98 protein-coding genes, 1 tRNA gene, 2 riboswitches and 1 other annotated feature (1 of these 102 running past the window's edge) are annotated in these 115,343 nt (G+C 43.2%); of the genes, 82 read left to right on the forward strand and 17 right to left on the reverse strand.

Annotated elements, in window-relative coordinates:
* The first annotated feature begins 52 nt into the window (after nucleotides 1–52).
* From ECA1_RS07370 to ECA1_RS07425, 12 genes are all read left to right on the forward strand, one after another.
* Nucleotides 53–418, forward strand: coding sequence for an EF2685/EF0750 family sortase-dependent surface protein (locus tag ECA1_RS07370; protein WP_060792107.1), 366 nt, complete (start codon nucleotides 53–55; stop codon nucleotides 416–418).
* 44 nt (nucleotides 419–462) lie between these two features.
* Nucleotides 463–2,796, forward strand: coding sequence for a lectin-like domain-containing protein (locus ECA1_RS07375; RefSeq protein WP_060792108.1), 2,334 nt, complete (start codon nucleotides 463–465; stop codon nucleotides 2,794–2,796).
* Between the two features lie 302 nt (nucleotides 2,797–3,098).
* Nucleotides 3,099–5,243 (forward strand): glycoside hydrolase family 3 N-terminal domain-containing protein, encoded by a 2,145-nt coding sequence (locus ECA1_RS07380; RefSeq protein WP_060792109.1) that lies wholly within the window; start codon nucleotides 3,099–3,101, stop codon nucleotides 5,241–5,243.
* 222 nt (nucleotides 5,244–5,465) lie between these two features.
* Nucleotides 5,466–6,467, forward strand: a complete 1,002-nt coding sequence (locus ECA1_RS07385; protein WP_060792110.1) for a LacI family DNA-binding transcriptional regulator — start codon at nucleotides 5,466–5,468, stop codon at nucleotides 6,465–6,467.
* A gap of 13 nt (nucleotides 6,468–6,480) precedes the next feature.
* Nucleotides 6,481–7,407, forward strand: coding sequence for an ROK family protein (locus ECA1_RS07390; protein WP_060792191.1), 927 nt, complete (start codon nucleotides 6,481–6,483; stop codon nucleotides 7,405–7,407).
* Nucleotides 7,408–7,455: 48 nt separating this feature from the next.
* Nucleotides 7,456–8,403, forward strand: a complete 948-nt coding sequence (locus ECA1_RS07395; RefSeq protein WP_060792111.1) for an ABC transporter permease — start codon at nucleotides 7,456–7,458, stop codon at nucleotides 8,401–8,403.
* 12 nt (nucleotides 8,404–8,415) lie between these two features.
* Entirely contained in the window at nucleotides 8,416–9,291 is an 876-nt protein-coding gene (locus tag ECA1_RS07400) for a carbohydrate ABC transporter permease (RefSeq protein WP_005236529.1), read from the forward strand.
* 18 nt (nucleotides 9,292–9,309) lie between these two features.
* The gene (locus tag ECA1_RS07405) at nucleotides 9,310–10,953 is read left to right on the forward strand and encodes a type 2 periplasmic-binding domain-containing protein (protein WP_016610972.1); all 1,644 of its coding nucleotides are present in this window, start codon (nucleotides 9,310–9,312) and stop codon (nucleotides 10,951–10,953) included.
* Between the two features lie 13 nt (nucleotides 10,954–10,966).
* Nucleotides 10,967–11,545 (forward strand): YesL family protein, encoded by a 579-nt coding sequence (locus tag ECA1_RS07410; RefSeq protein WP_060792112.1) that lies wholly within the window; start codon nucleotides 10,967–10,969, stop codon nucleotides 11,543–11,545.
* Between the two features lie 161 nt (nucleotides 11,546–11,706).
* Nucleotides 11,707–13,335: a PTS transporter subunit EIIC gene (locus ECA1_RS07415; RefSeq protein ID WP_060792113.1), complete on the forward strand. Its 1,629-nt coding sequence runs from the start codon at nucleotides 11,707–11,709 to the stop codon at nucleotides 13,333–13,335.
* A complete protein-coding gene (locus ECA1_RS07420; protein ID WP_060792192.1) occupies nucleotides 13,335–14,666 on the forward strand; it encodes a 6-phospho-alpha-glucosidase in 1,332 nt (443 codons plus the stop codon). The genes ECA1_RS07415 and ECA1_RS07420 overlap by 1 nt, the downstream gene beginning before the upstream one ends.
* Before the next feature lie 220 nt (nucleotides 14,667–14,886).
* A complete protein-coding gene (locus ECA1_RS07425) occupies nucleotides 14,887–16,260 on the forward strand; it encodes a gluconokinase (protein WP_236596041.1) in 1,374 nt (457 codons plus the stop codon).
* A gap of 18 nt (nucleotides 16,261–16,278) precedes the next feature.
* On the opposite strand, the gene ECA1_RS07430 is transcribed toward ECA1_RS07425, so the two are convergent.
* Nucleotides 16,279–17,019 (reverse strand): MurR/RpiR family transcriptional regulator, encoded by a 741-nt coding sequence (locus ECA1_RS07430; RefSeq protein WP_060792114.1) that lies wholly within the window; start codon nucleotides 17,017–17,019, stop codon nucleotides 16,279–16,281.
* Nucleotides 17,020–17,169: 150 nt separating this feature from the next.
* On the opposite strand from ECA1_RS07430, the gene ECA1_RS07435 reads away from it, so the two are divergent.
* From ECA1_RS07435 to ECA1_RS07455, 5 genes are all read left to right on the forward strand, one after another.
* On the forward strand, nucleotides 17,170–17,922 hold the full coding sequence (locus ECA1_RS07435; protein ID WP_016610978.1) for an IclR family transcriptional regulator: 753 nt from the start codon (nucleotides 17,170–17,172) through the stop codon (nucleotides 17,920–17,922).
* Between the two features lie 110 nt (nucleotides 17,923–18,032).
* The gene (locus ECA1_RS07440; protein WP_005229908.1) at nucleotides 18,033–18,680 is read left to right on the forward strand and encodes a bifunctional 4-hydroxy-2-oxoglutarate aldolase/2-dehydro-3-deoxy-phosphogluconate aldolase; all 648 of its coding nucleotides are present in this window, start codon (nucleotides 18,033–18,035) and stop codon (nucleotides 18,678–18,680) included.
* A gap of 1 nt (nucleotide 18,681) precedes the next feature.
* The gene (locus tag ECA1_RS07445) at nucleotides 18,682–19,680 is read left to right on the forward strand and encodes a sugar kinase (protein ID WP_060792115.1); all 999 of its coding nucleotides are present in this window, start codon (nucleotides 18,682–18,684) and stop codon (nucleotides 19,678–19,680) included.
* 12 nt (nucleotides 19,681–19,692) lie between these two features.
* Nucleotides 19,693–20,535, forward strand: a complete 843-nt coding sequence (kduI, locus tag ECA1_RS07450; RefSeq protein WP_060792116.1) for a 5-dehydro-4-deoxy-D-glucuronate isomerase — start codon at nucleotides 19,693–19,695, stop codon at nucleotides 20,533–20,535.
* 22 nt (nucleotides 20,536–20,557) lie between these two features.
* Nucleotides 20,558–21,364, forward strand: coding sequence for a gluconate 5-dehydrogenase (locus ECA1_RS07455; protein WP_005229917.1), 807 nt, complete (start codon nucleotides 20,558–20,560; stop codon nucleotides 21,362–21,364).
* Nucleotides 21,365–21,608: 244 nt separating this feature from the next.
* On the opposite strand, the gene ECA1_RS07460 is transcribed toward ECA1_RS07455, so the two are convergent.
* The 5 genes from ECA1_RS07460 to ECA1_RS07480 all read right to left on the reverse strand — a co-directional run bounded on the left by ECA1_RS07460 (nucleotide 21,609) and on the right by ECA1_RS07480 (nucleotide 27,679).
* A complete protein-coding gene (locus ECA1_RS07460; RefSeq protein WP_060792117.1) occupies nucleotides 21,609–22,280 on the reverse strand; it encodes a rhamnogalacturonan acetylesterase in 672 nt (223 codons plus the stop codon).
* Between the two features lie 10 nt (nucleotides 22,281–22,290).
* Nucleotides 22,291–23,679, reverse strand: a complete 1,389-nt coding sequence (gene uxaC, locus ECA1_RS07465) for a glucuronate isomerase (RefSeq protein WP_060792118.1) — start codon at nucleotides 23,677–23,679, stop codon at nucleotides 22,291–22,293.
* A 20-nt stretch (nucleotides 23,680–23,699) separates the two neighbouring features.
* Complete coding sequence (locus ECA1_RS07470) at nucleotides 23,700–25,211, reverse strand: UxaA family hydrolase (RefSeq protein WP_060792119.1); 1,512 nt, start codon at nucleotides 25,209–25,211, stop codon at nucleotides 23,700–23,702.
* Between the two features lie 12 nt (nucleotides 25,212–25,223).
* Nucleotides 25,224–26,627 carry a tagaturonate reductase gene (locus ECA1_RS07475; RefSeq protein ID WP_060792120.1) on the reverse strand — a complete coding sequence of 468 codons (1,404 nt, stop codon included), beginning with the start codon at nucleotides 26,625–26,627 and terminating at the stop codon, nucleotides 25,224–25,226.
* A 71-nt stretch (nucleotides 26,628–26,698) separates the two neighbouring features.
* Entirely contained in the window at nucleotides 26,699–27,679 is a 981-nt protein-coding gene (locus ECA1_RS07480; protein WP_005229927.1) for a LacI family DNA-binding transcriptional regulator, read from the reverse strand.
* A 162-nt stretch (nucleotides 27,680–27,841) separates the two neighbouring features.
* Here ECA1_RS07480 and ECA1_RS07485 point away from each other — a divergent pair, with 162 nt between their 5' ends.
* Nucleotides 27,842–30,055, forward strand: a complete 2,214-nt coding sequence (locus ECA1_RS07485) for an AraC family transcriptional regulator (RefSeq protein WP_060792121.1) — start codon at nucleotides 27,842–27,844, stop codon at nucleotides 30,053–30,055.
* Nucleotides 30,056–30,115: 60 nt separating this feature from the next.
* Here ECA1_RS07485 and ECA1_RS07490 read toward each other — a convergent pair whose 3' ends face one another.
* On the reverse strand, nucleotides 30,116–31,003 hold the full coding sequence (locus ECA1_RS07490; RefSeq protein WP_015509917.1) for a carbohydrate ABC transporter permease: 888 nt from the start codon (nucleotides 31,001–31,003) through the stop codon (nucleotides 30,116–30,118).
* 259 nt (nucleotides 31,004–31,262) lie between these two features.
* Between ECA1_RS07490 and ECA1_RS07495 the strand changes: the two genes are divergently transcribed.
* The 12 genes from ECA1_RS07495 to ECA1_RS07550 all read left to right on the forward strand — a co-directional run bounded on the left by ECA1_RS07495 (nucleotide 31,263) and on the right by ECA1_RS07550 (nucleotide 43,131).
* Nucleotides 31,263–32,231, forward strand: coding sequence for an ABC transporter permease (locus ECA1_RS07495; protein WP_005229934.1), 969 nt, complete (start codon nucleotides 31,263–31,265; stop codon nucleotides 32,229–32,231).
* 15 nt (nucleotides 32,232–32,246) lie between these two features.
* Nucleotides 32,247–32,924 (forward strand): YesL family protein, encoded by a 678-nt coding sequence (locus tag ECA1_RS07500; RefSeq protein ID WP_060792122.1) that lies wholly within the window; start codon nucleotides 32,247–32,249, stop codon nucleotides 32,922–32,924.
* Nucleotides 32,925–33,089: 165 nt separating this feature from the next.
* Nucleotides 33,090–34,211, forward strand: a complete 1,122-nt coding sequence (locus ECA1_RS07505; protein WP_060792123.1) for a glycoside hydrolase family 88/105 protein — start codon at nucleotides 33,090–33,092, stop codon at nucleotides 34,209–34,211.
* Nucleotides 34,208–35,524, forward strand: coding sequence for a glycoside hydrolase family 28 protein (locus ECA1_RS07510; protein WP_060792124.1), 1,317 nt, complete (start codon nucleotides 34,208–34,210; stop codon nucleotides 35,522–35,524). The genes ECA1_RS07505 and ECA1_RS07510 overlap by 4 nt, the downstream gene beginning before the upstream one ends.
* Nucleotides 35,521–36,411 carry a dienelactone hydrolase family protein gene (locus tag ECA1_RS07515; protein ID WP_060792125.1) on the forward strand — a complete coding sequence of 297 codons (891 nt, stop codon included), beginning with the start codon at nucleotides 35,521–35,523 and terminating at the stop codon, nucleotides 36,409–36,411. The genes ECA1_RS07510 and ECA1_RS07515 overlap by 4 nt, the downstream gene beginning before the upstream one ends.
* The gene (locus ECA1_RS07520) at nucleotides 36,372–37,289 is read left to right on the forward strand and encodes a pectinesterase family protein (RefSeq protein ID WP_060792126.1); all 918 of its coding nucleotides are present in this window, start codon (nucleotides 36,372–36,374) and stop codon (nucleotides 37,287–37,289) included. The genes ECA1_RS07515 and ECA1_RS07520 overlap by 40 nt, the downstream gene beginning before the upstream one ends.
* Nucleotides 37,286–37,732: a hypothetical protein gene (locus ECA1_RS07525; protein ID WP_060792127.1), complete on the forward strand. Its 447-nt coding sequence runs from the start codon at nucleotides 37,286–37,288 to the stop codon at nucleotides 37,730–37,732. Before ECA1_RS07520 ends, ECA1_RS07525 begins: the two co-directional genes overlap by 4 nt.
* Nucleotides 37,729–39,321 (forward strand): glycoside hydrolase family 43 protein, encoded by a 1,593-nt coding sequence (locus ECA1_RS07530; RefSeq protein WP_060792128.1) that lies wholly within the window; start codon nucleotides 37,729–37,731, stop codon nucleotides 39,319–39,321. The genes ECA1_RS07525 and ECA1_RS07530 overlap by 4 nt, the downstream gene beginning before the upstream one ends.
* A 3-nt stretch (nucleotides 39,322–39,324) precedes the next feature.
* Nucleotides 39,325–40,818, forward strand: coding sequence for an extracellular solute-binding protein (locus tag ECA1_RS07535; RefSeq protein ID WP_015509909.1), 1,494 nt, complete (start codon nucleotides 39,325–39,327; stop codon nucleotides 40,816–40,818).
* 149 nt (nucleotides 40,819–40,967) lie between these two features.
* Nucleotides 40,968–41,801 (forward strand): sugar phosphate isomerase/epimerase family protein, encoded by an 834-nt coding sequence (locus ECA1_RS07540; protein ID WP_060792129.1) that lies wholly within the window; start codon nucleotides 40,968–40,970, stop codon nucleotides 41,799–41,801.
* 165 nt (nucleotides 41,802–41,966) lie between these two features.
* On the forward strand, nucleotides 41,967–42,839 hold the full coding sequence (locus ECA1_RS07545) for a VOC family protein (RefSeq protein ID WP_060792130.1): 873 nt from the start codon (nucleotides 41,967–41,969) through the stop codon (nucleotides 42,837–42,839).
* A 64-nt stretch (nucleotides 42,840–42,903) separates the two neighbouring features.
* A complete protein-coding gene (locus ECA1_RS07550) occupies nucleotides 42,904–43,131 on the forward strand; it encodes a hypothetical protein (RefSeq protein ID WP_005229963.1) in 228 nt (75 codons plus the stop codon).
* A gap of 88 nt (nucleotides 43,132–43,219) precedes the next feature.
* Here ECA1_RS07550 and ECA1_RS07555 read toward each other — a convergent pair whose 3' ends face one another.
* The 3 genes from ECA1_RS07555 to ECA1_RS07565 all read right to left on the reverse strand — a co-directional run bounded on the left by ECA1_RS07555 (nucleotide 43,220) and on the right by ECA1_RS07565 (nucleotide 46,402).
* Entirely contained in the window at nucleotides 43,220–44,491 is a 1,272-nt protein-coding gene (locus ECA1_RS07555) for a hypothetical protein (RefSeq protein ID WP_060792131.1), read from the reverse strand.
* A 196-nt stretch (nucleotides 44,492–44,687) separates the two neighbouring features.
* The gene (locus ECA1_RS07560; protein ID WP_060792132.1) at nucleotides 44,688–45,914 is read right to left on the reverse strand and encodes an Ltp family lipoprotein; all 1,227 of its coding nucleotides are present in this window, start codon (nucleotides 45,912–45,914) and stop codon (nucleotides 44,688–44,690) included.
* 405 nt (nucleotides 45,915–46,319) lie between these two features.
* Nucleotides 46,320–46,402: transfer RNA gene (locus ECA1_RS07565), tRNA-Leu, on the reverse strand.
* Between the two features lie 194 nt (nucleotides 46,403–46,596).
* On the opposite strand from ECA1_RS07565, the gene ECA1_RS07570 reads away from it, so the two are divergent.
* From ECA1_RS07570 to ECA1_RS07585, 4 genes are all read left to right on the forward strand, one after another.
* Entirely contained in the window at nucleotides 46,597–47,709 is a 1,113-nt protein-coding gene (locus ECA1_RS07570; protein ID WP_060792133.1) for a hypothetical protein, read from the forward strand.
* A complete protein-coding gene (locus tag ECA1_RS07575) occupies nucleotides 47,706–48,920 on the forward strand; it encodes a hypothetical protein (protein ID WP_060792134.1) in 1,215 nt (404 codons plus the stop codon). Before ECA1_RS07570 ends, ECA1_RS07575 begins: the two co-directional genes overlap by 4 nt.
* 10 nt (nucleotides 48,921–48,930) lie before the next feature.
* Entirely contained in the window at nucleotides 48,931–49,806 is an 876-nt protein-coding gene (locus tag ECA1_RS07580; RefSeq protein ID WP_060792135.1) for an ABC transporter ATP-binding protein, read from the forward strand.
* A 167-nt stretch (nucleotides 49,807–49,973) separates the two neighbouring features.
* Nucleotides 49,974–51,191 (forward strand): pyridoxal phosphate-dependent aminotransferase, encoded by a 1,218-nt coding sequence (locus tag ECA1_RS07585; protein WP_005229975.1) that lies wholly within the window; start codon nucleotides 49,974–49,976, stop codon nucleotides 51,189–51,191.
* 55 nt (nucleotides 51,192–51,246) lie between these two features.
* Here the strand turns inward: ECA1_RS07585 and ECA1_RS07590 are convergent, their stop codons facing one another.
* The gene (locus ECA1_RS07590) at nucleotides 51,247–51,426 is read right to left on the reverse strand and encodes a hypothetical protein (protein ID WP_005229977.1); all 180 of its coding nucleotides are present in this window, start codon (nucleotides 51,424–51,426) and stop codon (nucleotides 51,247–51,249) included.
* A gap of 159 nt (nucleotides 51,427–51,585) precedes the next feature.
* Between ECA1_RS07590 and ECA1_RS07595 the strand changes: the two genes are divergently transcribed.
* From ECA1_RS07595 to ECA1_RS07615, 5 genes are all read left to right on the forward strand, one after another.
* Nucleotides 51,586–52,431 (forward strand): helix-turn-helix domain-containing protein, encoded by an 846-nt coding sequence (locus ECA1_RS07595; protein WP_015509901.1) that lies wholly within the window; start codon nucleotides 51,586–51,588, stop codon nucleotides 52,429–52,431.
* A gap of 68 nt (nucleotides 52,432–52,499) precedes the next feature.
* Nucleotides 52,500–53,645, forward strand: coding sequence for an N-acetylglucosamine-6-phosphate deacetylase (gene nagA, locus ECA1_RS07600; protein ID WP_060792136.1), 1,146 nt, complete (start codon nucleotides 52,500–52,502; stop codon nucleotides 53,643–53,645).
* Between the two features lie 122 nt (nucleotides 53,646–53,767).
* Nucleotides 53,768–54,607 (forward strand): SDR family oxidoreductase, encoded by an 840-nt coding sequence (locus ECA1_RS07605; protein WP_060792137.1) that lies wholly within the window; start codon nucleotides 53,768–53,770, stop codon nucleotides 54,605–54,607.
* A gap of 195 nt (nucleotides 54,608–54,802) precedes the next feature.
* Entirely contained in the window at nucleotides 54,803–55,504 is a 702-nt protein-coding gene (locus ECA1_RS07610; protein WP_060792138.1) for an ABC transporter ATP-binding protein, read from the forward strand.
* On the forward strand, nucleotides 55,505–58,927 hold the full coding sequence (locus ECA1_RS07615) for an FtsX-like permease family protein (protein WP_060792139.1): 3,423 nt from the start codon (nucleotides 55,505–55,507) through the stop codon (nucleotides 58,925–58,927).
* A gap of 44 nt (nucleotides 58,928–58,971) precedes the next feature.
* Here the strand turns inward: ECA1_RS07615 and ECA1_RS07620 are convergent, their stop codons facing one another.
* A complete protein-coding gene (locus tag ECA1_RS07620; protein ID WP_005231932.1) occupies nucleotides 58,972–59,571 on the reverse strand; it encodes an FUSC family protein in 600 nt (199 codons plus the stop codon).
* 98 nt (nucleotides 59,572–59,669) lie between these two features.
* Here ECA1_RS07620 and ECA1_RS07625 point away from each other — a divergent pair, with 98 nt between their 5' ends.
* Nucleotides 59,670–60,632 (forward strand): aromatic acid exporter family protein, encoded by a 963-nt coding sequence (locus ECA1_RS07625; RefSeq protein ID WP_034869373.1) that lies wholly within the window; start codon nucleotides 59,670–59,672, stop codon nucleotides 60,630–60,632.
* 32 nt (nucleotides 60,633–60,664) lie between these two features.
* Here ECA1_RS07625 and ECA1_RS07630 read toward each other — a convergent pair whose 3' ends face one another.
* Nucleotides 60,665–61,621 (reverse strand): Gfo/Idh/MocA family protein, encoded by a 957-nt coding sequence (locus ECA1_RS07630; RefSeq protein WP_005229991.1) that lies wholly within the window; start codon nucleotides 61,619–61,621, stop codon nucleotides 60,665–60,667.
* 123 nt (nucleotides 61,622–61,744) lie between these two features.
* On the opposite strand from ECA1_RS07630, the gene ECA1_RS07635 reads away from it, so the two are divergent.
* From ECA1_RS07635 to purB, 9 genes are all read left to right on the forward strand, one after another.
* Complete coding sequence (locus tag ECA1_RS07635) at nucleotides 61,745–62,248, forward strand: hypothetical protein (protein ID WP_005229993.1); 504 nt, start codon at nucleotides 61,745–61,747, stop codon at nucleotides 62,246–62,248.
* 32 nt (nucleotides 62,249–62,280) lie between these two features.
* Entirely contained in the window at nucleotides 62,281–63,291 is a 1,011-nt protein-coding gene (locus ECA1_RS07640) for a M15 family metallopeptidase (RefSeq protein WP_060792194.1), read from the forward strand.
* Entirely contained in the window at nucleotides 63,288–63,893 is a 606-nt protein-coding gene (locus ECA1_RS07645) for a glycoside hydrolase family 73 protein (protein WP_005229997.1), read from the forward strand. The genes ECA1_RS07640 and ECA1_RS07645 overlap by 4 nt, the downstream gene beginning before the upstream one ends.
* 20 nt (nucleotides 63,894–63,913) lie before the next feature.
* The gene (locus ECA1_RS07650; RefSeq protein ID WP_010749577.1) at nucleotides 63,914–64,591 is read left to right on the forward strand and encodes a beta/alpha barrel domain-containing protein; all 678 of its coding nucleotides are present in this window, start codon (nucleotides 63,914–63,916) and stop codon (nucleotides 64,589–64,591) included.
* Nucleotides 64,592–64,673: 82 nt separating this feature from the next.
* A riboswitch (purine riboswitch) is annotated at nucleotides 64,674–64,771 on the forward strand.
* A 75-nt stretch (nucleotides 64,772–64,846) separates the two neighbouring features.
* Nucleotides 64,847–65,428, forward strand: a complete 582-nt coding sequence (locus ECA1_RS07655; RefSeq protein ID WP_060792140.1) for a xanthine phosphoribosyltransferase — start codon at nucleotides 64,847–64,849, stop codon at nucleotides 65,426–65,428.
* Complete coding sequence (locus tag ECA1_RS07660) at nucleotides 65,428–66,732, forward strand: nucleobase:cation symporter-2 family protein (RefSeq protein ID WP_010749579.1); 1,305 nt, start codon at nucleotides 65,428–65,430, stop codon at nucleotides 66,730–66,732. Before ECA1_RS07655 ends, ECA1_RS07660 begins: the two co-directional genes overlap by 1 nt.
* Nucleotides 66,733–67,061: 329 nt before the next feature.
* A complete protein-coding gene (gene purE / locus ECA1_RS07665) occupies nucleotides 67,062–67,550 on the forward strand; it encodes a 5-(carboxyamino)imidazole ribonucleotide mutase (protein WP_010749580.1) in 489 nt (162 codons plus the stop codon).
* Nucleotides 67,534–68,661, forward strand: a complete 1,128-nt coding sequence (purK, locus tag ECA1_RS07670; RefSeq protein ID WP_015509893.1) for a 5-(carboxyamino)imidazole ribonucleotide synthase — start codon at nucleotides 67,534–67,536, stop codon at nucleotides 68,659–68,661. Before purE ends, purK begins: the two co-directional genes overlap by 17 nt.
* Nucleotides 68,662–68,674: 13 nt before the next feature.
* Nucleotides 68,675–69,973, forward strand: coding sequence for an adenylosuccinate lyase (gene purB, locus ECA1_RS07675; RefSeq protein ID WP_005231933.1), 1,299 nt, complete (start codon nucleotides 68,675–68,677; stop codon nucleotides 69,971–69,973).
* A gap of 50 nt (nucleotides 69,974–70,023) precedes the next feature.
* On the opposite strand, the gene pbp4 is transcribed toward purB, so the two are convergent.
* The 3 genes from pbp4 to ECA1_RS07690 form a co-directional block, all read right to left on the reverse strand.
* Nucleotides 70,024–72,072: a penicillin-binding protein PBP4(5) gene (pbp4, locus tag ECA1_RS07680; RefSeq protein WP_060792141.1), complete on the reverse strand. Its 2,049-nt coding sequence runs from the start codon at nucleotides 72,070–72,072 to the stop codon at nucleotides 70,024–70,026.
* 1 nt (nucleotide 72,073) lies between these two features.
* Nucleotides 72,074–72,679, reverse strand: a complete 606-nt coding sequence (locus ECA1_RS07685; protein ID WP_060792142.1) for a DUF1054 domain-containing protein — start codon at nucleotides 72,677–72,679, stop codon at nucleotides 72,074–72,076.
* 100 nt (nucleotides 72,680–72,779) lie between these two features.
* A complete protein-coding gene (locus ECA1_RS07690) occupies nucleotides 72,780–73,214 on the reverse strand; it encodes a hypothetical protein (RefSeq protein WP_005230014.1) in 435 nt (144 codons plus the stop codon).
* A 214-nt stretch (nucleotides 73,215–73,428) separates the two neighbouring features.
* Between ECA1_RS07690 and purC the strand changes: the two genes are divergently transcribed.
* The 19 genes from purC to ECA1_RS07790 all read left to right on the forward strand — a co-directional run bounded on the left by purC (nucleotide 73,429) and on the right by ECA1_RS07790 (nucleotide 98,788).
* Nucleotides 73,429–74,154, forward strand: a complete 726-nt coding sequence (gene purC, locus ECA1_RS07695; protein ID WP_060792143.1) for a phosphoribosylaminoimidazolesuccinocarboxamide synthase — start codon at nucleotides 73,429–73,431, stop codon at nucleotides 74,152–74,154.
* Complete coding sequence (gene purS / locus ECA1_RS07700; RefSeq protein WP_010749587.1) at nucleotides 74,145–74,417, forward strand: phosphoribosylformylglycinamidine synthase subunit PurS; 273 nt, start codon at nucleotides 74,145–74,147, stop codon at nucleotides 74,415–74,417. The genes purC and purS overlap by 10 nt, the downstream gene beginning before the upstream one ends.
* On the forward strand, nucleotides 74,414–75,091 hold the full coding sequence (gene purQ / locus ECA1_RS07705) for a phosphoribosylformylglycinamidine synthase subunit PurQ (RefSeq protein ID WP_005230020.1): 678 nt from the start codon (nucleotides 74,414–74,416) through the stop codon (nucleotides 75,089–75,091). The genes purS and purQ overlap by 4 nt, the downstream gene beginning before the upstream one ends.
* Complete coding sequence (gene purL, locus ECA1_RS07710; protein WP_172462575.1) at nucleotides 75,084–77,312, forward strand: phosphoribosylformylglycinamidine synthase subunit PurL; 2,229 nt, start codon at nucleotides 75,084–75,086, stop codon at nucleotides 77,310–77,312. Before purQ ends, purL begins: the two co-directional genes overlap by 8 nt.
* Entirely contained in the window at nucleotides 77,297–78,721 is a 1,425-nt protein-coding gene (gene purF / locus ECA1_RS07715; RefSeq protein WP_010749590.1) for an amidophosphoribosyltransferase, read from the forward strand. Before purL ends, purF begins: the two co-directional genes overlap by 16 nt.
* A 115-nt stretch (nucleotides 78,722–78,836) precedes the next feature.
* Nucleotides 78,837–79,883 carry a phosphoribosylformylglycinamidine cyclo-ligase gene (gene purM, locus ECA1_RS07720; protein ID WP_060792144.1) on the forward strand — a complete coding sequence of 349 codons (1,047 nt, stop codon included), beginning with the start codon at nucleotides 78,837–78,839 and terminating at the stop codon, nucleotides 79,881–79,883.
* On the forward strand, nucleotides 79,880–80,464 hold the full coding sequence (gene purN, locus ECA1_RS07725) for a phosphoribosylglycinamide formyltransferase (protein WP_010749592.1): 585 nt from the start codon (nucleotides 79,880–79,882) through the stop codon (nucleotides 80,462–80,464). The genes purM and purN overlap by 4 nt, the downstream gene beginning before the upstream one ends.
* Complete coding sequence (gene purH / locus ECA1_RS07730; RefSeq protein WP_060792145.1) at nucleotides 80,457–81,992, forward strand: bifunctional phosphoribosylaminoimidazolecarboxamide formyltransferase/IMP cyclohydrolase; 1,536 nt, start codon at nucleotides 80,457–80,459, stop codon at nucleotides 81,990–81,992. Before purN ends, purH begins: the two co-directional genes overlap by 8 nt.
* 16 nt (nucleotides 81,993–82,008) lie before the next feature.
* Nucleotides 82,009–83,295, forward strand: a complete 1,287-nt coding sequence (gene purD, locus ECA1_RS07735) for a phosphoribosylamine--glycine ligase (RefSeq protein WP_060792146.1) — start codon at nucleotides 82,009–82,011, stop codon at nucleotides 83,293–83,295.
* Nucleotides 83,296–83,464: 169 nt separating this feature from the next.
* Nucleotides 83,465–84,379, forward strand: coding sequence for an aldo/keto reductase (locus tag ECA1_RS07740; RefSeq protein ID WP_060792147.1), 915 nt, complete (start codon nucleotides 83,465–83,467; stop codon nucleotides 84,377–84,379).
* Between the two features lie 210 nt (nucleotides 84,380–84,589).
* Nucleotides 84,590–85,567: a GMP reductase gene (gene guaC, locus ECA1_RS07745; protein ID WP_005230038.1), complete on the forward strand. Its 978-nt coding sequence runs from the start codon at nucleotides 84,590–84,592 to the stop codon at nucleotides 85,565–85,567.
* Between the two features lie 121 nt (nucleotides 85,568–85,688).
* Nucleotides 85,689–86,789 (forward strand): non-hydrolyzing UDP-N-acetylglucosamine 2-epimerase, encoded by a 1,101-nt coding sequence (gene wecB, locus ECA1_RS07750; RefSeq protein WP_016611033.1) that lies wholly within the window; start codon nucleotides 85,689–85,691, stop codon nucleotides 86,787–86,789.
* Between the two features lie 390 nt (nucleotides 86,790–87,179).
* A riboswitch (M-box (ykoK) riboswitch) is annotated at nucleotides 87,180–87,351 on the forward strand.
* A 187-nt stretch (nucleotides 87,352–87,538) separates the two neighbouring features.
* On the forward strand, nucleotides 87,539–90,130 hold the full coding sequence (mgtA, locus tag ECA1_RS07755; protein ID WP_060792148.1) for a magnesium-translocating P-type ATPase: 2,592 nt from the start codon (nucleotides 87,539–87,541) through the stop codon (nucleotides 90,128–90,130).
* A 434-nt stretch (nucleotides 90,131–90,564) separates the two neighbouring features.
* Entirely contained in the window at nucleotides 90,565–91,674 is a 1,110-nt protein-coding gene (pdhA, locus tag ECA1_RS07765) for a pyruvate dehydrogenase (acetyl-transferring) E1 component subunit alpha (RefSeq protein ID WP_005231936.1), read from the forward strand.
* Between the two features lie 2 nt (nucleotides 91,675–91,676).
* The gene (locus ECA1_RS07770; protein ID WP_005230047.1) at nucleotides 91,677–92,654 is read left to right on the forward strand and encodes an alpha-ketoacid dehydrogenase subunit beta; all 978 of its coding nucleotides are present in this window, start codon (nucleotides 91,677–91,679) and stop codon (nucleotides 92,652–92,654) included.
* Nucleotides 92,655–92,679: 25 nt separating this feature from the next.
* Nucleotides 92,680–94,326, forward strand: a complete 1,647-nt coding sequence (locus tag ECA1_RS07775; RefSeq protein WP_060792150.1) for a dihydrolipoyllysine-residue acetyltransferase — start codon at nucleotides 92,680–92,682, stop codon at nucleotides 94,324–94,326.
* Nucleotides 94,327–94,333: 7 nt separating this feature from the next.
* Nucleotides 94,334–95,740 carry a dihydrolipoyl dehydrogenase gene (lpdA, locus tag ECA1_RS07780; RefSeq protein WP_005230052.1) on the forward strand — a complete coding sequence of 469 codons (1,407 nt, stop codon included), beginning with the start codon at nucleotides 94,334–94,336 and terminating at the stop codon, nucleotides 95,738–95,740.
* 110 nt (nucleotides 95,741–95,850) lie between these two features.
* Nucleotides 95,851–96,104: a binding site (T-box leader), on the forward strand.
* Between the two features lie 50 nt (nucleotides 96,105–96,154).
* Entirely contained in the window at nucleotides 96,155–97,426 is a 1,272-nt protein-coding gene (locus ECA1_RS07785; RefSeq protein WP_016613342.1) for an O-acetylhomoserine aminocarboxypropyltransferase/cysteine synthase family protein, read from the forward strand.
* Nucleotides 97,427–97,588: 162 nt separating this feature from the next.
* Nucleotides 97,589–98,788, forward strand: a complete 1,200-nt coding sequence (locus ECA1_RS07790) for an MFS transporter (RefSeq protein ID WP_060792151.1) — start codon at nucleotides 97,589–97,591, stop codon at nucleotides 98,786–98,788.
* Between the two features lie 72 nt (nucleotides 98,789–98,860).
* Here the strand turns inward: ECA1_RS07790 and ECA1_RS07795 are convergent, their stop codons facing one another.
* Nucleotides 98,861–99,385 carry a type 1 glutamine amidotransferase domain-containing protein gene (locus ECA1_RS07795; RefSeq protein WP_005230058.1) on the reverse strand — a complete coding sequence of 175 codons (525 nt, stop codon included), beginning with the start codon at nucleotides 99,383–99,385 and terminating at the stop codon, nucleotides 98,861–98,863.
* 218 nt (nucleotides 99,386–99,603) lie between these two features.
* Between ECA1_RS07795 and ECA1_RS07800 the strand changes: the two genes are divergently transcribed.
* From ECA1_RS07800 to ECA1_RS07865, 14 genes are all read left to right on the forward strand, one after another.
* On the forward strand, nucleotides 99,604–99,876 hold the full coding sequence (locus ECA1_RS07800) for a UPF0223 family protein (RefSeq protein WP_008381425.1): 273 nt from the start codon (nucleotides 99,604–99,606) through the stop codon (nucleotides 99,874–99,876).
* Between the two features lie 8 nt (nucleotides 99,877–99,884).
* On the forward strand, nucleotides 99,885–100,652 hold the full coding sequence (locus ECA1_RS07805; protein WP_016611043.1) for an inositol monophosphatase family protein: 768 nt from the start codon (nucleotides 99,885–99,887) through the stop codon (nucleotides 100,650–100,652).
* A 129-nt stretch (nucleotides 100,653–100,781) separates the two neighbouring features.
* Nucleotides 100,782–102,620 carry a translational GTPase TypA gene (typA, locus tag ECA1_RS07810; RefSeq protein ID WP_016611080.1) on the forward strand — a complete coding sequence of 613 codons (1,839 nt, stop codon included), beginning with the start codon at nucleotides 100,782–100,784 and terminating at the stop codon, nucleotides 102,618–102,620.
* A 238-nt stretch (nucleotides 102,621–102,858) separates the two neighbouring features.
* Nucleotides 102,859–104,226 carry a 23S rRNA (uracil(1939)-C(5))-methyltransferase RlmD gene (gene rlmD / locus ECA1_RS07815; protein WP_060792152.1) on the forward strand — a complete coding sequence of 456 codons (1,368 nt, stop codon included), beginning with the start codon at nucleotides 102,859–102,861 and terminating at the stop codon, nucleotides 104,224–104,226.
* Between the two features lie 424 nt (nucleotides 104,227–104,650).
* Nucleotides 104,651–106,312, forward strand: a complete 1,662-nt coding sequence (locus ECA1_RS07820) for a phosphoenolpyruvate carboxykinase (ATP) (protein WP_060792153.1) — start codon at nucleotides 104,651–104,653, stop codon at nucleotides 106,310–106,312.
* 74 nt (nucleotides 106,313–106,386) lie between these two features.
* A complete protein-coding gene (locus ECA1_RS07825) occupies nucleotides 106,387–106,815 on the forward strand; it encodes a VOC family protein (protein ID WP_010749608.1) in 429 nt (142 codons plus the stop codon).
* A 338-nt stretch (nucleotides 106,816–107,153) separates the two neighbouring features.
* Nucleotides 107,154–107,984 carry a prenyltransferase/squalene oxidase repeat-containing protein gene (locus ECA1_RS07830; protein ID WP_060792154.1) on the forward strand — a complete coding sequence of 277 codons (831 nt, stop codon included), beginning with the start codon at nucleotides 107,154–107,156 and terminating at the stop codon, nucleotides 107,982–107,984.
* A gap of 108 nt (nucleotides 107,985–108,092) precedes the next feature.
* Nucleotides 108,093–108,785 (forward strand): response regulator transcription factor, encoded by a 693-nt coding sequence (locus tag ECA1_RS07835; RefSeq protein ID WP_016611088.1) that lies wholly within the window; start codon nucleotides 108,093–108,095, stop codon nucleotides 108,783–108,785.
* Entirely contained in the window at nucleotides 108,778–109,761 is a 984-nt protein-coding gene (locus tag ECA1_RS07840; RefSeq protein WP_060792155.1) for a sensor histidine kinase, read from the forward strand. Before ECA1_RS07835 ends, ECA1_RS07840 begins: the two co-directional genes overlap by 8 nt.
* Before the next feature lie 93 nt (nucleotides 109,762–109,854).
* Nucleotides 109,855–110,613: an ABC transporter ATP-binding protein gene (locus ECA1_RS07845; RefSeq protein WP_060792156.1), complete on the forward strand. Its 759-nt coding sequence runs from the start codon at nucleotides 109,855–109,857 to the stop codon at nucleotides 110,611–110,613.
* 3 nt (nucleotides 110,614–110,616) lie between these two features.
* Entirely contained in the window at nucleotides 110,617–112,590 is a 1,974-nt protein-coding gene (locus ECA1_RS07850) for an ABC transporter permease (RefSeq protein WP_060792157.1), read from the forward strand.
* Nucleotides 112,591–112,913: 323 nt separating this feature from the next.
* A complete protein-coding gene (locus ECA1_RS07855) occupies nucleotides 112,914–113,606 on the forward strand; it encodes a M23 family metallopeptidase (RefSeq protein WP_060792158.1) in 693 nt (230 codons plus the stop codon).
* A gap of 128 nt (nucleotides 113,607–113,734) precedes the next feature.
* On the forward strand, nucleotides 113,735–114,286 hold the full coding sequence (locus ECA1_RS07860) for a CDP-alcohol phosphatidyltransferase family protein (protein ID WP_060792159.1): 552 nt from the start codon (nucleotides 113,735–113,737) through the stop codon (nucleotides 114,284–114,286).
* A 141-nt stretch (nucleotides 114,287–114,427) separates the two neighbouring features.
* Nucleotides 114,428–115,343 carry the 5' portion of a serine hydrolase domain-containing protein gene (locus ECA1_RS07865; RefSeq protein WP_060792160.1) on the forward strand. 68 nt of this gene lie beyond the right edge of the window, so the window shows 916 of its 984 coding nt (coding positions 1–916); its start codon is at nucleotides 114,428–114,430; its stop codon lies off the right edge, out of view.

Genomic DNA, 115,343 nt, shown 5'->3' on the forward strand with positions numbered 1-115,343 from the left:
AATCTCAAAAACGATGGTTTTTGAAGTGAATTCTATAAAAGGAGGAGGGAGAATGAACATCAAAGGTGCGCGTTTTTTTGCAAAACTTCTAAAAGGCTGTCTCGCCTTATGGGTCGCTTGCAGTTTTCCAATAACAAGCTTCAGCGATGAGCTGCGATCAACCGAAACAGATGGCACCGTGCAGTTTACAGGAGTATATGAACCGCTAGATCCTCCAGAACCATCACCGCCAACAGGACCAGTCCTACGCCCGCCGCAAGACACGGTGAAGCCGGGGGGAGAACTGCCTCAGACTAACACCGTTCAGCGATTGGATTGGGTGATTCTAGGCTGTCTTTTGATAATTATCGCGCTTGACTTATATGTACTAAAACAAATCATTCGAAAAGGAAAAGCTACTTCCCAAAAGTGGGAATAGCGTCCATTTAACAAACAAGAGAATGACATTTAGGAGTGAATGGGATGAACTCATTTTTTCGTAAAAAAAATAAAGAATTACTGGTTTTGCTTATCTTACTCCCTCTGATTATGACGTTCACGATCATGAATGCCGAGACGATTTATTCGTGGACCCCAGAGAATGAGCAAGAGGAGAAATCAGCTGAAGAAGTAATCGGAGAAATCTTCTTTCCAGAAGAATTGATCCAAGGAGAAGTCGATTATGTACTAGATTTTATCTTTTACTCAGAAGATGCCCTTGAAACGGTGGACCTCGCTTTGCCTGAACAAGTAATCATCGATCAGGAAGCATTGATGGAGGGGCTAACTGCTGTAAAAACAGAAAACGAAGGGGTGTGGCAGCTGATCAGCGAGACCCCACAAACCACCTTTGTCTTACCGATTATTGTGGATACGATCGGAGAATATGAGCTCATCGTTGCCGAGTCTGCGTCACAACGGCTTCTGATAGTGGAAAACACGGTGATCGAAGATACTGATCAAGACGAAGATGAAAATGATTCTGCGGAAGCTGCACAAGAGGAAGAAGGAGAAGAGGCTTCGGATGCGGCAGCGAAAGAGGCGGAAGTAGATGATAGAAGTGAGCAGATGGTCGAAGTGACGATTGACAAAAACAATTTTAGAGAACACTTTGATGTCCAAGGCACTGCTACTTACAATGAAGAAACGGGTCTATTAGTCTTGACAGAAGATATCACTTGGTCAGTCGGTTATGTTACCTTAAAAGACAGAATTAGTCTGGATCAGCCATTTACGCTTAAAGGTAGAGCCAATATAGGGTCTAAACCACGTGGTGCTGATGGGATGGCATTTGGCTTTCATAATTCTGAGACTCACATAAGAGGTCATGAGGGCAATGCATTTGGGATCGGTGGACTGAGAGATGCCTTCGCTTTTAAACTAGATAATAATTATAATGATACTCGAGGTCTTTTTGATAGTAATAGGTTTACCGTTGAAAGGGATCCAATACAAGTCGGCGATGCACCCTTTGCTGGCTTTATCTATCATAGGACACCAGTATTACTGGAAACATATATGGGAAATGATGCTCCAGCAGCAAGAACGGGTGCCAGAAATGGGGCAGATGATCCGATCTTGATTGAATATCAGCCAAATAATGAAGGTCGCTGGTTTCAAGTTACGTATAGAGATCGGATTTGGCGACGTGATATCAGTGATTGGCAGCCCGCTGATGTTTCTGCAATGGCATTTATTATAGCCGGCAGTACGGGAGCGAGAAGTGATCGCCATACCTTTTATTTTGAAGAAATGAACTACTACATTGGTACCGGAACCGTCCATGTAAACTATCTGGATCGAGAGACAGGAGAGCCTATTCTTCCTGCTGATACACTGGATCTGCCGTTACGTTTTCTTCATACACTGGACCCCAAGAACCGAGAGAGCGATGAACCCTATCAGTTAGGGTATGACTATTATGGTGTTGAGTATGAAGCAGAACACTTTGACCCAGATACATTTGACATTATGCCGCAGCCGTTCCATCAGGAGGTGACTTTTTTATTTGATCGCGTGCCATCGAACATCAAGATCAATCACATAGATGAAGAAGGGGTAACACTGAGGGAACCAACCTATCAAGGAGAATTCGTAAATGAATCGGTCGATATCCTGCCTGTGGAGATTTCTTATTATCAATATCTTTACGAGCGGGACGGTCAGCCGCTGGAAACAAGAGTCACCCGAGATGAACAAGAATACTGGCTGGTGTATGGTTTGGAAAGTACTCCGCAACCAGTAGATCCTCTTGACCCGGATACGCAAGTAAACCCTGAGAATCCGCCTGAGATTGATGAAGAACAAGGGTTTGTCAGCTTGGATTTTGTTTCCCAATTCCAGTTTGGGACAGTGGGCATTCGGTCAGAAACGACGACCTATGATGCCTTACCGCAAAAACTGCTTCATCCGGCTGATCCAAATGATAATCTACGCCCTAATTATGTGCAAGTTTCGGATCGGAGGCGGGAAAATTCTGGTTGGACCCTCCGTGCAACCTTACGAACCCCTTTTGAAAGTGATGAAGGGCATCAACTGAATGGTGCTAGAATTTTGTTAAACAATATCGATGTAGCAACGACTCGAGAGAATGTGTCTGATCCCCCTACGTTTAAACCGCAAGCAACCCTGACTGTTGGACAGGCTGAAGTGATTGCGCAAGCAAATGCCAACGAAGGTAGAGGCACTTGGGTCCAGCGCTTTGGCGATCGAGAAACAATGGATCAAAGTGTGAAACTTGAGGTGCCAGTGAGTGCAGCACCTCAAGCCACGCGATATACAGCAACGATCCTCTGGGAACTTTCCTTTGTTCCTTAAGAATAAAGTAAAAAGAAGCTGCAGCTAGTTGCAGCTTCTTTTTATTAGAATCATGGAAGAGACAATGTCGGACGTATCAGGGGATTTGGTGCGATCGATTTTTTGTGGTACACCTTGTACCATGATGAAGATTTTTCCTTTTTCCTATGAGTTGCACCAAAGTAGGAACACTATCTTTTTTTGAAAACGTTTTTAATTATACTGGATGAAAGGAATAGATACTTTTTTGCTTCTGCTAAGAAGGCGCAAATAAGGCTTTTTTTAAGCAAAAGAAGAGAACCGAATGATTGGAGAGAATAATAGTGGAGACCGTAAAACTAAAAGAACTGATTGACCAAATGACCGTAGCTGAAAAAGTGGGCCAGTTAGTCCAACTGACGCCAGATTTTTTTGCACAAGGAGGAGAAATCACGGGTCCGATGCAGCAATGGCAAATGAGTGAAGACCAATTATTTACGATTGGTTCTGTGTTGGGCACTCATACTGCTGAACAAGTATATGCCATCCAAACGTCTTATCTTGAGAAAAGTCGTTTAAAGATTCCCCTTGTTTTTATGGCAGATGTTATCCATGGGTATGAAACGATTTTCCCAATTCCGCTTGCCTTAGCCTCTTCCTTTGATGCGCAGTTAGTGGAAGAGGTTGCTAAAGCTTCAGCGAAAGAAGCGGCAGAAGCTGGTGTCCATGTCACGTTTTCACCGATGGCGGATCATGTCAAAGACGCGCGCTGGGGAAGGGTCTTGGAAAGTAATGGGGAAGATCCCACCTTATCTTCTGTATTGACGGCTGCTTATGTACGAGGGTATCAAGGAACTGCTTCCCTTGCAGAAAATAAACAGCGAATTGCCGCTTGTGTCAAACACTTTATCGGCTATGGCGCTGCAGAAGGTGGACGGGACTACCATACCGTTGATTTGTCCGATCTGGAGCTCTATCAGAATTATTTGCCCGCGTTTCAGGCTGCGATTGAAGCAGGGGCGCAATTAGTAATGACCTCCTTTAATACGATCCACGGTGTTCCTGCCACCGCAAATCAACCCTTATTGCAGGAAGTATTACGACAAAAGCTGGGATTCGACGGCTTGATCATCTCAGATTGGGCAGCGGTAGCGGAATTGATGGCGCATCGTGTAGCTGCTGATCGAAAGGAAGCCGCAAAGAAAGCTTTTACTGCTGGCGTGGAAATGGATATGATGAGCGATTGCTATCTGAATGCATTGGAACAAATCATTCATGCAGAACCTGAAATGAACGAGCAGCTAAATAAGGCTGTCTTTCATGTGTTAAGCTTAAAAAATAAGTTGGGTCTTTTTGAAGACCCTTTTAGAGGATTAGTGCAGGGCAACTTAGCACCAAAATTAGTGCAGGAAACACGCCACCTTTCACGAGAAGCAGCAAAGAAAACAACGGTTCTTCTGAAAAACCAAGCACTGTTGCCGTTACAGAAAAAACAAAAGGTCGCATTGATCGGCCCCAAAGCAGCTTCGAAGGATCTTTTGGGGGCTTGGTCGTGGATCGGCAAACCGGAGGCTGCGGTCTCCTTAGCGGAGGGTCTTTCTCAAAAAGAAATTGACTTAACTGTCTTATCGTATCCTGATGGGGAAATGCTGATGAGTACCTTTATTGATGAGGCGTGTAAAGTTGTTAAAGAAGCTGAGGTTGTTTTATTGGCTCTGGGGGAAACTAGCGAGGAAGCGGGAGAAGCGGCAAGTCTGACCAAACTTTCTTTATCAAGAAAGCAAGAAGCATTGATTGAAGCAGTAAGTCAGGTCAATCCTAGGATCGCAACGATTCTTTTCTGTGGCAGACCACTGGTTTTGACCGCCATCGAGCCTCTTTGCCAAGCCATCATGATTGCTTGGTTCCCTGGATCAGAAGGAGGCAATGCGTTGGCAGATTTGTTGATGGGCGAGTCTGAACCGCAAGGACGTTTAGCTATGAGTTTTCCTCGAGCAGAAGGCCAATTACCGATGACCTATGCTCAACTCTCTACAGGGCGTCCACTGACTGAAGAGAATAATGATCAAAAATATATTTCGCGTTATATGGATGAAAAAAATGAGCCATTGTTTTCTTTTGGCTCGGGGATGGGCTATGGTCGATGCACGATCACCCACACCCAAATCATTAATCCTCAGGAAAAGGATGCACCATTTGAGATCAGCTGCACGCTGAAAAATGAGGGAGATGTGCCGCATACGACGACACTGCAACTCTATAGCAGAGACGATGTTACAGAAGTAGCGCGACCGATGCGGGAATTAAAACAATGGCAAAAAATCCATCTTGCTGCAGGCGAAGAAAGGCAGCATACATTCTATGTTACACCAGAGGATTTTGCTTACGTTCATTCCGATTTCTCGACAAAAAGTGATCCTGGTACGATTTCTTTATACCTTGGCTTTGCTGCTGCCTCAGCGAAGTTGATTGGTACGCTCACGATTTAAAAGCCTTTCGAGGCTTTTTTTTGTAGGTACAACTTGTACCATGATGGCACAGGTTTCAAGTTGCTGGTACAAACGCCAATCAGCCCTAGAATCATTGTGGATGAAAACGTTTTTATATATAGTTGGATTATCAGATGACCAGTGAGGTAACGGTCGTTCATTTTTCCGATAAAATAAAAACGTTTTTATTTTTGCGGGATCAGTTTAGGAGGTGAGGGGCATTTGGCAAATCGAATCACGATCCGAGAAGTAGCGAAAGAAGCAAATGTGTCGATTGCGACGGTTTCCAAAGCACTCAACGGTGTCGATGTTGTTCGCCCAGCTACGAAAGAACGTGTGGTGGCGGCAGCACAACGTTTGCATTATGTTCCCAATTTAATGGGCAAACAATTGAAAAACACGAAAACGAAAATGCTCGGTTTCTACACTACCAGCATGAAAGGGCCTTACTTTAGCGTATTAGTTGAAGCGATTGCCAGAGAGGCAGAAAAACATGGTTATGCGGTCAATGTCTTCTTATCCACGGATAAACGAGTGGTTCTCAATAGTATATTAGGCGGTGTTGTTGATGGCATTATTGGCTTTGAAGATTTTTTAACAAAGCAGGATTTGGCTGCGATGGAACGAGAACAAATCAAAGCCGTCTTTATCGATCGAAACATTCAAGAGAAGAACTTCGGCAGTGTAGTCTTTGATTCTTTCAAAAAAGGAAAAGCAGCCACCGAGTATCTTTTGTCTCTTGGCCACAAAAAAATTGCCTTTATCAGTGGTATCACTGGTGTTTATGATAGTGATGAGCGCTTAAGAGGGTATTTAGAAGCATTAAACGAGGCAGGGGTTTCTAAAAGGTCGGACTATCAATTACAGGGGTTCTTTGAAGAAGAACGAACGAGAGTCCGTGTGCAACAGTTTTTGTTAGAGCAGAAAGATTTACCCACAGCGTTTCTGGCGGGAAATGATCTTAGTGCGATCGGAACGGTCAAGGCGATCCATGAGACCAAGTGGCGGGTGCCAGATGATTTCAGCGTAATTGGTTTTGATGGCATCGATCTTTTGGACTATTTCATGCCTCGGTTGACGACTGTGAAAAATCCAATCCAATTGCAAGGGGTCACGGCAGTCAAACACTTGATCGAAATGATTGAGGAAAATGCCATTGGGATCTCCTACGTTTTACCAGGGGAATTGTGTATCAATCAATCGACAAAACAAGTAAATGAATAATGAGGGTGAAGCAATGTTTATTGGAATCGATGTTGGAGGAACCACCATCAAATATGGTGTGATCTTGAAAAACGGTGAAATTGTCAAAAAAGGACAGATGCCGACGATCCATGAAAAGGAGGGATTTTTGCAATCCATCACAGCATTGATCAAATCATTGCAGCAAGAAGCAATAGTCGATGGTGTCGGGATTAGCGCACCGGGCATCATCCAAAAAGATGGCACGATGATTACAGCAGGATCAATCAAATCCCTTTATGGAATCAATTTAAAGCAAGAAATAGAAGAACGTGTCAAGCTACCGGTCATGGTTGAAAATGATGCCAATGCAGCGGCGATCGCTGAAAAATGGCTTGGGCACGCACAGAACTGTGAGAACTATCTATGCCTTGTCGTCGGTACAGGCATTGGCGGTGGGATCATTGTTAATGATCAGCTCTATCGCGGCAGCCATGGCATGGCAGGTGAATTCGGATGGATGCTGATCGATAGCTTACCTGACCAAGGAAATTTAGAAACTGTTTCCTTGAACCAAAGAGCTGCTGTCGTGGGGGGGCTTTGCCACCAGTACCAGTTGGCACTTCAACAGCTTGGTCGGAGTGATTTCCCTCAAGATGCGGTAGAGATCTTTCAGCGAGGAGCGCAAGGAGAAGTGGTAGCGAACCAAGTGCTTGCACAGTTTTTTCAAGATTTATCAGTGGGCTTGCTCAATTTGATCAGTACATTTGATCCCGAGCTGATTTTGATTGGTGGTGGGATCAGTGAAAATGATGGGTTTATGGCAAGGCTTGAAGAGAACCTCTGTCAGCTAAAAGCTCGCCATGAAAGTATTGGTTACTTAGAAGGACGCACGATTGCACCGATTCGACGTTCAAAATTAAAAAACGATGCAGGTATGATTGGTGCGGTCTATCAGTTGATGAACCAACGAAGGAAGTAACTCATTTCCTTCAGATGAAAAAGTAAGCGTTTTAGAAAGGGTGGAACAATGGAATCTAAAGGAGTCGTACTTAAAGCAACCCCAAAGAAAAGAACCTTTTTGCAGAAACTAAAAGGCCAAAGTTTTTATCAAGCAATGGTTTGGCCAGGGATTATCCTGATGATTATTTTTAATTTTATCCCACTATACGGGATCGTCATCGCATTTAAAGATTACTCAGTGCTTGATTCGATCGCGAATGCAGAGTGGGTCGGTACCCAATATTTCCAAGAATTTTTTAGTGATTCAATGTTTTGGACGGTGATGAGTAATACGTTAGGCATCAGCTTTTTTAAACTACTGATTGGTTTTCCAGCAGCGATTGGCTTAGCGGTATTGATCAATGAAATCGTTCATGTGCGCTTGAAGAAGGTTGTTCAAACGGTGTCTTATTTGCCACATTTTCTTTCTTGGGTCATCTTAGGAGGCATGTTTATTACGTGGTTGTCTGATACCGGTTTGGTCAATAATTTACTGTTAGGTGTTGGGTTGATCGATGAACCGATCCGCTTCTTGACTGATCCCGAAAAATATTGGGCGATTGCAGTCTTTTCCGATATTTGGAAAGAAGTTGGATGGAATACGATTTTATACATCGCTGCTATGACAGGGATCAATCCAGCTCTTTATGAAGCAGCGAGAATGGATGGCGCCACGAAGTTTCAGCAGATTACTCGGATCACGATCCCTTCGATCCGTCATATTATCGCCTTGACATTTGTTTTGTCAGTCGGTGGGTTATTGGGTTCGAACCTCGATCAAACACTCGTATTACAAAACCCTGTCAATTATCAGTCCAGTGAAGTCATTAATTCATTCGTCTATAAAATGGGGATTCAACAAGGAGACTTCTCCTATGCGACCGCCGTTGGTCTATTTGTGTCGGTTGTTTCATTGATCCTTGTGGTCGGTAGTCATCTTTTGACAAAAAAAATCAGTGATGAATCAGTCTTTTAGAGGAGGGAAAGTATGAAACAAACATTTTCAAAAGATGAGAAGATCTTCAATACTGCCAATGTGATTTTCATGGTGTTCTTCTTAGCCATCATTGCGTTGCCACTATGGAATATCGTCGCCTTGTCTTTCAATGATGCAACCGATGCCGCAAGAGGGGGGATCTATTTCTGGCCACGGGAATTTTCACTAGAAAGTTACTACACCGTTTTTGAAGATTCTGCGATCTATAAAGCCTTTGTCATCTCAGTTGCAAAAACAGTGATTGGTGTTGTTTTGCATACGGCATTGACGGCGATGGTTGCTTACGGGATGAGTCGTAGAAACTTAATGGGGCGGAAAATCTATATGAACATGGGGATTTTAACGATGTTCGTTTCTGGAGGGATGATTCCTACCTTTCTCTTATTTAAAGAACTCGGCTTGTTAAATAATTTTTGGGTTTACATCATACCTGTTTTATTTTCTTTTTACGACATGGTGATTTTGATGAATTTTTTCCGGAGCATTCCATTTTCGCTGGAAGAATCTGCCATGATGGATGGCGCCAATCCTTTTATTATTTTCGTAAAAATCATTTTGCCATTGTCCCTTCCAGTTTTGGCAACCATCGCATTATTCCACGGCGTCTTTCAGTGGAACGACTACATGACCGCCAATATCTATGTTGATGATCGTAGTTTATATCCTTTACAAATGCTACTATTTCGGATCGTTTCGGAAAATCTATCGCCTGCAGTAGCAACAGGCACCAATGTGGTCAGAAATACGACTTCTCAGTCATTGCAATTAGCAACCATGGTGGTAACGACGGTTCCTGTCGTCGTGATCTATCCATTTTTACAAAAGTACTTTATTCAAGGGATGACTCTTGGATCAGTAAAAGAATAGACAAAAGGAGAGAAAAAAATGAAAGCAAGCAAATTATTCTTAGGAATCGGTCTCGTATGTACATCAGTCGTGGTATTAGGCGCCTGTGGTAATTCCAACAGCGAGTCAAAAGGGGCTGCTGTAGTAGAAGATCTGCCAGAAGCTCGCTTTGAAGCAGACAAAGATACCCCAAGCTGGCAAAAAGACACTGACCATGAAGCGACCTTGAAGTGGTATGTCAACTTTGATTGGTATGCTCAGCCAGGGTGGGGAAAAGATACTGTGACGCGAAAAATCAAAGAAGATATGAATATCAATGTCGAATTTATTTCAGGGAATGATGAGAACCTTAACACGATGTTAGCTGGAGGCGATCTGCCAGATATCATGACCTTCGATAAAAATCTATCTGCTGCCAACGAAGCGACGAAATTTGCTTTACCACTGAATCTTTTGGCAGAAAAATACGATCCTTATTTCCTAGAACATGCAGCGAAGCCTGAATCTGTTCAATGGTTTACTTTAGAAGATGGCAATATCTATGGATACCCAAGCTTTTCAACGACTGCGCAAGATTATGAGGACGGCAATGTAGTGGGAGATCAAGTCTTCATTGTCCGCAAAGATATTTACGAAGCATTGGGTGAACCTGATATGTCGACGCCCGAAGGATTTTTAGATGCGTTAAAACGGGCAAAAGAAGCATTTCCGACAGCAGATGATGGTGCTGCATTAGTCCCATTTGCTTCGACTGCATTAGATATTTCCAATGGCGGGGATGGCGCTTATGGTGGTACTTTGCAAGATTTTCTAAGCATTGCACCCAGTGTTGATGGGCAATTCAATGATCGAGACGCTGATGAGGAGTATATCACGTGGATCGAGACTTTTAGAAAAGCTTACAATGAAGGATACATTACCAACGACCAATTTTCAGACAATGACAACACGATGAAAGAAAAACTAGGGCAGGGCCGTTACTTTGCTTACTTGCATACAAACACGAAAGGACTCAATGAGTTCATGTCAGACAATAATGCCCGTAATCCTGAACAAACCTATATTGCCGTCGATGGGCCGAAGAATTCGAATGGCGATGATTCCACTTTTACTGGCGGAAATATTGGTGGATGGACACAAACCTTTATCACGACGTCGACAAAAGAACCCCAAAAAGCCATGGAGCTTTTGACCTATTTGGCAAGTGAATATGGCACGATGGTCACGACCTTTGGGATTGAAGGGGAAACATACAACCTCGTAGATGGCGTGGTTGAATACTCAGAGGAAACAGAGGCCTTACGAAATTCGGACATAGCTCGTTTTGACAAGGAAGTTGGGCTAGGTTCTTATTGGTTTGTTGGGAATGACAATTATGCTATCCAAATGGGACAAAAACCAGCTACATCGATTCGTCAGATGGTGGAATGGTCTCAAGATAAGTTAGCACCACGTTTTGAGATCGAAGACATTGATCCTCGCACCGGTTCTGAAGCAAGAAACCTCACTTCCATCAACACAGCAAGAGTGCAAGCGTTGGTCAACTTTATTCAAGCAGACTCTGAAGAAGCGGGACGTCAGATTTGGGAAGACTACTTACAAGAACGAGAAAACAATGGGTGGTCAGCAATCGTTGATTACCGAAATGAGAAAATCGCTGAAAATATTGAAAAACTAAACTAAAGGTGTGTGTGTGATGTTTGCTTTAGAGAGTCGTTTTTATCGTCTTTGCGAAGTTATTTTTCGTATGCTGGTTTTGAATCTCTTGTTTTTGGTGGTGTCGTTTCCGATCATCACGTTTCCTGCAGCTATGCGAGCGGTCGTAGATGCTTATGAACATCCTGAAGCAAAACTGCTACGCCCCTTCTTGAAAAACAGCAAAAACGCATTGTTGAAGACCCTACCATTAGGGGTCTTCAATCTCTTCTCATTTTTATGCGGACTCAGCTTGTGGCGTTCTGCTGCTTTGACGAATTCATTGTTTTTCTCTTTTTTGACCATCATTTTTCTTACATTTTTGTTGTCCTACAACATTAACCTGTATGTGATGCAATCAAAATTGCAAGATCGGCAAAACCTGTTTGTCCTTTTTCGTAGTAGTTTTTTCTTTACGATGATGCACTACCATAAAGGGATCGGAATTTTAGTCCTAGCAGCGATCGGCTATTTCTTCACATGGCAATCAGCACCAAGTATCTTCTATCTGTTTTGTCTGTCTGGGCCCTTGTATTTTTATCAAAAAGTGTTGCATCTAAACAGAGTGGATCAATCTTGATTCACTCTGTTTTTGCTTGTATCCGCCACTAGCAAGGAAGTAGACAGGATGAAACATGTTCCAATCTTTGAAACGCATTGAATTGAAAACGTTTGCTATTCTATTAGTAACAAATGTTTCCTATAATGAACCTACAAATCAACTACAAAGGAGTTTCCTCAATGAAAGAAAAAGTGATGGATGCGATGCAGAAATTCTCCAAGGCAATGTTTGTGCCCGTTTTGATTTTGCCGATCGCAGGGATATTGATTGCCGTTGGGAATGTGTTTACAAATGTCCGCTTGCTTGAGCAGTTTCCTTTTTTGGATAATCCGATAACCACCGGTTTTGGTAGTATCTTATCCGCTTCCTTATTACCGATTTTAACCAATTTAGGCATTATTTTTTGTGTTGGGATCGCTCTAGGGCTAGCCAATAAGAAAAAGGCTGAAGCGGGATTTACCGCGTTGTTGGGATATTTCGTCTTCTTAAATGCAATGAACAAATTCATGGAGCTTCGGGGGATGTTGGTTCCAGCCGATGCACTTCAAGGTTCAGGGCAAGCGATCGTTTTAGGGATCCAAGTGCTGGATATGGGGGTCTTTCTTGGCATCATTTTAGGAATCGTCGTGGCATTGGTCCACAATCGTTTCATCGATACGACCTTTAACAATGCCTTTCAAGTTTATGGTGGCGCGCGCTTCGTCTTTATTGTCTTGATTCCGGTCGTCGTGTTGCTAGCCATCGTTTCCACGTTTGTATGGCCAGTAATACAAACTGGCATTGACGGTTTAGGCGGCATCATTCAGCAAACGGGCAACTTTGGTATCTTCTTGTACGGTACGCTAGAACGCTTATTGATTCCAACTGGCTTGCATCACTTGATCTACACGCCGTTTTTGTATACTTCATTAGGCGGTGTCGCAGAAGTTGGCGGTCAAGTCTTTGAAGGGGCACGAAACATTTATTTTGCGGAAATTGCTGACCCAGCAGTCCGCGTATTATCGCAAAGTGTCATTTGGGACGCTCGTGGGATCTCAAAAATGTTTGGACTGATCGGTGCCTGTTTGGCGATGTATCAAACGGCAAAACCAGAAAATAAAGTCAAAGTCAAAGCCATTTTGATTCCAGCAGTTGTGACTTCCTTTATTGCAGGTGTGACTGAACCAATCGAATTTTCTTTTATGTTCGTGGCACCTGTTTTGTTCGTCATTCATTCTGCCCTTAGCGGCTTGAGCATGGTGGCGTTAAATCTCTTTGGTTCTCGCGCCATCGGACCGAATGGCTTCATCGACTTTCTTTTGTACAACTTGCCCTTAGGGATCGAGAAAACTCGCTGGCCAGTGTACTTGATCGTCGGGGTCGTCTTCTTCTTTCTTTATTACTTCTTGTTCCGCTTTTTGATCACGAAACTGAATTTGAAAACGGTCGGGCGTGAAGAAGATGGGACAGAGACCAAACTGTATTCGAAGAAAGAGTACAAAGAAAAACAACTTGCTGGAGCAGGTGTCGGGGTCATGGCGAATGACCAAGCCGCCCCTAGTCCGACTGGTGAAACAAGTATCTCAGCAATTATCACCAAAGCGCTAGGTGGCGATGACAATATCAAAACCATCGACAACTGCTATACCCGCTTACGTTTAAAACTAAAGGATCCTGAACTCGTGGATGAAGCACTGCTAAAAGACGAAACACAAGCCAAAGGCGTGATCAAAAATGGTGAAAATGTCCATGTCGTCTATGGGTTGACCGTGCCGAAAGTGCGGGAAGAGTTAGAAAATTATCTGGGAAGAGAAGGAGAGATTGAATGATGAAAAATTTTTCAGTAGTGATCGCAGGGGGCGGCAGTACTTTTACCCCGGGAATCGTTATGATGCTGCTTGACAATCAAGAACGCTTTCCTTTAAGAAAGCTGAAACTATACGACAATGATGAAGCACGTCAAGCGATCCTCGGTGAAGCCCTAGCGATTTTATTAAAAGAACAAGCACCGCAAATCGAATTTTCGTTTACGACGGATCCTGAAGAAGCTTTCAGCGATGTCGATTTCTGTATGGCGCATATCCGAGTAGGAAAGTATGACATGCGGGAAAAAGATGAAAAAGTCCCTTTGCGCCATGGCGTCTTTGGCCAAGAAACCTGTGGACCAGGAGGGATCGCTTATGGGATGCGCAGCATTACTGGTATGCTGGAGATCATTGATTACATGGAAAAATATTCCCCCGATTGTTGGATGCTGAATTATTCCAATCCAGCTGCAATCGTAGCTGAAGCGTGTCGGGTCTTGCGTCCGAAATCAAAGGTTCTGAATATTTGTGACATGCCCGTGGGCACGTTGCGTCGCATGTCGCAAATCATTGGCAAACAGCCAGAGGAACTAGAAGTTCGCTACTTTGGCTTGAATCATTTTGGCTGGTGGACCAGCGTCAAAGACAAAGAAGGCACGGAGTACATTCAAACCATTCGTGACTACGTTGCAAAACACGGCTATTTGACGCAGATCGAAGTGGATACCCAACATACTGACCCAAGTTGGCAAGACACCCACAAAAAAGCCAAAGACCTCTTGGCGCTCACACCAGAATATCTGCCAAATACGTACTTGAAGTATTATTTATACCCAGATTACGTCTACGAACACATGAAAGAACATCCAGAGTATACGCGTTCCAATGAAGTGATGGAAGGACGGGAAAAACGAGTGTTCGATCATGCCAAAAAGATCACTGCCCAAGGATCTGCTGAAGGGATCGCTTTTGAGATTGATGCCCATGCAACCTTTATCGTTGATTTGGCACGCGCCATCGCTTTTAATACGCATGAGCGAATGGTCATGATTGTGGAAAACAACGGCGCAATTGCGAACTTCCCGGATGATGCCATGGTGGAAGTGCCATGTATCGTCGGTTCTGATGGACCAGAAGCTCTTGCTCAAGGAAAAATTCCTGCCTTCCAACAAGCGCTCATGTTCCAGCAGGTGACTGTGGAAAAATTAGTGGTCGAAGCATATGTGGAAAAGAGCTATCAAAAAATGTGGCAAGCGTTAAGCCTTTCCAAAACGATTCCTAGCGCAAAAGTAGCCAAAGAGTTACTCGATGATTTGGTCTCGGAAAATGGTGATTACTGGCCAGGATTGTCTTGATTTGTTTCACATTTGCGAAACATTCGCTGGTTGGATAACTGAAAGAGGAAGATTCTCCAAGAATCTTTCTCTTTTTTGATTTTTGTTGTGGAAGGATAATTCTCTGAAGAAAATCACCACTAAACGTCTTATCAACAAAACGATCAGACAGGTATACTAGAATATGCCACTAACTATGGTAGAATAAAGCTAATTGAATCAGATGAGAGGGAGCAATGCGATGTTTTTAGGGATTGATATCGGCACGACAGCCATAAAATTTGGGGTCATTGAAGATCGGAAAATCATTTACTCACAGTCATTACCAATCAAAACCCACAGCCACGGGTTAAAACAGACCCAATCAGCGACCCAGATCAGTAGCCAATTGATCAGTGGTGTCACAACGATTCCCGCTCAATTAAAAGCGGCAATCACAGTGATCGGGTTCAGTACCGCCATGCACAGTTTGATGCCAGTGGCTGGTGAGACAGCAGAAGAGATTTACATTTGGTCAGACAATCAAGCGAGTCAAACGATGACGGACTATCGTCAAACGGATCTGGCGGCAACGTTTTATGAAGAGACAGGGACACCGATCCATGCGATGTCTCCCTTTGCGAAACTGGCTTATTTCCAAACAAATGGTTCATATTCCAAAGAGACGAAATGGTTTGGCTTAAAAGAACTAGCAATGGCGTTGTTTACCGGACAAGCACGGATCGATTATAGTACCGCATCAGCGACCGGTCTTTTTTCTTTGAAAGAAAAGCAATGGAGTCAAAAAATTCTCAATTATTTATCCCTTTCAAAAGCCCAATTAGCGCCTTTATGTGCACCGACTGATCGTTTTTTGATTACCGAGGAGATGGCGCAGCGGTGTGGCTTGAAGCCTGAGGTAGAAGTGATGTGTGGGGCTAGTGATGGGTGTTTAGCAGCATATGCTGGCTATATTTCTACAGGGATCCGCAACAGCTTGACGATCGGAACCAGTGCGGCGGTTCGTAAAGTAAGCGAGACCACCGTCTTTGATCGCCAAAAACAAAATTTTTGCTACTATCTGCAAGATGACCTCTATGTCGTAGGGGCACCTTCGAATAATGGTGGCTGTGTCCTTGCTTGGGCAAAAGAGACCTTATCAGAAGATCCTGATGCGTTTTATCATTATCTGCCTCAAGTCATGGATGAGTCGCCGATCGGCAGTAACGGCTTACGTTTTTTTCCCTATTTAAACGGGGAGCGGGCACCTTTTTGGACAAATGAGATCACAGGCGGCTTTTCTGGCTTGACTTTGAAACACAATCGCTCAGACATGTTGCGGGCAGTCATCGAAGGCATGCTGATGAACATCGATTTATTAAAGCAAATGGCGCAGTTGGAAGGGGCAGTCACTGTAAGTGGTGGTTTCTTTCAAACAAAACTTTTAGGTCAAATGACCGCGGATGTGTTGGGGCTGACCTGTTATCTTTCCGATGAAAATGAACCGATATTCGGCTTGTATGATTTATACAAAAGCTCTGTTGTGCGGCAAGATCAGCCAGATGAAAAATTTGTTCCTGATCCGCAGAACCAAGCGCTCTATCAAGAATTGGCAAAAACCTATTTTCAAGCATAAGCAAAAACCAGCAATCCACTAGGGTTGCTGGTTTTCTTTTTCAACATGGGTAAAAGCGTCGACGATATATTCCATCAATAAGAGCAGTTTACCAAAGAAGCTAGTGTACTGGATGTTTTGGGTGTCGTAGGGACGTTCATCGGTCACTTCAAAGGAAAAGGTCGCCAGTTGATTGGCGCGATGATCACCGTTCCCGCAAAACAAAACAGTTGGTATGTGATGTTCATTGGCTAATGCCATCTTCTCCAGCACTTTTTGTGTTTCGCCAGATTTAGAGATGGTGATCAGCATACTGATGTTCTCGATGTTGTTACTAATGATCCCACCTGAGTCAGAAGCACTGACTAATAAGGTTTTGATGCCGTTGACAAGCATTTTTTTGTGGAGGTATTCTGCCACGATCCCAGAAAAACCTGTTGCATAAATCGTAATAAACTTGTCCTTATTTCGTCCATAGATTTCTTTGATCGCGTCGATCGTATCTGCAATACTGGCAGCGTCAATTTGGTAATCGATGGCGGCTTCAGTGATCGTCTGATTTTTCAAGCGATTCTTTAAGAAGTAAAGTAGCTCAAGATAGCCAGAAAAACCCAATTTTTGTGCAAGCCGCACGATGGTTGCGGGAGAAGTATAGATCGCTTTAGCGATTTCTCTTAAGGGCAGTCCATCGATCGCAGCGGTATTTGCAAGCAAATAATCAAGTATTTGCAGCTCATTGTCAGTCAATTTTTTTCCTTTGATCAATACATTTAAGTCCATTGTTCGGCACTCCTTTGTCTTGTCTTCATCATACAATGAATAACGACAGAAAGTAAAATGGGAATCGCGTCATGCTGATATATAGGAAAAAGATTGTGCATTTCCTAAAAAGATATTATAATTTCTTATATAGAAAATAAAGGTGGAGAAATGATGACGCAAAAACCATATGGAACCGTACTACTAAAAGCAGCAACCATTTTAGATTATCTCGCAGAAGCGCCAAGTAAACCATTGCAAGAAATTTCAGAAGCAACGAAACTGACCCCATCCACAGCTTTGAAAATATTAGAAACGCTGCAAATGATCGGCTATGTCAAACGCGACAAAGAGAAGAATTATCGCTTAGGGTCTAAGCTGATCAAGTATGCCAATCAAAACATTCAAGAGCTTGATTTAGTGGAAATCAGCTTGCCTTACTTGGAAGCATTGCAGAAAACGGCGGATGAAACGATCCACTTAGGGGTCTTGACTGCCAATGAGATTCTTTATGTCAATAAATTGGAGCCCCACAATCAAACGATCCGCATGTCTTCAAAAGTAGGGATCACAAGACCATTGTATAGCTCTGCCATGGGGAAAGCCGTTTTAGCGGAGTTTGATGCCCCTCAAGTGGAAGAATATTTGGCAGCAACGCCTTTAACCGCTTATACGGAAAACACCATTACGAATCAGTTGAAGTTGAAGAAAGAATTGGAACAGGCAAAAGAAAACCAAGTAGCGTTTGATGATGAAGAAATGGAACAAGAAATCTATTGCATCGGCGCCTCACTGATAAAAGATCAGGAGATCGTTGGGGCGTTTTCTATCAGCCTACCGAAATACCGCTTGACCCCAGAATACAAAACGACATTGATCGATGCGATTATTGCGACAAAACAACAAATTGAACAAGCATTATAAACTTTTTAGTGGAAAGCCCTTGCAAATAAAAACGAGAACGGTATAATAAACGTGTAAGTTTCTTTATAATAAATACCATTTTCCTAATAGGAAATAAATGGAGGGTCTCAATGAAAAAAGTAGCGAATTTAATGAAACTAAAAGAAAGCGGCGTGATCGCTGTTGTGCGTGGCGCTTCAAAAGAAGAAGCACTACAAGCAAGTAAAGCGATCGTTGCAGGGGGGATCACTGGCATTGAGTTGACTTTTACAGTGCCTCAAGCGGCGGATGTAATCGCTGAATTAGTAGCAACCTTCAAAGATAATCCAGAGGTAGTCGTTGGTGCGGGGACCGTTCTTGATGCAGTGACCGCTCGCTTAGCGATCATGGCAGGAGCACAATATGTGGTAAGCCCAACCTTTGATCAAGAAACGGCTGAATTATGTAATTTATATCAAATCCCGTATCTGCCTGGTTGCATGACCATTTCAGAAATGAAGGACGCCTTAAAAGCAGGCGCAGATATCATTAAACTATTCCCGGGTAGTGCGTATGGACCAAGTATCATCTCGGCCTTCAAAGCGCCATTGCCACAATTAAACATTATGCCGACCGGTGGTGTCAGCTTAGACAACATGCAAGAATGGTTTGCGGCGGGTGTCGTAGCCGTTGGTGTAGGGGGGAATTTGTTAGCGCCAGCAGCAAGTGGGGATTTTGACAAAGTAACAGAAGTAGCGAAACAATATGCGGCAAAATTAAAAGAGATTCGAGGAAAGTAAGATGGCAAACATTCTGACACTAGGAGAAATCATGTTGCGTCTATCGACAACGTTAGGCGAACGAATCGCCCATAGTTCGACGTTTGCTGCCCATTATGGCGGTGGGGAAGCCAATGTTGCGATCTCCTTAGCAAATTTTGGTCATCGCGTTTCTTTTGCTAGTAAAGTGCCTGAGAATGCTTTAGGAGATGCCGTTTTTCATCATTTACGAAGCTATGGCGTCGATTGTCGCCACTTGCTTCGTGGCGGTTCCCGACTAGGTACTTACTATATTGAAACCGGTATCGGGGAACGAGCAGCGCGAGTGGTTTATGATCGCGCAGGCTCTAGCTTTGCTCAAATGAAAGAAAATGAGTGGCAATCTGACCTTTTTGATGGGGTTGACATTGTTCACCTTTCAGGGATCACGCCAGCTCTTTCAACGACTTGGCAGACACTTTTGCTGACGTTGATCAAAGAAGCGAAAGCAGCTGGTTGTAAAATCAGTTTCGATATCAATTATCGTGGAAAACTGTGGACGACCGCTGAAGCGCGCGTCTTTTTGCAAGAAGTGCTCCCTTATGTCGATTATTGCTCGGCAGGACAGTTAGATGCCCAAGTCTTTATGGATGTATCAGCTCCAACAGAGGAAGTCGAAGATGACTACTATTATCAAGAAATGCATCGGAAATATCCAAATATCCAGCTCTTTTATTCAACTAGTCGTCAGGTGCTCTCAGCAAGTCACAATCAATTGACAGGAAGCCTATGGCACAACGGCAATTATGTCGTTTCTGCTACCCATGAGATCAATCCCATCGTTGATCGCGTCGGAGGCGGCGATGCCTTTTCAGCTGGTGTCCTACATGGTCTTGTCACGAAGAAACAAGACCAAGAAATCATTGATTTTGCCACTGCAGCATCTGCTTTGAAACATACGATCCATGGCGACTGTAATCAGTTTAGCGCCAATGAGATACAAGAATTTATTGCAACAGGTTCAGGAAAAATTATCCGATAGGAGGAATAAAACATGCAACACATGGAAACACGCTATACCCATAGTCCACTTGATATTCGTCACTATAGTACCGAGGAATTACGCAGAGAATTTTTGGTAGAGAAAATTTTCACACCAGGACAAATCATGCTGACCTATACCCACAATGATCGGATGATCTTTGGCGGAGTGACACCGACAGAAGAAGCGTTAGAAGTGCAATTAAGCAGCGAATTAGGGGTGGAATACTTCTTAGAACGTCGCGAATTAGGTGTCATCAATATTGGAGGACCTGGTGCGATCACGATCGATGGCCAAAAAGAACCAATGAAAAAACAAGACGGCTACTATATCGGCAAGGAAACCAAACAAGTCTTGTTCCACTCAGATGATCCAGCAAATCCAGCGAAATTCTATCTATCTTGCGTGCCAGCACATAAGAAATACCCAAATTTAAAAATCAGTATCGATCAAGTCACACCAATGGAGACAGGCGAGGGCTTGACATTAAATGAACGGAAAATTTATCAATACATTCACCCAAATGTTTGTGAAAGCTGTCAATTACAAATGGGGTACACGATCTTAGAACCAGGCAGTGCTTGGAATACGATGCCAAGTCATACCCATGAACGTCGGATGGAAGCATATGTGTATTTTGATTTTGCCAACGAAGACACAAAAGTGTTCCATATGATGGGCAAACCAGATGAAACGAAGCATTTAGTCGTTAGTGAAGAACAAGCAGTTATTTCTCCAAGCTGGTCGATCCATTCGGGTGTTGGAACCAGTAACTACTCCTTTATCTGGGCAATGTGTGGCGAAAATATCACCTATACCGACATGGATATGGTGGCAATGGACGACTTAAAATAAAAAGAAAGAGGGTTTATCAATTATGGATTTTTCAATGGATCAATTTCGTTTAGATGGTAAGATCGCATTAGTGACAGGAGCTGTCTATGGGATCGGTTTTACGATCGCTCGTTCACTAGCAGCAGCAGGAGCAACGATCGTTTTTAACAACTTGGATCAAGAATCAGTGGATAAAGGATTAGCAAACTATCGTGAAGCAGGGATCGAAGCCCACGGCTATGTCTGTGATGTAACGGATGAAAAAGCAGTCAACGAAATGGTCAAGCAGATCGAAGAAGAAGTTGGCGTGATCGATATCTTAGTCAATAATGCTGGGATCATCAAACGAATCCCGATGTTGGAGATGTCTGCTGAAGACTTCCGCCAAGTCGTTGACGTGGACTTGAACGCTCCATTTATCGTTTCAAAAGCAGTCTTACCGTCAATGATCAAAAAAGGACATGGAAAAATCATTAACATTTGCTCAATGATGAGTGAATTGGGAAGAGAAACGGTGGCTGGTTACGCAGCGGCTAAAGGCGGCTTGAAAATGTTGACGAAAAACATTTGTGCTGAATTTGGTTCAGCTAACATCCAATGTAATGGGATCGGACCTGGTTATATTGCAACACCGCAAACCGCACCATTACGAGAGATCCAACCAGACGGTTCTCGTCACCCATTTGATCAATTTATCGTAGCGAAAACACCTGCTGCCCGTTGGGGTGAGCCAGAAGATTTAGCAGGACCAACGGTTTTCTTAGCTTCTGAGGCATCAAACTTTGTCAATGGCCATGTCTTATATGTAGACGGCGGTATCTTGGCGTATATCGGGAAACAACCTGAATAAAACAATCAGTAGTAAGGATGGGGACGATTGCAATCGTTCCCTTTTTATGGTGCAACACCTAAGAAATGCAAGGCTTTAAAAATAAATGGGTTGAAGCAAAGGAATGGCAAACAAATCTTTTAGAAAGAGTGAAAAGCAAAACGCTGTGAAGGAAAATGTTCTTCGCAGCGTTTTGCTTGAGTAGCTCTTTTCAAATCAGGTAGCGTATTTATGTTAGGGGAAGATTCAACACGAACAATGAGTTTCAATCTAACAAAACTTGTTGTGCAAGCGGTAATGGAGCATTTGTCAAACATTTGGCAACTAATTTGGCGACGGCTGTAGCACCTTGGTCATTCAAATGCGTGTTATCCGTAATGCCGGCTGGATAATTGGGGTGCTGGTTTTTTTCTAAATGAAGAAAATAGGTTTTCGCCTGTTGTGGTTCCAGTGCTGAAAAGAACCGTTGTGTTGCGACAAAAAGATCCAGACAGACCACATCCAAGGAGGTAGCCAAAGCACGCATTGCTTCTGGGTAAGGACCGACTGCCAAAGGATCAAGTTGCTGTTGGTCCACGTAATGCAAACGAGTGATCGAGGTCAATAGGATCGGTGTCGCTTGCTGCTGGCGTGCCGTTTGCACGAAGGTTGCTAAATTATGCTGATATTCTACAGGTGTCGTACCACGACTATCTGTTTTTTGATCGTTGTGTCCAAATTGAATCAAGAGATAATCACCAGCATATAGTTCTTTTTTTGCCTGCAACAAGCGTCCTTCTTCAATGAAGCTTTTGGAGGAACGCCCATTTTTTGCCAAGTTGACGATTTGATGCTGGGGGAGATAGCGTGAGATCTTTTCACCCCAGCCCGTTTCTGGACGAGCGCTAGGCTCTTTGATCGATGCGGTGGAATCACCGACGATGACGATTTTTTCCATTGTCTTTCTCCTAAAATTTGAAGTAGTTGTTGGCGTTTTGATAACAGACATTTTCTACTAATGGTTTTAGCTGACGAAGATCAGCAGGTGCTTCACCACGTACAACGATCTCAGCAAGCCATTCACAAAAGACGCGTCGGAAATATTCATGACGGGTGTAAGACAAAAAGCTTCTTGAATCCGTCAGCATGCCGACAAAGTTAAAGATCACACTGCCGTCTGCGAATTTCGTCAATTGGTGACGCATGCCTGCGCGGGTGTCGTTATACCACCAGCCAGATCCTAACTGCAATTTATTATTGCCTTCTTGCTGGAAGCACCCCATCAAAGCGACGAGTGCATCATAGTCATTGGGATTTAAGGAGTAGAGAATCGTTTGAGGCAAATGGTCCTGCGCATCAGCGGCGTTCAATAATTTCTGCAAGCTTTGAGTCAGTGGTTGATCATTGATGCCATCGTAGCCCGTATCTGGTCCTAAGCGCTCAAACATTCGTTGATTGCAGTTACGGTACGCATGGACATGCAGTTGCATCGTCCAACCATGTTCGTGATACAGCTTCATCAGTTCAACTAGAACATTGGTTTTGAAGAACGAGACTTCGTTTTCCTCCAAAGATTCTCCAGCTAATGCTTTGGCAAAAATTGCTTCAAGGGATAACTGTTCGTCTGCAGCATACACTAAAGTATCCAGCGCATGGTCAGACAAGCGGCAGTGATGCTGGTGAAAGTAGGTTACACGGTCCCGCAAGGCTGTCAAGAAAGCATCGTAGGTAATGATCGCGTTTTCGACACTCTTTTCGAGTTTGGTAACATAGGTAAGAAAATTCGGATGGTCGATTTGTAACGCTTTGTCAGGTCGAAAGGTCGGCAAGACCCGAAAACGTTGTTCTGTTTGGCTTAATTGGTGATGATAGTGAAGATCATCGACTGGATCATCTGTGGTGCAAACGATCTCGACGTTACTGCGAGCAATCAAAGCTCTTCGGGTAAAGTCTTTTTGCTGCAATTTTTCGTTGCATAGCCTCCACAAAGTTTCGGCATTTTCTTCAGTAACGGGAAGATCGATCTCAAAAAATCGCTTTAATTCTAAATGGGTCCAACTGTAAAGGGGATTTCCCACCAATTTTGGCACTGTTTGACACCATGCCAAAAATTTTTCATAATCACTGGCATTGCCCGTAATCGCTTCTTCGGGTACGCCACAAGCGCGCATCAATCGCCATTTGTAATGATCACCACTTAGCCATGCCTCGGTGATAGTTTTAAACGGCCGATCCTCATAGATTTCTTTCGGGTCTAGGTGGCAGTGGTAATCAATGATCGGCAGCTCTTTGGCATAGTCATGGTATAGTGTTTGAGCAATTTCATTTGGCAATAAATAGTTTTCATTTAAAAACATGTCGGACCTCTTTTCTTTGATTATAGTGTCACGCCATTTTTAAAGATGGCGATCTCACGAACGTTGTTGGCTTCATTACGCGTCGGTTTTCCACTGGCAGTATCAATGATCGCTTGAATAAAATCTTCCAGCACGACCTCCATCGGCTCTTCCAACAAGCGCCCAGCGTTGAAATCCATCCAGTGGGGTTTCTTATGATAAATCTCTTGATTCGTGGCAACTTTCATGGTCGGCACATAGGCACCAAATGGCGTGCCGCGACCAGTGGTAAATAAGACAAGTTGGCAATCGGCAGAAGCCAGTGCAGAAGCGGCAACAAGGTCGTTTCCTGGACCTTCCAGCAGGCTCAAGCCTGGCTTACGGAGTTTTTCCCCATATTTTAAGACATCGACGACAGCGGAAGTCCCAGATTTTTGGGTACAGCCTAATGACTTATCTTCTAGCGTAGTGATGCCGCCTGCCTTATTGCCAGGAGAAGGATTTTCATAGACTGGTTCACCGTAAGCAAGAAAATAATCTTTAAAGTCGTTGATTAGATGGAGAATTTTTTCAAAGGTTGCTTCATCTTGTGCACGCGCCATCAAGACTTGTTCAGCGCCAAACATTTCGGGTACTTCCGTCAAGACCGTACTGCCACCTTGAGAAACTAAAAAGTCAGAAAATGCCCCCAACAAAGGGTTGGCGGTGATCCCAGAAAACCCGTCGGAACCCCCACATTTTAACCCGATCTTTAGCTCACTCAAGGGAACGGCTTCTCGTTGATCCTCTTTTGCTGCTTCCAGTAATTCTTCTAATAAGCTTTCGCCGACCGCAATTTCATCGTCGCTTTCCTGTGCCACCATAAATTTGACGCGCTTTGGATCGTAGTCACCAAGGTTTTTCTTAAACTCGGGAACGGTGTTGTTCTCACAACCTAAGCCAAAGACCAAGACGCCACCGGCATTTGGATGATGCACCGCATCAATTAAAATTTGACGGGTGTTTTGATGATCTTGGCCTAACTGGGAGCAGCCGTAGGGATGTTTAAGGATCGTAATATGATCAAAAGTGCCAAGATCTGGATGATTCTTCTTGAAGTTTTCAACAATGATCTCTGCGATGCCATTGATACAACCAACTGTTGGCACGATCAGTAAATCATTACGAATCCCAACTTTGCCATTTGCCCGTCGATACCCTTGGAACGTCGCAGCCCTTTTTGGATAACGGACAGGATGCAAATCGGGGGCATAGGTGTATGCTAAGGTACCAGAAAGGTTGGTTTTGACATTGTGGGTATGCAACCATTGTCCAGTTTTCACGTCAGCTAAGAGATGTCCAATGGGATAGCCATATTTGATCACGTCTTGTGATTGTGCTAGATCTTTGAGGGCGATTTTGTGTCCCTGTGGAATATCCTCAAAAAGGGTGATCGTTTGGCCTTCAAATGCAAGGGTCGTTTTAGCAGCTAGTGGTTTTAATGCGACTGCGACATTGTCTTTAGGGTGCAATTTCAATAGTTGCGCGGGTGTTTCTGTTAATGTGCTGGACATAAAGATTCTCCTTTATTTCAAACTTGGCTCAGGGGTGTCAATCGACGCAAGTAACTGGCGGGGTCCGTCTTGTTTTAGGCATGTGCACATTTCATTGATCGTCTCTGTCATAAAGCTCAGGTCTGCATGCCAAAGTTGCTCATTTTTTAATAGAGCTGCGATCTGTTCTTCTGCTGGAAATTGTTTCACTTGCTGAAATATGGTTGTCACTAGCTCATCATCTTGAAAGGGTCGTGTGAGATAGAAAGTCAGCAATCCTGCCAGTGCGGCAGTGATTCGTTTAGGTACCTGCTGGTTTTGTTGGACATAACGACTTAAGACTGGTTGAAGACGCGCACGGAATTTTGAGACGCTGTTTAAAGCGATCGATTGCAGCTGATGCTTCACATAAGGATTTCTGAAGCGCTCTTTGATTTGGTCCGCATAAGCTGCAAGCTGCGCTTTAGGCAAATCAAGCATTGGAATCAACTCTTCCTGAAAAAGACCATCTAAAAAGGCTGCAAATTCACGGTCGTTCATTACTTCTTCAACGGTTTCTAAACCCGCTAAAAGGCCGAGGGGAACCATCGCCGTATGAGGACCATTTAATAAATGTACTTTTTGTTCACGGTAAGGAGTCATATCTTCTGTCACGATCACATTCAACCCAGCTTCTTGCAAAGGGAGCTTTTCGGCTACGCCGTTTCCTTCGATCACCCATAACATAAAGGGTTCCGCAGTGACCATTACGGCATCCTCATAGCCAAGAACCTCTTGGTATTGTGCCACTTTGTCGCGAGGATATCCTGGAACGATCCGATCGACTAAGCTGCAGCAGAAGGTGTTTTCTTTTTCTAACCAGTTGACGAAATCTGATTCCAAAGACCATAATGCGGCATATTGTAAGACGATCTCTTTTAGTTTTTCCCCATTCCGATCGATCAATTCACAAGGAATGATCAAAAATCCCTTTTTTCGTAGTTGAAAACGACGATACAAAAGAGCGGTCAGTTTTGCGGGAAAACTTTGGGGAGGGGTATCGTGTAAGGTATCCTCTGGGTGAAACGCAATACCTGCTTCCGTCGTATTAGAAACGATGATCTCAAGTTGCTCGTCTTCGGCTAATGCAAGATAGTCTTCCCATTGCTGATAAGGATTCAGCACTTGATCGATGGTGGAGACGACTTCAAATGTTTGAGATAAAGCGCCATCGACAAGGCCTTCTAAGATAACGGTGTAGAGATTTTCTTGTTGTGCCAACAGCTCTTTCAAGCCGTGATCAATCGGCTGTACCACAACGGCACTGCCGTTAAAAAGACCGTGATTGTTCATTTGCTGCAGCTGCCAGTTAAAAAAGCCCCGCATAAAATTGCCTTCCCCGAATTGAATCACTCGGGCTGGATAGGTTTGATGGGGTTGTTCGGTAATTTTTTTCATAGAATCCTCCTTAAAAAATAGTTATGCACACGTTAACATTTTTTGCGTAAGCGCTCTTGAAAACAAGAGGCTTACAACGATTGACGAATGATTAACGAGGTATCAAAGAAATGTTGTTTCTCAACCACTTGATTGGCAAATGCTTGCAACAGCAGGGTTGCTGCCAATTGACTCATTTCATAGACTGGTTTGCGGATCGTTGTTAATGGGGGATACGTATAGGGAGAAAAAGAACTATCATCAAAACCGATGATACCGATCTCCTCAGGGATCTTTCGTCCTGCTTGATGACAGGCATTGATCGCACCGATCGCCATGTCATCATTGGCGCAAAAAATCACTTCAGGTGGTTCAGGTAAAGCGAGTAGTTGCTGGGCACCCAGCTGACCGCTTTCCAACGAGTAGTCGCCAGCTACGAAGTATTCTTTCGGGCAGACAAGCTGCTTTTCTTGAATCGCTTTCATAAATCCTTTGCGGCGCTCTCTAGCGGAACCAAAGGAAGCGATCCCTTCGATCATGGCGATCTTTCGAAAGCCTTGTTCAAGCACATAGGTGATCATTTGATAGACCCCTTGGGCATCATTACTAGTGACATTCATCAAGGTTGCATCCTGCAATTGACGATTCAAAACGACGATGGGAATATTTTTCTTTGAAAGAGCAGCGATAAAACCGTCATCACGATCGCTTTGACTCATCACGATCGCTCCATCGAGGCGATTCGGCTCTTCATCAAATGTATCGGATTGCAATAATTCATGAACCGCCAAAGTATATTCGGATGGTAGGGTATCACTGATTCCTTTGATCACTTCGACTAAAAAGCTATCGGAAGTACCAATGGATAGATGAGAAAAATAAAGACCAATGATATAGGATTTTTGATTCACCAGACTTTTGGCATTGACATTGGGCACATAGTGTAAAGATTCGGCGATGGCTGCGATCTTCTTTTTTGTTTCTGGCTTAATTAATGGGCTATCGTTTAACGCACGAGAAACAGTTGTATGTGAAACACCAGCGACTTTGGCGATATCTTTGATCGTGACCATAGAAAACCTTCTTCCTTTTTGCTTGATTCAAGCATAGCTTGTTCCCACGAGAATGTCAATACACCAAGGATGCACACGTGAAACATTTTTCAAAATAACATAGGAACTTTTTCTGGGATGTGCTAGTATAAAAGAAGATAGTTAGGTAATGGGAGGGAGTCTATGAAATTCTTTTTAAGCTATCATCAAACGTCCAACTTGTTTTATAAAATATTTATTTTGATTTTTCTAATTGGTAGCGCTTTAATCATTGGGTTTAGTGGGGTCATTTATAATCGAACGTATCAAAACATTCAAGAAACATTTTTGCAAAGTCAACATAATTTGGTCAACCAAGTCAAAGAAAATCTGGATCAAAAAATTCAGATGGTGGAGTATGCCTTTTCTACATACAGTAGCACACAAAGCTTTTCCGATACGATGGAACAGCCGTTTTCTGTGACGAATTATCGACAAGTACGAGAGATCAATTCACAACTGGCTTACATTGGTGTGATGGGGATCGAAAACGCCAGTTACCAATTGGTGAATTTGAACCAGCATTGGAAAATCGAAGAAGGCTCCTTAAAACAGATCGATGATACTGAATTCGCTGCTTTTCAAGCGTTGATCGACAACCAACGCTACTTGTATTGGTTGCCAGAAGATGGCTATTTAAAAATGGTGATGACGCTGCCTGTGTTTCGACAGGAAACCACTGCTTTGGGGATTGCTGAAATCCAAGACCATACCATTGCGCAGTTGGTGGCAGATCATGACGATTCCTTTTTGAATATATTTCATGCGGACGGACAACTGCTTTTCGATAATGGTGAAGTGATCGATTCTGCCTTACAAGAAACAATGATTGCAGCTGCCCACGGCGATGGCATCTTCACTGACAAAGAAAACAATAAGTATGTGGTCACACAATCGGATTACAATCAGTGGTATCATGTGATCCGTCTGGCGCCTGCTAGCGTTTCACAAGCAATCCGTGAATTAAGAAGCGGTTTGATCGTGATTGGCAGTCTTTTGATCATCCTCTTTTTATTAGTATCCTATCGCATTGCGATCGTGGCTACCTCACCCATCAATCGGATCGGTGAGCTTTTAAAGCCCAAAAAACAAGGTCAGAAATTAGAAGTCAATCAGTTGATTTCCGATATCGACCAGGTCTTACATCAAAACCACGATCTCGCCGTCAAAGTCGAGCATCAAAAGCCCGAATTAGAATCCTTGTTTCTATTAAACTTGTTTCGCGGCTGTATCTCAGAAGAAGATATTCACTTAAAACTGTCACAGTTTGGGTATGAAGTATCCAAAACAGAACACTTTGCCGTATTACTGATTCAAATCGATGATTTGTGTGGACGAGAAACAGCGACTATTGATATTTTCTTGCTTGCCATCGAGAATCTCGTTTCTGAGATCATTCCAGCAAATTTGCGTTTTCAACCAATCATCTCCAGTCAAGAAACCCAAGGAACGATTTTAAAGCTTCCTGAATCAGTTGACCAAAAACAAGTATTGACCTATTGTCAAAAGATCCATCAAGCGGCAAAAGATTACTTGAAAATCAAAATAAGTTGTGGGGTCTCACAATCCTACGACCGCCTCGTAGAAACCAAATTAGCGGTTGATAACGCCAAAGAAGCCTTGCACTATCGAATGAATTTAGGGGAAGAAGTCATTATCTTTTTTGACGACATTGCAGCACAATTAGACAATAATGCGATCGTTCAATACCCTAGAGAAGCAGAAAGCACCTTTTTGGATGCGATGCGTAGTGGGGAACTAGCGACCATCAAAGCGAGTTACACGGAAGTCGTACGGGAAATCACTCATGAAAACAAAAATCCGTTGACGATTGAAAGTGCCTTGTTTAAGTTGATCAACAGTATCGTTCAGCTAGGGCAACTCTTAGGAGCGGATCATACCAGCTTGCAGAATAGTCGTAAAGTTTATCAATCCGTGCTCAACCAAACTAGTTTGTTCAAAGTTGAGCAAATCATCTATCATGAGTTAGTTTTACCTATCGTTGAAACGACACAAGCCAAAACAGATCGAGAAATTCGCTCCTTGTCTGAAAAGATGGTCTTGATCGTACACCAACAATACGATCAAGATCTCTCCTTAGATAGCATTGCTGAACAGCTGCATTATAATGCCAATTACTTAAGTAATGTGTTTAAAAAGGAATTATCCATCAATTTTGCCGATTACTTACAAAACTATCGGTTGCAAATCGCCAAAAAATGGTTGCGGGAAACGGATATGACGATCAAGGAAATCGCAGCCAACCTTCAATATACCAACTCTCAAAACTTCATCCGCTTTTTCAAAAAGAAAGAACAGATGACCCCTGGAGAGTATCGCAAACGATCCAAAGACTAAAAGAAAAAAGCGCTTTTTGATCGTCGATCAAAAGCGCTTTTTTTCTTTGCTGCCTGTTGGTTACCCTTTGACGGAACCAACCATTGCACCTTTCACGAAATACTTCTGGACAAAGGGATAGGCGATCAACATTGGCAGAGTTGCAACGACGATCACGGCCATTTTTACGGATTGTGCTGGGGGGACAACATCGACACTAGCGGCATCGGCGTTCATCCCGCTGGAGACGATCACGATTTGTCGAAGGAGCACTTGGATCGGCCATTTCGCTGAATCATTGATGTACAAGATCGCTGATTGATAAGTATTCCAATAACTAACAGCGTAGAACAAAGAGATCGTCGCAATCGATGGTAAGGAAAGGGGTAAGATGATACGGAAAAAGACGCCCCAATCAGAGCAACCATCCATTTTTGCGGATTCCTCTAAACTATCAGGAATCCCTTGGAAAAAGTTTCTCATAATGATCATATTATATGCACTGATGGCGCTCGGTAAGATCAATGCCCAGAGAGAATCGATCAAGCCGAGGCTTTGTACCAAAATAAAACTTGGGATCATCCCACCGCTAAACAACATGGTAAATACGACAATAAAGTTGAAGATGCCGCGTCCATGCAAATATTTTCTCGAAAGAGCATAGGCCATAAAAGAGGTCAAGATCATTGAAAGAACCGTTCCGACGATGGTCACGAAAAGGGAAACACCAATACTCGTAAAAATCGTGGGTGTCGAGAGAATATACCGGTAAGCATTTAAGCTAAATTCACGTGGGATAATGATAAATGTTCGTGTCGCGATCTCAGAAGAAGAAGCAAAGGAGCTTCCGAGAATGTTTAGAAAAGGTAAGAGACACGTTAAGGTGAAGAGTAGTAGAAAGCCAATAATAAATCCTTGAACGACCCGTTCACTTTTCGGGCGGTTCGTTTTTTTCAGGGTTTGTTGCATAGAAAAAACCTCCATCTTTTTTTACTTAAATAGGTACTTCCAACGTATCATGAGGCGGGGACAACGTATATAATCACTTTTACATGTTAAGAAATTCACAATAATGATAAACGTTGATAAATCAAGGGTTTTCCAATTCGATTGAGAAATAATCCTAAAAAATGTATGCCTTTTCAAAGCTGAGAAAATGATTATATACGTTATCTTTTTTTCACGCTACCATGGGACTATCAAATCAAAAAAATTCGGAGGAACAAGTATGGAAACAAAAGTTGATAATTACTTCTCACCACTTAATGAAGAAGAACAGCGGCTGCGGCTGAAAAAGAAAAAATGGGCGCAAATCAGAAAAAATCGTGCCCTCTATATTATGGTATTGCCGGGGATTTTATATTTTCTTATTTTCCGTTACATACCGATGGGCGGTTTGGTCATCGCTTTTCAAGACTACCAACCATTCTTGGGGATCCTAGGAAGCCCCTTTGTTGGCTTCACTCATTTTATTCGGCTCTTTACTGAAGATACCTTCGTGATGTTGATGCGCAATACACTGATCATGTTTTTCTTAAATATCACGATTTCTTTCCCTTTTCCTATATTATTGGCACTTATGCTAAATGAAGTAAACAATCGCCGTTTGAAAAAAGGGATTCAAACCATCATTTATTTGCCTCATTTTATGTCGTGGGTCATCGTTGTTTCCATCTTCTATGTTTTATTAACGACAGAAGGTGGTGTAATCAATAACATGATCGAAAGTCTTGGTGGCGAACGTATCCCGTTTCTAACAAGCCGCACGTGGTTGCGTCCAATGTACATTTTCCAAGATCTTTGGAAAGGTGCCGGTTGGGGGACGATCGTCTATCTAGCCGCTATTACCAATGTTGATGAACAGCTTTATGAAGCTGCGGATATGGATGGGGCTGGCAAGCTACGAAAAATGTGGCATATCACATTGCCTTGTATTCGTCCAACGATTGTAACCTTATTGATTTTAAAGATCGGTTCGATCTTAGATATGGGCTTTGAGCATATGTTCTTGTTGATGAACTCAATGAACCGTGAAGTTGCCCAAATCTTTGATACCTTTGTCTATACCGCCGGGATTCAAAATGGTCAATTGAGTTACTCGACAGCTGTTGGGCTGTTTAAAGGACTTGTTGGCTTGATCCTCGTTATCTTTGCGAATCGTTTGGCGAAAAAAATTGGCGAAGACGGGATTTATTAAGAAAGAAGGGATCACATGACGATCGAAAAGATCACGAAAATCAACGAAGGATTACTCGCATTTTTGACGCTGATCGCACTTCACTTTCTTTGGCTCAGTGTGACTCTCCTGGGAGGGGTCCTCTTTGGCATTGGCCCTGCGTCGTATGCCATGATGAAATATTATGATCGCTGGCTTCGTCTTCATGAACGACCACCTTTGATCAAAAGTTTTTTCTACTATAGTAAAGAACGGTTCCGACAATCGGTGCTGATCAGTTGGTTGTTTCTGATCATTGCAGCGATCGTGATCACCAACATATTTGCGCCATTTCCATGGTTTATCCAAGTAGCGAATGTCCTCTTTTTGATTGCGTTTCTCTTTTTATTCATGCACGTGTATACCGTCATGGCAGCCACCAACTTTGTGACCGTGTTTGAGATCCTGCGGGGGAGTGTGTTGTTAGGTTTAGGCTATCTGCATTATTCGATCATAAGTTGGACGATTTTGATCGTTGGCTATTTAGTCCTGGGTAGTTATTTCTTGATCGGCCTCTTTTTGATGGGTAGCAGCTTAGTTGGTGGTGTTTTTGCCCTTGCTGGTAAAAAAATTCTTCAAGATATCCACCCAATTGAAACAGATCAGGTGGTTTCAAAAACGGCATCGACTACGGAGCAAACCGTTGCCAGCAAAGGAGATGAGGTCATTATCTAAAGAAAACGGCTCAAAGACTTTTACTGGTCCGCAAACAAAACGGTCACTAGAGAACACCTGAAAATAGCAAGACAAGCTGAACCCTCATGAAATACAGCCGGTAAAACGGATTCATTCAAATAGCTCTATGAATTGAGGAGACTACAATAAAAGGAAGTATCGTACATGAAGAACTATTCGGAAATTGCTTTGAACACATTATTTGAGCGCTATGACTACTTATGCAAAGAAAAAATTTATCACGGAAAATGGTCCTATGACATCGGGGTCGTTTTACAAGGCGTGAAAGAAGCCTATGAGCAAACTGGTGACAACCGCTATTTCGACTATATCCAAAACACGATGGATTTTTATATTGACGAAGACGGTTGTATCAAAAACTATCAGATGGATGCGATGAATATCGATTACATCAATAATGGCAAATGTTTATTCTTACTATACAAAGAAACAGGTGCTTCAAAATACAAGATCGCCTTGGACACGCTGTATCAACAATTACAGCAGATGCCAAGAACAAGCGAAGGCGGGTTCTGGCATAAAAAAATCTATCCTTATCAAATGTGGTTAGATGGCTTATATATGGGGGCCCCATTTCTAACAGAATACGCACTGACATTTGAGAAAGAAGAAGCATTGGAAGATGTAATCAAGCAATTCACCTTATGCTTTACTCATACCCTAGATCCAAAAACGGGTCTTTTGTATCACGCGTGGGATGAACAAAAAGTCCAGCCGTGGGCAGATCCTGAGACCGGTTGTTCAAAAAATTTCTGGGGACGATCAATGGGATGGTTCATGATGGCTCTCACAGATACGATGGTGCTATTAGGGGAATCAGAGCAGAAGAATCCATTAGAAAAAATGTTTGTCTCCTGTCTAGAAGCTCTTGCTAAAGTAAGAGATCCCCAGAAAAAAGTGTGGTATCAAGTCTTAGATAAAGGCAGTGAGCGTGGGAATTATTTAGAAGCATCCGCTTCTTCAATGATTTGTTACGCAACAGCGAAAGCAGTCAAAGCAGGGATCATCGATCAAAAATGGCAAGTGTTTGCCCAAGAGACCTATCAAGGATTGCTTGATGAGTTTGTCTTTTTAACAAAAGAAGGCTGGTTGAATCTGATCAGAAACTGTGAAGTTGCTGGTCTTGGTGGCCCAGATGATCGGGATGGTACGTTTGTTTACTATATCAGTGAACCCGTTATCACGAATGATTTCAAAGGATACGGTGCCTTTTTACAAGCAAGTTTACTGCTACAACCACTAACGGAGGAAGGAAGCAAGAAATGAATATCCAATTGACTACATCTGATTTACAAGAAAAAGAAGGTCTGTTGACAGAAGCGATTCAAGAAAAAATTGATGAATTGCATCAACAAGGAGGAGGCAGAATCACTTTTTCCGCAGGACGCTATCCGACAGGTGCGCTCTTTTTAAAAAGTAACATTGAACTGCACCTACTATTGGGGGCGACCTTAGTATTTTCTGATGATCCCAAAGACTATCCCGTCGTCGTGTCTCGCTGGGAAGGGGTCAAACGGGAAGTTTATGCCTCTTGTTTATATGCCGAGAATGCGGAAAATATCGCTGTCACAGGATTAGGAATGCTTGATGGACAAGGGCAAAGATGGTGGAAGACCTTTCGGGAAAACCGTGAACAACTTGCTTATCCACGACCTAAATTGATCAGTTTTGACTCTTGCCAGCAAATTACGTTGAAAGATATCCGTCTTGTCGATTCACCAAGTTGGACCGTCAATCCGATTCTTTGCCAAGATCTAACGATCGATAATCTTCGCATCAAAAATCCAGCGGATTCGCCAAATACGGATGGGATCGATCCTGAATCTTGTAAAAATGTCCGCATCAGTAACTGTCATATCGATGTTGGCGATGATTGTATCGCCATCAAATCAGGAACGGAGGACACCAAAGAACGGGTCGCTTGTGAGAATATCACGATCGTAAATTGCCATATGCTTCATGGGCATGGGGCAGTCGTTCTAGGTAGTGAGATGAGCGGCGATATTCGTAATGTCACCATCAGTAATTGTATTTTTCAAGATACCGATCGTGGGATTCGGTTGAAATCCCGTCGGGGACGTGGCGGAACGATCGAAGATATTCGAGTGAATAACATTGTGATGGATAATGTTATCTGTCCATTCACTTTAAATCTTTACTATTTCTGTGGACCGAAAGGCAAAGAAAAGTATGTTTGGGATAAAAATCCGTACCCGATCACCGAGGAAACCCCTCATTTTCGGAGAATCCATTTTGCAAATATCTCGGCTCGGAATGTTCATGCGGCCGCTGGATTTGTTTATGGCTTGGCTGAACAATTTATTTCAGATATCACTTTCCAAGATATTGCTGTCTCTATGGCTGAACACCCAATTCCAGGAAAGCCTGCAATGATGACAGGTATCGAAGAGATGACAAAACAAGGCTTTTATATTGGCTGTGGACGGAATATTCAGTTTGATCGTATCAATTTGGAAGGCGTAACTGAAGCGTTCCATATCGAGAATAGTCGGGAAATCACCGTCACACAATCATTTGAGAATCGTCAGCCTCTGGCATTTCAAGGAGATTTTTTGTGAGGGATCCTCAGTTACTACAGCTGCTAGGTCCTGATATGAAAGTTGCACCACAAGTGGTTCAGCAAACAAAAGAGCAAGTGCAAAATTATACCTTGGAACATTTACTTCTACGATTAAATCAAGAAGAGGCTGTCCCTGCATACTTTGCTTATCCTAGCTCTCAGCAACCTGTTCCACTCGTTTTGTTCAATCATTCTCATGGCGGCGACTTCACGATGGGGAAAGAAGAACTGCGACAAAGTCCGTGTTATATGCAAAAAGAAAGCCTATTCGCGACATTTATGAACTTGGGCGTCGCCGTTGGGGTGATCGACATGTGGGGCTTTGGCGAACGAAAAAACGGTGAGAATGATAGCTACAAGCGGTTTCTGTTGCAAGGCAAAACATTATGGGGCCAACGAATCTATGACAATCAACAGTTTTTGACCTATCTTGCTTCCCGCAAAGAAGTGAGACAGTCCGCTATTGCCACATTGGGACTTTCTATGGGCGGCTTGATGAGCTGGTGGTTGGCAGCAATTGATGAACGGATATCAGTGGTGGTGGACATGGCAGCACAAGTGGACTATCAAGCATTGATCGAAGAGGACCGTCTAAGCAAACATGGGTTTTACTATTATGTTCCTAATGTGTTGAAAGACTTTACGACTGCGGCGATCCAAAAACAGATCGCACCGCGCCCGCGTTTGAGTTTGGTTGGCAAAGAGGATCGTGGCTGCCCCTCAAGCGGCGTCGCTCGTTTGGATCAGCAGCTCGGACAGCATTATGAAGCAATAGGCTACAAGGAGCATTGGCAGGCGTGTTGCTTGCCAGGCGGTCATGAAGAAACCAAGGAGATGAGAGCGCAGTGGATCGAATTTCTAAAACAGCACCTCCTATCAAGCTAAAGGTTAGTAAAGAGCCGCAAAAGGGTGATTTTACGAGTATCCAAGCAGCCGTGCTGGCTGCTGAAGCCTTAAACGTACCTTGTGAAATCACGATCGCCACTGGCGTGTATCAAGAACAGGTGAAAATCTATAAGAACCAGCTTACGTTGATTGCGGAACCTAACACGTTCTTATGCTACCACTTGGCTGCCGAGCAAACCGATGAAAATGGGCAAAAAAGAGGAACGTTTCAAACAGCGACGCTCTTTATCAATAGCCGAGAAGTCTTTGTAAAAAACCTGACCATCATCAATGACGCAGGGTATGGGCGAGCAGTCGGGCAAGCAGTTGCCGTCTATATCGAAGGGGATGACATTCGCTTCGAACGCTGTCATCTCGATGCTTTTCAAGATACCTTGTGCCTGGGACCATTGCCAAAATATACCAAAGAGGGCGAACCAATGATCAGTCCTTGGCGAAAAACAATCTTTGACCAACAACAGAGTTTGTTTTTGCATTGCAGGATCAGTGGAACAGTCGATTTTATTTTTGGCGGTGGTTCCGCCACCTTTGAAGAGTGTCGCTTGCATTGTAAAAATACACCACAAACGAACTACATTACTGCTGCCTCAACCAACAAACAAGCAAGCGGGTTAACCTTCGATCGGTGTCGGGTGACAGGGGACAAAGCCTATTATTTAGGCCGCCCTTGGCGTAATGACGCCAAAGTCACCTTTTTATCCTGCTGCTTTGATCAACAGCTCGCCCCTTGCGGATGGTCTGATTGGGGAAAAACAGCAAGCCACCAAACGGTCACATTCACGGAGCGAATGTGTTGTTACCAAAGAAGTCCCCAACGTCCTGAATGGGTGACTCTTGAAGGAGTGATAGAAAAATGAGCAAGGCAAAATGGTCTGGCTGGATCGGGATGGTTCTCGCTCTGGTGTTGATGGGCGGCTTTTCCTTGGCGATCAATCAAATGACTGTCCAGCAGTTCGAAGAGATCTTTCAACGTGCGTTTCCCACTATACTGAATCAAATGACGGCAGAAGCAGCATTGGCGCAATTTCAAACACTCGGTGCTTGGTTTGGCTTCACGCTGTTGACACTCCTGATATTGGTTTCAGTGGCGACGATGCTTGTTCGCTATCGTAATTATCGAAAGCAATCTTGTGCTACTTATTTTTTGACTGGTGTCGTGACATTGATTGGTAGTCAAATGATCGCTTTTCCGATTGCCTTTTGTTTCTTTTTAGCGGCGGGTTTTTGTTTTCTCCATCGCGATGACGGACACAAGAAAAAAACAACGGACGCAGTCAGCAAACAAGGAGGGGTTGCATGAAGGCAATAATCAATAATCCGATTTTAAGAGGGTTTCATCCTGATCCGAGTATTTTAAAAGTCGAGGATGCTTATTATTTAGCGGTTTCTTCCTTTGAGTGGTTGCCAGGAATTCGGGTCTACTGTTCCCAAGATCTAGTCAATTGGTCCCATGAAACAGATATTCTGACGAATCAAGTGGATTTATTAGGCAACGCAGCAAATGGCAGCATTTGGGCACCGCAAATCAGCTACGCAAACGGACAATACTATTGTGTCTATACAAATGTTCGCAACACGACACGCCCCTTCAAAGACTGTCGAAACTATCTCATCACGGCTCCTACGATTCATGGACCATGGAGTGAGCCCATTTACTTAAATGGTAGTGGCTTTGATCCGTCCTTGTTTCATGATCAAGAGGGGCGTATCTGGTTATTGAATGCGCTTTGGGATTATCGTAAGGATACACCAAATAAATCGGTGGGGATCGTGCTCCAAGAATACTCTGAAGCACAAGGCTGCTTGATCGGTGACAGAGTGCCAATTTTTTCTGGAACCCAGCTGGCGAAGACTGAAGCACCGCATCTTTATTACCACAATGAGTGTTATTACTTACTGACGGCAGAAGGAGGAACGGGTGCAGGTCATGCGGTAACAGTTTGTCGTAGTAAAACCATCACTGGACCTTATGAAGTAGATCCGCATTTTCCCATGATGCGTGCCTATCAGCGCGAAGATTCCCCTTTTCAATGTACAGGTCATGGCAGTTTGACGATTGCGCCATCAAGAGAATGGGTCATGTGCTATTTGATGACTCGGCCAGTAGAAGGAGCAGCGATCCTTGGACGAGAGACGGCACTCCAAACTGTCTATTGGGATCACGAAGGATGGCTGCGTCTTAGCAATAACGATACGATCCCAGATCAAACCATCAGGCTCGCTAGCGACGCTCAGAAGCAAAGGACATCACCTGCTGTTTTTATTGATGACTTTAAAGGATCGTTGCAAAAAGCATGGAACGGTAGACGATTGCTGCCCAATGAAGAGTGGTGCAATCTGAGTGAGCGACCAGGGTATTTGCGATTGATCGGCGGAGAATCGATGCAATCGAACTTTCATAAGCACTTATTGGCGATTCGTCAACAAGACTTTTGTTTTGAAGCTGAAACAGTGATGGAATACCACCCCCAATCGTTCAATCAGATGGCTGGATTGTCGCTTTTCTTAAACGAAGAAAACTATTCGTTTTTCTACGTAACCTATGATGAAGAAGAAGGCAAGGTCCTTCGGTTGCTGCGGTGTTGTGAAGGAGAATTTCACTTGTTCCCAGATAAATTGCCCCTCGCTGCTGCAAGTGAGCCGATTGGATTGAAAGTAGTCGGTTCTTATCTAGAAGCCCAATGGTTCTATCGGCAATCACAAACGTGGCATCGCTTTAAAAAGCAAAACATCCAGTTCTTGTCTGGTGGTTTTACGGGGAATTTCATTGGAATCAGTGCCCATGATTTAGATCACTTTGGCAAAAGCTATGCCGATTTTGAATATTTTACGTATCAAGGGAAAGATCCGCTCGATGATGGCTCCCTAAAAATAGAGAAAGAAGGTTAACAAATGAAAAAGTTGAAAGTTGCAAGTTTATTATTATGTGCTGGACTGTTTTTAGCAGGCTGCGGCGATGGTGGAGGTTCACCTGAAGGACCAGAAAGCGAAGGGAAATCAAGTATTTCGTGGATGGCGATGCTACATACTGCTTCCCCACCATCTGGAGATGTCACGCAAAAGTTAGAAGAATACACAGGGGTCGAGATCGACTTTACGTGGGTGCCAGATGCTTCAAAAACAGAACGCTTGAATGCAGCATTGGCGTCGAATTCTTTAGCAGATATCGTTAGTCTGACAGAAATCAATAACACAACCGTCCGCAGCTCACTCGCATCTGGAATGTTCTGGGATGTGGAACCCTATTTAGAAGAGTTCCCGAATTTGGCAGAAATCTCCGAAGATCGGTTAGAGTCATCTCGAATTGATGGTCGAATCTACGGTGTTCCGTTTTTAAAACCGATCGCGCGTTATGGCGTCCTTGTCAGAAAAGATTGGTTGGATAATTTAGGCTTGGACGTGCCGTCGACATTAGAAGAATTAGCTGCTGTCGCCCAAGCCTTTACGGAAGATGATCCAGATGGAAACGGTGCGGATGATACGGTTGGTTTCGTAGAGCGTGATGAGTCCTTTAACGTTGGGTTCCGTTCGCTTTCAGGTTACTTTGGTGCAGACAATTGGTTTACGATCACGGATGATGATGAAGTGATGCCATCCTTTATGCAACCAGAATACAAAGAAGCAATGGAATGGTTCCGTAATATCTATGATAACGGCTGGATGAATTCTGATTTTGCGGTAATGGCGAAAAATGATCAGAAGAACTATATCGTTCAAGGTCGTGGTGGGATCGTATTGAGTGGTTTGCAAGAAGTACGTAACTACATTGATGATGCAGCTGGTACTGATGAAGAGCATATGGAATGGGTCTTGATCAATGATATCGTCCATGAAAATGTGGAACGTCGTATCCTTTCTGATACCAATGGTGGAATGGGCGGCTGGTTAGCCATTCCGAAAAACAATGTTGAAACCGAAGAAGACTTACGTGTTGTTTTGAAATTTATCAATGATTTGATGGACGAAGAGCCGTTTACGTTGATGACGCAAGGGATCGAAGGGGTCCATTATGAAATTGATGATGAGGGTGTCTATGTCCGTTTAGATGATACGAAGTGGCAACAAGAAGTACAACCATTTTCTTCGTCTCGTCCATCAGAATTAGTAACAGTTTTCCCTTCAAGCAACCCATATGTCAACTTAGCCAATGAAAAGATTCGCGAAAATGAAGAGTTTGCGGTGATCAATCCTGCACAATCGCTGACCTCTGAAACCTATGATCGTTCATGGTCAAGCTTGATTGAAGGAATCTCAGACGCTTACTACCAATATATGACTGGGGAAATCGAGATCGATGGGTTTGATACAGCGATCGAAACCTTCTTAAGAAATGGTGGACAGCAAATCATTGACGAGTTCACGGAAGACTATCGTTCACAACAATAAAGGTCACAAAAGGTTCTGATCATCTATTGAGAAGAAATGGATGAAGTGAGGAGCCGCTACTGCTGAAAGATTTGAAGACCAAGACCAGTTGAAGTGATTCGCTGCTTGGTCTTCTTTTTGCTTCAAAAGCAGTGAAGAAAGGAGAAGCTATGTTTCAACTAACTGTTCGGGGGCATGATTTAAAGAATTATGGGTCCCCAGAAGAATTAGCGCAAAAAATTGCCGCCAAAAACATTCATAACATTCAATTTGCATTAAATAAATCCTTCCCACAATGGGCAGAGCCAGAGCAATTAAGTCCTGGTTTAGGCCGCTTTTTCAAACGAGTTTTTGGTCAATCTCACGTTCAGGTCGCTTTATTAAGTTGTTATTGTAATCTGATTCATCCTGATCTGGAAAAACGGGAAGCGATTTTATCCAGATTCGAGACCTATCTCGCACATGCCAAATATTTTGATGCAGCTATGGTCGCAAGTGAAACTGGTTCGGTTTTGCCAAATATGGGGTATACCGAGGAAAATTTTAGTGACGTCGTTTTCGATGATTTGGTTCAGGTGATCAAGCGCTTGGTCCAAGTGGCTAAGAGACATCAAGTGATGCTAGGAATTGAAGCGGGCTTGAATCATCCACTATCATCGATCGACCGAATCGAAGAATTGCTGGAACGGGTACCCTCTGACTATTTAGGGATCATCTTTGATCCAACCAATCTGATTACTGCGAAGAACTATCAAGAGCAAGTCGCTTTGACAAGGGAAGCTTTTTCCCGCTTTGGCGATGCCATCGTTTGCTTGCACTTGAAAGACTATCAAGTAATCGATGGGAAAATCAAGGTAGTCCCATTGGGAGAAGGAATGATTGATTATCAACAACTATTGGCCATCACCGCTGAATACAAGCCATATTGTTATGTTGTGTTAGAAGGGACGACCGAAGAAGCGATGCAGCCAGCCATTTCACTGATTGAAGCATTGAAAAAGTGAGCGAGCTGTCTTTGATTGTGACTGATGCGGAAATGCTTTGTTTTAAGGAATCACGGGAGATCACGGAATCCTTTCCTCAACAAGCAGATTTGTTTACTTACTAAAAGTTAGTGTTATACTTAAAGGTACAAGTGAATTTAACTGTTTAGAAAAGAGGAAATAGCGATGAAAATGATTCAATCAACCTATCAAATCGATGCAGCAGCCGCAATTGGCAAAGTCGTTTTAAAAGTAGCAAACATAGAAAAAATGAGCCAGTTTTATTCGGACGTGATCGGCCTGACTTTATTGGAGCAAAGTGTAGATCACGCGCGATTAGGCGTGGGAGCGCAAGAGCTTTTAGTTCTAGAGAAGGTGAGTGATCCGTTGCCTTTGACACGGAAAACAGGCCTTTTCCATACGGCGTTTCTTTTGCCTAGCCGTAAAGACCTAGGAAATATGCTGATTCATTATTTGGAAGCCAAAGCTCCCCTCGATGGTGCCAGCGATCATGGATATAGTGAAGCGTTATACCTGACCGACCCAGAAGGAAACGGGATCGAAGTGTATCGTGACAAACCGATGAGTGAATGGGATATTCGAGCAGATGGTGAGATCGTAGGCGTTACTATCGAAATGGACGCGCAAGGCGTGCTGGGAGCCGCTGACCGATCTCAAACGACCTTTCCAGTTGGCACCACGGTGGGGCATGTCCATTTGAAAGTGGCGGACTTGGCAAAAACAGAAGAATTCTACACAGAAGTTTTAGGCATGCGTTTGACCTCAGATTTTGGTAGCCAAGCAAAGTTTTTTGCTGCTGGTTCGTATCATCACCATATCGGATCGAATATTTGGATGGGAAGAAATGTTCCAGCTATGGAAGAACAGGATCTAGGCTTAGCGTACTTTACGATCGTTTTGCCAGCTTTGGCTTTTTCTACGTTACGAAGTCATCTCAAGGCAAGAGGCGTTTCGTATGAGTTAGAAACAGACAGCCGCTTGCATTTGACTGATCCGAATGGGATCAATCTGATCATCGAAAGAAAGAATCAGCCTTAAGATGGAGGTTTTTTCATTCATGAAATGAGAGAATAACCTATAATCAAGTAAAAGGAGAGCAAGCATGAAAAAAAACGGGGCGGGACAATCACTATTTCTAGCATTATTGATCAGCATGGGCTTATTTTTCTTTGTCCAAGGGAAACAATTAATAGAAAGTGGGGCGTCTCCTGTGATTTTTATTGCTTTTTCGGCTTTTGCAGGAATTATTGGAGTTGGTGTCTATGGTCTTCAAGCAATAATGAAGCAGCATCGGCGCAAAGCCATGGTACCAATCAAAACCAAAAAATAAAGAAACCGACCAATCTTAAACAGGAAGATTGGTCGGTTTTTTGTTTAAGCTAAGACAAAATGGGAAATGGGGTCTCGTCCCCTACATATTAATTTTCCATGTTTTCAATCGCAAATTCGATCTCATCAGGTGAGAAGCCGTTCCCTTCAAGATGAGCAGCCATATTTCTTTGACGGATCCCTAACACCCGACGGGATTGATTGGCGCGTCCTAAAGCATGGCGATACCAATCTACATCTAGGGTTTCTAGTGCCCATTGTGTTTCCTCCGCAGTAAAACCTTCTGTTTCTAACAGTTCTGCCATCTCTTGTTTTGAATAAAAGCGACGATTTCCTTGCGCTCTAACGAGGAAAAAGGCTTCAAGTTCTCGTTCTGTCGCATTGTTTTCGCGCTCATAGCGTGCTGCTACAGTCGGGGCGAGATGAAACCCTGCTAAAATCGTTTCCTCGGTCACTTCGTTATCAAACACGTAGGTTCTGAATTGAAAACGATTGTCGTTTTCCAGTTCAAGCCATAGTGATTCAACCAGAAATCGATAACCGTATGGAATCGTTTCATAAACAGCATCGGCAATTTCGTAAAAATAAGCGGAAACGGCTTCGTAAGGAGTCATTATCTCGGGAACGATTTCCGTCGTTTGTCCATTAAACAAAGTGATTGCGGAAGGGTAGGTCTCACCAGCATTCGTAAATGTGAGAATCCCCACTGGCTCATATTTTGTTGAAAAGACATTCATGGTCACACCGTTCGCCAAATCAATCGTACTCTGCCACTCGATTTCTTGGTCATCGCTTTGTTGGTGTAAGTGTTCAAGTGTATCAGGTGTCAAACCAAGCTTTTCTCGTGTATCTTCATTGATTTCTTCTTCATCGGCAAGTGGATTGTTTGCTCCAGCGGTCACTAGTGCCAAATCCTCTTCGTATTCGTTGAATAATTCTTGCAATTTTGCTCGTCTACTGACGATGATCGGGCTTTCCTCATGGATGGCAAGTAAGGCTTCGATACGGCCATTGCGAGCGGCAACCCAACTGGGCATATCCAGATAGCGAGCTTCGATCGCTTCTTGAGCGAGTGCGATCATTGTTTCCGTGTTTTCAATGAATGCCGCCTTGTGTTTTGAGTTACTATTGACCTGGTCTAGAAAGGCCAATTCTGCTTCTTTGCCTCGAATCATCAGTTCGAGATTTTCAATACTTAAATCATAAGTAAGATTTTCTGCATGATAGGTATGTTCCCAACCAGCATCTAAAGCTGCACCGATGCGTTCAGAAAGTTCCTCAGGGCTTGCTGAATTTATCGTCCCACATCCTGAAATCAGGGACAGTATTAGTAATAATGGCAACAAAACTTGTTTTTTCATTTTTCTCCTCCTCGTGAGACTCTAGTAAACCTCGCCAATTTGTACGAATGAACGCATCAGAGCACTTTCTTGGGTATAAACATAGCCACAATATAAGGGACATCAACTGACCCCCAAAGTTAGACCAAAAAACCTAACTTTTTGGGGTCACTATAACAGCATATGGGCATCGCGATGCCCTTTTCTTCGCTAGCTTTTAGTTACCTATGTTTGTCATCGCGTAGTCGATTTGTTCTTCTGAAAAGTCTTCAAAAGTCAATAACCGGCGAATGTTGTCAGGAGGAAGACTCATCAAGGAATGGTAACTATTTGCTTTCTTCAACGCCTGCTCGTTCCAATCAATCGTGAGCTGATCAACTGCCCATTGTGCATCATTATGGGGAAACCCTTCAAATTCTAATTGTTGTATCAATCGTGCACGTGAGAAAGCCATGAGGTTCGTATAGGATTCGGCACGAGCGATCGCTCGTCTTTGTTCTGAAGATCCTTCATTCTCGGTCTGAGTTTGTTCGTCATTGTTTTGCTCTTGCTGCAAAGCCGTAGCTGCTTCTTGTTTGGCGTTTGCTTCTTGAAGCTGTTGATACACGGTAGTGACCATGTCTTGATCAATGTCATGATCAAAGCCATAGGTCATCACCGCCAGCTGATGTTCATCAGAAGATTGATCGAATCGATTCATAAACATCATTGATTCACGAGGAATATTTACGGCGAGCGCTCGTAAAATCGTTTCATAGAAAGCAGCTTTTTGCTCGTCGGCAGTTTCCCGATTCAGAACAGTAAACCCAGATGCGTACTCCTCATCGGGCATCGCAAAAACGAAGACGTCAACATTCGTTTCGCTTGTGTGGTAAACGGTGGCAGTGAGTCCATCGTCAAGTTCGATTGTGCGATGAAGAGTAAGCGCATCTTCTGTGAGCTGCTGAAGCTGCTCGATATCGTCTGCCAAAAGCCCCAGCTTTTCCCGCGGATCGGCTTCAGGAATCATTTCGTTTGCTACCTCTAGTAGACTGTCGAGGTTGTCTTGATTACTGAGGATGATCGGACTTTTTTCATGGATTGCAGCAAGGGCTTGGCTGCGACCAATGCGAGCAGCAAACCAAGCAGGGACATCGATCCGACGTTCCACTAACGCTCGTTCAGCGGTTGCCATCAAATCAATCGTGTGGCTGATCAATTGCTGAAGGTCTTCGTCGGAAGAATCAAGTTCTTCCAAAATAGCCAGTTCGGCTTGGCTGCCTGCAATCAGCAATTCTAAGGTCGCTGGTTGATAATAGGCCCAACCCGTTCCAGACTGGTTTGTATATTCCAGTCGTGCGTCGATGCCAAGCGCAACGGTCTCTGACAGTTCTTCATCTGCCTTCGTGCAGCCGATAAGCAAAATAACGAATGACAATAGGGTGATCAGTATTCTTTTTTTCATTAGACTCCTTCTTTCTATCGAAAGTAACTGAGAAAACGGTCGGCAGAGGTTGGTTCATCTGGGGGAAGGAGGAGGGCAGGTGAATGGAAAAAATGTTGAAAAGATTTCCATCACAAGTTCATTCAAGCAATTGTTTCTGATACGCTAATAAGAAAAGACGGAACATTGAACTAAATTTTATGAATAGTCGTTATATTATTCATTTTATATGAAAAATATCACTAAATGCAACGATAAAAGGATTTTTGTTGGATTTTTTATCTTTGGGGAAAGGAAGGTTACTCTCAACTTTTGAGGAGTAGGTACTCAAGATCAAAGCGATCGAGGGAATTCATTGAAGGATCACCAAGGGGGGATCTTTTGTGCAAACAAAAAAAGCTTCCCACAATGGGGAAGCTGTAAGGATGCGGAAAATGGGATTTGAACCCACACGAGCGATTGCTCACAAGACCCTCAATCTTGCACGTCTGCCATTCCGTCATTTCCGCAAATACTATAAAAGGAAACGCAGGCTGAGGTAGTTCTGTCACGCCGCGTCTAGAAAATATCTTACCTGATTTTCAGCAGGTTTGTCAATAACTTTTCCAAATGCTATTTGAAAGAATTTTCAGACTTTAGATTGCATTTTTTTCCATAAAAGGTATGCTAAAAGAATGAATAATTTTTTTTGAGAGGAGAGCAAATGAACTATTTTAAAAACCAACTGGCAAAAGCTGTTAAGCAGAAAACATTCATCTTCCTACTCATTGGAGCCTTTAGTTTAGGCTGCTGTTTTTCCATTTATTTGAAGCTGATGGAACCTGTCAACTTGCCTGCTACCATTACCGCAGAAAAAGCGGAGGCTTCACGGCTTGTTGATCGCTACCAAGCCAATCAATCTGGTTCACCGGATGAGCAAGAGGTATATCAGCTATTACTTGATAACAATACTCTGACCTCACGGCAGCTGTCCAACTTGATTATGGAGGAATATGAACGATTTAATCAAACGAGTATTCAAATGGCGGAGCTAAAAAAGCAGATTTGGGCGTCTTCAGTTGATGACAAAGCCTTTTTACCGCCGATGTGGACGATCGAACAAGAGCAGACGGTCTATCAAGCCTTAGTCGAGCAAGAAAAAGATCCGGTTCTCACGGCTGCTAATACCCAGACGGCTGTCGCTTTGGCAATAACGTTTTTACTGAATTTTGGGTTCTTCTTCTGGGCATTTTTTGCTAGTGACAATTTATTAGAAGAAAGAGAACACTTCTCCTTGATCCGCTCATACCCACAGATTTTCCCGATTCGGATGGTCAGTAAGGTTTTTGTCAAAACGATCACCAATTTAGGAATCTTGCTTGTGTTTTTCTTAGGCGTCTTTCTTTCAATGAGCCTTCTGGGGGAGTTTGGGGATTGGCAGTATCCAGTAGCCGTCTATCTCAGTGGGGATTGGGTAGCCTTACCTTTTTGGCAGAGTGTTTTATCTAGTATGGTTTCTTTTGCCTTGCTGATTGGTTTGATCGAATGCTTAGGTTTTGTCATGAACATGGTCGCAGCCAATCGATACGTCTCTTTCTTTTTACTGGTGCTTTTTTATGGATTCGGCTTGATTCCGATGCTGCAAAAGATCCCTATATTACCAGTTCATCTAGCTGCTATGGAGAAATTTTATTCGGGTGCCTTTGCTTTGGGCTCTGGCACTTCTTGGGGCGTCTATGCCAGTTGGCTGCTGACGCTAGTGTGGATCTTCCTTTGTTTAAGCATCATGCTTGTTGCGGATAAACAGAATCGCTTGTTGAGAGGAGGTAAAGAATGAAAGACTATTTTTTCTTTGAATTACGCCAGCTGTTAAAAAGCAAGAAAACCATTGGCCTTTTTTGCTTGCTGCTGATCTACAGCGGCGTTTACAGTTTTTGGCAAAGAGACTTTCGCCCAATTGAACGAGTAGATAAAACAGAAATGCAACAACGCTATACCGTGCGACAAGATTTTCTTGATCAACAAGCAGCCAATCCCTCTGACCATTGGTCGGCATTCATGGCAGTCGAAATGTTTACCCCATGGAATGAAGCAGAAAAACAACGGCTCGACGCGCTAGCCGAGAAAGACTGGCAAGCATACGCACAAAGCACAAGTACTTGGTACCATCTCGCTTTGCAATTTACCGATGAACGAAATATATTTTATACCCCTGATTATTACACGTTTCGAAATTACTATGCTGGGTATGACGGGCGCTTCGGCTATGCATCAACCGCAAAACTGATGGAGGCTTTTAGCCAGCTGCCCAATAGCAAACTCTCTCAAGCAGTCATGGAGCAAAAAACGGGGGTGCAAGCATTACAGCGAAGCTTTACTGAATATTTACCGATTCTATTAATTGCTGTTTCTTTGTTTTTGGCGATCGATTGTTTACCAAAAGAACGAAGACATAAATCTCTGTTTCTTTCACTGCCATTATCGACAGAAGAGAGCCTTTGGAGCAAAACGGCAGCGTTGATGGTTGGTTCTGCAATCGCAACGCTAGGAACCATGTTCTTTATCTGGTTTGGCTCTGGTATTCAATTCGGCTTTGGCTCCTTGGAACTGCCAGTCACGATTTTATCATCGTCCTTTGATGCCCGCTACCCGATCACAGATTTCAATGCTTTTGAAACACAAGCCATCGGTCTTTTTTTAAGCCAATGTTTTCTTGCAACGCTTTTCTTGCAGTTTCTTTATTGTCGCGGCATCTTGCTGTTCAGTGCCCTGTTTCGCTCAGAACTGATTAATCTGCTTGTGGCTGGTTTTTGTTTGCTTTCGCCCTTTCTTTTCCAACGACGCTGGTTTAGTGCCTACCTTGATAAAACGCTGTATGTCTATCTGTATCAAAATGTGGGACAAGTCCTTTCAGGCTGGACACGCTTTTACTTTGGTTCTGCAGGATTTACGATGGAAAAAGGCTTACTTTTATTAGGCGGCGTTTGGCTTTTGATCGAAATGTGTTTCTTTTTGACGATCCAACGCAAAAAATTTCATTTGGCATAGGAGGAACGACATGTTAGAACTGAAAAATGTGACTGTCACGTATACGAGAAAAGTATTGGATCAACTTTCCGTTGCCTTTTCTCCCGGGGAGATCGTCGGGTTAGTCGCCCCTAACGGCACTGGGAAATCCACGCTACTGAATGTGGCGATGAATTTCATCCAGCCGAATGAAGGCGCAGTATTTTTAAACGGCAGTCAAGTATATGTGACCAAAAAATCAGAAGTGGCAGCGCATCAACAAATTTCATTTTTTCCTGACCAAAATGATTTGTACAATGATTTAAGCGGACTCGAGCATTTGAAACTGTATCAGCGAATGTGGCGTTCAGAGGAACGCTTGGTGGAAGAAACGATTGCTCGTTTGCGAATGAGCGATTATATCAAACGGCCAGTGGGAACCTATTCGCTGGGGATGCGGCAACGTCTGTGTTTTGCGATGCAGATCGTGACAGATACGCCATACATGCTGATGGATGAGGTGATGAATGGCTTAGATCCGACAAATGTCGAATTGATCTCCAACGTGTTGAAAGCCTTGCGGGAGCAAAAGAAAGCGATCGTGATCGCTTCACATATTTTGACGAATTTAGATTCTTACTCGGATCGGGTCTTGTTTTTAAAAGACGGTAAGATCATTCACGAATACCTTGGCCGCAAGTCGTTGGTCAATGAACCCTTGTATGTAAAGACGGACTCGGCGGATTTCTTGGTGGCTTTTCCAGAGTTAACGACAGTGACTATCGATCTGCAAGGGCGGATGTATCTAGTAGAAATCAGCGATCCGCAGTTGCTGCAACGTTTTATCGCAGCAGGAATCACTGATTTTTCGGTGGGGCATTTGGCGTTAAATGAATTGTACTTGAAGTATTTTCCTGAAAATTCCTGAATGAACCAAATTCAGTGGATGAACGCAGGGCAAGCCCTCTCGACCGAGAGGTGAAAAATTTTCGCCACAGTTAAAATTTTTTTGCTATAATAGGTTCAATCTGAAAAGAGATCAACGACGAGAACCAATAACCTGACGTTGACCTATGGTTAAAGGAGAAATGGAATATGAAGAAATTTTCAAAGTCGTCAAAACTTGAAGGGGTCAGTTATGATGTACGCGGCCCTGTTTTAGAAGAAGCTGATCGGATGCAAGAAGAAGGCATCAGTATCTTAAAATTAAATACTGGGAATCCCGCGCCCTTTGGCTTTGAAGCCCCAAATGAAATCGTTAGAGATTTGATTATGAATGTGCGAGAGTCGGAAGGCTATTCTGATTCAAAAGGGATTTTCTCGGCACGTAAAGCGATCGAGCAATATTATCAATTACAAAAATTTCCTGATGTGACCATCAATGATATTTACACAGGTAATGGTGTTTCCGAGCTGATCACGATGTGTATGCAAGGGTTATGTAACAATGGGGACGAAGTGCTCGTGCCGATGCCAGACTATCCCTTGTGGACTGCTTCGATCTCATTAGCTGGCGGAAAACCCGTCCATTATATTTGTGATGAACAAGCAGATTGGAATCCTGATATCGAGGATATCAAAGCCAAAGTAACCAGCAAGACGAAGGCCATCGTCATTATTAATCCAAATAATCCCACCGGCGCCGTTTATCCGAAAGAAGTTTTGCAACAAATCGTCGAGGTTGCTCGTGAGCATGACTTGATCATTTTCTCCGATGAGATCTATGACCGTTTAGTCATGGATGATTATGTCCATGTACCGATTGCTACACTAGCACCAGATCGCTTCGTTGTGACGCTAGGCGGTTTGTCTAAGTCTCACCGAGTGGCAGGCTTCCGCGTTGGCTGGATGGTTCTCAGCGGGGATAAGTCCAATGTCAAAGACTATATCGAAGGCTTGAATATGTTGTCATCGATGCGGCTGTGTTCCAATGTTTTATCGCAACAAATCGTCCAGACTGCATTAGGCGGCTATCAAAGCTCCGATGAGCTGCTGCTGCCAGGTGGTCGAATCTATGAACAAAGAGAGTTTATCTACAAGGCAATCAATGATATTCCTGGATTGTCAGCAGTGAAACCGAAAGCAGCCTTTTATATTTTTCCTAAAATTGATATTCAGCGCTTTAACATTACCAATGATGAACAATTTGTTCTCGACTTTTTACATGAACACCATATTTTGTTGGTGCACGGCGGTGGGTTCAATTGGCAACAGCCCGATCATTTCCGTATCGTCTACCTTCCTAATATGGAAGATTTAAAAACGACTGCTGAAAAAATGACAGAATTCTTGGCAGCGTATCGCCAGAAGTAAGTACATGAAAAAGCACCGCTCCTTCAGCGATCGTGAGGGAGCGGTGCTTATGTTTTTATTCGGTAACTGGTTGACAAATTTTTTTGCTGACAATCATCCGATTGGTAAACTTATCCAGCATTTCAGCACTAGGATCGGTCACTTGAACGAGGACCGAATTTTCATATTCCCGTTCGATGATCCCTTGGTATTTTTTGCCTTCCCATGTAAAAAAGATCGTACTGTCGATCGTCATCTTAACACCTCATTTGAAATTGTGGAAAAATAACAAGACATTCTTGAAATTGCTTTCCTTTTTGTCATTATGTGCTAAAATAAAGAAAATTAAAAATGCGAATTCGCATTTTTGACAAGAAACGTTCGATTTTTTTAGAATTCCCCCTGGAGGACGATTATGAAAAAAAGAGATGAATCTTTTGGTCAAAATATCCGTTCAATTCGGTTGAAACGAAAGATGACCCAGAAGATGTTAGCGGAAGATATTTGTTCGCAAAGTGTGTTAAGTCGTATCGAAAACAACGAAGAGCTGCCCAATGTCTGGGTGATGTATCAAATTTGCCAACGCTTAGGCGTCACCTTAGATCAAGTAATGATGCTTCATTCGGAAGAGATCAACAAAACCAATCAAATCTTTGCCGAAATCGAATCACATTTTGTCCATAAACAATTTCAAGAAATGCGGGAAAAAATGGAAGACAAGGCGATCAAGGATTATCTGTATCTGGATTCAGATATGCAAATGTATTACTACTATCTAGGCAGCTGTGATTATTTCCTCGATCAAAACTATGATGCCGCCCTTGAAGCGCTGAAAAAAGGACTGGCCTATTCCTATCAACAGGATAAGACCAATGTTTCGGTGATGGAAATTCGTATCCTGAGCTGCATGGGTCGCGTCTATAGTGACTTGCTGCAACTGGGTGAGGCGCGTTTTTACTTAGAAAAAGCCTACGATGCCATGCATGCCTTGCCGCCGGAGCGACTGTCCACAGCGCTGACCAAAATTTATTACAACTATGCGGTCTTTTTAAAGGAGCAACAAGAAGACTGTCGCGCGCTAAAAGTAACCAACGAAGGCATTGCCCTAGCGAGAGAGAAAAATAGCTTGTATTTTCTAGAAGAATTGTTTGAACTAAAAGGACAATTGCTTCAAAGACTAAAAGAAGAAAAAGCAGCTGAAAAAAGTTTTCAACTGTATCGTGCCGTCATGGATATTCGCCAATCAGACAAAGTGGTGTAGACCTTTCTTGACTTCTGCTGCAAATAAGAGTACTTTTAAGGAAGAAAAGAAATAGAGGAGCGATCAAGATGAATAAATATATTTACGCAGACAAATTCTTTCTGAAATCAGCGGTTCATGGCCCTGGTTACTTGGAGGTCAAGGAGGGAAAATTCGGCGCGATCGTCGATGAAGTCCCTGCTGGTGCAGACGTAGAAGATTATTCAGGCAAATGGGTAGCACCGGGTCTTGTGGATACTCATATCCACGGGTTTATGAACCATGATGTGATGGATAACGATGCAGAAGGCATCAAAGCCATGTCAGAAGGTCTTTTGTCTTGTGGTGTGACATCGTTCTTACCGACAACCTTAACATCCAGCAAAGAACGGTTGCGTGATGTTGCTGAAACCGTTGGGAAAGTCAAAGACGAAGTTACAGGAGCAAAAATCCAAGGCATCTACTTTGAAGGACCGTTCTTTACTGAAGAACATAAAGGGGCACAAAATCCGATCTATTTTGGTGATCCTGATATTGATACCTTCCATGAATGGCAAGAAGCTTCTGGTGGAATTATCAAGAAAATCGCCTTGGCTCCTGAGCGCGAAGGTGTGAGTGAGTTTGTTTCGCAAGTGACGGAAGAAGGCGTAGTGGTTGCGCTAGGGCATAGTAACGGAACGTTACAAGAAGCGCAAACAGCAGTAGAAGCTGGTGCCAGTGTTTTTGTTCATGCCTTCAACGGAATGCGCGGATTAAACCATCGTGAACCTGGAATGGTCGGTGCCTTACTTTCATTAAAAGAAGTTTTTTCTGAGTTGATTTGTGATGGCCACCATGTGCATCCTCAAGCAGCTGAGATCTTGATGGAAAAAGCTGGTCACGACCATGTGGCCTTGATCACCGACTGTATGATGGCTGGCGGTATGCCAGACGGTGATTACATTTTAGGTGAATTTCCTGTAGTGGTAAAAGATGGCACGGCTCGAATGGAAACAGGCAATCTTGCTGGCAGCATCTTGAAACTAAAAGAAGCCGTGAAAAATGTTGTAGAGTGGGGAATTGCTACCCCTCAAGAAGCGGTCATGATGGCTAGCTTGATCCCAGCGATCAGCTGCAACATCGACCACGCTTGCGGTATGATCAAACAAGGTCGTCCAGCTGACTTCATTGTTTTGGATCAAGAAATGAATTTAGCAGCCACTTATTTAGATGGTGTTTGCCGTTACCAAGCATAAAATGAAACAATCTGCTTCAAGAAACAAGAAGAGAGCTTCTCTTGATCTGTTTTTTGAGCAGATTTTTTTATTTTCAGTTATGATGAAAGAAAACGGTATTCTTAGAAGGGGAAGGTGGCAAATTGAAGACGATTTTAGTTACGGGTGCCAACGCTGGCATGGGCTTTGCAACAGCCAAACAATTGGCAGAATTGGGGATGCATGTGATTTTGTATTGCCGTTCTGCCGAACGAGGGCAGGCAGCACAGCAACGTTTGAAGGAAGAGACAGGCAATCCAAGCATCGATCTAGTGATCGGTGATTTGGGGTCGTTGGCTAGCGTACGCAAGTCAGCCGCTGAAATCAATGCCCGCTTTGAGAAATTGGATGTACTGATCAATAATGCGGGCATCGTCAATTTAAAAAAAGAGCGAACAGCCGATGGATTTGAACAAATGCTGGGCGTAAACTACGTGGGGCATTTTGAACTGACCCGTCAGTTATTGCCGTTAATAAAACGTGCGGATGCTGGTAGGATCGTTAATGTTGCTTCTGGTGCTTACAAATTTGTAAAGAAAAAGGATCAGCGCTTTTTCGATGTGGCGAATTTTTTGCCTTGGCGGGAATATGGCCGCTCAAAAAAAGCCCTGATTTTATTTACAGATGCGCTTGCGTTTCAACTGCGCAATACGAACGTTACTGCCAATGCATTGCATCCAGGAGGTGTGGCGACGAGCTTAGGGGTCAGCCGACAGACAGGATTTGGTCAATCTGTTTACAAAATGCTCACGCCTTTTTTCAAAACACCTGAGGAAGGGTCTGATACAGCGATATATTTGGCACTAAGCCCCGAGGTGGCTGGCATTAGCGGGCGCTACTTTGTCGATCGTCAGGCAGTGCCGACGGAGATCCTTGATGAGCGGCAGCAAGCGCAAAAACTTTGGGAAGAAACCCAGCGAAGAATTGCCGACCAAGCACAATGATTGGTTTTTGTTCTTTGTCAATCAAATTAGAGGGAAGTGTAAAATCGATTCTGGGACAGAATGAGCATCATTTTGTCTCAGATTTTTTAATTTGATAAAATGAGCTGCTTTTTTGCTGTTTCTTTCGCAGGAATAAGTATGATACACTATTAAGCGAGAAAGCGCATGCGGCGCTGGAATTCTTGGAGGAACATAATGAGTTATATCGAAGTTGTGAAAGAAGTGAAGAAATACACAATGGGCGACACGGTTATTGCTGCTAATGATGGTGTTTCGTTTTCCGTAGAAAAAGGAGAGATCGCACTGATCCTTGGTCCAAGTGGCGCTGGTAAGTCCACCGTTTTGAACATATTAGGCGGAATGGATCAATGTGATAGTGGCAAAGTGATCGTTGATGGAACAGATATTGCTGGCTTTGATGCCAAACAATTGACGACCTATCGCCGCAAAGATGTCGGTTTTGTCTTTCAGTTTTATAATTTGGTCCCTAATTTGACAGCCAGAGAAAACGTTGAACTCTCAGCACAAATCGTGCCAGAGGCACTTGATGCAGCTGAGATCTTGACCCAAGTTGGGCTTGGTGATCGCTTGGATCACTTTCCAGCGCAATTGTCTGGTGGCGAACAGCAGCGAGTCACGATCGCTCGTGCTATTGCGAATAAGCCCAAATTGCTGCTTTGTGATGAACCAACTGGGGCCCTTGACTATGAAACGGGGAAACAGATTCTAGCAATTCTAGAAAAAACGGCTCGCGAGACTGGGACGACCGTTTTGATCATTACACATAACAGCGCATTGGCTCCCATGGCTGATCGTGTGATCCATATCAATGATGCAAAGGTCCGCAAGATGGAAAAAAATACTCATCCGATTCCAATTGCCTCTATTTCTTGGTAAATGCCTATGAAAAAAACATTATTACGTTCCAGTTTACGTGAAATCAGGCAAGCACCCGGGCGGTTTTTGTCCATATTAGGCATTATCTTTTTAGGGGTCGCTTTTTTTGTGGGGATCAGTGCAACTGGTCCAAATATGGAACAAGCAGCTGAAGATTATTTTGCTCGCCAGAAATTAGCGGACTTTACGATTGCGTCAACATTAGGGTTGTCGACTGCCGATCGGGAAATCATTGAAGAAATGCCTGGTGTCACGTCTGTTGAAGCAGAGCAGATCGCCGATATCAATGCCGAAAATCACCGTGCCGTGATCCGTGTCTTTTCCCTTTCGAAGGAGCGGCAAGTCAATCAATATCAGGTGACTTCTGGTCGATTGCCGCAAAAGTCAGGGGAAATTGCTTTGGATCAAGCGGCACAAAGCAGCGGTGGGTTTGCACTAGATGAAACTTTTGAACTGCCAGAAAGCGGTGAAAACCAGCTAGAAACGCACACTTACACGATCGTTGGCTTTGTCAATAGTCCCGAATTTATTGAGAATTTTCATCGAGGCAATAGTACCGTTGGGAATGGGACGGTCGATTACTTTGCAGTAATTCCAGAAGAAGATTTTAAAGAAACTGCGTATGCTAGATTGTTAGTTCGTTTTGATGAGCTATCGCAAGTGGCTAGCTATTCAGAAGCATATCAGACAAAAAGGGATCAAGTAAGTGATGAAGTAGAAGAACGGTTGGCTCCGCGGGCACAAGGACGGCGGCAAGAGTTGATCGATGAAGCGCAACCAGCCATTGATGAGGCCAAAGAACAGATCCGTGATGGCGAAGAAGCATTGCAGCAAGCGCAAGCGGAACTTGACGACGCAACAGAGAAATTGGCGCAGACGCATCAGGAGTTGACGGAACAAGAAGCAGCTTTTCAGACAGAGATTCAAACTGCCCAAGAGCAATTGAATGGAGAAGCGCAAAAATTAGCTGAGGGGAAACAGGCATTGATCGAAAATCAACGCCTGCTAGATCAAAATGAACAAGCATTGATTCAGCAAGAAGCCCAAGTACAGTCAGCCCAAGCTCAGTTGGCACCCGTTTTGGCACAAAGACCTGAACTACAAAAGGTCATCCAGCAGGTAGAGGAGCAACTGGCGCTGGCATACCAAGGCATGGATCAAATCAGAAGTGTGGGTCAACTTTCTGCAGAGGAGCAAATGGCCCAGCTGCCTACCGTCTATGCACAAGTAACCGCCGCTCTGGCACAGTTGAACCTGCCGACAGATGTCCTTGGTCCGATTCCTGATCTGGAGGAAATCGATGAAACGATGATTGCTACTATGCTGACGGCAGCTGAAGATACATTGCGTCCACTCATTGCCGAAGGTGAGCAACAACGTGCGCAATTACTTGGGCAAAAGGCTGCGATCGATGACCAAGAAGCGCAACTTCAGCAGGCACAACAGCAAGTCAATGCTGGCTGGAACCAAATCAGAGCTGGGCGCCAAGAATTGGCACAAGCGCAGACCCAGATCACCCAAGGAGAGACGCAGCTGAGCGAAGCTCGTGAGACCTTAGCTTCTGAAAAAGCCAAGGGTCAGTCTTTATTAGCTGCTGGTTGGCAAGAATATCGAGAAAACGAAGCAACCCTTCAAGAAAAGCTTGACGAATTCAAAGAAAAAGCACCAAAAGAACGCGAAAAACTTGAAGATGCCAAAAAAGAAGTTGCTGAAAAAGAGCAGGAATTATTGGATCTAAAACCGGCAGTTTATCGTGTCGCGAACCGCGATGCGAATCCTGGTTATTCAGAGTACCAAGACAATGCGGAACGAGTTTCTTCGTTAGCAACGATTTTCCCAGTTATCTTCTTTTTGATTGCAGCGTTAGTCAGTCTAACCACCATGACGCGGATGATCGATGAAAAACGTAGTGAGATCGGTACATTGAAAGCATTAGGCTATCGTAACTGGGAGATTGGACAGAAATTTTTGCTTTATTCCTCTGCAGCAGGCATCACAGGTGCTGTATTGGGTCTAGCAGTCGGCTTTTCCTTTTTTCCAGCAATCATCATTCAAGCTTATGGACCGCTTTACAATCTCACGGAGTATGACACCCCATGGTATTTGCGGCTTTCATTGATTGCTGTGGGAGTCAGCTTGCTTTGCACCATCGGTATCGCGCTGCTGGTTTTACGTTTTGATTTAAGACAGTCATCGGCTTCATTGTTACGACCAAAGGCACCCAAAACAGGAAAACGAATTCTCTTAGAAAGAATCACCGTTATATGGCGGCACTTAAGTTTTATTCAAAAAGTTACAATGCGAAACCTGTTTCGCTACAAGTCCAGAATGCTCATGACCATCTTAGGGATCGCGGGATGTACCTCCATGATCTTGACTGGATTTGGTCTAAGAGATTCCATCAGCAATATCATTCCTTTACAGTTTGAGAAAATCTGGCAGTATCAGGCGGTGATCACCTTTGATGATGAGGATTCGGAAGCAATGAGTGATACAAAAGCCGCCGCAGAAGATATTGAAGGCTTTGAAGCAGGGTTATTCTTGCATACGGAAAGTCTGACGTTGGCTCAATCGGGGGTCACGCAGCAAGAAGTAACCGTCACCGTGCCAGAAGATCCTGCGGCTTTATCGAGATTTGTCCACTTGAATGATCGGGTTTCAGGAGAAGCTTACGAGCTAGAAGGAGAGGGCGCCATCATCAATGAAAAGCTTGCTAAGTTGTTTGGATTATCGGTGGGTGATACGATAACGTTGACGAATGAAAGCGGCGAAGCATTTGAACTGAATGTGGCTGCAATCGCAGAAAACTACACAGGGCATTTTGCTTATTTGACCCCAGATGCGTATCAAAAGATCTTTCAGGCCGCCCCTTCTTACAACAGTGAGTTATTGAAATTCAGTCAGCGTTTGACGAAATCGGAGGAAGAAGCGATCGCGGCTGATTTGATGGCACAAGACAATGTCATCAATGTTTCCTTCCTCTCAGCTTCAGCGGATGCCTTAGATGACACGACAGCAACCTTGAACATCGTCATCTGGATCTTGATCTCGTCTGCGGGGGCATTAGCCTTTATCGTGTTGTACAACTTGAACAACATCAATATAGCGGAACGCATTCGCGAGTTGTCGACCATCAAAGTATTGGGCTTTTATGATCGAGAAGTGACCATGTACGTCTTTCGTGAAAATATCTTTCTGACGATCTTCGGCATTGCATTTGGTTTATTATTAGGGGTGCTTCAGCATCAATTTGTCTTACAGACCATCGAAGTCGACATCGCCATGTTTTCACCGACAGTCGAACCAATGAGCTATGTGTATGCCGCTGGATTGACCTGCTTATTTTCAAGCGTGGTAGGGATCGCAATGTATTTCAAACTGAAACATGTCAATATGATCGATGCACTGAAAGCCAATGAGTAACAAAAACAGCCTTTTCTCAGAATGATTCTGGAAAAAGGCTGTTTTTATTTTTCTTGTTTTTCTTGTTCGGAAATCTCACCTTGGACTTCTTCTAGCATGGCTTTTAGTTCAAGCTCTTTTTGCCTCAGCACCACCAGATCTTCTTGGATCTCATCCTTTTTCTCTTCCTCAGGTGGTCGAATGACGAAATTGATCGATAGGGCAACTAACGTGCCGATAAAGGTGTCCAATACACGGTCTAAGGCGAAGATGATCGATTCCCCTTGAGGGACACTGGAAGTGATCAAAAGCATCGTCGCAATAGCAGAGATAATGCCAGAATTGTTATTGATGCCATCTGAAAAAACGATGACAAAAATGACTAGCGCTGGCAAGACAAACAATTCGATCAGAAAGTCATTTTGAAAATATTGCTTCGTCAAAAAGTAAAAAATGGCTGTACCGCCGCCGATCGTATTTCCTAATACTCGTGACTTACCAAAAGAGATCGTTGTGGTCAGGTCTTGTCGCAAAGAAAACACAGCCGACAAGGCAGCAATCAATGGTTGGCCACGATCAAGAAAATGAAAGAGCAGAATACAAAGCATGACAGCGATGGCTGTTTTTATCGTTCGCATACCTAAGCGAAAACGCCCCAGTTTCATGGTCAAATGCCCCCTTTACTTAATCATACCCAAAGCAGTTGAGAAATTCTAGTCTTATTCCTCACAATTTAGTATACTTTTCACAGGAGGTGACAAAAATGAAAATCGGAATGAGGACCGTGAAAACGGCGATTGCTGCTGGTTTATCAATGTTTCTGGCACAACAGATCGGTCTTTTGTATGCGCCAGCCGCAGGGATCATCGCCATTTTAAGCGTCGGCAATACAAAGAAAACGTCACTTTTTACGGGAATCGGGCGTTTGATCTCTTTGGCGATCGCAACGCTCTTAGCTTTTGTCAGCTTCCATTTATTAGGCTTTGGGCCGATAGGATTTGTTCTTTTTCTCTTTCTCTTTATCCCAACCGCTGTCTATTTCAATTTGACCGATGGGATCGTCGTCAATTCTGTCTTGGTGACCCATTATATGATGGAACGTTCGTTTGCTTGGCCACTGATTGGGAATGCTTTTTTATTGATGAGTATTGGCATTGGCTTTGCACTTTTGTTCAATTTATATATGCCAGATGGCGAACGAGCATTGAAAGAAAGACAGCAATTAGTGGAAGAAACGTTTAAAAGTCTTTTAAAAGACATGTCGATTGCGTTAACTGAAAAAGAAAAGGCGACGCTTCCCCAGGTCTGCCAAACGCTTTTGGGAGATATCAAGCAAGGCAAACAACAAGCAATGGTGCATAGTGAAAATCAATGGCGAGGAGAAGCCTCCTATTATGAAGAGTACTTTACCATGCGCCAAAGTCAGGCACGCTTACTCTTAGAAATGGTTGACTTATTGCAGTTGTTTTGGGTAGAAGAAGCCTATACAAATGCGTTTCAAGAGTTGCTATCCTTTACTGCCGAGTCCTTTCACGAAAATAACGATGGGAAAGAGATCTTGGCAAAAATTGCTGCGCTTTATGAAGATTATCGACAAAAGCCATTGCCCCAAACAAGAGCAGAGTTTGAAAATCGCGCTCAGCTGTTTCAGTTTCTGCAAACCTTTAAAAGTTTTATTGAAATCAAAGCCGACTTTTCTGAACAAATGCAAACAATAGCACGCTAAAAAAAGACTCCTAAAAAGGAGTCTTTTTCATTTTACTGCTGTTCCCAAAAAGCTTGCATTTGATCAAGAACGTCAATGACATCGGTGGTCAAATGGATCGATCCCTCGATCTCGCCATCGATGGCTTTGATCATATTGGCAATTTCATAATTAAGGGCTTGACTGCTGTCGCCAGCTTCAATCACTTCATTTGTTCCATCTCGGAAATGGATCACGGCTTTGTCCGCACGAGGGTATTCGTCTACGGTAATGTATCCTTCTTCGAAAGCGACGATACCGGTTTTAGGCATTTTCGCTTGAAAAGTCAGCGTGACACTAGCCATTTCATCGGCTGGATTTTGTAGGATCGTGACTGATTGTTCATCCACACCTGTAGAGAAGGGCTTCATGCTGCTAAACGTCACTTCTGGTGTATCCGTCATGAAAAAGCGGGCAAATGAAACAGCATACGTACCGATATCCAATAAAGCACCGCCGCCTAAATCTGGATTGAAGAAACGATTGCTTGGGTCTGGATCTTTGTAGCTGCCAAATGGTGCTTGGATCATTTTTAATTTTCCTAAGCGTCCGGCATCGATCTCTTCTTTCAACCGAGCATAAACCGGCATATTGAAAATCGTCATTGCTTCTTCTAAGATTAGATTTTTTTCTTTGGCTAAGGCTAGTTCTTCCGCTAGCTCATCGGCACTGGTGGTGATGGCTTTTTCGCAGAGGACATGTTTTCCTGCCATCAGAGCTTTCATAATAAATTCATGATGAAGATCATTAGGTACTGCAATATAAACAATATCGATTTGCGGATCTTCTAACATGGCATCTGTGCTTTCATAGGCATGGGGAATAGAGTGTTTCTCAGCAAATGCTTGGACTTTAGGGAAACTCCGGGCACTGACCCCATATAGTTCACTTGCTTCATTAGAAAAGCCAGCAGCAAATTGCGTTGCGATATCTCCGAGGCCAATCATTCCCCAACGGTATTTTTTCATCATTGATCATCTCCTTCGTATTTAGTATAACAAAAGAAATCAATTCTTTAAAATAATCAAAAACAATCGCAAAAAGTTTCCATTACGGCTGACTTTCAGTAAAATATAGAAGAGGAGGGATAACATATGCATAATGTATCAATTGCAATTATTTTAAATACCATCATCGAGCAATACGCATCAGAAAAACAGTTTTATGAAACACAATTAGGCATCACCGAGGAGCAATGGGAGGCATGGAAAAATGGCACAATGAGTCTGTCACCTGCTGAAAATCAGAAAGTGAAGCTGCTGTTTTCAGATTATGAATGGATGTTGATCCAAAAAATCATTCGGCAAACCGTCATTTATCCAGAAAAACGCAATCAAGCGGTCGTCGAGTTCAAAAAAATGAAGACTCAAATCGCCAGAACGTGGTTAGCAAGCGATTTAGCGAAAGTCGAATTGTTAACAGAATCTGAAGAAACAGCCCAATACCTTGATTTGAGAGTCAGTATTACGTATGATGAGTGGGGTTATGATGATATACTAAACTTCCGATTGCCCGCTTTTGTTCAGCAGCAAATTCGCAATGAAAAAATCGAACTGTTGGAGTGGGTCAAAGAAAATCTGGAAGAAACTTACAACTAAAGGTAGGATATTTTTTGAAAAAGTATTATGGAATGGCTGCGGCGGCGGGCTTCTTGTTTCTGGTTCTTTTAACCATTCAAGTGAACCGAGTGACCGCAGTCACCCCAACAAAGAGTGCAAGTATCGCTCGTTCAACAGATCAAGCAACAACGAGTGAAACAACAGAAACAAATGAAAAAGAGCCAAATGGGAACACGCAAGAGTCACAAGAACAAGCAAGTGCTAGTGATGAAGTGAACGAAGAGGATTTTCCAACTGTCTCATTGGATGATTGGTCATTGGTTTTGGTAGGCCCAAACAATAAAATAAAAAGCGAAATTGCCCAAAAAGATTTAGGGAAATTGTCGAATGGCTATCTCGTCGATCAACGCATCGTTTCAGCTTATGAAAAGCTGGCAGATGCCGCAAAAGCTGCAGGACATCCTTTGGTGATGGTCTCTGCCTACCGTTCAGTCGCGTATCAAGAGGAGATATTCAATGCCAATGTCAACACCCTGATGAGTCAAGGTCATACAAAAGAAGAAGCAATTCGGATCACGAAACTGACCTTTACTGAGCCTGGCTATAGCGAACACCATACTGGGCTTGCTGTTGATGTTGTGGATCAGGATTGGTATCAAAATCATACAGGAGAACTGCTCAATGAGGGGTTCGGTGATACTGAGGGTGGAAAATGGCTACAAGCTCATGCAAGGGAGTATGGGTTTATCATCCGTTACCCGAAAGGAAAACATGCTATTACGCAAATCGATTATGAGCCTTGGCATCTACGATATGTAGGGGTCGAAGTGGCAACCTACATTGAGGAGCAGGAGTTGACCTTTGAAGAGTTTCTGGAAGAAGCAAAAGAACACATCGCTCGAAAAGAAGCAGAACTGTCCTCTCACGAATGGGAAGATCCTTTGGCAGAGGACTGGATCTATGAGGGGTCTCTTGCTAAAAGTCAGGAAAGCAGTGAGCTTACACAAGATGAGTTGTTGCTGAATGGAGGCAATTTGTTTTCTGAAAATGTGTTTAGTCAGACAAAGGAAGTGAAAAAATGAGCGCAAGACGAAAAAAACAGAAGACTCGTTTCCCATTAGTCTTTCTAGGGTTATTCTTGATTGGGATTGCTTTTATTTTTTCCTTGAATAGTTTGGCAGACCCCCTTCCAAAAGAGGAAGAAACAAACACGGAAGCCATCTCCCATGAAGAATTTATTGATCGCATCGCTCCTTACGCACAAGAACTGCAAAAGGGCTACGGGATTTTACCAAGTATCATTATTGGACAGGCAATCCTTGAATCAGATTGGGGTCAAAGTTCTCTAGCCAGTGAATACAATAATTTATTTGGAATTAAGTCGTTTGGCCATTCAAAAAAGGTGACATTAGATACCCAAGAGTTTTATAATGGAGAATGGGTCACGATTCAAGGAGATTTTCGTGTCTATGATACTTGGGAAGAATCAATGGATGATCATACGATGTTGTTTGTAAATGGTGTGGATTGGAATCCTGCACTTTATGTAAATGTCTTGACAGCAAACGACTACCGCAGTGCCGCACAAGCATTACAAGATGCAGGGTATGCAACGGATCCGGATTATGCCAGCAAAATCATTCAAGTAATTGAAACCTACCAATTGAATCGATTTGATCAATAAGAAAAGAGAGTTGGCTGCTTATGGAAGAAAAATATATGCCAAAAATCACCACCGATTTGCGTAAAGATATCGTGAAAGTGCCTAAAGTTATTCGAGAGGCTAGCGGTATTCAAATATTTGGAAAACAAATCCGCTCCATTATTTTCACAACGGATATTGCGATCATCCGTAATACAAATGCGGATGCTGTGATTGCGGTCTATCCCTTTACACCACACCCAGCAATTACGAAAGCAATCATCGAAGCAGCGGACATTCCAGTGTTTTCTGGTGTCGGCGGGGGCTTGACCCAAGGATTTCGCTCGTCTTATATGAGCATGTTTGCTGAAGCCCAAGGGTCGATCGGGGTCGTCTTAAACGGACCAACGCCACTGAAAACTGTGGAGCAGGTCTGTAAAGTTGTAGATATTCCCGTTATCAGTACCGTAACGAGTAAGTATACCGAAATTGATGCCAAGCTTGAAGCTGGTGTGAAAGTCATCAATATCAGTGCTGGCAAGGACACAGCAGATACCGTGGCTTTCTTCCGTAAAAAATATCCGAAGCTGCCGATCATCGCAACCGGTGGACCAACCGATGAAAGCATCTTAGAAACGATTGAAGCAGGCGCTAATGCCATCACCTACACGCCGCCGTCGAATGGGGAGCTTTTCAGTAAAAAGATGGAGCACTATCGCGATATGGAGAAGCCAGAGTAGGAAATGATCCACAAATGAGAATATTTTTATTTATAAAGGGCATTCCATGCTTGTGTTTTTAATCAAAGACAGGCATAATCGAATCTATCATTTAAAAATTACTTGTATATCGTCGAAATATGGTCGACAGTCTCTACCCGATACCGTAAATATCGGACTATAAGTAAAAATCGTGCCTGTTAGACACTTTTTTTGCTTTGGCAAAAAGAGTGTCTTTTTTTCAGGATGGAATAGAAAGGAACGAGGAGAGCTAGGATGGAAAAATTAGTTGAGCGTATCAAAACACACGGAAATGTGCTGGGCGAAGGGGTTCTTAAAGTGGACCAATTTTTGACCCACCAAGTGGATTATGAGTTGATGAAAGAAATCGGTACAGTCTTCGCGGAACGGTTTCAAGGAAGCGGCATCACAAAAGTAGTGACCATCGAAGCTTCAGGGATCGCACCAGCCCTTTATACTGCAGAACAGTTACAAGTACCAATGATCTTTGCCCGTAAAGCAAAGAGTCTGACAATGGATGAAGAGCTGCTGACTGCATCTGTCTATTCCTTTACCAAGCAAGTGACCAGCCAAGTATCGATTTCCAAGAAATTTTTGTCTTCAGAGGATACAGTCTTGATTATTGATGATTTTTTAGCAAACGGACAAGCAGCAAAAGGCTTGATCGAACTGTGCCAACAAGCAGGAGCCAACGTCGTCGGTATTGGTATCGTGATTGAAAAATCATTCCAAAGTGGTCGACAATTACTTGAAGAAATGGGGATTCCTGTTGTTTCACTAGCACGGATCGCCTCATTGTCTGAGGGACAAGTCAGCTTTTTAGAAGGAGATGCCTAATGAAAGAAACGAATAGCCGTTCAGCAGTTTTAGGCTTGCAACATTTGCTAGCGATGTATGCAGGAGCTGTTGCCGTTCCTTTGCTGATTGGAACAGGCCTGGGCTTCAATGAAGCTCAGATGACGTATTTGATCTCGATCGATATTTTCATGTGCGGAATCGCTACGCTTTTGCAATTAGTTGTTACCCGCTTTTTCGGGATCGGCCTACCAGTCGTTTTAGGCTGTGCCATCCAAGCTGTCTCCCCATTGATTTTGATTGGCACCAAATCAGGGATCAGTGCGATTTACGGAGCGATCATTGCCGCTGGGATTTTCATTGTTCTGATCGCTGGCATTTTTTCGAAAATCAAAGTCTTGTTTCCCCCATTGGTGACAGGAACCGTGATTACCGTCATCGGCTTGACCTTGATTCCAGTCGCCATCACTAAAATCGGTGGGGGCGATGCTGCAGCTGCTAACTTTGGTGATCCAACGAATTTATTGTTAGGCTTTGTGACGATTGCTCTGATCATTGGGGTGCAGGTCTTTGGGAAAGGCTTTATTCGCTCGATTGCCGTTTTGATCGGTTTGATCGGTGGGACCATTTTAGCAGCGCTCTTAGGATTAGTGGATCTTTCTGCCATCGCCCATGCACCTGTGTTTCATTTGCCTCAGCCTTTTTATTTTGGCTTACCAACCTTTGATCTGTGGTCGATCGTTTTGATGATCATTATTTCCATCGTGAGTCTGGTAGAGTCCACTGGTGTTTATTTTGCGCTGGGAGATATTACTGAAAAACCGATTACAGGCAATGACTTAAAGCGCGGCTATCGTGCGGAAGGCTTGGCGGTGATCCTTGGGGGGATCTTCAATACATTCCCTTATACTGGATTTTCACAAAATGTAGGTTTGGTTCAACTTTCAGGTATTAAGACGCGACGCCCGATTTTCTTTTCAGCTATCTTTTTGATCGTATTAGGGCTGTTTCCAAAAGTCGGTGCCATTGCGCAAATCATTCCAGAAGCAGTACTGGGAGGCGGCATGTTAGTGATGTTTGGCATGGTCGCTGTTCAAGGGATGCGAATGCTGAGCAAAGTTGATTTTATGAATGACAAGAACTTGTTAGTGATTGCGGTATCGATCGGTTTTGGTTTAGGGTTCAATATGATGCCAACCTTATTCAGTCAGATGCCTGAAACCGTCCAAATGTTTACAGGCAATGGGATCGTCATGAGTAGTTTGACAGCCATTGTTTTGAATCTGTTCTTCAATGGATTGCCGAAAGAAACAGACGAAGTGACGGAATTGAGCTTGCAACAGTAAGTTGATTTGATCCAGACGAGGATTCGTCTGGATTTTTTGTATTGTTCCTTTATTTGTCTTTTTCCTACCAAACAGAAAGACTGAATAGTTTTCTTAGCCATAAAAACGAACGATACAAAGTTAAACTAGCAAATAGTTCGAAAATATTTTGACATTGCTCCGGCAACTCGTTACTATTTAAAGGTGAAAGTGATTGTTAGTCATAACGTGTTATGTAAGGGGCGTTGGGTCGCAGCGACAAACTGCTGCTAACAAACTAATTTCGTGAGAAAATACTTCTGAGCTTGTTTCAGAAGAAACTAGTAAAAAATCGTTGGAGGGAAAATCAAATGAAACCAGCAGTTGCAGTGATTATGGGGAGCAAGTCAGATTGGGAAACAATGAAGGAGTGCTGCTTGATTTTAGATGAATTAGCGATACCTTATCAGAAAAAAGTCGTTTCGGCACATCGTACACCAGATTTGATGTTCGAATTTGCCGAAACTGCTCGTGCAGAAGGAATCAAAGTCATTGTCGCAGGAGCAGGAGGAGCAGCTCATTTGCCAGGAATGGTCGCAGCGAAAACAACGTTGCCCGTCATTGGTGTGCCTGTACAATCTCGCGCATTAAACGGGTTGGATTCCCTACTATCGATCGTGCAGATGCCAGCTGGGGTACCAGTGGCAACAACAGCGATCGGAAAAGCTGGCGCAACTAACGCAGGACTACTTGCAGCGCAGATGCTTTCCATGTATGATTTAGAGATAGCGGAGAAATTAAACGCGCGAAGAAATACATTAAAAGAAATTGTATTGGAAAGTAGTGATCAACTTGATTAAACCTTTAATGCCCAACGCAACGATCGGAATCGTTGGCGGAGGACAGCTAGGTCGTATGATGGCAATGAGTGCCAAAGAAATGGGCTTTCGGGTTGGCGTCTTAGACCCTACTGCCAATTGTCCAACAGCCCAAGTCGCTGATTGGCATATTGTTGCTGCCTACGATGATGTGTTTGCTTTAGAAGAAATGGCTCGACGTGCCGACGTGATTACCTATGAATTCGAAAATGTCAGTGTCGAGGCATTGAATTCCATTTTGCCTTATTCCCATATCCCTCAAGGGACTGACCTGTTAGCAATCACTCAAGATCGTTTATTAGAAAAGTCATTTCTAGAGGCTAACAATATCGTGATTGCACCTTATGCCACGATCATCAGTCCAACAGATATCCAAGATGCCATCGACAGTATCGGTTATCCCTGTGTGTTAAAAACGACTAGAGGCGGTTATGACGGAAAAGGGCAGCACGTGTTATACAGTACCGCGGATTTAGCGCCTTCGATGAACTTACTGCGTGAAGGGACGTGCGAATTAGAAGCGTGGATTCCTTTTGAAAAAGAATTGTCGATTTTAGTTGCTGGTAATGGAGAAACCTTTACCACTTTCCCAGTGGTAGAAAACATCCACCGCAACAATATTTTGCATCAAACGATCGCTCCTGCGCGCATTGATCCAGAAGTTGCCGAAGAAGCCAAACGGATCGCTCATATTATTGCGAAGGCCTTGGATCTGCAAGGCGTTTTAGCCATCGAAATGTTCTTGACTAAAAGTGGCGGCTTGTATGTCAATGAGTTGGCACCGCGACCGCATAATTCTGGTCACTATTCGATCGAAGCTTGTTCCATGAGTCAGTTTGATGCCCATATCCGGGGGATCTGTGGCTGGCCATTACCAGAAGTGTCATTGCTTTCACCAGCAGTCATGGTCAATGTCTTAGGCGATGAATTGACAGAAACGTATGAGTTGATTGCCACAAAACCTGCTTGGCAATTCCATTACTATGGCAAAGAAGAAGCGAAAACCGGGCGTAAAATGGGTCATATCACTGTTTTGACAGAAGATATCGCAGAGACCACTGAAGAAATCTATCAAACCAATATTTGGGATTAAAGGAGATAATAACATGTTAGAGCGTTACACAAGACCAGAAATGGGTGCTATTTGGACCGATCAAAACCGTTACCAAGCGTGGTTAGAAGTAGAAATATTGGCGGATGAAGCTTGGGCGGAACTAGGGGAGATACCGAAAGAGGATGTTGCTTTGATTCGTGAAAAAGCAACCTTCGATATCGACCGTATCTTAGAGATCGAAGCGCAAACGCGACATGATGTGGTTGCTTTTACCCGAGCAGTCTCTGAATCTTTAGGTGATGAAAGTAAATGGGTCCACTACGGCTTGACGTCGACGGATGTTGTTGATACTGCGTATGGCTACTTGATGAAGCAAGCCAACGACTTGATTCGGGAAGATTTAAATCGTTTTGTGACGATCATTGGTGAAAAAGCCAAAGAATACAAACATACCGTAATGATGGGACGTACCCATGGTGTACATGCGGAACCAACGACCTTTGGCTTGAAATTAGCCTTATGGTATGCGGAAATGAAACGCAATGTCGAGCGTTTTGAGCGGGCAGCAAAAGGGGTCGAAGCAGGAAAGATCAGCGGAGCAGTTGGAACCTTTGCAAATATTCCACCGTTTGTCGAAGAGTATGTCTGTGAAAAATTAGGGATTCGTGCGCAAGATATTTCCACACAAGTACTACCTCGTGACTTGCATGCAGAGTATTTCTCTGCAATGGCGTTGATCGCAACCAGCATTGAGAAATTTGCCACCGAAATCCGGGGCTTACAAAAATCAGAAACCCGAGAAGTTGAAGAATTCTTCGCCAAAGGACAAAAAGGTTCTTCTGCCATGCCCCATAAGCGTAACCCAATCGGTTCTGAAAATATGGCGGGACTTGCACGAGTCGTTCGCGGCCATATGGTGACAGCTTATGAAAATGTCTCACTGTGGCATGAACGGGATATCTCACATTCATCGGCAGAACGGATCATTATTCCGGATACGACGATTTTGATCGATTATATGCTGAATCGCTTTGGCAATATCGTCAAAAATCTGACAGTTTTCCCAGAGAATATGAAGCGCAATATGAATGCGACCTTTGGATTGATCTACAGCCAACGAGTAATGTTGAAATTGATCGATCACGGAATGACAAGAGAGCAAGCCTATGACTTGGTTCAGCCAAAAACAGCGCAAGCTTGGGATGAGCAAACGGATTTCCGTCCACTATTAGAAGCTGATCCAGCCATTACGGATGTGTTGTCCAAAGCAGACTTAGACGATGCGTTTGATTACAACCATCACTTAAAACAAGTCGACACGATCTTTGAACGTGTCGGTTTAGCCGAATAAGAAAAAAGCCGTAACCTTCAGATCCTTGTCTGAAGGTTGCGGCTTTTTTTTTAATAATGTTCAGCTAAGTAGGTCAATAGCTCAGGTGCTAAACCAGTTGCTGATTGGTTTTCTTGACGATCTTCTAGCATGGAGACCATTAGAAATCCTTGGTCTTGCGAATCAAAGGCAAATAAGAAACTGTTTTCTTGGCCTTTTTCATCTTGCTTTTCTTTGATTTCAGCTGTTCCTGTCTTAGCAGCCAATGGAATGTTTAATGCTGCCAAGGAATGTGCAGTTCCGTTTGGATCGGAAACAACGGCGGTCAAATCTTGATTGATTTGATCGATCGTTTCTGCTTTAAAGACTTCTTTGTCTTTTTGCTCTGCTTCTTTCACTAAACGGGGATAGACCAGCTTCCCTTGATTGGCAAAGACGGAGTAAATAGCCGCTTGCTGGATTGGATTCAATAGCAATTCTCCTTGGCCATAGCCGGTATCTGCCAGTAAAATGTCCGAATTGAAGGAGTCTTCATTTGAAATTTGAGCAGGATTCATCGCGATCGGTAAATCCAATGTTTCACCAAAAATCAACTTCGACAAGCCGTCACGAAAGGCATCTTCGCCCATAGATAGGGTTTGTTGCGCCATATAAATGTTATCAGAGTATACCAGTGCATCCTTGAGATTCACAGAAGCTACATCAGTAACTCTCGTCACAAAGTAGTCGCCCCACGAGCTATCTTTTTGCCATTTCAATCCATCGATCGCGATACTCTGCGTAGGATCGATCGTGCCATTTTCCAAGCCGATCGCACCAGTGATGGCCTTAAAGGTCGAACCAGGTGCATAGGCCGTAGCAAAGCGGCTGATGAAAGGCAGGTCTTCATTTTGTTCATACGCATCATAATCTTCTTGTGAGATCCCTTGGGTCATTTTATTGGGATCATAACTTGGCGAGCTGGCAAGTACCAGCAGATCGCCAGTTTTGGGTTCGGTAACGACCGTTGCTCCTGCTTGGTTTTGTAAGGAGTCAAACGCCGTCTTTTGGGCTTGGGCATCAATGGTCAGTTGGATATCCTTGCCATCTGCGCGTTCTTTTTCTAACAGGACAGCTTTCTCAGCACCATCTTCATCTGTGATGGCGATTTTTCCGCCATTTTCTCCTCGCAACTCCTTATCGAAGGCAGCTTCCAGACCACTACGACCAATTTGTCCGTTGCTTGCTAGTGTTTCATCTTTTTCGATATCTTCCGCTGTTACATTTCCTAAGTAACCAATCAGTTGGGCGGCAGCTTCCCCAAGTGGGTAAGTGCGTCCAGTCGTTTCTTTTAAACTTGTTCCAGTTGGCATCTCATCCGTTGGTTCGATGATCTTCAAGGGGACGAACAACTCATCTTGAACCCAAGATTGCTCCAACGCTTGATTGATGGCTTCTTCTGTCAGGTCGAAACGTTCCGCGATCGCTTTGATATTGGCGTTTTTTTCGTCTCCCGTGCCCAGTTGCCCCGGAACGACGCCTAACTGATAAAGCGTGCCATTTTCTGCTAGTGGTTCGTTGTTTCGGTCGAGAATCTCACCGCGAGTGGCATTATCTACGGAAATACTGACTTTGTCTTGTCCCTCCATTCCTGGAAAGATCAACTGAGGGGACCAATCGATCTTGGCTTCGTTATCAGCTACAGTGATCGTGCCACTATAAGAAAGCTCGGTTAATTCACCTAACGAGGTGGTCAAGGAACCGTTGTATTGGAAATTGAATTGATCGGAATCCTTGTCATTAGGAGTTACCTCAATCCCAGAGGCTTTAAATGATTCGGCACCGATACCAGTGAAGATCGCTTCGTATTTTGCAGAGACTTCGTCTGCGGTAAAGCCGGTTGATGCTAAACTGTCTTCAGACACGAAGGCAGGCAAGTCACTGTACTTCTGATCGGCCAAAGCGTCGATAAAGGAAGTGAGGGCTTTTTTAGCAGCGGCTTCTTCTTGCCGATCCTGATAGACGGTATAACCATAATAGCCGCCACCTAGTACCAATAAGGCGGCAGGAAGTGCCAACCAGACGAAGCGCTTAGGGCTTTTCGCTGGCTTTTCGTTGCGAGAGCGCCGATTTTCTGACATATTATTGTTCCTCCTTCAGAGCCGTCATACGGGCATGATAAAGCGGCAACAGCGTTTGATAAACTGCTAAAATATCCGCCATCTCAACGTCTTCGATCATTTCTTTCGGAAAAATCTTTCCAATTTGAAGCTCGCTTTTTTTGACTTTCTTAAATCGTTCCAAATAGGTTGGCCACATGGCGATAGGGTGGTGGTCGTATTTTGTGTGATCAGGAGAAAGTGTAAAGTCAGCTGGTAATTGATCGAATAATTCTTTTTGGGCCAACCAGGATTCAGCGATCGTTGCCTGATTTTTCGGTTGGTCGATCACGCTGAGCCAAACAAAGACATACGCTTGATTGATCCCAATTTGAAAGTGGGCATCCATTTTATAGCCTCGTTTGTTCGGACCGATCCCTGCCCAGGTTTCGGCAGGAGGGTAGACGGTTCTGCGTCGGTGCTGAGCAATATGCAAATAAAAAGGCTCTTGGCAGCTTTCTTCAATTAACGGGATCGCTGCCTCACCGATCGTTTGAAAAATCGGCTGAATCTCGGCACGGATTTTTTCCATTCGTTCGTCTAACGTTTCTAAAGAAAAAGCATCAAATGATTGTTTCGTAAATAGCATAATCGTATCCTTTCTGTTGTCTGAAAATAGTATAACAAAAAAAGCCCGATAAATTACGGGCTTTTGTTTATTTTACCTTTTTTTATTGAAGGATACTCAGTCAATTTGCCGCTGGACTCAATTTAAACGTTGATGTCTGGCTTTGTTCCTTCAAAAGATGCAAAAGATCATCCAAGAAAGAAAAGTCCATTTCTTCTAAATTAAAATAAATCCGAAAAGAATACGTATGTTTAAATAAGCTTTGGCGATGGATTTGATGAATGATCAATTCGTCATTGCGTTCATTTTGAAATTGTAGAACACGCTTTTGTTCTTCGGCATAATGAGGGCGCGCCCCTTTTTTGAAGGGACTAAATAAATAGAAACTTGTTTGTTGGTTGATGGAAAGGATTTGCTGCACGGCCAATAATTCGTTATGGAGCTGTTGTTTTTCTTTGTCTGATAAATGAGCTAAAAAAAGTTCAGCACGATTCTTTAGCGACCACATATAGTACTCCTCCTTGAATGTAGCTACAATACGACCTAAATATAGCATGAAAAAAGAATATTGTAAACGCTTTATAAACCCTTCGCTGCTTCTAAAGAGGAATCTGCTTTCAACCAACTGGTTAAAAAGCGAACATTCGTGTTTATTAATGTGTAAATGTACAGATAATCGTTGACCCGCTTTTTCTGCGTTGTTAGAATAATAAGCAAATAAAGATGTGTGTCATCGCTATGTGAAAAATATTACTTAACTGAGGTGGATTATGGAATCAGAAGTGCTTCTTTATGAAGGAAAAGCCAAAAAATTGTTTAAAACCAACGAAGAGGATGTATTGAAAGTCGTTTATTTGGATCAAGCTACTGCATTGAATGGTCAAAAGAAAGATGCCGTTGTAGGAAAGGGTGCCTTGAACAATCAGATCACTGCGCATCTTTTTCAGCGCCTAGCCGATAAAAACGTCCCAAGTCACTTTCTTCAATTAGTGTCTAAACACGAACAATTAATTCGAGCTGTTGCTATGATTCCTTTAGAAGTCGTTGTTCGCAACACGGCTGCTGGTAGTTTTTCAAAGCGCTTGGGTATCGAAGAAGGAACCAAACTGCCAAAGCCGATCGTTGAGTTTTACTACAAAGAAGATCGCTTGGATGATCCGTTTATCAATGATGATCATGTGTTTTATCTAGGGCTTGCCTCAGAAGAGGAGCTGGACCAGATCATAACATTGGCGCTGCAAGTCAACGCTGCGTTACTGGAAATCTTTGCGAACATCAACATTCGCTTGATCGATTTTAAAATCGAGATCGGCAAAACCAAAAAGGGCGAGTTGCTTCTGGCTGATGAGATTTCACCAGATACTTGTCGTTTATGGGATATGGGGACAAATGAGCATCTTGATAAAGATGTTTATCGACGTGATTTAGGGGACATCGTTCCTGTTTATGAAGAAGTCTTAAATCGTTTAGAAAAGGAGAATTCAGCATGTATTTAGTCAAAGTTTATGTAACCTATAAGGAATCTGTTTTAGACCCTCAAGGAGAAGCTGTGAAAGGAGCCGTTCATCGCTTGGGGTATCAAGATGTCAGTGATATTCGGATCGGGAAATACTTTGAAATCAAAGTGACACCTTCCAACAATCAAACACAAGCAGCTGTAGCAGAAGAGATCGAAGCGATCTGCGACAAGCTTTTGGCAAATGTCAATATGGAAACCTACCGTTATGAAATGGTTCAAATGGAGGAAGCAGCCCTATGAAATTTGCAGTGATCGTTTTTCCTGGATCAAATTGTGATGTTGATTTGATGTGGGCAATCAAAGATATCATGGGGGCAGAAGCAGAATATGTACGCCATGATGCAGACAGCTTAGCTGGTTTTGACGGTGTTTTGCTTCCAGGAGGATTTTCTTATGGTGATTACTTAAGATGTGGAGCGATCGCCCGTTTTTCAACGATCATGTCAGAGGTCATTCGTCTGGCAAATGAAGGCAAACCTGTCTTTGGTACCTGCAATGGGTTTCAAATTTTAACGGAAGCGGGCTTGTTACCAGGGGTTTTACAAAGAAATGAATCACTCCATTTTATTTGCAAACCGGTCCGTCTGCAAGTGAATAATCAAACAGCTTTTACTTCTGAATATGAAGCGGATCAAGTCATTACGCTTCCTGTCGCTCATGGTGAGGGCAATTATTATTGTGATGAAACGACTTATCAGGAATTGGTTGCCAACAATCAAATCGTTTTCCGTTATGAAGATAACGTCAACGGTAGCCTACACAACATCGCTGGTATCTGTAATAAAGCTGGCAATGTTCTAGGCATGATGCCTCATCCAGAACGAGCGATGGAAAGCTTATTAGGCTCAGAAGATGGCAAGAAGTTTTTTGCTTCATTATTGAAAAATTTTGGGAAGGTGCCGGTAAATGGATAAAATGATCGTAAAAGAACCTACACCACAAGAAATCAAAGACACGAAATTATACGAGCAATGGGGATTGACCCAAGAAGAATATCGGATGATCTCAGAAGATATTTTGGGACGTTTACCGAACTATACCGAAACTGGACTCTTTTCAGTGATGTGGAGTGAACATTGTTCTTACAAAAATTCCAAACCTGTTTTGCGGAAATTCCCGACAGAAGGGCCGCAAGTACTGCAAGGGCCTGGAGAAGGTGCGGGTATCGTGGATATCGGCGATGATCTAGCCGTCGTTTTTAAAGCGGAAAGCCATAATCATCCTTCCGCGGTGGAACCTTATGAAGGAGCAGCAACTGGTGTTGGTGGGATCATCCGCGACATCTTCAGTATGGGTGCAAGACCGATTGCTGTTTTAGACTCCTTACGATTTGGTGAGTTAGATAATCCAAGAACGAAATATCTTTTGGAAGAAGTCGTTGCTGGGATCAGTGGCTATGGCAACTGTATTGGGATTCCGACCGTCGGTGGTGAAGTGGCATTTGATCCTTGTTATGAAGGCAATCCATTAGTCAATGCGATGTGTGTAGGGATCATTGCTCACAAGGATATTCAAAAAGGGCAGGCCAAAGGTGTTGGAAACACCATCATGTATGTCGGCGCAAAAACAGGACGCGACGGGATACATGGGGCGACTTTTGCATCGGAAGAATTTGTCGAAGGTGAAGAACAACAACGTTCCGCCGTACAAGTCGGTGATCCTTTTATGGAAAAACTTTTGTTGGAAGCTTGTTTGGAATTGATCGTGGATCATTCGGACATTTTAGTCGGAATTCAAGATATGGGTGCTGCTGGATTGGTTTCTTCTAGTGCCGAGATGGCATCAAAAGCCGGATCAGGGTTGCGCTTAACGTTAGATGATGTTCCACAACGAGAAACCAATATGACGCCTTATGAAATGATGTTGTCAGAATCTCAAGAGCGGATGCTGATCTGTGTCAAAAAAGGACATGAAGCTGAAGTGGAAGCACTCTTTAAGAAATACGATCTAGAAGCCGTCGTGATCGGTGAAGTAACAGATGATGGCAACTATCGTTTGTTCCATCACGGACAGGAAGTCGCTAATTTGCCAGTAGATGCTTTAGCTGAAGATGCGCCGACTTACTACAAAGAGATGGCAGAACCGAAACGGATCAAAGTGTTTAAGGAAACACCAGACTTTGTTCCAGTGATTCACTCAGCAACGTCTGTATTTGCCGATCTACTGCAGCAGCCGACGATCGCTTCAAAACGCTCGATTTTTGAAACCTACGATTCGCAAGTTCGTACCAATACCGTGGTAGGACCCGGCAGTGATGCCGCTGTGTTACGAATCAAGGGAACCAATAAAGCCTTGGCGATGACGACTGACTGTAATGCTCGTTACCTGTACTTAGATCCAGAAGTCGGCGGACAGATCGCAGTTGCAGAAGCTGCTCGAAATATCGTCGCTTCCGGTGGGCGTCCATTGGCGATCACTGACTGCCTTAACTTCGGCTCGCCAGATAAACCAGAAGGATTCTGGGAGTTATCCACGGCTGCTGACGGGATCTCAGAAGCTTGTCGTGTGCTAGAGACACCAGTCATTTCTGGGAACGTCTCCTTATACAACGAAACGGACGGACAATCGGTCTATCCAACGCCGGTAATTGGGATGGTCGGATTGATCGAAGAGCTGGCGCATATCACGACGCAGCATTTCCAAGCAGCGGGGGATCTGATCTATGTCCTAGGGGAAACCCATGCTGACTTCAATGGGTCTGAATTGCAAAAACTGCAGACAAGAAAGATCGCTGGGCGTTTAATGTCCTTTGACCTTGAAACAGAAAAAATGAACCAACAATTGGTTACCGCAGCGATCCAAGCAGGTCTTGTTCAAAGTGCCCACGATTGTGCCGAAGGTGGTTTAGCGATCGCTTTAGCCGAATCCGCTTTTGACAAGGGCTTTGGTCTAAATGTGACCGTGTCATTGCCAGCAGCACAATTGTTTTCAGAAACCCAATCCCGATTTGTGCTTTCAGTCGCACCTGATAAGAAAGCAGCTTTTGAAGCGCTGGTAGGCGCTGCTGCAACAGCGATCGGGGAAGTGACTGCTGATGGCCAGATTCGCATGCAAGCACAAGATGATACGATCGAGATGCCCCTTACTGAGGCGAAATTGAAATGGGAGGAAGCCATTCCATGTTTAATGAAGTAAAGAGCCTCAACGAGGAATGTGGGGTTTTTGGTGTTTGGGGTCATCCAGATGCCGCTCGTGTCACCTACTTCGGACTACACAGTTTGCAACATCGCGGCCAAGAAGGTGCAGGGATTGTCACGAATGATGCGGGGAAACTCAATGGCCACCGTGATTTAGGGTTGCTAGCGGAAGTCTTTTCGGATGAACGTGTCCTCCAGCGTCTGACAGGAGATGCTGCTATTGGTCACGTTCGCTACGCAACTGCTGGTAATGGTAGCGTTGATAATATTCAACCATTTTTATTCAAATTTTTTGATCAGCAGATTGGCTTAGCTCATAACGGCAACTTGACGAATGCGAAAAGTCTACGGAAATCCTTAGAAAAGGCTGGTGCGATTTTCCACTCGAATTCCGATACAGAGATTCTCATGCACTTGATCCGTCGCAGCGAAGAACCGCTTTTTATGGATCGGGTCAAGGAGGCATTAAATCAAGTTAAAGGTGGATTTGCGTACCTTTTACTGACCGAAAATGCCATGATCGCAGCACTAGACCCCAATGGCTTTCGGCCATTGTCAATCGGGAAAATGGTCAATGGTGCTTATGTGGTGGCTTCAGAAACCTGTGCGTTGGAAGTCATCGGTGCGGAATTTATTCGTGATGTCCGACCAGGCGAAGTCGTGATCATTGATGATGCAGGCATTCAAATTGAACAATATACCCAAGAAGTACAACCTGCGATATGTTCGATGGAGTTTATCTATTTTGCCCGTCCTGATTCCAACATCGCTGGCGTCAACGTCCATCGTGCCCGTAAAAATATGGGCCGTCGCTTAGCACAAGAGGCGCCGATCGAAGCGGATATGGTCATTGGTGTACCGAATTCATCCTTATCTGCTGCCAGTGGGTACGCAGAAGCTTCAGGTATTCCCTATGAATTAGGCTTAGTAAAAAATCAATACATCGCACGAACGTTTATTCAACCGACACAGGAGTTAAGGGAACAAGGTGTACGGATGAAGCTCTCAGCTGTTCGTGGCGTAGTCGAAGGCAAACGAGTGATTCTAGTCGACGATTCGATCGTCCGAGGAACCACCAGCCGCCGTATCGTGCAACTGCTAAAAGAAGCCGGTGCCAAAGAAGTTCATGTACGTATCGGTTCGCCGCCTTTGCGCTATCCGTGTTTTTACGGGATCGACATTCAAACGAGAAAAGAATTGATCGCAGCCAAATATACGGAAGCTGAGATTTGTGAAAAAATCGAAGCAGATTCTTTGGCCTTTTTAAGTGAAGACGGGTTGATCGAAGCGATCGGTTTAGATTTTGACGCACCTTACTCAGGATTGTGTATGGCCTATTTCAATGGCGATTATCCAACCCCTTTGTATGATTATGAAGAAAACTATCTCGCGTCTTTAGCTGAATAAATTGTAGGCAAAAATGGTTTTTCAAACGAAGCAGTGAAGGACCGCTGGTTTACTTGCGTTAACGACGAATGAGCTGAATGAAGAAAAGCGGATGAATGATTGAGGAGGAACAAACGTGGCAAATGCATATGCAAAAGCCGGTGTCGATGTCGAAGCCGGTTATGAAGTAGTCGAACGGATCAAAAAGCATGTGAAACGAACAGAACGTCTAGGCGTGATGGGGGCAATCGGGGGTTTTGGTGGCTGTTTTGACTTATCATCGTACCAATTGAAAGAACCAGTACTCGTTTCTGGGACAGATGGTGTAGGAACTAAGCTTTTATTGGCGATCCAGCAAGAACAGCACACAACGATCGGCATTGATTGTGTCGCAATGTGCGTGAATGATATCGTCGCTCAAGGGGCAGAACCTATCTACTTCCTTGACTATGTTGCAGTCGGTAAAAACGATCCTGCAAAGATCGAACAAATCATTGTTGGTGTCGCAGAGGGCTGTGTGCAAGCGGGTGCTGCCCTGATTGGTGGGGAAACCGCTGAAATGCCGGGAATGTACCAACCAGAAGAATATGATCTTGCTGGCTTTGCCGTAGGAATCGTCGAAAAAAGTCGCTTGATCACTGGAGAAACCATCAAAGAAGGCGATGAGCTGATTGGTTTGCCTTCATCAGGCATTCACTCGAATGGGTACTCTTTAGTCAGAAAAGTCTTTTTTGAACAGCATGGCTATACAGGAGCAGAAACATTTGCAGAACTTGACAACCAAACACTTGCAGAAAGTTTATTGACGCCAACGAGAATTTACGTGGATGCATTGAAGCCTTTATTGACAGAAGGATTGCTAGCTGGAATTTCTCATATCACTGGTGGCGGCTTTGTTGAAAATATCCCGCGGATGCTGCCTGAAGGTCTGGCGGCAGAAATCTCCTTAGACACTTGGCCGCAGTTGTCGATATTTGATCTGATCGCTGCTCATGGCGCGATTCCTCACCAAGAAATGTTCGAGATTTTCAACATGGGGATCGGTATGGTCTTAGCCGTTGCGCCAGAAAATGTTGCGGCAGTAATGGCGCTTCTATCTGCCAATGAAGAACCAGCGTATCGGATCGGTAAAGTGACGAAACGTGACAACGAAGCTGTCTGCTTTAAAGAGGCAGTCCGATGAGGATCGCCGTCTTTGCTTCTGGAACGGGCAGCAATTTTACAGCGATCGCCGATGCGATCCAGGCTAATGAAATCAAAGGGGCGCAGATCGGATTGGTCTTTTCCGATAAACCTGCAGCGCCAGTGATAGAAAAAGCCCGCGCAAGAGACTATGAAACGCTTGTCTTGGAGCCAGCGGCTTTTGCGTCAAAAGCAGCCTTTGAAAGGAAATTGATCGAAGAATTGCAGTATCATGCCATCGATTTTATTGTTTTAGCTGGGTATATGCGGATCATCGGGAACACCCTATTATCCGCTTATGAAGGCAGAGTCATCAATATCCATCCCTCGTTGTTGCCGAGCTTCCCAGGCAAATCTGGGATTGCCGATGCCTTCGCTTATGGCGTGAAAGTGACGGGGGTTACGGTTCATTATGTCGATGCTGGCATTGATACAGGGCCAATCATTGCCCAAGAAATCGTTCGGATTGACACCGACGATACGTTAACAAGTGTGACAGAGAAAATTCATCAAGTGGAACACCAAATCTATCCAGCTGTTTTAGCTGAAATTGTGGAAAAGGGGCTATCAAATCGTGAATAAACGTGCATTAATCAGTGTGTCTGACAAAGAAGGACTGGTACCATTTGTCCAAGAATTGACCAATTTAGGATTTGAGATCATTTCAACTGGCGGGACCAAAACCGTCTTGGAGGAAGCAGGGCTTCAACCGATCGGCATCGAAGCGATCACAGAATTTCCTGAAATGATGGACGGTAGGGTAAAAACGCTACATCCGCGGGTGCATGGTGGTCTGTTAGGGCGACGTGATCTGCCTTCTCATATGGAGGCAATGGCTGAGCACGGTATTTTACCGATCGACCTCGTTGTCGCCAATCTTTATCCATTTAAAGAAACGATCAGCAAGCCTGATGTCACAGAAGCCGACGCAATCGAAAATATCGACATCGGCGGACCAAGCATGCTGCGTTCTGCGGCGAAAAACCATGCCTCAGTAACTGTTGTCGTTGATCCCAAGGATTACGACTGGGTTTTAACTGAGCTGAAGGAAGGCAATACGACGTTGGCATCAAGAAAGAAATTAGCTGCCAAAGTCTTCCGCCATACCGCAGCCTACGATGCCTTGATTGGTGAATACTTGACCAAAGCGGTGGCTGAAACAGAAACGGAGAACTTGACGAAAACCTATGTTTTGAAACAAACATTGCGTTATGGTGAAAATAGTCATCAGAAAGCTTCCTTCTATCAAGACGCATTACCCGTGCCTTATTCGATTGCCAGCGCAAAACAAATCCACGGCAAAGAATTGTCTTACAACAACATTAAAGATGCTGACGCTGCCTTACGGATCGCAGAAGAATTTACAGAGCCAACTGCAGTAGCCCTAAAGCACATGAATCCATGTGGAATCGGAAGTGGAGAAACGATTGCTGAAGCTTTCCAAGAAGCTTACGAAGCAGACCCAGTGTCGATTTTTGGCGGGATTATCGTCTTAAATCGTCCAGTTGATGTGGCAACTGCGCAGCAGCTGCAGCGGATTTTTCTTGAGATTATTATTGCACCTGCATTTGAAGAAGGAGCACTTGAAATCCTAACGAAGAAAAAAAATCTGCGCTTGCTGGTTGTTGATTTCGAAAAAGCAGCCAAACAGCCAGAAGTTGTCTCTGTCCTTGGGGGCTTATTGGTGCAAGAACCAGACGATCAAATGGAGTCACCAGCAGATTGGACCGTGGTGACCAAAAGACAGCCGACACCAGAAGAAATCGCAGCCTTGGCATTTGCTTGGAAAGCGGTGAAACACGTGAAGTCCAATGCGATCGTTTTAGCCAATCAACAGCAAACCGTCGGGATCGGTGCTGGTCAAATGAACCGCGTTGGTTCAGTGAAAATCGCTGTGGAACAAGCCCGTGAAAACAATAAATTGGCTGGTTCAGTGCTGGCAAGCGATGCCTTTTTCCCGATGGATGACAGTGTCGAATATGCAGCACAACAAGGAATCAAAGCGATTATTCAACCTGGTGGTAGTATCAAAGATCAAGAATCGATCGACATGGCAGATAAGTACGGTGTGGCGATGGTCTTTACTGGTGTTCGTCATTTTAAACACTAAGAAATAGGAGAAGACGATGAAAATACTTGTTATTGGTAGTGGTGGCAGAGAACATGCCGTCGCAAAAAAGTTTCTGCAAGACCCTCAAGTTGAAACAGTCTTTTGTGCAATGGGCAATCCTGGAATGCGAAAAGACGGGATCGTGACAGTCGCAATTGAAGAGTCCGATCATGAAGGTTTGATTGCTTTTGCTCAAGAGCAGGAGGTTGATTGGACCTTCGTTGGTCCAGAAGTTCCATTACTAAATGGCATCGTAGATGATTTTCAGGTGGCGGGCTTGGAAATTTTTGGTCCCAATCGACAAGCAGCGATGATCGAAGGATCAAAAGAGTTTGCCAAAGAATTGATGCGTGCCAATCACATTCCAACAGCTGACTATCAAAGCTTTACAGATAGTGCGCAAGCAAAAGCATATATCCAACTTAAAGGTGCACCGATCGTTATCAAAGCGGATGGCTTAGCGGCAGGCAAAGGCGTAGTTGTTGCTGAAACCGTTGATGAGGCGAATGCAGCTGTCGAAGCGATGCTGGAGCAAAATGCTTTTGGTGAAAGTGGTGCAAAAGTGGTGATCGAAGAGTTTTTGGCTGGCGAAGAGTTTTCGCTCTTGGCGTTTGTTAAGGACGAAGCCGTCTATCCAATGGTCATTGCCCAAGACCATAAACGTGCGTTTGATGGCGATTTAGGGCCGAATACAGGAGGTATGGGGGCGTACACACCAGTACCGCAGATTCCGCAAGAAATGGTCGATCAAGCGGTCAAAGAAGTTTTACTTCCTGCAGCAAAAGGGATGATTCGTAATAAGACACCATTTACTGGTATTCTTTATGCAGGTCTGATTGCTACTAATGAAGGACCGAAAGTCATTGAATTTAATGCTCGTTTTGGTGATCCAGAAACGCAAGTCGTGTTAAGTCGTTTAGATAGTAGCCTGGCACAGATCATTGATGATCTCTTGCAGGATCGAGAGCCCGCGATTCGCTGGAATCAAGCAGCTTCGATCGGTGTCGTGATTGCATCGCAAGGATATCCTGGCAAGTATCAGCAAGGAATGCCTGTTCCATCTCCTCAAGGAGAAGGAACACAATTCTTTTATGCAGGAGTGGAGGAGACTGCTGATCAAGGCGATTTGACGGCAGCTGGTGGTCGTGTTTTTCTTGTGGAAGCTTCAGCTGAGGATTTAGCTACTGCACAAAAGAACGTCTATGAAGCAATCAATAAATTGCCTTTGTCGGGTTTGTTTTATCGAAATGACATTGGTGACAAAGCCTTACACTATAGCAACTCATCAAAGGCGATGAAGTAAAGAACGTTTCAATGCGTAATGCAAATTGAAAGTAAAGGATGACTGCCAGTAGAACCAATCGGTTGTGCTGGTGGGTTTCATTTTATAGGAGGTTTTTTTGACGTTGGTGTAGCGTTTTCATCTTGTTGTGCTAAAATAAGAATGTAGTTTAAATAAGGAGGAACTTTACGTGAAAAAAATTACATTCGGTCCCACTGATTTAGAAGTATCTAGCGTGATTTTAGGTTTGATGCGAATCAACAATGCCAAAGACCCAGTGAAAGTATTGACGACAGCGATTGAAAATGACATTACCTTTTTTGACCATGCCGATATCTATGGGCGCGGGGAGTGTGAAACGATTTTTGCGGAAGCGTTAGCAAAAACGGATGCCAAAAGAGAAGAGTTGTTCATTCAATCAAAATGTGGCATCGTTCCAGGTGAAATGTTTGATTTTTCGAAAGAACATATCATTTCTTCCGTGGAAGGTAGTTTACAGCGTTTGAAAACCGATCATTTGGATGCGCTACTATTGCATCGCCCTGATACTTTGTTTGAACCAGAAGAAGTGGCAGCTGCCTTTGATCAATTAGAAAAAGACGGCAAAGTGAAATACTTCGGTGTCAGCAATCAAAAACCTGGTCAAATCGAATTGTTGAAAAAATATGTTTCTCAACCTTTAGTAGCGAATCAGCTGCAATTCGGGATCATGCATACGGGAATGATCGATCAAGGAATTCATGTCAACATGACGGATGCTGGTAGTGTCGATCATGATGGAGAAATTCTTGAATATTCTCGCTTGCATGAGATGACGATCCAAGCTTGGTCTCCGTATCAGTATGGTTTCTTCGAAGGTGTCTTTATCGGTAATGAGAAATTCCCAGAGTTGAACGAAAAATTGACTGAACTAGCGGACAAGTATCAAACGACACCGACAGGTATTGCTTCTGCGTGGATCTTACGTCATCCTGCAAACATGCAAGTGATTGCTGGAACGATGACCCCGCATCGGATCGAAGAAATCGCGCAAGCATCTTCGATCGTATTGACTCGCCATGAATGGTATGAGGTGTATAAAGCAGCAGGGAACATCTTGCCGTAATTTATTAGTAAATCCCGTTTTTTTCAGTACTTATAAGGATGAATGTTCGTAAAAGACGAACATTCATCCTTTTTTTTCAAAAAGTATTTCTAAAAAGCTTGTATTTCACTTCTAGGTGGTTTAAATTGTTGTGGGCGTTAAAAATAGGCTGATGCCATTTGATGCTTGCTTCACTCTTAGTAAGATTTGGAGGATATTTTTATGTTTGACATGAAAGTTTTTGATTACGAAGATATACAACTGATTCCTAACAAGTGTATCGTGAACAGTCGTTCAGAATGTGATACCACGGTGACATTAGGCGGACACTCTTTTAAGATGCCTGTCGTTCCTGCAAATATGCAAACGATTATTGATGATTCGATCGCAGAATTTTTAGCTGAAAATGGCTATTTTTATATTATGCACCGCTTTGATGAAGAAGCACGGATTCCATTTATCAAAAAAATGAAGAGCCGTGGCTTGATTGCTTCTATCAGCGTAGGTGTCAAAGAAAATGAATATGCCTTTGTGGAAGAACTAGCTGACAAAGAGCTTGTTCCTGATTTTATTACGATCGATATTGCTCATGGCCACTCAAACGCCGTGATCAATATGATCCAACACATCAAGAAGCATTTGCCAGCAACGTTTGTGATCGCTGGAAATGTTGGAACACCAGAAGCAGTTCGTGAATTGGAAAACGCTGGTGCAGATGCAACGAAAGTCGGCATTGGACCTGGGAAAGTTTGTATCACAAAAATCAAAACTGGTTTCGGAACTGGCGGCTGGCAGTTAGCAGCACTACGCTGGTGTGCCAAAGCTGCTCGCAAACCAATCATTGCAGATGGCGGCATTCGGACACACGGCGATATCGCTAAATCTGTCCGTTTCGGTGCAACAATGGTCATGATCGGTTCATTGTTTGCAGGTCATGAAGAATCACCAGGGGAAACCAAGGTAGAAAACGGCGTTGTGATGAAAGAATACTTTGGTTCTGCATCAGAATTTCAAAAAGGTGAAAAGAAAAACGTGGAAGGAAAGAAAATTTGGATTCAATACAAAGGTTCTTTGAAAGACACGTTAGTTGAAATGCAGCAAGACTTGCAGTCATCGATCTCTTATGCAGGTGGAAAAGATTTAGAATCGATTCGTAAAGTGGATTACGTAATCGTGAAAAATTCGATTTTCAATGGAGATACGATCTAAACAGGATACTAAAGAAGCGACCTTCTATTGGTCGTTTCTTTTTTTGTAAGAAGAACCATTTTGTTTTTCTGTTTTCTTCGTTATAATAGAAGCAATGAAGAGTAGAGGAGCGGGTGACCAAATGACAATCAAAGTGATGTCAGTGTTCGGTACCAGACCGGAAGCCATCAAAATGGCGCCACTAGTAAAGGAATTGGAAAACGACCCGCGTTTTGAATCGATCGTTGTGGTGACGGCGCAGCATCGAGAAATGTTGGATCAAGTATTAACGGTTTTTGAGATCGCACCAGACTATGATCTGGATATTATGACTTTAGGGCAAACCTTGACAGGGATCACCACCAAAGTTTTGCTGGATCTAGAACCGATCCTCCAAAAAGAAACTCCTGATATCGTGCTGGTTCATGGGGATACGACCACCGCTTATGCAGCCGCGACGGCCGCCTTTTATCAGCAAATTCCTGTGGGTCATGTGGAAGCCGGTTTGCGCACATGGAACAAAAAATCTCCTTATCCAGAAGAAGCCAATCGTCAGTTAATCGATGTCTTAGCTGATTTTTATTTTGCGCCAACTTCCCAAAGCAAAAAAAATCTGCTGGCTGAAAACCGCAATGAGGCTGCGATTTATGTAACAGGTAATACCGCCATTGATGCGATGCGTTATACGATCTCGGAGGAATACCAGCATCCAGAACTTTCCGCAGCAGATCAAACCATGATCCTATTAACAATGCATCGTCGAGAAAACTTAGGTGCTCCGATGCAGCAGGTCTTTCGTGCTTTAGCGCAGATCGCAAAGGAGAAGCCAACGATCAAAGTGGTTTTCCCTATGCACAAGAATCCCCAAGTCCGAGGGATTGCTCAGGAGATTCTTGGGGAACTAGCAAATGTTACGTTGATTGAGCCTTTAGATGTCATTGATTTTCATAACGTTGCGAATCAAAGTACCTTGATTTTGACGGATTCCGGTGGTGTCCAAGAAGAAGCGCCGTCATTAGGCGTTCCTGTTTTGGTCTTGCGAGATACAACAGAGCGTCCAGAAGGCATTGCTGCAGGTACGTTAAAACTGATCGGTACGTCTGAAGCTGCGGTTTATCAGGAAACAAAGCGACTTCTAGAAGATCCAGAAGCTTACAATGCCATGGCACATGCAGAGAATCCATACGGCGATGGGAAAGCAAGCCAGCGAATCCTGCAAATTTTAGCCGATCATTTTTCGTGAGAGCTAGAGTGAATAATAATTCTCACAGTATAGGGGAACATAGAGAAAGAGGCAGCTGTTTGTTAAATGGCTGTCTTTTTATATACATGAAACCTGCGGGAACGCCGTTTCCATTTTTTCGTTGATTGTGACAAACGAAGAAGCTTGATTAAGTGTGAGTTTCGCTTTGAAAGGATTTCTGTTCATCTGCTCGTATATAAAGGTTTATCAAGTATAAAATCACATCAGTTCTTTAACGTTGTTATTTTATTGTAAGACCTTTCATTTGAAAACCTATGGAAAACTTTGAAAAAAGGGTACTTTTTTCCTTAGATGCTGTTGACATTGGTTAGGATAGCAGTTATTATGTGGGTAGTTGGAAGAAAGACTTCCGGCGAACTGACATTTTATACAAATAATTGTTAGGTGAGGCTCCTATATGGACACAAGCTGCTGCCGCAAAAGCATCGAGAGATGCTTAGTTGGTAGGACAGGTCTAATCGTGAAGGTTAAACCCAAAGCAGCTGATAGCAAATTTGCTATCTACGCCCTATAGTGCTAAAGCTCTACAATGATCATGAGTTTTTTACGCATGCTTATTGGGAGCGTGCGTTTTTTTGTGTCTTTTGCGCGCGTTCCACAGTGACTTACCTAATAAAAAGAAAGGAAGATTCACATGGAATACCCCAGTCCCCAGATGAAACAGCGGAGTAGTTATCGAATCGCTAGGGGTGGCGTAAGCAACTCCTAAGTGCTAGGAGGAAAAAAAGATGTTAAAAAAACTATCGAAAGATCAAGAACTAAAATTACTTGCAAAATTGACCGAAAGAGAATTATTGATGGAGATGCGGACCTCCTTCCAAGGGTTATCGAAAGAAGATGCTGCAGAACGTTTAGCAGAGTATGGTCCAAATAAAGTCGACGCACAAAAACCAATACCCGCTTGGTTGATGATCTTAGGCGCTTTTAAAGATCCCTTTGTGTTAGTTTTAGCCCTATTAATGATTATTTCTTTTGTAACAGGCGATATTGAAGCAGTGATTGTGATGGGAATCATGATTTTAGCCAGTGTCATGATTACTTTCGTCCAAGAATACCGTTCCCAAAAAGCAAGCTTAGCGTTAAAAGAACTTATTGAAAATACTTGTTCCGTAACCAGAGATGGAATCACGAGAGAAATTCCAATGGATGAAGTCGTTCCAGGAGACATCGTCACCTTAGCAACTGGCGACATGATCCCTGCGGATGCGATCTTGATTTGGACCAAAGATTTATTTATCAATCAATCTTCATTAACAGGCGAATCAATGCCCGTTGAAAAATTTGTCGATGCTGGGATCAAAGAAAGCGATGAACAAATTTCTGCACTAGATATGCAAGATCTTGTTTTCATGGGTACCGATGTCTTAAGTGGTCAAGGAAAAGCCATTATTTTGAAAACCGGTCAAAGTACATTCTTTGGCGATATTGCTAAAAATGCTACCACGAAACGCGGCAAAACAACCTTTGAAGATGGCTTAACGAAAGTCAGCAAACTATTGTTGCGAATGGTCATGGTTCTTTTCCCAATCGTTTTACTGATCAATGGATTAACCAAGGGTGATTGGGGCGAAGCGTTGTTCTTCGCGATTGCAGTAGCAGTTGGTTTGACGCCAGAAATGCTACCAATGATCGTTACCAGTAACTTAGCCAAAGGGGCGATCTCTTTGTCAAAAGAAAAAGTGATCGTCAAAGAATTGCCTTCGATTCAAAACTTAGGTGCAATGGATGTCCTATGTACCGATAAAACGGGTACGATCACCGAAGATCGTGTCGTGCTGGTACAACATTTAAACCCGTTTGGCGTAGAAGATAAACAAGTTCTTGATATGACCTATTTAAATTCTTACTATCAAACAGGGTGGAAAAACCTGATGGATATCGCAGTGCTAAACTACTATGAAGAAGAAGGTTTGGCAGCGCCATTTAACGATGTGACAAAAATCGATGAGATTCCTTTTGACTTTTCACGTCGTCGCTTGACGGTTGTTGTCAATGCGGATGGTCATCAACTGATGGTCACAAAAGGTGCAGCTGAAGAAATGGAACAAGTCTGCAAGTACGTAGAAGTTGATGGCAAAGTGATGGAACTGACTCCTCAATTGAGAGAGCAATTACGTCAAGTGAACCTGCGCTTGAATAAACAAGGGATGCGTGTGTTAACGGTTGCCGTAAAACGCGATGCCCACGCAGATGCCGTTTATTCTGTAGCAGACGAACAAGACATGATCATGATTGGCTTTATGGGCTTCTTAGATCCAGCAAAAGAAACAGCCAAAACAGCGATTGCTTCTTTACATGGTCATGGCATCAATGTCAAAGTGTTGACTGGAGATAATGCGATCGTTGCGCAAAAAGTTTGCCGAGATGTTGGTATCGATGCAGGTGAATACTTATTGGGAACCGATATTGATCATCTATCAGATGAAGAGTTAGCAGCGAAAGCTGCAAAAACCAATCTGTTTGCAAAATTAAACCCAATGCAAAAATCACGAATCATTGAAACCATTCAAGCAGCAGGCCATACGGTTGGCTTTATGGGAGATGGCATCAACGATGCGCCTGCTTTACGCACGGCAGATGTTGGCATCTCGGTTGATACAGCAGCAGATATCACCAAAGATGCCAGCTCGATCATTTTATTAGAAAAAAGTTTAAATGTCCTTGATAAAGGGGTCATCGAAGGGCGCAAAGTATTTACCAATATGATGAAGTACATCAAAATGACGTTGAGTTCGAACTTCGGGAATGTCTTCTCGATCTTAGTTGCTAGTGCCTTTTTACCTTTCTTACCAATGTTGTCCATTCAATTGTTGGTTCAAAACTTGGTGTACGATATGGCACAATTGACGATTCCATGGGATAACGTAGACAAAGCAGAGTTAGAAAAACCAGTTAAATGGCAAGTAGGCGGACTATTGAAGTTTACCGTCGGCATTGGACCGGTCAGCAGCATCTTTGATATTTTGACCTTCTTTGTGATGTGGCATGTCTTCAGTGCAAATACGATCCAAGAGCAAGCCTTGTTCCAAGCAGGATGGTTTATGATCGGCTTAACGACACAAACCTTAGTCGTTCACATGATCCGAACAAGAAAATTACCATTTATCAATAGTATTGCTTCACCGGCAGTCCTGATCTCCAGCGTCCTAGCAATTGCAGTTGGCTTCTTAGTTATCTTGACGCCATTGCACACCGTCTTCGATTTTGCGGCGCTGCCATCAAGCTACTGGCCATGGTTTATTGGTATCAATTTCGCTTATTTAGTAACAGTTGAATTTGCCAAACGCATTTATATTCATGTAACGAAAGAATGGATTTAAAAAAACAGGTCGGCGTTCTTCCTATGGAGGGGAGAATTGCCGATCTGTTTCTTTTTATCCGATCTCTGTATTATTTTTTTCTCATCTTAAGAAAATTCTTTTTGATTCAAGTCGAATCCTTCACAAGTAATAAAAGGAGGTTAATGGTAAATCTGTTTAGCCAAATGATGATTGCTGTACTATTCTTAAATAAAAAAAAGAATCTGAAAAGAAAAAATTGAAGAAAGCGATTGCTTTAATGTGATTAATTTCACTAATGTTTTCTTAAGAGTTGCTACAGTGGGAATTGTTTTATTAAAAAAAATACCCTTTTCACTTGTCATTTTCGAAGTTAAATGATAATTTATAAGAGTAAATGAAATTTCGATAGTACAGATTTAAACCCTGTTACATACGAAAGTGAATTTTTATATCAGAGAGGAAAGTGTGTCAAGATGGCAAAAAAACAAAAAGCACTTGATTTCCAAGCGATTTTGGAGCAAGTCAATGCGGATTTTCCAACTTACCAAGCTTTGGACAAAGACGGGAAAATTGTAAATCAAGAGTTAGTACCAGATTTAAGTGACGACGAATTAGTTGAATTGATGACTCGTATGGTATGGTCTCGTGTATTAGACCAACGCTCAACTGCGTTAAACCGTCAAGGTCGTCTAGGTTTCTTCGCGCCAACTGCTGGACAAGAAGCAAGCCAATTAGCAAGTCAATTTGCTTTTGAAAAAGAAGACGTTCTATTACCTGGTTACCGTGATGTACCACAATTGATCCAACACGGTCTGCCATTGAAAGAAGCGTTCTTATGGTCACGTGGTCACGTTGCCGGGAACCTTTACCCAGAAGATTTAAAAGCATTGCCACCACAAATCATCATCGGTGCACAATACGTCCAAGCAGCCGGCGTTGCTTTAGGATTGAAAAAACGCAATAAGAAAAATGTTGTATTCACTTATACAGGTGATGGCGGTTCTTCACAAGGGGACTTCTATGAAGCAATCAACTTTGCAGGGGCATACCATGCAAACGCTGTATTCTACATCCAAAACAATGGTTTTGCGATCTCTACACCTCGTGAAGTACAAAGTGCGGCACCAACATTGGCACAAAAAGCAGCAGCAGCTGGGATCCCTGGTATCCAAGTTGACGGTATGGATCCATTGGCAGTGTACTATGTTTCTAAAGCAGCTCGTGAATGGGCAGCAAACGGCAACGGTCCTGTATTGATCGAAACCTTGACTTACCGTTACGGTCCACATACATTGTCTGGTGATGATCCAACCCGTTACCGTTCAAAAGACATGGACAGCGAATGGCAACAAAAAGATCCATTGGTACGTTTCCGTACTTACCTAACTGAAAAAGGACTTTGGTCTGAAGAAAAAGAAGAACAAGTCATTGAACAAACAAAAGAAGAAATCAAAGCAGCGATCGCTGAAGCTGACCGCGTGCCAAAACAAAAAGTTTCAGATTTCTTGAAAAACATGTTTGAAGTTCAACCACAAAACATTAAAGAACAAATTGCAACTTATGAAGCGAAGGAGTCGAAATAGTCATGGCACAAAAAACAATGATTCAAGCAATTACAGATGCCTTAGCTGTTGAAATGGAAAATGACAAAGAGATTTTAGTCTTTGGTGAAGATGTCGGTAAAAACGGCGGGGTTTTCCGTGCAACAGAAGGTTTACAAGAAAAATTCGGCGAAGATCGTGTCTTCGATACCCCTCTTGCTGAATCTGGTATCGGCGGCTTGGCTTTCGGTTTAGCATTAGAAGGTTTCCGTCCAGTTCCAGAAATCCAATTCTTTGGTTTCGTATTTGAAACCTTTGACGAAATCGTTGGTCAAATGGCGCGTACTCGTTACCGTATGGGTGGTACACGTAATTTACCAATCACTATTCGTTCACCATTTGGTGGCGGTGTGCACACACCAGAATTGCACTCAGATAACTTGGAAGGATTGATCGCTCAATCACCTGGTATCCGTGTCGTTATTCCATCAAACCCATATGATGCAAAAGGATTATTGATTGCTTCTATCCGCAGCAATGACCCAGTTGTTTTCTTAGAGCACATGAAACTTTACCGTTCATTCCGTGAAGAAGTGCCAGAAGAAGCATACGAAGTTCCTTTAGACAAAGCAGCAGTAACTCGTGAAGGTTCTGATGTTTCCATCATCACTTATGGTGCGATGGTTCGTGAAGCAATCAAAGCTGCTGACAACTTAGCGAAAGAAAACATCAACGCTGAAATCATCGACTTGCGTACAGTTGCTCCTCTTGATGTTGAAACGATCATCAAATCAGTTGAAAAAACTGGTCGTGTGGTTGTCGTTCAAGAAGCACAAAAACAAGCAGGTGTTGGCGCTCAAGTCGTTTCTGAAATTTCTGAACGTGCGGTTCTATCACTAGAAGCTCCAATCGGACGCGTGTCTGCACCAGATACGATCTTCCCATTCGGTCAAGCTGAAAACATTTGGTTGCCAAATGCAAAAGACATCGAAGACAAAGTGAAAGAAATCGTGAACTTTTAATAGTTGAAGAAGGGAAGAATAGAAAATGGCATTTCAATTTAAATTACCGGATATCGGTGAAGGAATTGCAGAAGGCGAAATCGTAAAATGGTTCGTCAAAGCAGGGGATACCATCAATGAAGATGATACCTTACTAGAAGTTCAAAATGATAAATCAGTGGAAGAAATTCCATCTCCAGTAACAGGAACAGTTAAAAACATCGTTGTCCCTGAAGGTACAGTCGCAAACGTTGGGGATGTCCTTGTTGAGATCGATGCACCAGGACATGAAGACAACGAAGGCGATGAAGGTGTAGCAGCAGAGTCTCAAACACCAGCAAAACCAGCGGCAGAACCTACAACGGAAACGGCTGAAGCATCAGCTGGTTCTTCTGAAGGCGCAGGCGTTTTCCAATTCAAATTACCAGATATCGGTGAAGGAATTGCAGAAGGCGAAATCGTAAAATGGTTCGTTAAAGCAGGAGATACCATCAATGAAGATGATACGTTGCTTGAAGTTCAAAACGACAAATCAGTGGAAGAAATTCCATCTCCAGTAACAGGAACAGTGAAAAACATCGTTGTTGCTGAAGGAACAGTCGCAAATGTTGGGGATGTTTTAGTTGAAATCGACGCACCTGGTCACAACAGTGCGCCTGCTTCATCAAGCACATCTGCAGAAGCACCAAAAGAAAAAGTGGAAACTTCTGGTTCAGCAAGTGTTGTTGAAGCAGCAGATCCTAACAAACGTGTCTTGGCTATGCCTTCTGTACGTCAATTCGCTCGCGAAAAAGATGTTGATATTTCTCAAGTATCAGCAACAGGTAAAGGCGGCCGTGTAACAAAAGAAGACATCGAAAACTTCCTATCAGGTGGCGGACAAGCTGCAAAAGCTGAAACTCAAGCTCCTGCGAAAGAAGAAACAAAAGCTGCAGCAACTGAAAGCAAACCAGCAGCTCCAGCAAAAGCCTTCAAATCAAACTTAGGTGATTTAGAAGAACGTGTTGCCTTAACACCTACACGTAAAGCAATCGCTAAAGCGATGGTAAACAGCAAACAAACAGCACCTCATGTAACCTTGCATGATGAAGTTGAAGTAACAAACCTATGGGATAACCGTAAGAAATTCAAAGAAGTTGCTGCTGCAAACGGCACAAAACTTACTTTCTTACCATATGTTGTGAAAGCATTGACTGCAACAGTGAAAAAATTCCCTATCTTGAATGCGTCGATCGATGATGCAAAACAAGAGATCGTATACAAAAACTATTACAACATCGGTATCGCAACAGATACTGACCATGGTTTGTATGTACCAAACGTAAAAGATGCAGATCGTAAAGGCATGTTTGCTATCGCTGATGAAATCAACGAAAAAGCAAAACTTGCTCATGACGGCAAATTAGCTGCAGATGATATGCGTAATGGTACCATCACGATCAGTAACATCGGTTCAGTTGGTGGCGGCTGGTTCACACCAGTAATCAACTACCCTGAAGTAGCTATTTTGGGTGTAGGTACGATCGCGCAACAACCAATCGTAAACGCTGAAGGCGAAATCGTTGTCGGACGTCTGATGAAACTTTCATTAAGCTTCGACCACCGTATCGTTGATGGCGCAACAGCGCAACAAGCAATGAATAATATCAAACGTCTATTAGCTGATCCAGAGCTATTAATGATGGAAGGATGATTAACAAATGGTAGTTGGAGATTTTGCTGTTGAATTAGATACAGTTGTAATCGGTGCGGGACCTGGCGGCTATGTAGCTGCCATCCGCGCTGCTGAAATGGGACAAAAAGTAGCAATCATTGAAAGAGAATACATCGGCGGCGTTTGTTTAAACGTTGGTTGTATCCCTTCAAAAGCTTTGATCGCTGCAGGTCATCATTACCAAGAATCTTTGGATTCAACAATGTTTGGTGTAACAAGTGAAAATGTTTCCCTTGATTTTACCAAAACACAAGAATGGAAAGACAACAAAGTCGTTAAAACATTAACTTCTGGTGTTGGTTTCCTATTGAAAAAACATAAAGTTGAAACAATTGAAGGAGAAGCTTTCTTCGTTGATGATCACACATTGCGTGTCATCCACCCAGATTCAGCACAAACTTACTCTTTCAACAATGCAATCATCGCAACAGGTTCTCGTCCAATTGAAATCCCTGGTTTCAAATTCGGCGGACGTGTCCTTGATTCAACTGGCGGATTGGCATTAAAAGAAGTTCCTAAAAAATTCGTTGTTATCGGTGGCGGTGTCATCGGTTCTGAACTAGGTGCAGCGTATGCAAACCTAGGTGCAGAAGTAACAATCCTTGAAGGTTCTCCTCAAATCTTGCCAACCTATGAAAAAGACATGGTCAAATTGGTTGAAGAAGACTTTGCGAAAAAAGGTGTAACAGTCGTTACCAACGCAATGGCGAAAGAAGCAATTGACAATGGCGATAGCGTAACTGTGAAATATGCCGTAGATGGTAAAGAAGAATCAGTTACTGCTGATTACGTGATGGTTACTGTTGGCCGTCGTCCAAATACTGATGACATGGGCTTGGAACAAGCAGGTGTTGAAGTAGGCGAACGCGGATTGATCACGGTTGACAAACAAGGCCGTACCAACGTATCAAACATCTACGCAATTGGTGATATCGTTCCTGGTGCTGCATTAGCACATAAAGCCAGCTACGAAGCAAAAATCGCTGCTGAAGCAATCTCTGGCAAAAAAGTTGCCGTTGATTACAAAGCGATGCCTGCAGTTGCCTTTACTGACCCAGAATTGGCTTCTGTCGGTATGACGATCAAAGATGCCAAGGATGCTGGAATTGAAGCAAAAGCATTCAAATTCCCATTCTCAGGTAACGGTCGTGCTTTATCTCTAGGAAAAACCGAAGGATTCATTCGCTTAGTAACAACGGTTGAAGACAATGTGATCATCGGTGCGCAAATTGCTGGTTTAGGAGCAAGCGATATGGTTTCAGAACTTGCTCTTGCTATTGAATCTGGCATGAACGCAGAAGATATCGCGTTAACCATCCATCCACATCCATCTCTAGGTGAGATCACAATGGATGCTGCTGAGTTAGCTCTAGGTTTACCAATCCACATTTAAGCTTTTTGAAACTCGTTCATCATTTGGTGAACGAGTTTTTTTATCACCAAAAATAAAGCGATCCTAAGCTATTGACAGAATCTTCTGTAAATGATACGATGCTCTTAATATTTCAACCGTTGATGAGGAAAGTACATTGATTTGGCAAGCCTAGAGAGTCTTCGTAGGGTGCAAGAAGAACTTGTAGAATCAATCGAAAATGGCCTCAGAGGTGATCTTCTGAACTTGTACGAAAGATAAGAAGATCCGGGTGCGCCCGCTATCGCGTCAGAGTATAACGACGTTAATTTGTCGCGTACTTGCTGAGAAGCATGCTGGAAAGTCTGCTTGAATAAAGGTGGTAACACGTAAACACGTCCTTTGATATCTCGATATCAGAGGGCTTTTTTATTTGTATTATTAAGGAGGAATAGTATGACAGAAAGATTTGAGACGATTCAATTACACGGAGGACAAACACCAGATCCTACCACAGGGAGTCGCGCCGTACCCATTTATCAAACCACATCGTATGTGTTTGAGGACGCAGATCAAGCGGCAGCGAGATTTAGTCTTAGTGAGAATGGCAATATCTATACCCGTATTACCAATCCGACAACGGCTGTTCTAGAAGAACGACTAGCCCTCTTAGAAGGCGGTGTCGGTGCGTTAGCAACGGCTTCTGGCTCAGCAGCGATCACCTATGCGATTTTAAATCTTGCACAAGCAGGAGATCATATCGTTTCTGCTGCTTCAATTTATGGGGGGACCTATAATTTATTCGCTCATACGTTGCCAGATTTTGGCATCACTACAAGCTTTGTTGATAGTGAAGATCTGGCAGCACTAAAAGCAGCCATCCAAGAAAATACTAAAGCAGTTTTTCTAGAGTCTTTAGGCAATCCAGATATTGATATTGCCGACTTTAAAAAGATTGCAGCGATCGCTCATGAAGCAGGGATTCCCCTCATCATTGACAATACCTTTGCGACTCCTTATCTGTTTCGAGGATTTGAGCATGGGGCGGACATCGTCGTTTATTCCACGACAAAATACCTCGGTGGTCACGGTGCTGCTTTGGGAGGGGCCATTATCGACAGCGGCAACTTTGATTGGACAAATGGCAAATTTCCCAAGCTGGTTGATCCCGATCATAGCTACCATGGAATCTCATGGGTAGAAGCCGCTGGTAACGCTGCCTATATCACTCGGGCACGAACGATTCTTTTACGAGATACAGGCGCTGCGATTTCTCCCTTCAATTCATGGGTGTTGCTGTTAGGCATCGAGACACTTTCGTTGCGGATGGAACGTCATGTAGAAAATGCGCAACAAGTTGCTGAATTTTTAGCCAAGCACTCGGAAGTCTCTTGGGTTCATTTCCCAACACTGCCGGACAGCCCCTATTTTGAACGGGCGCAGGAGTATTTCCCCAAAGGGACCAGTTCCGTCTTTTCCTTTGGATTAAAGGGTGGGGCAGAAGCAAGCAAAACCTTTTGTGGCGCAACCAAGCTCTTCTCTTTGCTGGCAAATGTCGGGGATGCAAAGTCCTTGATCATCCATCCAGCTTCGACGACCCATTCCCAGCTTAGCGTAGAAGAACTTGCAGCAGCCAAAATTCGTCCAGAGACGATTCGCCTATCCATTGGATTGGAAAACATCAACGATCTATTGGAAGATCTCACGCAAGCCTTCCAACAGCTCTAAATAGTTGAAGCAGTAGGAAAAGCGCAGGATACTATGCTGCGCTTTTTTGTTGTCGGTTAGTGTTTCAAATAAAACTGCGGTTTCTGTTGATAGAAGGATAGTAAATCCATCGGTTCTATGCTATATTTAGTTGCTAAGGAATATGGATAAGGTGGGGGATGTATGCGTAATCATGCAAGTGACAAGAGGATTCGGTTTTACTACACAAGTTTGCAATTTCTTTATTGGATGATGTTTTGCTCAATCTATGGCTTTGCGACCCTTTTTTTGATTTATTTCAAGGTCGATCCAGCAAAAATTGGCGGTATTTTAGCCTTAGTCAATATTGCGTCTACGATTTTGCAGCCCTTCATCAGTCAAATCATTATCAAAAAAAGTAAAGTACCGCTGATCGTTGTCTTGAAAACGATGACAATCGGCGTGGTCGCGGTGCTCTTAGCAGGTGTGATTTTCCCTGCATTCTCAATACTGACCTATGTTTTAGGAGGGATTTTGCTCGTTTCCATGCAGTCCTTTCTCAACGCCTTGGCGTTTGAATACACGAATAGCGGCAACAAAATCAATTTTGGCTTTTCGCGTGCGGGTGGGTCACTAGGATTTGCGGGGACCTCCTTTTTACTGGGGCAGCTCTTGGAGGAGTTTTCGGCAGCCCTTTTGCCAATGATCGCTATCGGGCAGGCCGTTTTGTTTCTCATTATTTTGCTTTTGCTGCCAGCGATCAAGAAGCCAGAAATGCCCGTGATGCTGACAGAACAAAGTCATTCAGGTGCCTTTTTGAAGAAATATCCTTTTCTACTCTTTCTCTTTGTCGGGTTTAGCTTTCTTTTCAGCTTCCACACGATGATCAACAGCTTTTTGGCACAAATTTTTGCCGATATTGGCGGTGGCAGTAAGGAAGTTGGCATCGCCCTGATGGTTGCGGCGTTATGCGAATTGCCAGGCATGATTTTCTTTGAACAGTTAGTGAGGATACGGTCTAGCCGTTTTTGGCTGTTGTTTTCCAGTGTTGCCTTTGCCATTCGTGGGGTGCTGATGCTGTTGATCAGCTCCATTATCTTGATGGAATTGAGCCATTTGATGCAAGGGGTTAGTTTTGCTTTGTTTATTCCAGCTTCAGCTTATTTGTTCAACCATAGTTTGACAGATGAAGATCGGGTTTTTGGACAAACGATTATTATCATTGCTACCACGATCGGTGGCGTGATTGGCAATCTTTTGGGCGGGATGCTGATCCAAAGCTTCGGTGTTTGGGAAATGCTTTTGATTGGGACTGGGTTTGCCGTTCTAGGTGCTGCATTGACCTTTATCGGTGTGAAAAAAATCCCTAAAAGTAATAAGAAACTAGCGATCCTAAGCGAATGATCGCTAGGTAGAAAAAAGAGTTGCGGCCGTATTTGCTTCGGTCGCAACTCTTTTGAATCTGATCAACGGGTACTATTTCTTTTCTAATACAGCGATAAATTCCCGCATATAGTCTGGTAGATCTGGAGGACGGCGGCTGGAAACGATATGTCCATCCGTAACCACAGGTGTATCCACCCATGTGGCTCCAGCATTTGTCATATCATCTTTGATGCCTGGTGTACTGGTGACCGTCTTGCCTTGCAGGATATTCGCAGAAATCAAGACCCAGCCTGCATGACAGATTTGACCAATGACTTTTTCGTCTTTGTCCATCGTTTGCACGAAAGAGATGACCTCTGGGAAACGACGTAATTTATCAGGCGCCCAACCACCTGGAACTAAGATGGCATCGTAGTCATCGGCATGAATATCAGAAAAAGCATAGGCTGATTCTGCGGGTACACCGTATTTGCCAATATACGTTTTATGCGCTTCTTCACCGACTAAATCGACTTGCGCGCCTTCTTCCCGTAACCGATGGACCGGGTACCACAGTTCTAAATCTTCGAAATCGTTGTCGACTAAGGCAATGATTTTTTTGTTTTCTAAACGCAAGAGAATTCCTCCTTTAGGTTGCTAACATAAGTGTAACAAATGCCTAGAAAAACAACAAAATATCCGCTTTGCTGTCGGTGACTAAACGAGCAGAGTGATTCTTTGTTAGTTTTTTTAAGAGAATTACCTATAAAAAAATGCTTGTACCAAAGAACCTCTTTTCGACAATAAGAGGTTTTATGGTACACTGGAAGAGAAAGAAACTAGAGGTGAAAACTATGCGGGATTATCAATATCCTCTTGACTTAGATTGGTCGACAGATGAAATGGTCGTCGTCATGAAGATGTGGGAACGATTAGAACAAGCCTATGAAAAAGGCCTTCCTAGTAGCACGTTTCTTGAGGCGTATCAAGCCTTTAAGAAAGTCGTTCCTAGCATTGGCGAGGAACGCCGTTTAGGCAGAGAATTTGAAGAACTATCAGGCTATTCGCTGTACCATGCTGTGCAGGCAGCGAAAAAGACTGAGGGAAAACTAAAAATGAAAGGGTAGATCAACGAATGCATGAAATCGTTAATGAAGTTCGCCAGTGGATGATCGCTGCAGGTGAAACGATCAAAGACAATTTAAATAAAGAAGACTTAGTGGTCGAGACAAAATCAGGACGGAAAGACTTAGTGACAGAATTGGATAAAGCCACGCAAGATTTTCTGATTGGTAAGATCCAATCCTATGATCCGGATGCCAAAATTTTAGGTGAAGAAAACGGACTGGACACACTTGCCGACATGAGTGGGCGGGTCTTCATCATTGATCCGATCGATGGAACGATGAATTTCGTGTTAGAAAAAGAAAACTTTTGTATCATGATCGCGATTTACGAAGAGGGCAAAGGGCGCTTTGGCTTTGTCTATAATGTTATGAAAGATGAATTCTTATGGGGTGGTCCAGAGATTGGTGTCTATAACAATGGCGAGAAGATCGAACCGCCGAAAGATATTGCCTTATCCGAAGGTCTCGTTGGCTTGAATTCACCCATGTTGATCCATAACCGCCACCACGAAACCGAGGTCAGTGACAAAGCATTAGGCATTCGTATGACTGGCTGTGCTGGGGTAGAGCTGATTGCCCTCGCTAAAGGACAAAGAGCAGGCTATCTTTCTCATCTTGCGCCATGGGATTATGCGCCAGGGGGCGTTTTGTTAGAAACCCTTGGATTAAAAATGGCAAACATCAAAGGAGAGCCGCTATCCTTGAATGGACGGGAATTGTTCGTAGGCGGTACACCGAAAGCTTTTGAAGAATTATTGGCGATCGTCAATCAATAAGAAAAAACCAGATATTTAATAAATATCTGGTTTTTTCTGTAAAAATGAAAACTTTGCACTATATTTCAGAAAGAAATTCTGGTATAATGGCTTGTCGAGTGCAATGTCACCAAAAAAGGAGTTTATAAATTGAATATTAGAAATGATATCCGCAACGTCGCTATTATTGCCCACGTTGACCACGGAAAAACTACATTAGTTGATGAATTATTGAAACAATCCCAAACGTTAGATAGCCATACCCAATTACAAGAACGGGCGATGGATTCAAATGCGATCGAAAAAGAACGTGGTATCACGATCTTAGCGAAAAATACAGCGGTTGAATACAACGGAACCAAAATCAATATCATGGATACCCCAGGACACGCGGACTTCGGTGGTGAAGTAGAGCGGATCATGAAAATGGTCGATGGTGTTGTTTTAGTTGTTGATGCTTATGAAGGAACGATGCCTCAAACACGTTTCGTATTGAAAAAAGCGTTGGAACAACATTTAGTCCCAATCGTTGTTGTTAACAAAATCGACAAACCATCTGCTCGTCCTGAGCACGTGGTAGATGAAGTATTAGAACTATTTATCGAATTAGGTGCAGACGATGACCAATTGGACTTCCCAGTGATCTACGCTTCAGCGATCAACGGGACCTCAAGTGAATCAGATGATCCTGCCGATCAACAAAAAACGATGGCACCATTGTTTGATACGATCATCGAACATATTCCAGCGCCAATCGACAACAGCGATGAGCCATTGCAATTCCAAGTATCGTTGCTTGATTATAATGACTACGTTGGACGTATCGGAATCGGACGTGTCTTCCGTGGAACGATCAAAGTTGGTGACCAAGTTGCTTTGATGAAACTTGATGGTCAAGTGAAGAAATTCCGTGTCACAAAATTATTCGGTTTCTTCGGTTTGAAACGTTTAGAGATCCAAGAAGCGAAAGCTGGCGATTTGATCGCTGTTTCTGGGATGGAAGACATCTTCGTTGGTGAAACAGTCACACCGATCGATCACCAAGATTCATTGCCTGTTTTGCATATTGATGAGCCAACGTTACAAATGACCTTTGTCGTGAACAATTCACCATTTGCAGGTCGTGAAGGGAAATTCGTAACCGCTCGTAAAATTGAAGAACGCTTGATGGCGCAACTACAAACAGACGTGTCTCTACGTGTTGAACCAATCGGACCAGATTCTTGGACTGTTTCAGGACGTGGCGAACTTCATTTGTCGATCTTGATTGAAAACATGCGTCGTGAAGGTTTTGAATTGCAAGTTTCTCGTCCAGAAGTTATCGAACGCGAAATCGATGGCGTGAAATGCGAACCATTTGAACGAGTGCAAATCGACACACCAGAAGAATACATGGGTTCAGTGATTGAATCACTAGGGATTCGTAAAGCAGAAATGCAAGATATGATCAATACAGGAAATGGACAAGTACGGATCATTTTCTTAGCACCAGCTCGTGGCTTGATCGGCTATACGACAGAATTCCTATCAATGACTCGCGGCTACGGTATCATGCACCACACCTTCGACCAATACTTGCCAATGATTCAAGGGCAAATCGGCGGACGCCACCACGGCGCACTTGTATCGATCGATACAGGAAAAGCAACGACTTACTCAATCATGAGTATTGAAGAACGTGGAACGGTCTTCGTTGAACCAGGTACTGAAGTATATGAAGGAATGATCGTCGGCGAAAACTCTCGTGACAATGACTTAACGGTCAATATTACGAAAGCAAAACAAATGACCAACGTCCGTTCAGCGACGAAAGACCAAACATCTGTCATCAAGAAACCAAGAATCCTTTCACTAGAAGAATCATTGGAGTTCTTGAACGATGACGAATACTGTGAAGTAACACCAGAAAGCATTCGTTTGAGAAAACAAATCTTGAACAAGAGCGAACGGGAAAAATCACAGAAAAAGAAAAAAACAGCTGACAAATAAACAATGATCGAGGTTTTACCAACTTTGATCTGTTCGATTTTCCGAAGGATGGAAAAGGGATTGCTCCTGTGGTGCAGCGGCTCTTCGCCGCAACCCCTAGAAAAGCAATCAGCCGATTTCCCTCCTTCGGTTCTTTTTTGCACGTCTACCCGATCTGTTGAACCGTTAAAATAAGCACCGCTTGCAATTTCGACCATTCCTTTTTAAAATGGAGAAAGTAAGCACAAAGGAGAAATCTATGAAAAATTATCCTGTTAAAAAGAATCAGGAACTTGAAGTCGATATTTTGGACCTTTCCCATGAAGGAAATGGGATCGCCAAAGTCGTTGGCTACTTATTATTTATTGAAAACACCCTGCCAAATGAACGTGCCTTAGTCAAAGTGTTGAAAGTCGGCAACAAATTTGGTTTTGCCAAAGTGATGAAACTGTTGCAAGCAAGTCCTGATCGACAAGAATTACCGAATGAAGCATTGTTGCGCACCGGGATCGCCCCATTGAGTCATTTGAGCTATGACAAACAATTAGCCTTCAAACAGCAGCAAGTAGAGAATGTTTTGGCTAAAATCGCCAAACTGCCTGAAATCAAGGTCAAGGCACCAATCGGAATGGAAAAACCATTTGGTTACCGCAACAAAGCGCAAATCCCTGTGCAAAAGATTCATGGAAAATTAACGACTGGATTTTACCGCAAAAACAGCCATACTCTGGTACCGATCGAAGACTTTTATATTCAAGATCCAAACATCGATCAAGCAATCATCAAAGTCAGAGATATTTTGCAGCGCTTCAATGTCAAAGCCTACAATGAAGAAGCCCATGAAGGGTTCTTACGCCACATTGTCGTTCGTCGTGGGCATCACTCAGGTGAAATGATGGTCGTATTAGTGACACGTAAACCGAAATTCTTCAAGGGAGAAGAGATCGCGGAAGTGATCCACGAAGAGATTCCAGAAGTTGTTTCTGTCATTCAAAACATCAATGAAGAAAAAACCAATGTGATCATGGGCGAGTTCGAGCGTGTCTTGTATGGCAAGTCATCGATCGATGATCAATTATTGGGCAAAACCTTCCAAATCTCAGCGAAATCTTTCTACCAAGTCAACACAGCGCAAACAGAAGTCTTGTACCAAACCGCCTTCGAGATGGCACAACTGTCTGAAAATGATGTCGTTGTGGATGCCTATGCAGGAATCGGAACGATCGGGATCAGTTTGGCTGATCGCGTGAAAGAAGTGTTAGGGATGGAAGTCATTCCTGAAGCAGTGAACGATGCCAAAGCCAATGCCAAAAGAAATGGTGTCGAAAACGTGCATTACTTTATCGGTAAAGCCGAAAAAATCATGCCGCAATGGCTACGTGAAGGCATTCAACCGACAGTCGTCTTCGTTGATCCACCTCGCAAAGGTTTAGATGCCAGCTTTATTGAAACGACCGCTGCAGTTAAACCAGAGCGCATCGTTTACATTTCCTGCAATCCAGCAACCTTGGCTCGTGACCTCGCGTTGTTTGAAGAAGAAGGGTATGTGACAAAAGAAGTCCAACCTGTTGATTTGTTCCCACAAACGACCCATGTGGAGTGTGTCGTGTTGTTAGAACGTCGTTAAGAAAAACGAGTTCTTTTCAGTGATTTTGACCGTGAGTTCTTTTTATGGTAATTGTCATAAAGTCTTACGATAACAAAGTTACTAGAGAAGGCGAATCAATTGAGAAATAAGCAACTATAACCCATCTGTCTATCTAATTACGTCGATTGTGACGTTTGGAATGGATGAAATATAAAACCAGAAACTGGAACAGAAAGACATTCTTTTTTGTTCCAGTTTTTTTTGTTCTTTCTCACTATTGATGAGCAGGGACAAAATCAATGCAAAAAGCGGGGAAGCTACAAATATGCAGACAGCCAAATCCTTTAACAAAATGGTTTGTCGGCAATTTATAGTTAATGTGTATAAAAATATGGCGTGTGGTGATTAGAAAGTATTATAATAAACGTAGTGAATAGAAAATTTTTGTTAGGAGGGATTGCACATGGCAACGATTCGTGCATTTTCACACAAAGAGATTACACCGCAAAATACGCATTTGTCGAGTTTTAAAGTGTTGATAGAGTCAGCTTTTTATGGGAACAATGTCACTTGGATTGATGATCTAGCCACTGCCTATCACTTAGCAAAAAAATCTTCTGGCGCTATTCTTACGGATATGCCGGTCACACACACCAAGGAGTTAGGACTACCAGAGGATGCAAAAGTCATCGTGTTTAATGACGGAAAAGTGGTTGGACGGACAGCGGCAGCTCGACGCATCATCGGGCATCCTGGAATCCAGCGAGAATTATATGAAGACATTTTGCGAGATGCCTTATACCAAGGAACCCGCAAGCAATTTTATGGTGGTGAAGTTGTTGTAGGATTAGATGAAGCGTTTATGGTCAAAGCTCACCTGTTGTTACCAGAGCACTATGAAACCAATTTTTACTCTTATTTGTTGAATTTTCAATTGATGACGAAATCATGGGAGGAAAGGTACCAACGTTCCAAAGAATATCCAGAGACGGACATTTTTTTGTACGCTGATCCAGATTGGTCTCATCCTGATTTTCCTTATGGGCTGTCTCTTTTTGATCCTGAACACAATGTTGCGGCAGTCTTAGGTTTAAACTATTTTGGTGAATTGAAAAAAGCGACATTAACTTTGGCTTGGGCTACCGCGCATCGCCATGGCTTTGTGGCGTGTCATGGGGGAATGAAGCAGTATCAGTTACCGAATCGAACATTTACGATGGCTGCTTTTGGTCTTTCAGGATCAGGAAAATCGACTATCACATTGGCAGAACATGATGGCAAATATGAGATCAAGGTTCTGCATGACGATGCGTTTGTGATTAATCAAACAAATGGTGCCTCCACTGCACTGGAGCCTTCTTATTTTGATAAAACGCAAGACTATCCACTAACCAACCCAAATGTCCGCTACTTTATCACCTGTCAAAATGTTGGGGTTACTTTAGACGAGAAAGGAAAAAAGGTCCTCGTGACCCAAGATATTCGTAATGGGAATGGTCGAACCGTCAAATCACGATATGTCACACCTAATCGGGTGGACCATTTAGATTCGCCGATCGATGCCGTATGTTGGATCATGAAAGATGACACGCTGCCTCCTGTAGTAAAAATTGAGGATCCGATTTTAGCCGCTGTTTTTGGTTTGACCTTAGCTACGAAGCGCACGACAGCTGAACATATTGTCGAGACCACGGATATAGATAAACTGGTCATCGAACCTTATGCCAATCCATTTAGAGTCTATCCTTTAGGGGAAGATTTTGCCCATTTCATGCACTTGTTTAAAGAAAACCAAACGGCTTGTTATATTCTAAATACAGGCTTTTACAAAGGCAAGAAAGTCACGCCTGAAGTCACACTAACATCGATTGAAAAAATTGTGGAAGGCGAGGCTGAATTTAAAAATTTCGGTGGGATCACCGAAATGAGTTTCCTGCCAGTAACAGGCTTTAAAGTCGATTTTCAAGATGCCTCCTATGTTGCTCATTTAAGAGAGCGGATGCAAGGACGGCTGGACTTTATTTTGGCTCAAGAGACAGAAAATGATGGCTATAATAAGTTGCCTAAAGAAGTAGCAACGGCAATGGAAAAGGTGATTTCTACATTAAGTGAGCTTCCTAGCTAATTTAGTTGAATCAAACTTCCGCAAGCGGCTTTTCTTCCTGAAACACTTATTTTGTTAGCCAGAAAGGAGCGAATATGAACATTCAGTTTCACCATATCCAAATCACAGTCAATGATGTAAAAAAAGCAGAAGGCTTTTATGATCAATTATTTGCACTATTAGGTTTTGACCTCCAGAAGAAATATTCTGGGTATTTAGAACATGCCGATATGGAAGTAGTAGAATATATAGGCGATTCATTTGATTTCGGCATTTGTTCCCCACGAAAAGAATGGAAGAACGAGAAAATCGATTCAAGAAAACCTGGCTCTGTTCAGCACATAGCATTTAAGGCGGAAAGCCGCGAAGTCGTAGATGCGATCTTTCCCAAAATAAAAGCTTTAGGGGTAAAGATCCTTCACGATCGACCAATGGAGTACAAAGAGCGAATCGCCCCTAATTACTATGCCTTATTCTTTGAAAGCCCAGAAGGCATTCGTTTTGAATTATTTCATTATGCCTGATTCCTTTTACTAAAAGAGTGGGGCATGAACTTGTTGCGTGAGCGTGTTCCTATTCAGGTGATCTTTCGTTGTGGGGTTCGTATAACCATGCGATTTCAGAGACAAACTTTTTTAAAACCTGTCATCAGGAAAACTAGAACACTCTTTTTTTAAAGTACGTCCGTTTGGAAAAAAAACTATTTGATTCCTAAAATTCATTTGGACAATTCAAAAACAAAAATCTAACACATGTGTTAAAAAACGTTCGAATTTTTATCATTCTAGAAGCGAGTGCACCGTGGGTCAATGAGGATTATTGGGTTGATTGCACGACACTTAAGAGATGGAGGAAGATCAATATGGATCAGAGGGTTCAGCAAGACATCGAAGCAATCATTTCCCATCAATATGATCATGGCGCCGATTTATGGTCGACGCCAGACCATAAATTACTAAAAGGAGCACCCTTTACGACCTTAGAAAGTCCTCTTTATTTACTTGAACTTGGCATGTCACGTGAGGAGAACTTATTAAAAGAGACAGCCGCATTGATCTTTCAAGGATGGAGAGAAGACGGCAGATTTAAAATTTCTCCGTCAGGGGGGATCTATCCATGTCATACGGCATTGGCTTTGCGAACGCTGTGTGCTCTTGGTTACACAAGGGACCAGAGGCTGCAACAGACCTTTCACTATTTTCTTGCTACTCAGGAAGCAGATGGCGGCTGGAAGTGCAATAAGTATAGTTTTGGTCGCGGCCCTGAGACCCACTTTTCCACGCCAATGACGACGTTAACGGTCCTTGATGCTTTTCGCTATACTCATGATCGTGAACAAATGGAAACGCTTAAGCAAGCAAGCGAATTTTTGCTTGCTCATTGGGAGATCCGTCAGCCAATCAGTCCCTGTCATTATGGGATGGGTACATTATTTATGCAGACAGAATATCCCTTTAGAGGATACAATCTTTTTTATTATCTGTATGTCTTGTCTTTTTATCCTTCTGCTAGAAAAGACGCACGATTTTTGGAGGCTTTGCAGCAGTTTGAATCGAAAGTTAAAAATGGCAATGTCATTGTAGAACGGGTTGTACCAAAACTGGGGAAACTGAATTTTTGCCAAAAAGGGCATATCAGTCCCTTTGCCACTCAGCGTTACCAAGAAATTCTTGCTCGATTGGCAGAGGATTGAGGAAAAAACAGTCCTTTGAAAGGTTCCTCTCATCTAGACGATTCTTTTTCTTTTCTGGTACACTGTCTGTAAAGAAGCAAGTGATTAATCAACAGAGAGGAGAAAGACATGCAAAAAATATATCTTGTTGAAGATGATGCAACGATCGTCTCTGTTCTAGCAGAATATTTGCAGCAATGGGGGTACGAATGTGTTTCTGCGAAGAATTTTGCTAGCATCTTGCAAGAGTTTCATGAGATCAAACCGGATCTCGTTCTTTTAGATATTTCACTGCCTTATTACAACGGGTATCATTGGTGCCAAGAAATTCGCAAGACGTCAGAAGTGCCGATCATTTTCCTTTCGTCGATGGATCAACAGATGAATCAGATCATGGCGATGAACATGGGAGCAGATGATTATTTAACAAAACCCTTTGATTTAGCCTTCGTTTTGGCAAAAATCCAAGCATTGCTGCGGCGCAGCTATCAGTATAGCCACCAACAAGCGCTGACCTTTGAGATAGGGCAAGTAACCTTTTATCCCACAGAAAATGTATTAAAAAAACAGGGGGAACAGTTGCCACTGTCTCCAAATGAAGCTCGGATTCTTTCCTTGCTTTTGCAGCATCGAGGGAAGATCGTAGCCAAAGAGACCATCATTGAAATGCTCTGGAATAGTGAAGAATTCATCGATAATAACACATTAGCGGTCAATATGACCCGCTTGCGAAAAAAATTAAGCCAGATCGAACTATCCGATTTGATCCAGACGGTAAAGAATAAAGGGTATTTGATAGAAAAGGAACACGCCTATGACTAACGTGAAAGAATATTTCGTCCTTTATGGAAAGTTTTATCTCGTTTACCTGCTGTTTAGTGCGGGCCTATTTGGGCTATTCTTTCTCCACAGCCTTTCGTTGGAGCCCTTCATTGACTATGTGGTCTTTTCAGGGGTGATCTTAGGGGGACTTTCCCTTTTTCATTATTTTCGTTACGCACAAAAAAGAAAGCAGCTGCAGCATTTATTAAGAAAAGAACGTATGACGGAAGCGGCGTTGGCGTTCTTGCCTGCCACTCGAAATCGTTTAGAAGACGAATACCAAGCCCTTCTTAAACAATTGGCAAGAGAAAAAACCACTTCTGATTACAAGGCAGCGTTAAAAAATGAAGAAATTTATGAAGATTTCGGCTTGTGGCTTCATCAAATCAAAACGCCTCTAGCTGCGCTGGATCTTTTGGTCCAAAGCGATTCGTTGTCACCGACGGAGGTCAAAGCGGAATTATTTAAGGTGAATGATTACTTGCAAATGATGTTGAATTATTTGCGACAAAATTTAGCGAATGAAGATTTTGTCTTTGAGTCGATTGCTTTAGCGCCCCTCGTTCGTCAAACGATCAAAAAGTATGCCTTGTTTTTCTCGAAAAAGAATCTGCAACTGGACATGGCGGTGGATTTGACGGTGACATCCGATCGAAAGTGGCTCGTTTTTATTTTTGAACAGGTTCTTTTCAACAGCTTGAAGTATACCGAAACCGGTGCCATTAACGTTTTCACTAAAGACAATGCCTTGGTGATTCAAGATAGCGGCATTGGTATTCGTAAGGAAGACTTGCCAAGGGTGTTTGAGAAAGGATATACGGGACAAAATGGTCGCTTTCAGCAACGAGCGAGCGGGCTAGGCTTATATATGAGTCAACAAGCGGCTGAAAAAATCGGCTGCCGTTTAGCGATTGATTCTGAAGTGGGACAGGGAACCATCGTCACACTTCATTTTCCCACCACAAATAACCGATAGCCGCAAACTTTCAACACTGTAAGTTTGCGGTTTTTATTGTAAGTCGCTTTTTTCTGCCAGTCAGCTTATTCTAAAAAGGAAGGAGGGAACAAGATGACACTTTTAAACATTCAACAAGTAAAAAAAATCTATCAAAGCCAGCTGAACGGACAACCCGTTGAAGCGTTGAAAAATATTACCTTTATGGTAGAAGAAGGGGAATATGTCGCTATCATGGGGGAATCAGGTTCGGGAAAGAGTACGCTGCTGAACTTGATGGCGACGTTAGACCAACCGACAGCGGGTGAAATGCAGCTGAATGGCATCGATCTGACCACGATCAAAGAAAAAGACGCAGCGAGTTTTCGACGGGATCACTTAGGCTTTGTTTTTCAAGACTTTAATTTATTGGACACCTTTTCGGTAAAAGACAATATTTTATTGCCATTAGTTTTATCGAAAGTTTCCGTCAAACAAATGGAAAAGCAGCTTCAGCCTATCGTACAAACTTTAGGGATCGCCGATTTATTGCAGCACTATCCGTATGAATTGTCTGGTGGACAAAAACAACGAGTTGCTGTCGCACGAGCGATCATCACAAAACCAGAACTGCTATTAGCAGATGAGGCAACCGGAGCGCTGGATTCGAAAACCTCTGATCAACTACTGACATTATTTCAACAGATCAATCAAAATGGACAGACGATCGTGATGGTCACTCACAGTTCGATCGCAGCCAGTCGCGCACAACGCGTCTTGTTTATCAAAGACGGGTATGTGTTTCACCAGCTGTATCGAGGGGATCGCAGCAATACCGCTTTTCTAGAAGCAATAGCCGAAACAATGACTGCTGTCTTTGCAAAGGAGGAGTAACCAATGTTCTTTCAAAAAATCGCCTTCTCCAATTTGCGTAAAAATGCCAAAGCTTACACACCCTTTTTATTATCTATGAGTTTCTTGGTGGCTGTTTTGATGATGACGCAAATCATCGTGAACAATCCGGGAATGAAGGAACTTCCTAGTAGTCAAAGCGCCATCTTCATGTTTCGTTTAGGAAATATCATCCTCATGATTTTTGCGGCGATCTTTTCCTTTTACACCAATAACTTTTTGATCAAGCAGCGAAAAAAAGAATTTGGTCTCTACAATGTTTTAGGACTAGGAAAACGTGAGATAGCCTTCGTGGTCTTTTGGGAACTCTTTTACAGTTTTCTCATTAGCCTTGCCGCCGGACTGATCAGTGGCTTATTGTTTGCACGATTAGGATTTTTGATACTGAAGAAAATCTTAGCCGTAGGCGAGTTCTTTGTCTTCAAACTGTCATTTGAGAGTATTGGCTTGGTGATCCTGTATTTTATGTTCGTCTTTGGTTGTTTATTTTTATTTGACATACTGCAAGTACGCAAAACCAATCCACTTCAATTACTGCAGGGAAGCAAGCGAAATGAAAAAGAACCACGAGCAAAAGGTATTTTGGCACTATTAGGTGTCCTATGCTTAGTGGCAGGCTATACGATCTCTGTGACGATCAAGTCGCCCATCAGTGCATTAGGCCTGTTCTTTGTCGCCGTCGTCCTCGTAATCTTGGCTACCTATTTGTTGTTTATTGCGGGCAGTATCAAAGCATTGCAATTTTTAAGAAAACGAACGACCTATTATTATCAAACGACCCATTTTATCAATGTCTCTACCATGTTGTATCGGATGAAGCAAAATGCGGCTGGTTTAGCAAGCATTTGTATTTTATCAACGATGGTGTTAGTGACCGTTGCTACGACCGCCAGTCTTTATTTTGGACAAAAGAATGTGATCGAAACCCGTTTTCCTTACGATGTTCAAATTGAGTCAGCGGCTGATTCCCAGCAAATCAACACAGCAATTAATGGACTTGAAGAGAAGCTAACGATCAAAGAGCGCCAGCAAGTCACTACAACAAGACCGTTGCTTTTTACCTTTGAGGAACCAAATTTTGTTCCCTCAACCACTTTTGAAGAAAATAGCGGTAGTTTAGATAAAGCCGTGTATCTTATTTTTCTTACCAGTTCTGAATACCATGAAATCACAGGGAAAACAGGACCCGCTGACGACGAACTATTCGTTTTTCCTGCCACCTGGACGCATCAAGCGTTACCAGAAAAGACGACGATCGATGATCGTCAATTTCGCTTGCGGGAATTGAAAGAACTGCCAACATTCACGAAAACAGAAAACCCCGTTCAGCATCTTGTTCTCGTGGTGGATGATCAGTGGCTTGCCGAAAAGCTAAGCTCTTGGTATCAAAACGAAGAGTTTCAACTTTACCAGCAACCAGTGACAACAACAGTCTTTAATTTTCAAGCAGCAGAAGCAAGCGATCGCGAAGCCATCGCAAAAGAGATTCGCAGCGAACTTCTAGCAGCAGATGCTCATGCGAGCGTTCAGTCAAAAGATCTTTTTGAAGTTCAAACAAAAACCTTTACAGGTGGCTTCTTCTTCTTAGGCTTGATTTTTGGTGTGATCTTTATTTTAGCTGCTGCATTGATCATTTATTATAAACAAGTTTCCGAAGGGATGGAGGACAAAGAACGTTTCGAGATCTTGCAAAAAGTTGGGTTAAGCCATAAGGAAGTCAAGCAAGTGATCCAGCAGCAAGTTTTGATGATCTTCTCATTTCCTTTGGTGGCAGCGATCATCCATTTGGCGTTTGCTTTACCAATGATTCGAAAATTACTGATTCTTTTTGGTCTGACGGATCGTAACTTATTGATTACGGTAACGATTATTTCTGTCCTGTTGTTTACAATGATTTATCTGCTGGTGTATTTCATCACCGCAAGAGTCTACTATCGATTGGTGGAGCGCAAACAGTAGAGGATGGACAAATGTTATTTTGTCAGACGATAGCTAGATGGATTAGTCGTCACCGCCAAGAGCTACAAAAAAATAAAATGTAAGAACACCTCATCCATGAAGCGACGCTCAAAAGTTAGAATTTTTGGTCTAACAGTTTGGAATCACTACATGATTGAGGTGTTTTTTTGATAGGCACGCCCGCTAGCCCACTTTTTTAGAGTTGAAAAAAAGCCTTAGGTGACCTATAGTGAAAAGGAGTAAAGCACGGGTATAGAGTGCCGCGCGATTGATAGTCATTTCAAAATAAGAGAGATCATGTGATCCAAAAAGGAGAAAGCCTTATGAAAGAGCAGCCGATAACCATTGGATTCCCCTTAAGAGGTGAGTGGCTTGCGCCGACTACACCAGCCGAGAAGATTCCTAGCCATGGTACCGATCGAATGGGGTTGCGTTATGCCTTTGATTTTTTACAAGTTAATTTTGAGGGGAAAACCAAAGCTTTTCATAATCGAAGCTTTCTGCGCTATTTCTTCTTAGGGGTTCCGCTGGAGAGCTGTTATTGTTGGGGCGAAAAAATCTATGCGCCTTGTGATGGCGAAGTAATTGTTGCAAGAGATGGCTATCGGGAACGGAAAATCGTTCACTGGATCAGAGATTTTTCGATCGCTATAAAAAATGGTTTGTTTTTTAATGAACAGAAAGATGATTATCAACAAATAGCTGGCAACTACATTGTGATAAAAGCTTCTGAGGGCGTTTATATGGCATTTGTCCATCTGCAAAAAGGATCTGTCACTGTCTCCGTAGGACAAAACATCACCAAAGGGATGGTGATCGGAAACGTTGGCCATTCAGGAAATTCGACTTCGCCTCATCTGCATTTTCAAGTGATGGACACAAGTGATATCGCTCATGCGAAAGGTCTTCCTTGCCGCTTTGAAGAATATGAAGTGTACCAAGAAGGGGGATGGACAAAGGTGCAGAATCGGATACCAGGAAGTACGGATCGGATACGATTGTTGAAGGGAGACTAAGGACCAGATTTGAAACATTCGCATCAGGGCTTGTAGGATGCTCAAAAGAAAAAACGTTTAAAAGTCTTTGGACTTCTTTTAAGTACGTGAAATAATCTTAGGTTTTCAAAATTTGTGAAGAAAATGAAATGCAGGGAGAACAAATGAATCATTTACCCAATATCCTTACCACTTCTCGACTGATTCTCGCACCACTTTTACTATTCCTTCAGCCAATGTCTGGCTGGTTTTGGCTGCTCTATTCCTATTGTTTTTTAAGCGACCTCGTCGATGGGCTGCTTGCAAGAAGGATGAATCTTACGAGTGAGGTGGGTGCCTTACTAGATAGTTTCGCAGATGTAAGCTTTTTTCTCGCAGTTTTTCTTTCTTTTCTACCACAGTTGTTGGCGGCTCATACACTTTGGGTCTGGCTACTAGTAATTGCTATGATTCGTTTTGTCAGTTATCTGATTGGCTATGTAAAATATCGGTCTTTTAGTAGTCTGCATACATGGCTCAACAAAGCAGTCGGTTTTCTTTTAGGTAGTTTCCCATTGCTGCTCATGGTGAGTCATGCAAAAATTGTTGTCTTGATTTTGGGGACCATCGCCACTGTTTCCGCATTAGAAGAATTGCTGATAACGATCCTCTCAAAAAATCTGGATAGAAATCAAAAATCGATATTCGAAAGTTTTAAGTAAGGCGCCTCTATCATTGAGGGCTTTTTTTTGCGTATTCATCGCTAATAGACTTTTAAAAGACCCTTCAAAAACAATTTTAAAAATAACATTGAAAACAATTTTTAATGGTATTATGCTTATCTTTGAAGGGAGGCTTCACAAATGAATAGACAAGAACTGCATGCATGTATCAGTAAAAACCAGCCTAATATTTGCCAAATTGCTGCCTACCAAAATGGAAAGGAAGTTTACTCGGATGAATGGCATGAGTATAAGCCAGAGGATACTTGCCACCTTATGTCCGCTACGAAAAGTATCGTTTCTCTACTAGTTGGGATAGCGATCGATCAAGGTGTCATCCGAAGTGTCAATGACAAAGTACTCGATTATTTTCCAGACTATCAAGTAAAACGGGGCGAAAAAACGATTCAGGATATTACGATCAAACACCTATTAACGATGCGAGCCCCGTATAAATGCAAAGGTGATCCATGGACAAAGGTTTGTTCGAGTGACGACTGGACCAGCGCCTCGCTTGATTTATTGGGAGGAAGAAAAGGAGTGACAAATGAATTCAATTATCAAACCGTTTGTCTGCAGATCCTCACTGGTTTGTTAGCGAAAGCTTCTGGAATGACGACCGTTGATTATGCGAACCATTATTTATTTCGACCTCTTGGTGTAGCCGAACTGACCAATTATTATGCGGAAACGGCACAAGAGCATAAGCACTTTACGATGAACAAGGCACCAAAAAAACCGGTTTGGTTTGGCGATCCTTTAAATATTGGCACTGCAGGTTACGGGCTTTGTCTTTCAGCAAAAGATTTAGCCAAAATCGGTGAGCTATGCTTGAACAAAGGCATCCATCAAGGACAACAAGTGATTTCTTCACAATGGCTCACTGAAATGGTCAATCCGCTAGAGACAAACATAGAGAAATTTCAAAATATGAGTTATGGGTATTTATGGTGGATCTTGGATACTGAGAAAAGCACCTATGCCGCCATCGGCAATAGTGGAAATGTCCTTTATATTGATCCCAAATCAGAGACTGTTATCGCCATTACGGCGTATT

The organism is Enterococcus casseliflavus NBRC 100478 (assembly GCF_001544095.1).
GTDB lineage: Bacteria > Bacillota > Bacilli > Lactobacillales > Enterococcaceae > Enterococcus_D > Enterococcus_D casseliflavus.

What these genes read in the sequence shown, in the direction of transcription:
- ECA1_RS07370 (WP_060792107.1), top strand. Translation starts at nt 53, where the DNA reads ATGAACATCAAAGGTGCGCGTTTTTTTGCAAAACTTCTAAAAGGCTGT.
- ECA1_RS07375 (WP_060792108.1), top strand. Translation starts at nt 463, where the DNA reads ATGAACTCATTTTTTCGTAAAAAAAATAAAGAATTACTGGTTTTGCTT.
- ECA1_RS07390 (WP_060792191.1), top strand. Translation starts at nt 6,481, where the DNA reads ATGTTTATTGGAATCGATGTTGGAGGAACCACCATCAAATATGGTGTG.
- ECA1_RS07395 (WP_060792111.1), top strand. Translation starts at nt 7,456, where the DNA reads ATGGAATCTAAAGGAGTCGTACTTAAAGCAACCCCAAAGAAAAGAACC.
- ECA1_RS07400 (WP_005236529.1), top strand. Translation starts at nt 8,416, where the DNA reads ATGAAACAAACATTTTCAAAAGATGAGAAGATCTTCAATACTGCCAAT.
- ECA1_RS07405 (WP_016610972.1), top strand. Translation starts at nt 9,310, where the DNA reads ATGAAAGCAAGCAAATTATTCTTAGGAATCGGTCTCGTATGTACATCA.
- ECA1_RS07410 (WP_060792112.1), top strand. Translation starts at nt 10,967, where the DNA reads ATGTTTGCTTTAGAGAGTCGTTTTTATCGTCTTTGCGAAGTTATTTTT.
- ECA1_RS07415 (WP_060792113.1), top strand. Translation starts at nt 11,707, where the DNA reads ATGAAAGAAAAAGTGATGGATGCGATGCAGAAATTCTCCAAGGCAATG.
- ECA1_RS07420 (WP_060792192.1), top strand. Translation starts at nt 13,335, where the DNA reads ATGAAAAATTTTTCAGTAGTGATCGCAGGGGGCGGCAGTACTTTTACC.
- ECA1_RS07425 (WP_236596041.1), top strand. Translation starts at nt 14,887, where the DNA reads ATGTTTTTAGGGATTGATATCGGCACGACAGCCATAAAATTTGGGGTC.
- ECA1_RS07430 (WP_060792114.1), bottom strand. Translation starts at nt 17,019, where the DNA reads ATGGACTTAAATGTATTGATCAAAGGAAAAAAATTGACTGACAATGAG.
- ECA1_RS07435 (WP_016610978.1), top strand. Translation starts at nt 17,170, where the DNA reads ATGATGACGCAAAAACCATATGGAACCGTACTACTAAAAGCAGCAACC.
- ECA1_RS07440 (WP_005229908.1), top strand. Translation starts at nt 18,033, where the DNA reads ATGAAAAAAGTAGCGAATTTAATGAAACTAAAAGAAAGCGGCGTGATC.
- ECA1_RS07445 (WP_060792115.1), top strand. Translation starts at nt 18,682, where the DNA reads ATGGCAAACATTCTGACACTAGGAGAAATCATGTTGCGTCTATCGACA.
- kduI (WP_060792116.1), top strand. Translation starts at nt 19,693, where the DNA reads ATGCAACACATGGAAACACGCTATACCCATAGTCCACTTGATATTCGT.
- ECA1_RS07455 (WP_005229917.1), top strand. Translation starts at nt 20,558, where the DNA reads ATGGATTTTTCAATGGATCAATTTCGTTTAGATGGTAAGATCGCATTA.
- ECA1_RS07460 (WP_060792117.1), bottom strand. Translation starts at nt 22,280, where the DNA reads ATGGAAAAAATCGTCATCGTCGGTGATTCCACCGCATCGATCAAAGAG.
- uxaC (WP_060792118.1), bottom strand. Translation starts at nt 23,679, where the DNA reads ATGTTTTTAAATGAAAACTATTTATTGCCAAATGAAATTGCTCAAACA.
- ECA1_RS07470 (WP_060792119.1), bottom strand. Translation starts at nt 25,211, where the DNA reads ATGTCCAGCACATTAACAGAAACACCCGCGCAACTATTGAAATTGCAC.
- ECA1_RS07475 (WP_060792120.1), bottom strand. Translation starts at nt 26,627, where the DNA reads ATGAAAAAAATTACCGAACAACCCCATCAAACCTATCCAGCCCGAGTG.
- ECA1_RS07480 (WP_005229927.1), bottom strand. Translation starts at nt 27,679, where the DNA reads ATGGTCACGATCAAAGATATCGCCAAAGTCGCTGGTGTTTCACATACA.
- ECA1_RS07485 (WP_060792121.1), top strand. Translation starts at nt 27,842, where the DNA reads ATGAAATTCTTTTTAAGCTATCATCAAACGTCCAACTTGTTTTATAAA.
- ECA1_RS07490 (WP_015509917.1), bottom strand. Translation starts at nt 31,003, where the DNA reads ATGCAACAAACCCTGAAAAAAACGAACCGCCCGAAAAGTGAACGGGTC.
- ECA1_RS07495 (WP_005229934.1), top strand. Translation starts at nt 31,263, where the DNA reads ATGGAAACAAAAGTTGATAATTACTTCTCACCACTTAATGAAGAAGAA.
- ECA1_RS07500 (WP_060792122.1), top strand. Translation starts at nt 32,247, where the DNA reads ATGACGATCGAAAAGATCACGAAAATCAACGAAGGATTACTCGCATTT.
- ECA1_RS07505 (WP_060792123.1), top strand. Translation starts at nt 33,090, where the DNA reads ATGAAGAACTATTCGGAAATTGCTTTGAACACATTATTTGAGCGCTAT.
- ECA1_RS07510 (WP_060792124.1), top strand. Translation starts at nt 34,208, where the DNA reads ATGAATATCCAATTGACTACATCTGATTTACAAGAAAAAGAAGGTCTG.
- ECA1_RS07525 (WP_060792127.1), top strand. Translation starts at nt 37,286, where the DNA reads ATGAGCAAGGCAAAATGGTCTGGCTGGATCGGGATGGTTCTCGCTCTG.
- ECA1_RS07530 (WP_060792128.1), top strand. Translation starts at nt 37,729, where the DNA reads ATGAAGGCAATAATCAATAATCCGATTTTAAGAGGGTTTCATCCTGAT.
- ECA1_RS07535 (WP_015509909.1), top strand. Translation starts at nt 39,325, where the DNA reads ATGAAAAAGTTGAAAGTTGCAAGTTTATTATTATGTGCTGGACTGTTT.
- ECA1_RS07540 (WP_060792129.1), top strand. Translation starts at nt 40,968, where the DNA reads ATGTTTCAACTAACTGTTCGGGGGCATGATTTAAAGAATTATGGGTCC.
- ECA1_RS07545 (WP_060792130.1), top strand. Translation starts at nt 41,967, where the DNA reads ATGAAAATGATTCAATCAACCTATCAAATCGATGCAGCAGCCGCAATT.
- ECA1_RS07550 (WP_005229963.1), top strand. Translation starts at nt 42,904, where the DNA reads ATGAAAAAAAACGGGGCGGGACAATCACTATTTCTAGCATTATTGATC.
- ECA1_RS07555 (WP_060792131.1), bottom strand. Translation starts at nt 44,491, where the DNA reads ATGAAAAAACAAGTTTTGTTGCCATTATTACTAATACTGTCCCTGATT.
- ECA1_RS07560 (WP_060792132.1), bottom strand. Translation starts at nt 45,914, where the DNA reads ATGAAAAAAAGAATACTGATCACCCTATTGTCATTCGTTATTTTGCTT.
- ECA1_RS07570 (WP_060792133.1), top strand. Translation starts at nt 46,597, where the DNA reads ATGAACTATTTTAAAAACCAACTGGCAAAAGCTGTTAAGCAGAAAACA.
- ECA1_RS07575 (WP_060792134.1), top strand. Translation starts at nt 47,706, where the DNA reads ATGAAAGACTATTTTTTCTTTGAATTACGCCAGCTGTTAAAAAGCAAG.
- ECA1_RS07580 (WP_060792135.1), top strand. Translation starts at nt 48,931, where the DNA reads ATGTTAGAACTGAAAAATGTGACTGTCACGTATACGAGAAAAGTATTG.
- ECA1_RS07585 (WP_005229975.1), top strand. Translation starts at nt 49,974, where the DNA reads ATGAAGAAATTTTCAAAGTCGTCAAAACTTGAAGGGGTCAGTTATGAT.
- ECA1_RS07590 (WP_005229977.1), bottom strand. Translation starts at nt 51,426, where the DNA reads ATGACGATCGACAGTACGATCTTTTTTACATGGGAAGGCAAAAAATAC.
- ECA1_RS07595 (WP_015509901.1), top strand. Translation starts at nt 51,586, where the DNA reads ATGAAAAAAAGAGATGAATCTTTTGGTCAAAATATCCGTTCAATTCGG.
- nagA (WP_060792136.1), top strand. Translation starts at nt 52,500, where the DNA reads ATGAATAAATATATTTACGCAGACAAATTCTTTCTGAAATCAGCGGTT.
- ECA1_RS07610 (WP_060792138.1), top strand. Translation starts at nt 54,803, where the DNA reads ATGAGTTATATCGAAGTTGTGAAAGAAGTGAAGAAATACACAATGGGC.
- ECA1_RS07615 (WP_060792139.1), top strand. Translation starts at nt 55,505, where the DNA reads ATGCCTATGAAAAAAACATTATTACGTTCCAGTTTACGTGAAATCAGG.
- ECA1_RS07620 (WP_005231932.1), bottom strand. Translation starts at nt 59,571, where the DNA reads ATGAAACTGGGGCGTTTTCGCTTAGGTATGCGAACGATAAAAACAGCC.
- ECA1_RS07625 (WP_034869373.1), top strand. Translation starts at nt 59,670, where the DNA reads ATGAAAATCGGAATGAGGACCGTGAAAACGGCGATTGCTGCTGGTTTA.
- ECA1_RS07630 (WP_005229991.1), bottom strand. Translation starts at nt 61,621, where the DNA reads ATGATGAAAAAATACCGTTGGGGAATGATTGGCCTCGGAGATATCGCA.
- ECA1_RS07635 (WP_005229993.1), top strand. Translation starts at nt 61,745, where the DNA reads ATGCATAATGTATCAATTGCAATTATTTTAAATACCATCATCGAGCAA.
- ECA1_RS07640 (WP_060792194.1), top strand. Translation starts at nt 62,281, where the DNA reads ATGGCTGCGGCGGCGGGCTTCTTGTTTCTGGTTCTTTTAACCATTCAA.
- ECA1_RS07645 (WP_005229997.1), top strand. Translation starts at nt 63,288, where the DNA reads ATGAGCGCAAGACGAAAAAAACAGAAGACTCGTTTCCCATTAGTCTTT.
- ECA1_RS07650 (WP_010749577.1), top strand. Translation starts at nt 63,914, where the DNA reads ATGGAAGAAAAATATATGCCAAAAATCACCACCGATTTGCGTAAAGAT.
- ECA1_RS07655 (WP_060792140.1), top strand. Translation starts at nt 64,847, where the DNA reads ATGGAAAAATTAGTTGAGCGTATCAAAACACACGGAAATGTGCTGGGC.
- ECA1_RS07660 (WP_010749579.1), top strand. Translation starts at nt 65,428, where the DNA reads ATGAAAGAAACGAATAGCCGTTCAGCAGTTTTAGGCTTGCAACATTTG.
- purE (WP_010749580.1), top strand. Translation starts at nt 67,062, where the DNA reads ATGAAACCAGCAGTTGCAGTGATTATGGGGAGCAAGTCAGATTGGGAA.
- purB (WP_005231933.1), top strand. Translation starts at nt 68,675, where the DNA reads ATGTTAGAGCGTTACACAAGACCAGAAATGGGTGCTATTTGGACCGAT.
- pbp4 (WP_060792141.1), bottom strand. Translation starts at nt 72,072, where the DNA reads ATGTCAGAAAATCGGCGCTCTCGCAACGAAAAGCCAGCGAAAAGCCCT.
- ECA1_RS07685 (WP_060792142.1), bottom strand. Translation starts at nt 72,679, where the DNA reads ATGCTATTTACGAAACAATCATTTGATGCTTTTTCTTTAGAAACGTTA.
- ECA1_RS07690 (WP_005230014.1), bottom strand. Translation starts at nt 73,214, where the DNA reads ATGCTATATTTAGGTCGTATTGTAGCTACATTCAAGGAGGAGTACTAT.
- purC (WP_060792143.1), top strand. Translation starts at nt 73,429, where the DNA reads ATGGAATCAGAAGTGCTTCTTTATGAAGGAAAAGCCAAAAAATTGTTT.
- purS (WP_010749587.1), top strand. Translation starts at nt 74,145, where the DNA reads ATGTATTTAGTCAAAGTTTATGTAACCTATAAGGAATCTGTTTTAGAC.
- purQ (WP_005230020.1), top strand. Translation starts at nt 74,414, where the DNA reads ATGAAATTTGCAGTGATCGTTTTTCCTGGATCAAATTGTGATGTTGAT.
- purL (WP_172462575.1), top strand. Translation starts at nt 75,084, where the DNA reads ATGGATAAAATGATCGTAAAAGAACCTACACCACAAGAAATCAAAGAC.
- purF (WP_010749590.1), top strand. Translation starts at nt 77,297, where the DNA reads ATGTTTAATGAAGTAAAGAGCCTCAACGAGGAATGTGGGGTTTTTGGT.
- purN (WP_010749592.1), top strand. Translation starts at nt 79,880, where the DNA reads ATGAGGATCGCCGTCTTTGCTTCTGGAACGGGCAGCAATTTTACAGCG.
- purD (WP_060792146.1), top strand. Translation starts at nt 82,009, where the DNA reads ATGAAAATACTTGTTATTGGTAGTGGTGGCAGAGAACATGCCGTCGCA.
- guaC (WP_005230038.1), top strand. Translation starts at nt 84,590, where the DNA reads ATGAAAGTTTTTGATTACGAAGATATACAACTGATTCCTAACAAGTGT.
- wecB (WP_016611033.1), top strand. Translation starts at nt 85,689, where the DNA reads ATGACAATCAAAGTGATGTCAGTGTTCGGTACCAGACCGGAAGCCATC.
- mgtA (WP_060792148.1), top strand. Translation starts at nt 87,539, where the DNA reads ATGTTAAAAAAACTATCGAAAGATCAAGAACTAAAATTACTTGCAAAA.
- pdhA (WP_005231936.1), top strand. Translation starts at nt 90,565, where the DNA reads ATGGCAAAAAAACAAAAAGCACTTGATTTCCAAGCGATTTTGGAGCAA.
- ECA1_RS07770 (WP_005230047.1), top strand. Translation starts at nt 91,677, where the DNA reads ATGGCACAAAAAACAATGATTCAAGCAATTACAGATGCCTTAGCTGTT.
- ECA1_RS07775 (WP_060792150.1), top strand. Translation starts at nt 92,680, where the DNA reads ATGGCATTTCAATTTAAATTACCGGATATCGGTGAAGGAATTGCAGAA.
- lpdA (WP_005230052.1), top strand. Translation starts at nt 94,334, where the DNA reads ATGGTAGTTGGAGATTTTGCTGTTGAATTAGATACAGTTGTAATCGGT.
- ECA1_RS07785 (WP_016613342.1), top strand. Translation starts at nt 96,155, where the DNA reads ATGACAGAAAGATTTGAGACGATTCAATTACACGGAGGACAAACACCA.
- ECA1_RS07790 (WP_060792151.1), top strand. Translation starts at nt 97,589, where the DNA reads ATGCGTAATCATGCAAGTGACAAGAGGATTCGGTTTTACTACACAAGT.
- ECA1_RS07800 (WP_008381425.1), top strand. Translation starts at nt 99,604, where the DNA reads ATGCGGGATTATCAATATCCTCTTGACTTAGATTGGTCGACAGATGAA.
- ECA1_RS07805 (WP_016611043.1), top strand. Translation starts at nt 99,885, where the DNA reads ATGCATGAAATCGTTAATGAAGTTCGCCAGTGGATGATCGCTGCAGGT.
- rlmD (WP_060792152.1), top strand. Translation starts at nt 102,859, where the DNA reads ATGAAAAATTATCCTGTTAAAAAGAATCAGGAACTTGAAGTCGATATT.
- ECA1_RS07820 (WP_060792153.1), top strand. Translation starts at nt 104,651, where the DNA reads ATGGCAACGATTCGTGCATTTTCACACAAAGAGATTACACCGCAAAAT.
- ECA1_RS07825 (WP_010749608.1), top strand. Translation starts at nt 106,387, where the DNA reads ATGAACATTCAGTTTCACCATATCCAAATCACAGTCAATGATGTAAAA.
- ECA1_RS07830 (WP_060792154.1), top strand. Translation starts at nt 107,154, where the DNA reads ATGGATCAGAGGGTTCAGCAAGACATCGAAGCAATCATTTCCCATCAA.
- ECA1_RS07835 (WP_016611088.1), top strand. Translation starts at nt 108,093, where the DNA reads ATGCAAAAAATATATCTTGTTGAAGATGATGCAACGATCGTCTCTGTT.
- ECA1_RS07840 (WP_060792155.1), top strand. Translation starts at nt 108,778, where the DNA reads ATGACTAACGTGAAAGAATATTTCGTCCTTTATGGAAAGTTTTATCTC.
- ECA1_RS07845 (WP_060792156.1), top strand. Translation starts at nt 109,855, where the DNA reads ATGACACTTTTAAACATTCAACAAGTAAAAAAAATCTATCAAAGCCAG.
- ECA1_RS07850 (WP_060792157.1), top strand. Translation starts at nt 110,617, where the DNA reads ATGTTCTTTCAAAAAATCGCCTTCTCCAATTTGCGTAAAAATGCCAAA.
- ECA1_RS07855 (WP_060792158.1), top strand. Translation starts at nt 112,914, where the DNA reads ATGAAAGAGCAGCCGATAACCATTGGATTCCCCTTAAGAGGTGAGTGG.
- ECA1_RS07860 (WP_060792159.1), top strand. Translation starts at nt 113,735, where the DNA reads ATGCAGGGAGAACAAATGAATCATTTACCCAATATCCTTACCACTTCT.